Raw genomic sequence first — 86,284 nt, 5'->3', positions numbered from 1 at the left:
TGCGTCCACTCTTGGGACGCAGAGCGTCCCCGGCTGCATTCCCACGCGGAGCGTGGGAACGATCAGTGCTCAACCCATCAGGAGTTTCCATGACCACACAAATCCCCGAACCGGATCTCAACTACCTGCAAAAAGTCCTGCTGGAAATGCTCGCCATTCCCAGCCCCACCGGGTTCACCGACACCATCGTGCGCTATGTCGCCGAGCGTCTGGAAGAACTCGGCATCCCCTTCGAAATGACCCGGCGCGGCACCATCCGCGCCACGCTCAAAGGCAAGAAGAACAGCCCCGACCGCGCGGTTTCGGCGCACCTCGACACCATCGGCGCGGCGGTCCGTGCGATCAAAGACAACGGGCGCCTGACCCTCGCTCCGGTCGGCTGCTGGTCGAGCCGTTTTGCCGAGGGCAGCCGCGTCAGCCTGTTCACCGACAACGGCGTGATTCGCGGCAGTGTCTTGCCGCTGATGGCGTCCGGGCACGCGTTCAACACCGCCGTCGATGAAATGCCAATCAGTTGGGATCACGTCGAACTGCGTCTGGACGCCTACTGCGCGACCAAGGCTGATTGCGATTCGCTGGGCATCAGCGTCGGTGACGTGGTGGCGTTCGATCCGCTGCCGGAATTCACCGAAAGCGGCCACATCAGCGCCCGTCACCTGGATGACAAGGCCGGGGTTGCAGCGTTGCTGGCGTCACTCAAAGCCATCGTCGACAGTGGTCAGGAGTTGATGATCGACTGCCATCCGCTGTTCACCATCACCGAGGAAACCGGCAGCGGCGCGGCGGCGGCATTGCCGTGGGACGTCAGCGAATTCGTTGGCATCGACATCGCGCCGGTCGCTCCGGGGCAGCACTCCAGTGAACACGCGGTGAGTGTGGCGATGCAGGATTCCGGCGGGCCGTACGACTATCATTTGTCGCGGCATTTATTGCGCCTGGCCGGTGAAAACGAGTTGCCGGTAAGGCGTGACCTGTTTCGCTATTACTTCAGCGACGCGCATTCGGCGGTGACGGCGGGGCACGACATCCGCACTGCCCTGCTCGCCTTTGGCTGCGATGCGACGCATGGTTATGAGCGCACGCACATCGACAGTCTGGCGGCGCTCAGTCGCTTGCTCGGCGCTTATATTCTGAGCCCGCCGGTGTTCGCCAGCGATGCGGCGCCGGCGAATGCTTCGCTGGACCGGTTTAGTCATCAGATCGAACATGACACGCAGATGGAGAGTGATACGCGGGTGCCGTCGGTGGATAGCCTGGTGGGGCAGCGTTCCGACAGTTAAATCTTTGTTGGCAGAACCATCGCCTTCGCGAGCAGGCGAAGGCCTACCTTTGGAATGCGTTCCCTGTAGGAGTGAGCCTGCTCGCGATGGCGTCAGTACAGGCAACACAAAACTGGCAGCCAACCCGCAATCGCCGTAGCATCCCGACATTGATTTGACCGAGGTGCCCATGCTCATTCCCTACGACGCGCTTGAAGTCGACACCCTCACCCGCCTCATCGAAGATTTCGTCACCCGCGACGGCACCGACAACGGCGATGACACGCCGCTGGAAACCCGCGTGCTGCGCGTGCGTCAGGCCTTGACCAAAGGCCAGGCGCTGATCGTCTTCGACCCGGACAGCGAGCAGTGCCAGTTGATGCTCAAGCACGATGTGCCCAAGCATCTGTTCGATTGAACGCCTAGCGGAGCTTTTCGGTGGCCTGCTTGCGCTTGATCCGGTCGTAGACTTCCGCGCGGTGCACATTGACCTTCTGCGGGGCCTCGACGCCAAAGCGCACGCTGGAGCCGTTGACCGACAGCACGCGCAGGGAAATGTCGTCGCCGATTGAAATCAACTCACCAACGACACGGCTGAGTACAAGCATGAGATTCGTCCTTCAGGGTTAGCGAACCCTGAAGATGCGCGGCTTGCAGCGGCTCTACAATGCATGGCGGGCAAATCAGTTTTGCCTTACAGCCATGCTCGCATCAAGCCGTCAGACGTTTCCGACAAATGACCCTCACGCCGCAGAAAATCGTGGACCGAACAGAATCACGCTGGCGCCGATCACGCACAACGCCACGCCGATCCAGTCCGAACCCAACGGACGTACGCGCTCGACCACCATCAGCCAGCCAATCGACGCGACGATGTAGATCCCGCCATACGCGGCATAGGCACGCCCGGCATAGTTGGCTTCGACGCGAGTCAACAACAACGCGAACAAGGTCAGACTGAGCAGCGCAGGAATCACCCACAAGGCACTTTTGCCCTGACGCAGCCACATGAAGAAGGCGAAACAACCGGCGATTTCAAACAGCGCCGCGAGGAAGAACCACAAGTAATTGAGCATTGATGCGTCTCGACAGGGTGACCATTGCGGCCACCCTAACGACGCTGTCTGTTACGGGCAAGCTCAGCCGTTGTTCTGTTTCGCCTTGGCGCGCATTTTCTCGGCCATGGAAGTCATTTCGTTATAGAGCAGTTGCGGGTTTTTCTGCTTGATCGCCCACGCCATGCGCCCTTGTTCGTGGGGCAGGATCATGAACTCGCCGGCGGCCACTTGCTGATAGATGTAGTCGGCGATGTCCGCCGCTGTGATCGGTGAACTTTCCAGCAACTTGCCGACCTGCGCTTTCATCGCCGGCGTTGGGCCACGGAACGAGTCGAGCAAGTTGGTCTGGAAGAATGACGGGCAAACGACATGCACACCGACTTCCTGTTGCGCCAGTTCAATCAACAGGCTTTCCGAAAGTGCGACCACGCCAGCCTTGGCCACGTTGTAGTTGCTCATCGCCGGGCCCTGCATCAGCGCGGCCATGGAGGCGATGTTGATGATTTTGCCTTTGCTTTGTTCAAGCAACGGCAAGAACGCCTTGCAGCCCTTGACCACGCCCATCAGGTTGATCGCGATCTGCCAGTCCCAGTCTTCCAGCGACAGTTCGCTGAAGAAGCCGCCCGAGGCCACGCCGGCGTTGTTGACGATGATGTCGATGCCGCCGAGTTTCTCTTCGCACGCCTGAGCGAACGCGGTGAGCTGGCTGTAATCACGCACATCGCAGCGCTGAACAAAACCGTCACCGCCCGCCTCGCGGACCATTTTCAGGGTTTCCTGCAGACCGGGTTCGCTGACGTCGGACAAGGCCAGTTGCCAGCCTTCACGCGCCCAGCGCAGCGCGATTTCGCGACCCAGGCCCGAGCCCGCACCAGTAATCATCATGCGATTTTGCATAGCACACAGCCTTGTTGTTCCGGGGAAGATGCGCGGAGTGTAGCGAAGGATCGGCGCGCGCCCACGCTCCATCAAGTTGCTGAATGGAGGATCAAAAGATCGCAGCCTTCGGCAGCTCCTACATGGATTCGTGTAGGAGCTGTCGAGTGAAACGAGGCTGCGATCTTTTCGCTGCAAAGGAAATAATCGAGCAATCCAAATACATTAAAAAAACATTGAATTTTCTTTCATGCGCCGCAGTCGGAATTTGTAAGCCGTCTGGAATTACTTAGTCTCCAGTCGCCCTGGAACATCAAGACTTCTCGAACACTATCAACAAGGAAATCGACATGGGCACAATTCTAATCATTATCCTGATCCTGTTGCTGATCGGTGGTCTGCCGGTCTTCCCGCACTCCAGAAGTTGGGGTTATGGTCCTTCGGGCATTATCGGCGTGGTGTTGGTGGTGCTGTTGGTCCTGCTGTTACTCGGTCGGATATAACGATTCAAGCGCAAAAAAAGAGGCCCTGTTCAGGGTAATGCCGATCAGTTAAGCCTTCTCGCTTGACCTTTGGCCGCAAGAAATCAAAATCCGATGCCTGTACTGGCATCGGATTTTTTTATGCGTCTCGCTCGGGCACTGGAACTGACCCACAACATCGCCTCTACCCCCAACGCCATCGAGGGATTGGATGCTTTGCTCGATCCTTCTTTGGTCGAACAGGCGCTTGAACAAGCTGGTGTGGCGACGCTGCGCAAGCGTCGTTTGCCGCTGGAAATGATGCTCTGGTGCGTGATCTCCATGGCGTTCTTCCGGCGCATGTCGGCCTGGGATGTGGTCAGTCGCATGAATATCATGTTGCCGGGTCAGCGCCCGTTGGTAGCGCCCAGCGCCGTAGTCCAATCCCGTCAGAGATTGGGCAGCGAAGCTGTACGACAAGTCTTCGATTTGACCCAGAAAAGTTGGCATGAGGCAGCCGGTCACCCGACTTGGGCCGGTCTGCGTTTGTTGGGTGTCGATGGCGTTGTCTGGCGCACGCCCGATACGCCGGACAATCGGGCGCGCTATGACTCCGCCAGCAACCAGCATGGCGACACCGGTTTTCCTCAGGTGCGCATGGTCTGCCAAATGGAGTTGACCAGCCATTTGCTGATTGGAAGTGCGTTTGACGGCTACCGCAGCAACGAAATGAAACTGGCCGAGCAACTGATCGAAACCACCCCCGATCACTCGCTGACGCTGTTTGATCGTGGTTTTTACTCGTTAGGTTTACTGCATCAGTGGCAGCAGGCAGGTGTCGAACGCCACTGGCTGATGCCGCTGAAAAAAGGCTCGCAGTACGAGGTGATCCAGCGTTTGGGGCGCCAGGATGCGATTGTTTTGCTGAGCACTTCGCCGCAGGCCCGCAAGCAATGGCCTGGGTTGCCGGAGCGGCTGACCGCGCGACTGCTGAGCAAAACCGTCAAGGGCAAGGTGTGTCAGATTCTGACCTCGATGGCTGACCCTCTGCGTTTTCCTTCCGACGAGATCGTTGATCTGTACAGCCAGCGCTGGGAAATCGAATTAGGCTTTCGGGAAATGAAGCAGACGCTGCTCAACAGCAGCTATACGCTGCGCAGCAAGACACCCGAGATGATCGAGCAAGAGTTGTGGGGTGTGTTGTTGGGCTACAACTTGTTGCGCTATCAGATGGTGGAAATGAGTCGCCACTGTCCTGGCATTTACCCGTGCGAAATGAGCTTTACTACGTGTACCTGGGCGATTCTCGGGTTTATCAATAGCGTATCCGCCGACCGCTCCGGGAACATCCCCAAGTATCTGGCCGAACTGCATGCTTCAGCGCTGCACTACGTGCTGCCGCATCGACGCGAGGAGCGCGTTTATCCTCGGGCGATTCGGCTGAAATCACCCAAGTATCCGATCAAAAATAAAAATGCCAGTCAGCTTAACTGACTGGCATTACCCTGTTCAGGGCCTCTTTTTTATTGCACGGATTTTATGCTCGCTGAGCGATCAGTCCGGCTTGCCGTTGATTACACCGGCCGTGTTGTCCATCAGGCTTTTGGTCGCCGTTTGCAGGAACGCCTCGAGTTTGAGTTTCAACTCGGCGGTGCGCGGTGCATTCGGGACGATCTCGGCATGTGGATTGGCACCCAACTGGTATTGCCAGATTTTCGGGCCCATTTCCTTGTCTTTCGGCAGGACCAGAATCTGGTCAGCGGTGACGATGGCAGTGGTCTGCTCGCTGCCCGATGGCTTGATTACACCGAAACCGGTGTCGCCTTCCGGCAGGTTGAGCAGGTCACGGCCCCAGCACTGATGACGCACTTCGCCACCCAGACGACCCATGATGGTCGGCACGATGTCGATCTGCGTACCCACGGTGTGGTCACGGGTCCCGAACTTCTCCTGGATGCCCGGCGCGATCATCAGCATCGGCACGTTGAAGCGGCCCAGATCCATTTCGGTGATCTGGCGCTCGTTGCCGAAACCGTGGTCGCCGACGATGACGAACAGGGTTTCCTTGAAGTACGGCTCCTTGCGCGCCTTCTCGAAGAACTGACCCAGCGCCCAGTCGGCGTAACGCATGGCGGTCAAGTGTTCGTTGAGGCTGCCACGGTCAGTGACGCGCTCGACCGGCAATGGCGTCGGCAAGGCGTACGGCGTGTGGTTGGACAGGGTTTGCAGCAGCGCATAGAACGGCTTGCCGTTTTCGCGCGCCTTGAGCTCCTGCAGGCCACGGTCGAACATGTCCTGGTCGGACACGCCCCACGTCGGGTCGGAGAACACCGGGTTGACGAAGTCGTTACGGCCAACGAAGTTGGTCATGCCCTGGTTGCTGAAGAAGCCCGACTGGTTGTCCCAGGCGAAATCGCCGTTGTAGACATACACGTCGTCATAGTTGCGGGCACTGAGCAACTGCGGCAGACCGGAGAGCTTGTGGCTGCCTTCCGGGGTCTGCATCAGGTATTCGAAACCTGGCAGGTTGGGGAAGCAGGCCATGGTCGCGAACATGCCCTGGTGGGTGTGCGTACCGTTGGAGAAGAAGCGGTCGAACAACAGGCCTTCCTTCGACAGTTTGTCCAGGTAAGGCGTGATGTTGCCCGGCGCGCCCAACGCACCGACCGAGTGACCGGCCATGCTTTCCATCAGGATCACGACAACGTTCTTGATCGGCAGGGTCTTGTCGGCCGGCGGCGTATATTCACGGCGCACGGCGGCGATATCGGCATCGACCAGTTTGTCGTCCGGCATCAGCAACATATCGCGCACGACTTTCTGCGCTTGTTCTTGCGGCAGTGTGCCTTTCCAGATGTTGTCGCGGTCTTCGCCCATACGGTCCTTGGCGGCCGCGATCAGCGACAGCGTGCCGTTAAGGCCGAGCTGGTTGGCGAAGTTGGAATCAGTGGTGTACACGTCACCCCAACGCATCGGCGGGCCTTGGCGCAGAGTGCCACGAGCGGCAACCACGCAGATCAGCAGGCAGACCACGAACACCGCAAGACGGGTGTACCACGGCGCGACTTGACGGCTGCTGACGCTGCCGCCGCTGAAAGGTCCGCGTGGACGGGTGGCGCGATCGGCGCCTTTGAACGCGAGGGTCAGAATGACGGTGCCGATGACCCACGCCAGCAGATAACGCACCACCGGGAAACCGTACCAGAGCATGCTCATCACGGTTTTCGGATCTTCTTTCACATACTGGAAGACCAGACCGTTGAGGCGCTGGTGGAATTCGCGGTAGAAGTCCATTTCCATCAGGCCGAGGAACAGCGCGATGCTCGAGGCGATCGTCAGCCACAGACGGAAGAAACCGCGTGCGGCCATAGCGCGAGCACTGAACAGCGCGAGCACCAGCGGAATGCACACGTAAACCACCAGGCGCAGGTCGAAACGCAGGCCGTTGGCGAAGGCTTCGAGGAAAGTCGAAGCCGGGGTGTCGAGGATCATCTCGCGGTTGTAGACCAGCAGCGCGAGGCGCAGCACGGAAAACATCACCATCATGACCAGCGCGCAAAGCAGCGTGTAGGCCAGATGCGATTTGACGGTCGGTTGCAGCAGGCGAGCAGAAGATCGCTGCTGATTCAGGGCGTCCGGGTTTGCCATGTCGTTTTAGGACCCATTGGAAGTTGAAGTTGCAAAAATACAGCGGCGCCATGCCCTCTATTGGTCATTCCAGACCCCGGGGCGTGCGCGGTGCGCAAATGTTGCACGATCACCCGCACCATTGCCATTGATTACTGCCCCGGCGCCAGACACTTTCATTTAGAGCGGTGACAGCAGGCAAACAGCGCGGGCGAATTGTCTTGAACACTTTGTGAAAATTTCGTGCAACGCATATCCGGAAACACAATATAGCTACAAAACAAAACGCCCCGACTTGATCGGGGCGTTCTGTGAAGGCGCGAGATTACTTCTCGGCGCGTTCTTTCAGGGCTTTAAGCGTGTTGAACGGCGCGTCGACAACAAACTTGTTGGCAACCATCGCCGGCACGCTGCCACCTGGCTCGGTGTGCACCTGATAGGTCACTTCGACCTGATCACCTTTGGGCACGAACTTCCAGAAGCCTTTGACCTGCTGAACGCGGACAAAACCTTTTTCTTCCGGAAGGTACGTCGGCAATCCTTCCAGGTTGCGGGTCAGGCTGCCATCGGCGTCTTCGACAGTGGTAACTTTCAGCACCGAATCACGCGGAGTGACTGGCCAAGGGGTGTTGAACTGGGTGTAGGTCCAGCTCTGATCGCCCTCGTGTTTGAGCAGCTTCTGGGTCTTGCACTCGTGAATCCAGGCGCAGGCGCCGGAGACGTCCTCCTGCAATGCGCGCAGTTTGGCGACGGTGGTTTTCATCAGCGCGACGCCCTGGTAGGACTTGTAGTCCGAACCTGGCACTTCACTCAGGGAAACCTTGATGCCGTCTTCGTTCTTGGCGACTTTCCAGTCTTCAGCCTGAGCGACGGACGTGGCCAGCACAGCGGTCAAACCACACAACACAGCGATACGATGCAGCGAACCCATAGTCTTATTCCTTATTGTTGAAGTTCCGTTCGTTTGACACATCACGCCGCCGTCATTTGCTCCCACCAGCCGATCAGTTTGATCGCTTCTTCCGAGCTGCTGCCACAGACTTCGACATCCGCCGCGAAGCCGGAACAGACTGCCGGACGCTCCGGGCGGCCGAAAATGCTGCACAGGTTTTCGACCGAGAGTTGCACGCAACGTTCGCCGGCAGGTTTGCCATCAGGCATGCCGGGGATCGGCGAACTGATGGACGGGGCAATGCAGCAAGCGCCACAGCCTTCACGGCATTTCATGACGAACAATTCCTCGCGACGGGCGATGTGTAAAAGGGACGCGGAACAGAGTAACCGCTAAAACGGCTGTTTTAAATTCCCGGAACCGGGGTTTTTAGCGATAACTGAATGTGACTGACCAGTCTCCGACAAAGCGTCTGTTCTGCGGGTCACAGAGTGTCTGGATTTACTGCTTGAATTCGAAATCCAGCGCTGCGCCTTCGACTTCGCGACGCTCTTCGTTACGCAGTTGCAACTGCATTTCGTTACTGAGCAAACGGCCGTTGAGCTGGAACCCGGTGTTTTTCTCGCCAAACATCTGCGGCAGGATCGGCTCGCGCTTGGGCAACTCAACCGTGCCCTTGGGTTTCAGTTCCTGGACCATGTCCTTGGGCAGGCTCAAATCGAGTCTGGCCGGCGGCAGTTTGGTTTTCACCACTTCGCTGGCGGGTTTCGATTTGGAGGCGATTGGTTTGCGCTTCTTGATGACTTTTGGCTGGGTTTTCTTCGCGGCAGCGGCCTTTGGCGCAGGCGTGGTTTTTTTAGCGGGGCTCGTCGCGGCCGGTTTCTCCTGAACCGCAGCGGCCACGGCGCCAGGCGCGTGACCGATCATCAGCAAACCCAACAAAACCCAAGCGGCAGGAAAAATCGCTTTCATGGACCCAACGAGACTAACGGCAGAGGGCCATATGCTCGCTTGTTGGACGCCACAAGACAAGCATCAGCCACCGCTCGTTCAGAATCCGCCAGCGGTTTCCTGACACAGTTGAGTCGCCAGCATGCCCAGGGTCATCAGCGCCCGCTCCGCCTCGCGGTTCCACGGAATCCCGCAGTTGAGGCGGATACAGTGGTTGAACTGCTCGGTATTACTGAAGATCAGCCCCGGCGCAATGCTGATGCCCTGCTGCAACGCACGCACGTGCAATTCCTGGGTGTTCACCCTCCCCGGCAGGCTCACCCAGAGGATGAAACCGCCCGTGGGCCGGGTCATCTGCGTGCCTTCGGGGAAGTACTGCTGCACCGCCAACTGGAAGGCACTGAGGTTTTTTCGGTATTCCTGACGGATGTACCGTAAATGCCGGTCATAGCCGCCGTTTTCCAGATAAGCGGCAATCGCCATTTGCGTCACATTGCACGCCGAATGAGTGCTGAAGGTCTGCAGGCGCTGGATTTCCTGCTGATACTTGCCGGCGATCATCCAGCCGATGCGTACACCGGGTGACAAGGTTTTGGAGAAGCTCGAACAGTAGATCACCCGATCCAGCCGGTCATAAGCCTTGAGCGCTTTGGTTTTGCCTTGTTCGAACATCAGTTCGCCATAGATATCATCCTCGACGATCTGGATATCGAAGTCCGAAGCCAGACGCAACAGCTGCTTCTGCCGCTCTTCGGGCATGGTGCCGCCCAGCGGATTGCTCAGGCGTGTGGTCAGCACCAGCGCCTTGATCGACCATTGATTGGCGGCCAGTTGCAAAGCCTCGAGGCTCATGCCGGTGGCGGGATCGCTGGGGATCTCGATAACCTTCAGGCCAAGCAAGTCAGCCAGTTGCAGCAAACCGTAATAGGTCGGCGACTCGGCGGCGATCAGATCGCCCGGCCGGGTGAGAACGCGTAGCGACATCTGCAAGGCATCGACACAACCGTGAGTGATGACCACTTCCGACGGGTCGACCACCACGCCAGCATCGCGCATGCGAATCGCCACTTGCCGGCGCAGCGGTTCAAAACCGGGGCTGAACATGTAGCTGAAGGCACGCGGGCTATGGAAACGGGTGACCTTGGCCAGTTGCTGATGCAGTGCGCGCACCGGCAAGTAATCGACACTTGGCACGGCCGCGCCGAGCGGAAACACGCCTTCACGGCGTGATTCGACCAGCACCTGTTGAATGATGCTGCTGCGGGTGACCAGCCCCGGCCGTTCGACCCGGGCAATGTCCGGCGTCGGCGCAGTCAGCGCGGGGGTCTGGTGCACGTAATAACCGGACTGCGGTCGCGCCCGAATCAAGCCCTGATCTTCAAGATTGGCGTAAGCCTGCAACACCGTCGCATGGCTGACGTTGAGCTGCGAACTCATCTTGCGCACCGAAGGCACGCGCTCCCCCGGTTGATAGACGCCACGGCGGATGTCTTCGGCCAGTTGCTGAGCAATACGTTGGTAGAGCAAGAGATTGGTCATGACGCAGCACTCGATTTCACGGGCATTTTATTCTTGTGTGAAACAATACCGGAACAGTTTAGAAGTGTACTGGGACAGTTGCCACATTACTCGACCATACAGTGCGGTGTCTGCCCCTGACTGTACTGATTTGTGGGCCATTCGACAGACGTAAAAAAGCCCGGCACTGCATGACAGCCCGGGCTTTCCAGAGACGCAACCCTTAACGGGCGGCGCCGAGCTGGCCTTTTTCGTCGGAGAAGACAATCTCCACCCGACGGTTCTGTGCCCGCCCGCGCTCGGAAGCGTTGGCGTCCACCGGATACTCATCGCCGTAGCCTTCGACCTGAATGCGTTTGTCGTCGATGCCCAGGTCCATCAGCACGTCCGCCACCGATTGTGCGCGGTCACGGGACAGTTTGAGGTTTTCCTGTTTGCCGCCGGTGCTGTCGGTGTAGCCCTCGATGCGCACGACGCGTTTCGGGTTCAGTTGCAGGAACTGCACGATCTTCAGCACGACGCGGTTGGCCGAGTTTTTCAGTTCCGCTTCACCGGTGTCGAACAGTACATCACCGAGGGTCATCACCAGACCACGGTCAGTCTGCGTGGTAGCCAGTGCGACGATCTGTTCTTCGAGCCATTTGCCCTGCTGCTGCACGCTGAGCAACTTGGATTCACGCAGGGCCAGTTGCAAGCGCTGGCGGTCCAGTTCCAGTTTCGCCGCGCGCTCTTCGTTGAGCACCTGATTGGTGTGCTCGCGGGCGATTTCGCTGTAACGCTGGCTCAGGTAGGCGTAATGGACCACGTCCGAACCGCTGCCCCAATAGGTCGACAGGCGATCGGCACGGGCCAGCGACTCACCGGCGCGGATCACGTCTTTCGGCGCGATGCGCAGCACATTGGAGTCTTCCTTGACCTTCTGGAAATCGGCACTGGCTTCTTGCAGCGCGGATTCGCTGTGCTGACCGGCGCAGCCGAACAGGCTGGCACAACCGGCGAGCATCAGACCGCCGACAACTTTCGACTTGAGGCTCATTGGGCATCTCCCAGTTGCTTGCGCAGACGGACGATGCGGGTGTTCAGCACATTCAGCTGTTCTTCACTTTTTTGCGTCAGCACTTTGGCTTCGGCCAGACGTGCATCCAGCTCAGCCTGTTCCGAACGCATGCGCGCGTTGCGGTAGGACTCGTCCGCCATGTTGCCTTTGGCGCGGTTGTATTTGGTTTCGGCCAGTTTCATTTCCGGCACTTCGTCGGCGGTGGCGCCAACAGCCTTGGCCTGGGTGATGGCTTGTTCGGTCAGGCGCATTTGTTCGATGGGTGCCGGATCGGTCGCACAACCGGCCAAAGCCAGAACGGCCACAGCCGCGAAAAGAGGTCGAATACTCACTAAGAATCCCTACTGTTTTGGGGCACTGACAGGTTGTTGCGGCTGTTGCTGCTGCGCCTTCCAGCGTTCGATATTGCGTTGCAGCGCGGCTTCCGTCAGTCCGGACGCGGGCAATTCTGTCATCTTTTTGGCTAGCTGTCCGCGCAACCACGGATCGTTGCAGGCAGAGTTGTGGGAAACCGCGAGGAACAACCCTGGGCGGTCGACAGGTTGCTCGAACGCCAACAGGTCATTGGCCATGCCCAACGCCTGCGCGGCCGCCATGCCCGAGTAGCGGCCGGCGAGTACATATTCCACTTCACCGAGGAGCAATTTCTGTAGCGCCTGAGTGAGGTTGGCTGTCCGGGTCAGGGTCAAATTCTGCTCGGCGAAGGTGCCGAATGCCTGGGTCATCCGAGACTTTTCCGACAACGCACCGGTGTGGCCGTGCAGGTCTTTGGCTTCGCTGTAGAGCAGTGTCGAGCCTTTGCGCGTCCACACCAGATAATCGTTTTCCAGCAGCGGTGGATAGATGTAGTCGAGATTTTCCAGCTCATTGAAGGTCAGCGGCGCGTCGGCGAGCATGTCCATGCGCCCGCTGCGTACTTCATCGAGGGCTTGCGAGCGTTTGCCGGCGTAGAGCAACTCGACTTTGATTCCCAAGTCCTTGGCCACTTGCTGCAACAGGTCGGCACTGGCACCGATCAACTGCTTGGGATTCTGTGGGTCCTGCCACAGGTACGGCGGCGCGTCCGGGCTACCGGTGACGACGAGGCGCTCGCATTTGCCAGCGGCCATGGCCAAACCGGGCAACAGGGCCAAACCCAACAACCATCCGCAGCGCAGATCCATGGCAAAACGCTCCCCACTCAAATCCCAGACAAAAAAAAAGCCCGACCAACAGGCCGGGCTCTTTATAAGTGAAGCCGCTGGATTAGACCAGCTTCTCCAGCTCAGGTACGGCTTCGAACAGATCCGCCACGAGACCGTAATCGGCCACCTGGAAGATCGGCGCTTCTTCGTCCTTGTTGATCGCAACGATCACTTTGGAGTCTTTCATACCGGCCAAGTGCTGGATCGCACCGGAGATACCGACGGCGATGTACAGCTGTGGCGCAACGATCTTGCCGGTCTGACCGACCTGCATGTCGTTCGGTACGAAACCTGCGTCGACCGCAGCGCGCGAAGCACCGACGGCAGCGCCCAGCTTGTCGGCCAGAGCGTACAGGTGTTTGAAGTTGTCGCCGTTCTGCATGCCGCGGCCGCCGGAAACGACGATCTTGGCAGCGGTCAGCTCTGGACGATCGGACTTGGCCAGTTCTTCGCCAACGAAGCTCGAAGTGCCCGCGTCGTGTGCAGCGCCAACGGCTTCCACAGCAGCCGAACCACCTTCAGCAGCTACCGGGTCGAAACCGGTAGCACGCACGGTGATCACTTTGATTGCAGCGGTCGACTGTACGGTAGCGATGGCGTTGCCGGCGTAGATCGGACGCTTGAAGGTATCAGCGCTTTCGACCGAGATGATCTCGGAGATCTGGTCAACGTCCAGCTGCGCAGCAACGCGCGGCAGGATGTTTTTGCCGTTGGAGGTGGCGGCAGCCAGGATGTGGCTGTAGCCAGCGCCCAGCTCTGCAACCAGCGGAGCAACGTTTTCCGGCAGCTGATGCGCGTAAGCCGCGTTGTCAGCGTTGAGGACTTTGCTCACGCCTGCGATTTTCGCAGCGGCTTCAGCCACGGCGCCAGCGCCTTGGCCGGCAACCAGAACGTGGATGTCGCCGCCGATTTTGGCCGCAGCAGCCACGGTGTTCAGCGTGGCCGGGGCCAGCACTTTGTTGTCGTGTTCAGCAATAACCAAGATAGTCATTTAGATTACCTTCGCTTCGTTCTTGAGTTTTTCAACCAGTTCAGCCACCGACTTGACCTTGATGCCTGCGCTGCGTGCAGCCGGCGCTTCGACTTTCAGGGTCTTGTTGGTGGAGGCGGTGGAAACGCCCAAAGCGTCCGGAGTCAGCACTTCGAGAGGCTTCTTCTTGGCTTTCATGATGTTTGGCAGGGACGCATAACGCGGCTCGTTCAAACGCAGGTCGGTGGTGACGATTGCAGGCAGTTTCAGCGAAACAGTCTGCGCGCCGCCGTCGATTTCGCGAGTCACGGCAACGCTGTCGCCAGAGACTTCGACTTTCGAGGCGAACGTGCCCTGACCGTAGCCGCTCAGTGCAGCGAGCATCTGGCCGGTCTGGTTGTTGTCGCTGTCGATGGCCTGTTTGCCGAGGATCACCAGCTGCGGCTGTTCCTTGTCGACCACAGCCTTGAGCAGCTTGGCCACGGCGAGCGAGGTCAGATCTTCAGCGGATTCGACGAGGATGGCACGGTCGGCACCCAGAGCCAGTGCGGTACGCAGCTGCTCCTGAGCGGTGGTCGGGCCGATGGAGACGACGACGATTTCAGTCGCAACACCTTTCTCTTTCAGGCGTACGGCTTCTTCCACTGCGATTTCGCAGAAAGGGTTCATCGACATCTTGACGTTGGCGAGGTCGACGCCGGAATTGTCCGCCTTGACGCGAACCTTGACGTTGTAATCCACAACGCGTTTGACAGCTACAAGAACCTTCATGGATTCCTCGTTACTCTCCGGTGAAAAGAAAGTCGCCTAGGCGAACCTGGCGGTTGATGCTCATCAGGCTAAAAGGGCACCTCTAAAAACGCCGACTCGGGTGTCGGGTGACTGCACGGCGAGAAGACCTGCGACCGTTCGTCAGGGGTGACCGACGGGTCATTGCTCTTCACGCTGTGTAAACTGCGCGCCAGACTGCGCTGCGCATCACCTTCTACTGCCTGTGCCCTGTCTTTAGACGTACTCTTGAAACCGCCAGTCTGCCTACGACGAGCGCAAAACCGCCCGTATCTTGACCGGAACGCCTATTCCGGTCAATACAGCAAAATGACCATTCATAAGCCGCGCTTCTTTGATTTCTCTGGGCTGGAGCCGATTCAAACAAACGTTTGTATTGGACGCTCGGAGTGGTGTAGATATAATGCGCCGCCTAGAGAGAAAGGTCGGTCTCCAATATTCCCCTTGACGTTAACGTAAAGGAATAGCGGATGCGACATCAAACCTCCAAATTAGAAAAAAAACTGTTGAGCCTTGAGTAGGAGATAGCCTGTGGAACGCGAATACATGGAATTCGACGTGGTCATCGTCGGTGCCGGCCCCGCTGGCCTGTCCGCCGCCTGCCGTCTGAAGCAGAAGGCCGCCGAAGCCGGTAAGGAAATCAGCGTCTGCGTGGTCGAAAAAGGCTCCGAAGTCGGCGCACACATCCTCTCCGGTGCCGTGTTCGAACCACGCGCTCTGAACGAACTGTTCCCGGACTGGAAAGAACTCGGCGCACCGCTGAACACGCCGGTCACCCGCGACGATATTTTCGTGCTGAAAAACGCCGACAGCGCGCAGAAAATTCCAGACTTCTTTGTGCCCAAGACCATGCACAATGAAGGCAACTACATCATCTCCCTCGGTAACCTGTGCCGCTGGCTCGCTCAGCAGGCGGAGAACCTTGGCGTTGAAATCTACCCAGGCTTCGCCGCTCAAGAAGCGCTGATCGACGAACAAGGCGTGGTGCGCGGGATCATCACCGGTGATCTCGGCGTCGACCGCGAAGGCAATCCGAAAGAAGGCCTGTACACCCCGGGCATGGAACTGCGTGGCAAGTACACGCTGTTCGCCGAAGGCTGCCGTGGCCACATCGGCAAGCAACTGATCAAGCGCTACAACCTCGACAGCGATGCCGACGCCCAGCACTACGGCATCGGCCTGAAAGAAATCTGGGAAATCGACCCGGCCAAGCACCAGCCAGGTCTGGTCGTTCACACCGCCGGTTGGCCGCTGGACATCATGGGCACCGAGAACACCGGCGGCTCGTTCCTCTATCACCTGGAAAACAACCAGGTGGTGGTCGGTCTGATCGTTGACCTGTCCTACAGCAACACTTACCTGTCGCCGTTCGACGAGTTCCAGCGCCTCAAGCACCACCCGGTGCTGGCTCAATACCTGGAAGGCGGCAAGCGCATCAGCTATGGCGCCCGCGCGATCTGCAAAGGTGGCCTGAACTCGCTGCCGAAAATGGTTTTCAAGGGCGGCGCGCTGATCGGTTGCGACCTCGGCACCCTGAACTTCGCCAAGATCAAAGGCAGCCACACTGCGATGAAGTCCGGCATGCTCGCCGCTGAATCGGTGGCTGACGCACTGTTCGCAGAAAAGGACGGCACTGAAGAGCTGACCACTTACGTCGATGCGTTCAAGAAGAGCTGGCTCTACGACGAACTGTTCGCCAGCCGCAACTTCGGCCCGGCGATCCACAAGTTCGGCGCCATCGTTGGCGGCGGTTTCAACTGGCTGGACCAGAACATCTTCGGCGGCAAACTGCCGTTCACCCTGCACGACACCAAGCCGGATTACGCTTGCCTCAAGCTCGCGGCCGACTGCAAGAAGATCGACTATCCGAAGCCGGACGGCAAACTCAGCTTCGACAAACTCAGCTCGGTGTTCATCTCCGGTACCAACCACGAAGAAGAACAGCCGTGCCACCTGAAGCTGACCGACCCGAGCATCCCGATCAGCAAGAATCTGCCGCTGTACGACGAACCGGCGCAGCGCTATTGCCCGGCCGGCGTGTACGAAGTGATCACCAAGGAAGACGGCGAGAAGCGCTTCCAGATCAATGCGCAGAACTGCGTGCACTGCAAGACCTGTGACATCAAGGACCCTTCGCAGAACATCACCTGGGTCACGCCGGAAGGCGCTGGCGGCCCGACTTATCCGAACATGTAAGTCGAAGCGCTGAACATCAAGGCTTCCGAAATGGGGGCCTTTTTGTTGCCCACAATTCCTGCAACACCACCGAACCCTGTAGGAGTGAGCCTGCTCGCGATTGCGGTGTGTCAGTTGACTGATGATGCTGATTGACACACCCCTATCGCGAGCAGGCTCACTCCTACAGGGGATCTTCGTCAGCTCAGGCGGCGCGCTCGTCACCCGGGCTGCGTTCGAAGTAGCGCTTGTACTCGCGGCTGAACTGCGACGTACTCTGATACCCCACCCGATGCGCGACCTGCGCCACACCCAACCCCTCCGCCACCAGCAACGTCTGCGCCTTCAACAAGCGCAAACGCTTCAGATACTGCACCGGCGACAGCAACGTGCTGCGTTTGAAATGCTCATGAAACGTCGACACGCTCATGTTCGCGCAACCGGCCAGGGTCTCGACATTCAACGGCTCGGTGTAATGCGCATGCAGATGACTGATCGACGCCGCGACCCGCGCAAACTGCCCCTGCTGCTCCACCAACGCGCGCAACACATCCGCTTGTGGCCCGCGCAACGCGACGAATAACAACTCGCGCACCCGCGCCGGCCCGAGAATCTGGCATTCCAGCGGATCGTGCAGACAGCTCAGCAAGCGTTCGACACAACCACGCATGTCATCGTCGAGCACCACCGAGGTCATCGACTCCGGTGTCTGTGCCGGAATATGCCGCCCGGGCGCCAGTCCCATGGCCAACACCAGTTCACCGAGCAGCACCCGATCAATCGCCACCGACACCCCGAGCAATGGCGCATCCGGCAAGGCAAACGTCTCGCATTCGAACGGCACCGGCAGCGCCTGAATCAGATAATGCCCGGCGCCGTACTCCATGGTGCGCGGCCCGAGGAACGCCAGTTTGCTGCCCTGGGCGATGATCATCAGGCTCGGTTCATAAATGTGCGGGCCACGGGCAACGTCGCAACTGGCGCGCAGCACCTGCACACCGGGCAATCCGGTCTGCGAATAACCATCGCGCAGCGCCAGCGGTTCGATCAGCGAAACCAGCCGGGCATTGGCATCAAGATGACGGGTTAATTGCATCAAAGCTCTTCACTGAAAATGGAGCGAAAAAAGGGATGCAAGCATCATCGCAGATCCTTTTGCCAATGCGACCGAACAAACCCGCATGCCGGAGGATTAGGCATGAGACCCGGAGGAATCGTCATGGCCGACCAGTCAGTCGACGCCCAAAATGCGCCGCCTCACTTGTTCCTGCTTTTGCGAGGTTTCACATGTACACCGCCATCGGCTATGCCGCCCAATCGGCCACCACTCCCCTCGCCCCGATGAAATTCGAACGCCGCAGCCCGCGCGCCGACGACGTCGCCATCGAGACTCTGTATTGCGGCGTCTGCCACTCCGACATCCACCAGGCGCGCAACGAATGGGGCATTGCCGTTTATCCGTTGATGCCCGGCCACGAGATCGTCGGAAAAGTCACCGCGATCGGTGCGAAGGTCACCCAACACAAAGTCGGCGATCTGGTCGGCGTTGGCTGCATGGTCGACTCCTGCCGCACTTGCGAAGCCTGCCAGTCGAACCTTGAGCAATATTGCCTCGAAGGTCCGACCATGACCTACGCCACCCCGGATCGGGTCGATGGCAGCAACACCATGGGCGGTTATTCGGACAGCATCGTCGTCAGCGAACACTTCGTCGTGCGTATTCCGGAAAAACTCGCACTGGCCAGCGCCGCGCCGATCCTCTGCGCCGGCATCACCACCTACTCGCCGCTCAAGCACTACGGCGTCAAGGCTGGCGACAAGGTAGGGATTCTCGGCATGGGCGGCCTCGGCCACATGGGCATCAAATTCGCCAAGGCCATGGGCGCTGAAGTCACGCTGTTCACCCGCTCGGCGAGCAAGGCTGAAGAAGGTCGTCGTCAGGGTGCCGATCACGTAATCGTTTCCACCGACGCCGAGCAGATGAAAGCCGCGGCCGGTTACTTCGACTTCCTGCTCGACACCATTCCGGTGCAGCACGATCTCAACCCGTACCTCGACACTCTGCGTTTCGACGGTGTGCACATTCTGGTCGGTCTGATCGAGCCGATCGATCCACCGGTCCACGCTGGCAAACTGGTAATGAGCCGTCGCGTATTGGCCGGTTCGTTGATCGGTGGCGTTGCTGAAACCCAGGAAGTGCTGGATTTCTGCGCCGAGCACAACATCACCTGCGACATCGAAATGCTCGACATCCGCCAGATCAACGAGGCTTACGCCCGGATGATCGCCGGCGACGTGAAGTACCGTTTCGTGATCGACATGGCAACGCTCAAGGTTTAAACCTTTAGACCGAGTTCCGCCGAGAGCCGGGCTGTGACCCCTTTGATCAGGGGAATCAGCTCGGCCATTTTTTCCAGCGGCATGTACGGCACGGTGCTGGCGATACTGATCGCCGCCACAATGCCCTTGCTCGCATCGCGAATCGGCGCCGCCACACAGCGGATCGACGGTTCGTTGTCCTCCAGATCGAACGCGTAGCCACCGGCGACGTATTCGGTCATGCGCTGCTCCAGCTGTTCCCACGACTGTTGGGGATGCTGCGGCCAGAACTGACTCTTCCCACCGGCCGGCAGACTGATGTCGTACAGACGCTGCCAATCTTTCGGCGAGTCATCGAGCATCAACGCCTTACCGATACCGGTGCGTGCCAGCGGCATGCGATGGCCGACCCGCGAACGCATTTCCGGACCATTGCGCCCCGGATTCTTCAGCAGATACAGCACTTCATCGCCTTCACGAATGCCCAAGTGCACGGTGTCGCCGGTCAATGCCGACAACTCGTCCAGATAGGGCCCGGCCAAGGTCACCAGCGGCAACTCTTCGCGCGCCTGGAAACCCAGTTCGATCAGCTTCGGCCCGAGCAGATAACCGACTTGCGGCACCACGCGCAGATAGCGCTCATCCACCAGGCAACTGGCCAGACGATGGGTGGTGCTGCGCGTGGTGCCGATCAGCCGGGCAATTTCCTTGAGATCGCGGGCGCCACTGGCCACCGCTTGCACCACACCCAGGCCGCGCAACAGCGTCTGCGTGCCGGTGGGCGCGGCGTCCTTGGTTTTTTCCGGAGCGTCTTCCTGCATATCCAGCCTTTTACCGTTGAGCGAAGGAACGGGCGGCATTATGGTCGCCCGACGCAGACCACTACAACTCGATACGCTCGACCTTGCCGACCAGCAGCACGTAGGACAATGCACCGATCAAGGCGAGCACCGCGATATAGGTGATCGCCGGCGCGAACGAATCGCCGCTGGCGAGGAAACCGATGACGATCGGCGTGGCAATTGCCGACGGGTTGCCGATGAAATGGAACCCCCCGCCGGTCAGGCCGAGCAAGCGCGCCGGCGCCAGTGTCGACACCAGCGACCAAGTGATCGAGGCCAGACCGTTGCCGAAGAACGCCAACGCGAGGAAGGCAATCACCAGCGGTGTCGACTCAACGAAATTGGCACCGATGATCGAAGTGGAAATCAGCAGTCCGCCGATGATCGGCAACTTGCGCGCAAAGCCGACGGTGCAGCCGCGACGAATCAAAAAGTCGGAAAAGAATCCCGAACACAGCACACCAACGAACGCTGCGAGAAACGGCAGCGACGCCAACAGACCGGACTTGATGAAGTCCATGCCGCGATATTTCACCAGATAGGTCGGGAACCACGTCAGGAAAAACCACAGCGTCGAGTTCAGGCAGAACTGGCCGAGGTAGATGCCCCATAACTTGCGCTTGGTCAGCACGATGCCCAAGTCGGTCCAGCTGAATTTGGCTTTGACCGCGGCGGACTCTTGTTGAATATCGACCAGACCACCGCCCTCGCGGATCAGATCGATTTCCGCCTCGTTGGCACCTTTGAAATCCCGTGGCTCGCGATACACCGCGTACCAGATCGCCGCCCAAATGATGCCCACCGCACCGGTGGCGACGAACACCATGTGCCAGCCGAACTCGTGTTGCAGCCAGGCCAGCACCGGAGTCAGAAATGCCAGACCGACGAACTGCCCTGATGTGTAGAAACCGATGGCCGTGGCGCGTTCACGTTCGGGAAACCACGTCGTGACCACGCGGCTGTTGATCGGATACGCCGGCGCTTCCAGTGCACCGACCGCCATGCGCAGCACGAACAATGCGATGAAACTGGCCGCGAAACCAAGCATCACCGTGGCCAGCGACCACAGCAGCAACGCTACGCTGTAAAGAATCCGCGGCGGCACGCGATCGACCAACCAGCCGCCGGGAATCTGCATGGCGGCGTAGGTCCAGCCAAACGCGGAGAAAATCAGGCCGACGTGAATCGGATCGATGCCCAGCTCACTGGTCAGCGCCGGCGCGGCAATCGACAGGTTGCTGCGGTCGAGGTAGTTGATGACCACGGTGATAAACAGCAACACCATGATGAAAAACCGCTTGCGGCTGGGCGTGACTAAAGACGCCTGCCCGGTGAGGGTTTGCGGTTGCATGGGGAGAGCCTCTTTTTATGTTTATTGAGGTCGGCCTGAGGCCTGCACTGCACCCTGTCTGATCGTTCCCACGCTCCGCGTGGGAATGCAGCCCGGGACGCTCTGCGTCCCAAAAGCGAACGCAGAGCGTCCATTGAGGCATTCCCACGCAGAGCGTGGGAACGATCTCACAGGGGGTTGTGGTGTGTCAGAGACAAATCACCACTCGGCAAAACTGCCATCGGCATGACGCCAGATCGGGTTGCGCCAGCGGTGGCCGACGGCCGCACGTTCGATCACGTATTCCTCGTTGATCTCGATGCCCAACCCCGGCCCGTTCGGAATCTTCACAAAACCTTTGTCGTAATCGAACACCCGTGGATCCTTCACATAGTCGAGCAGGTCATTGCTCTCGTTGTAATGGATGCCCAGGCTTTGCTCCTGGATAAACGCGTTGTAACAAACAGCGTCCAGTTGTAAACACGCCGCCAGCGCAATCGGGCCCAACGGGCAATGCAGCGCCAGCGCCACATCGTAGGCTTCGGCCATGTTGGCGATCTTGCGGGTTTCGGTGATGCCGCCCGCGTGGGAAGCATCCGGCTGGATGATGTCGACGTAGCCTTCGCTCAACACGCGTTTAAAGTCCCAACGCGAGAACAGCCGCTCACCGAGAGCAATCGGTGTGCTGGTCAGCGGCGCCAGTTCTTTCAACGCTTCGTAGTTTTCGCTGAGCACCGGCTCTTCAATAAACATCAGTTTGTACGGGTCGAGTTCCTTCATCAGCACCTTGGCCATTGGCTTGTGCACCCGGCCATGGAAGTCGACGCCGATGCCGACGTTCGGCCCGACCGCATCACGCACAGCGGCAACGTTGGCCAGTGCCAGATCGACTTTTTCGAAGGTATCGAGGAACTGCAGCTCTTCGGTGCCGTTCATTTTCACCGCCGTGAAACCACGGCTCACCGCTTCTTTCGCCGCACGCGCGGTGTCGGCCGGACGGTCGCCGCCGATCCACGAATACACACGAATCTTGTCACGCACCTGACCGCCGAGCAGATCGCTGACCGACACACCGAGGGCCTTGCCTTTGATGTCCCACAGCGCCTGATCGATGCCGGCCAGTGCGCTCATATGGATCGCGCCGCCACGGTAGAAACCGCCGCGATAGAGCACGGTCCAGATGTCTTCGATGTTGCGTGGGTCTTTGCCGATCAGGTAGTCGGATAATTCCTCAACGGCAGCGGCCACGGTGTGCGCGCGACCTTCGACCACGGGTTCGCCCCAACCGGTCACACCCTCGTCGGTTTCGACCTTGAGGAAACACCAGCGCGGCGGGACGATGAAGGTGGTGAGTTTGGTGATTTTCATCTCTGCTCTCTTTTGTAAATGCAGCTCTTATTAGATGCAGCGCACGCAGCGCCAGAAAGTCTTAACGAAGCGCCTTCCACGCGGCCACGTAGGCCTTGGCATTCACCGCCACTTGCTCCGGGGTCATGCCCGGTTTGAACAGGCCGGAGCCGAGGCCGAAACCTTTCACGCCAGCGTCGATAAACGCCTGCATATTGTCCGGCGTGATACCGCCGACCGGCGCCAGCACCGTCCCGGATGGCAACACCGCGAGCCAGGCTTTGACGACGGCCGGGCCCATCTGCTCGGCCGGAAACAGCTTGAGAATGTCCGCGCCCTCCTCCAGCGCCGCGAAGGCTTCGGTGGGCGTGGCGACACCCGGCGATAAGTACAGCCCCGCCGCTTTTGCCGCGCGCAAGACCTTGGCATCGCTGTGCGGCATGACGATCACTTGGCCGCCGGCTTCTTTCACCAACTCGACCTGCTCCGGCGTCAGCACCGTGCCGGCACCGATCAGGCAATCGGCGGGCAGGGCCTTACGCAGGATACGGATACTTTCGTACGGCGAAGGGGAATTGAGCGGTACTTCGATGACGCGAAATCCGGCCGCATACAGGACTTCTCCGACAGCCGCGGCTTCCTGCGGGTGCAGGCCACGCAGGATCGCGATCAGACCGTTTTGTGCCAGTGCTTGCTTGAGCATGTCAGGCCTCCAGTCAGGGTTAACGGGATGAGGAATCGATCAGTCCGGCAGCCAGCGCCAGTTGCCACAAGCCACGCTCGGTGGCCTGCTCGGCCAGCGTCACGTTGGCGAAACCACAGGCATCGAGCGCGCGGCTGTAGCGCGCGCAGAGTTGCGCGTTACCGATGAGGATGATCGAAGGAAGATTCGGATTGTTACGGCGCCGGCGCTGAACGCTGGCGAGTGCCGCCAGTTCATGGCCGATCATCAGGCCGGACAGATAATCCGCCTGCGCGGTCGGGCTGAGTTCGCCGGTCAAGCCCAAGGTACGGGCGCTGAATAAGGTCGACAGCACGCCAAGTTCGCCGTCCGCCGACTGCGCAATCTGCACGCCCCGGTCAAACGCCGGAGCATCGAACGTCGCGCCTTGCTTCAGGGTCCGGCCGAGGATGCTGTGTTCACTGAGCACGGCGAACACCTCGCCGGTCATAAACGTGTCGAAGTGAATGATGCAGCCATCGACCACGTCCACCCATTTCGAGTGGCTGCCCGGCAGGCCGATCAACAGATCAGCGCCTGCCTCAATCGGCAGATTCTGCAGCACGCCGAGCACTTGGGTTTCTTCGCCGCGCATCACGTTCGGCAGACGCGAACGTTGGATCACGCCCGGCACGATATGCACCACGGTGCCGCGCAGACTGACAACTGTTTGTAGGGAGTTTCCGAGATTGGCGACGTTCGCCGGCGTCTCGCAGTAGGCCGCTTCACGCCAGCCCTGCGCACTGCCGACCATGCCGCAGGCAATCACCGGCAGATTCGGCTGCGCATCAAGCCAGTCGCCGCAGGCCTCATCGAAGGCCAATTCAAAACCGTCGGCACATTCGCGACCGTTGATGACTCGCGGAGTCTTCGGCAGTTGCATGATCCCGGACGACAGCGCGCGCTGCTCCAGCACCACACCGTCCGCCGCGAGTTTGTAAGCACGTAATGAGGTCGTCCCCCAATCGAGCGCGATCAATTGCGCCAGCATCGCTTCACCTGTTTTGTTTTTGGCAGTGAGTGCGACGGACTATAGACCTTTCAGACTGGAAATCTCAATATGTAATTTTACATCCCATATTCTGGGATAGCGTCAGTCCATTTTGTCCAGCGCTGAACGACATCCAGATTGTTGTTGATCAGGATCCTCACTGTTTCGTCCTCGCTGAATCCCACCTCATGTGTACGGCCCTTGTCGTCAGTTACTCCGGGCTCCCGGCGTCCGTCAGCGCGAATAATGGTGTACGCCGCGAAGGGCGCCGGGTTTTCCTTTGAACCTGAAACAACCTTCAGCTTCGTGTTGCTCGGCGCAAATGAGGCCAGCATGCCGGCATAGGGTACGTCGCTACAGAGTCCGAGGCTTTCAATCTGGTCATATCCCAGCGCCAGGTCATAGCGCCAGCGCACGATGCACACGGAGGCAAAAGGCAGCAACGACCTCGGTCGGTCGGACTGTTCAAGCGAAATACGCGCGGGCGCCACGCGAGGATTTTCTATTGCAGCAATGAACCGCGACGTGGGCATGTACATGACTTTCGAGTAATACGCCACGAACGGGAACGCGGTGATCACCACCTTGCACGGAATGTATTCCTGCGGCTTGAAGATCTGCACCAACTCAACCGGTCTAATATGATTACGGCCGTCATTGACGGCGTGATTCTCGACACTGATATTCGCGAACATTTCATAGCGACGATCGCCTTCGATCAAGCGCATCCCGCTGACGATTCCCGAGGCTTCCAGAACGATTTCATGTTCGATGGAAAAATCCGCATCGCCGTTCAACGAGCAATGGATCCACGTACCAATCTGACCTCGCCGACCATGATCTTCATAGAGGTCCACGAGGTTTCGGTCGGAGGTGAAACGCAGGTCGTAAGAGGAAGCTATCTCGTGATTGATCGAGACAAACTCAAGCCTTGCGGGGGGAACATCCAAATGCATGCAAGAGGAACACAACGCAAACAAAAAAACCAAAAGCAACCTTGCCATTACCACTCCAAAAATCAACTGCCGGGCACGTCATCGAAAACTGTCGTAGTCCGACAGGGCAGAAAAGACATCTGCAACGGGGATGTACAGTGATTTGGTGTAATACGCCTTATAACCCGTTGCCGTAACCACCACTTTGCACGGAATCATCTGCTTGTCTTTCAACAAGCCTTTTATGGCGTCACGACTCAAGTACTTCGAGGTCCTTTTTTTTTCACCAACGTCCTTGAAAGCAATGCTCGCGGTATATCCGAATCCGGCCTTGTTCAAATGCTCCTTGTTTTCTCTGACCAAACCCATTGCTGCTTTCGATATCGTATGTTCAATGGAAAAGTCCGTGTCATCACCCAAGGCACAAATAAACACCTGATCAAAGCTGTTCGCTTTCTTTTCCCGCCAGAAAATCTCCAGCAGTTCCACATCCGAATTGAAATTGACCTCAAAAAAAACGCTTTTCGAGCGCGGTGTAATCGATTCATAGCCCAATGTCGCGGGGGTGATGTCATGAGACTTTGCGCAGGCAACGCACAATAACGACACAGCGATCAGCAATACCCATCTCATGCACCTTCCCTCAAGTAACCAGCAATTGAACTCGCCGACAAATCCAATGCCGACTGCCCGCACTCCAGGCGGGACTCATACAATCTCAAGGCCGAGTAATGGTTGAATTTGACGATCCCCATAACATCGGGACCGGATTCGATATCCCACTTGCCCCCCACCCAAGCGACTACGTCGGTTCGATCCATCTCGTCAGGCTCTGCCCGAACGTTGATCCAGGTTTCAGCCTTGGGCGTTGGCTCCGACCAGTAAATATCCGAAATCAACGCCACCATCACACCTTCTCCCACAGGATCCAGAGTAACGAGCATTTTCACGATATAACCTTTATCGGTGAGAATCTGCGACAAATGCGCGCCGTTCCACCCGCCCAGACTATGACCCACAATGTAGACATGTGCGGACTTGTGAGGCAGCTTGGAGAATACAAACTCTTCGAGGTCGGCATCCCCTTTTACATCGTTGTATCCCATGTAATAGGGTTGGAATTTGCCGCCATAGCTCGAGCCCAAACGGATCTGCAAAGCTTCCATGGCCCGCAAGGTGTAGTTGCTAGGCCCGTCTCCGTAGTAACTTTCCGAATCGCCAGCACCGCCAATGAAAAAAGCCACAACCTCTCTGGCAAGCGTCACGGGTTTGACCGTCTGATCCTCTTTTGTCGTCAACTCATGACTGGCGACCAGTCTCCCGATGCATCCTTGAACGGCTCCGGATTGAGCTCCCATCGGTATTACTCCACGTACAGTTTGATGGTTTCTTTGAGGTGCGAACTGACCGTGTGGGTATGACCCTTGGCATCAGTGACGCCTCGTTCCAGCGTTCCATCCGCCCGTTCGATGACGTAGGCAATATAGGAAAGCGGTTCACCGCTGTTTTCATCAACAATCTGCATCCGATCATTGAAATGCACCGGCATCGGCAACAGCCCGCTAAACGCTGCCCCTCCGCCGCTCTGGCCAATGATCACCGTCCCCGAACCACCGACCACGACATTGCCATGGCCTCCGGTGCTGTCGAGCGTGGCGGCATTCAGGCCGTTGATGAACACGGTGCCGGAAACGGCGCCGGTGATCGGGCTGCCGCACGCCGATTTATCGGTCATGCGCGCGGCGGCGAGGCCGTCGAAGAAGACGTCGGGCGAGCCGGAAACAATCGGGTTGGTGCCATGCCCTGGCAGTGGGCAGGCGGTCGGGTCGGTGACGCGTGCAGCAGGTTTACCACTCAATTCAAAGCTCCTTGCTTCAGGGGTTCCGGGTGCGGCTGGTGGAGATCGACTTCGGTCGCGGCGAAGCGCCAGCGGTTGTCGACGGGGTCGAACAGGGCGTGGCAGTGTTCACGGCTGTCGGGGGATGTAGCGATCTGCAGATGTTGCCAGGCTTGATCGACATGCCATGCCAGCTCGGCAGGCGTCGCGTCATCCAGCTCGTTGAGCCAGGCGTTGTAGTTGCGCAGGTGATTGCGTTCGTAAGTCGATTGCAGCAAATCGGCCATTTGTGCGCCGAGGTCGAGATGATGCTGGGCCGTCCACTGGCCGATCTCGGAATAGACGTACCAGCCCATCGGCATCAACCCGCCGTCCTTGAGCAGCGAATGCCCGGCAGGGGCGACGAAACCGCAACAGACGTGCAGCGTCAGCCAACCTTGATGAGCGTCGATAAACGCCGTCGGATCGAAGGTGCGCAGCGCTATCACGCGGTAATCGTCAAGCCCGGCACTGCGCCTCATCAACTCGGCATCGAGCCGTGACACGAACGCACGAATGGCTGTGCCCCCCGTACGATTTGTCATGCAGAGAATGTCGACCGGTTGCCGCTTGGGGTTGTCGCTCGAGCCTGAGTTTTTCACCAGGCCATACAGACGCATTGACGCCCGTAGTCCGCTCATCGCTGGTCACTCGTTGACGTAGCGAAGGCTCCACGGGCGTGGAGAAATTGTGCCAGAGGCATTGCAGGTGTCGTCCGTGAGCGCGCAAAAATGGCGCGTAGGATGCCGGACTAGAGCGCTGGCGACAATCGAATTACTGCCGGATTGCCATCATTGTGCTCAGCCCTCGGCAAACTCACGCAGGACTTTGCCATCCATGCGGTAGCGCACCCACTCTTCCTGAGGTTGCGCGCCGAGGGACTTGTAGAAATCGATGGCCGGCGTGTTCCAGTCGAGCACGCTCCATTCGAAGCGGCCGCAGTCGTTGTCGCAGGCGATTTTTGCCAGGTGACGCAACAGGGTTTTGCCGGCACCGCCGCCGCGTTGTTCGGGGGTGATGTAGAGGTCTTCGAGGTACAGGCAGTTGCTGCCGAGCCAGGTCGAGTAGCTGAAGAAGAACACCGCGAAACCGATTGGCAAACCGTCGCGTAGGCAGATCAGGCCGTGGGCGGTGGCGCCTTCGCCGAACAGGCTGCGTTCGATGTCGGCAACGCTGGCGATGACTTCGTGGCGGGCCTTTTCGAAATCGGCGAGTTCAGTGATGAAGGCGAGGATTTGCGGAGCATCGCTGGGGGTCGCCGGGCGGATGTCGATCGTCATGGACGGGCCTTGTCGGAAAAGGAAAACGCCATACTAAGGCCGTGGGCGGCGCTCGTCACATGGCAAAACACACACTACCCTGCGCAATGTTGCAAACACTGCAGTTCCCTGTGGGAGCGAGCCTGCTCGCGAAAGCGTCCTTTCAGTCACCTGCATTGTTGATTGACAGACAGCATTCGCGAGCAGGCTCGCTCCCACACAGTGACTTCGACAGTCTAAAAGGATGTTTATGAACCTTGAGTTTTTTACACCGGTGGAGGCACTGGCAGCAGAGTTACTGCCGTACGCATTGGAGCCGTCCGACGACGGCGCTCACGACCTCGCGCACCTGCAACGGGTCTGGCACAACGTGCGTACGCTGCATGAAGAAGAAGGCGGCGATCAGGAGGTGTTGTTGGCCGCCGTGCTCTTGCACGATTGCGTCGCCGTCGAGAAGAATTCGCCACTGCGTTCGCAGGCTTCGCGGCTGGCGGCAGATAAAGCTTCGTCAGTGCTGGCCGATCTGAACTGGTCGGAAGAAAAAATCATGGCCGTCGCCCACGCCATCGAAGCCCACAGTTTCTCCGCCAACATCACCCCACGCACTCTCGAAGCGAAAATCGTCCAGGACGCTGACCGCCTCGACTCGTTGGGCATGCTCGGCGTCGCCCGTACGTTCTATATCGCCGGGCGCATGGGCTCGGCGTTGTACGACCCGCAGGATCCCGAAGCGAAACAGCGCGACTACGACGACAAACGTTTTTGCCTCGATCACTTTCAGACCAAACTGCTGCACCTCGCTGACGGTTTCCAGACCGCCACCGGCCAGCGTTTGGCGCAGATCCGCCATCAGCGTCTGAAGGGTTTCATGGAGCAATTCAAGGAAGAGATCGGCATCGCCTGAGCGTTACTCCGGCGCACAGCGATCCTGACTTCGCCAAGCTCACACCTAAGCCGCCTGCCTGACGTGTTAAACAGACGGCGCTGAATTTTTCCGCTTAAGGATTCGCGTCATGTCGCCAGCAATACCCAAGGTTTCAGGCAAGCTGTTCGGTCTGTTCTGTCTCGCCAGTTATCTGCTGTCGCTGTCCTATGGCTCGACGTTTTTACTGTCCTTGTTGATCGGTTCTCGCGGCGGTAATGAACACGACGCCGGCAGTGTGATTTCGGCGGCGATGCTCAGTACGTTTGTCGCGGTGCTGGTGTCCGGGCATTTGTCGGACTGGCTCGGTGCGGCGCGTTCGATTGCCCTGTTCGGTCTGTTGCTGGTGGCGGCGAGTCTGGGCTTTGCCATGACGCCGGGGTTTGGCAATCTGCTGCTGTTTTTCGGTTTGCTGCTGGGTTTGGGATGGGGCGTTTTCTACACCCTGGGGCCGATCATCGTCGCCAGCCTGGTCACACCGGCGCAGCGCGCCAAATACTTCGCGCTGCTGTCGGGCAGCATGATGACCGGGATTGGCAGCGGCCCTTTGCTCGGACGGGCAGCCAGTGCGCTGGGCTTGCCAGTGACCTCGGCGTTTTATCTGGCGGCGCTGGCAAGCCTGATCGGGGTGCTGCTGTTCTGGCAGCTGGGTGCTCGACTGAAAAGCACGCAAACCCCGACGACGGCAAAAATCAGCTGGCAAGCGACCACTCAAGTGCTCAGCTCGCGTGCGCTGTTTCCGATCATCATGGTTGGGCTCGGCGGCTGCGTATTCGGCGGTCTGTCGAGTTTCCAGACCAGTTATGCGGCGGCACGCTCGCTGGATTATTCGTTGTTCTTTCTCGGCTTCATGAGCGCGGCAATCAGCAGTCGGATGCTGATCGCCGGATATGTCGTCAAGCGTGATCCATTGCGCGCATCGTGCCTGTTGTCGGCGCTGATGCTCGGCTCGATCATGCTGTTCGCCTTCGGCGTGCACAGTGGATTCAGCTATCTGCTGGCGGCGTTGATGCTCGGCGTCGGCTATGGGCTGACGTATTCGGTGATCAACGGTTTGGCGGCCAACGAAGCACCGGCCGGCACGACTTCACAGGCCCTGTTGCTGTTCAGTCTTTCGTACTTTATCGGCGTGTTCGGCTTTCCGTTACTGGCCGGGAAAATCATCGTTGAACAGGGCATGGCGACGCTGCTGCTCACGATATTGGCCTTGGCGTTTGCGAACTGGCTGATCACCGTGGGTCGTCTGCTCTGGCGTCGACTCACCGTCAAAACCGCAGCGGCGATCCAGACCGTTCGTCGCTGATCAGGCACCAATCCGCTCAGAGGGCAGACCAACGACAGGTAAGGATTCCAATCACTGGAGAAGCCCTATGATCCCGTCAAGGTTGACCGCTTTCGTATTCAGCGCCCTGCTCTGCCCTGCGGTTTTCGCCGCATCCGCCACCGCTGCGGGCACCGGCCCTACCGACCCGACCCCGCCCCGCGCGCCCGCCATCAACAGTGCTCCCGGCATGAACACCGATGGCTCGGGCGTGCCCCTGATCAATCAGCCTCCCGCCACCGGTACCGATCCGCGCACTCAGGGCAGTGACCCGGGTCGTCAGGGCGGGATGAACACGCCCGACTCCCCTGCGGCTCCCGATAATGCGGGGCCCGGCGTCGGCTCGAAAACCACCACCGGTGGCTCCGGTTCCGAAGGCTCCGGTCAGTAGTTCGCCGACGCGAGCGTCCTATTCAATCCAATGAAGAGGTAACCATGAACGTCGATAAAAACCTGGAAAAAGAAGTCCTCACCCGCCTGCTGCACGCCCACCCGAGTGGTCTGGGCAAAGAAGTGCTGGACAATTACCGGGGCGAGAAGGTCGTGGCCAGCGCCCTCGCCGCTTTGCAGGATCGTGGACTGATTCACCACGGGCATGTGACCTGCAACGAGGCTGGCGAACATTCGTTGAACCTGCCGATCAAGCTCAGTGCCGCTGGCGTTGAAGCGGCGCGCAAGCTGGATAGCTGAGCGATATGATCGTGTGATCGTGTGATCGTGTGATCGTGTGATCGTGTGATCGTGTGATCGTGTGATCGTGTGATCGCTAATCATGCAGGAGCTGCAGTTGGCTGCGATCTTTGCTGTTATAAGATCAAAAGATCGCAGCCTTTGGCAGCTCCTACATTGGATCTGAGGCGAACATAAATCCCCTGTGGGAGCGAGCCTGCTCGCGAAAGCTATCTATCAGGCGCCACCGGACTCGCGGATAAACGCATCCACTTCAGCCGCCCCCGGCGCGGTCGCCGGCCCCCAGCGCGTCACCGCCAAAGCCGCTGCCGCATTCGCCCGCCGCGCCGCTTCATGGGCAGACAAGCCCTGCGCCAACCCGGCGACAAATACCCCGGCATGAGCATCACCGGCGCCGTTGCTGTCCAGCGCTTTCACGGCAAACCCCGGCACATGCCGACGCTCATCGCCCTGATGAATCCAGCAACCCTGCGGCCCGTCCCGCACCACCATCAGCACCTCTTTGGGCAGATATTCAGCGAGATGATCCAGCGCTGCGCCAATGTCCTCAGCGCCGGTAAAGCGCAACGCTTCGACACTGTTGCTGGTCCACACATCAATGCGCGGCAGCAACGCTTTCATCAGCAGCGAGTCCGGCGACTCCACCAACGGGCCCGGATCGAACACCACATTGATCGTCGCCGGCAACGCCAACGTCCAGTCGAGCAACGCTTGGGCCTTGCCTTCGTGGAGCAGGCTGTAGCCGCTGAGATAAACGTAATCACCCGCCTCGACCGGCACGCTGTTCAGATCCGCCTCATTCACCTCACCTTCAGCGCCGATGTAGGAAATGAAACTGCGCTCGGCCGACGCATCGGTCAGCGCCACACACAAACCGGTGTCTTTCTGTGCGGGTTCGGTGATGCCGATGTGAATCCCCTCGGCGTTCATCGCCTGGCGCGCGAGATCACCGAAACGCCCAGTGCCATGGCGACCAAGGTAAACCACCGGCAGGCCATTACGCACCGCCGCCGCCATCACGTTGAAACCGCCGCCGGCTTCGAAGCCGGCCGACTGCGCCAGCACGTCACCGCCAATCTGCGGCAGTTTATCCACGGCCATGACCAGGTCGATGATGACCTGGCCGGTGTGCAACATCTTAGGCATGAGCATTCTCGGTTGGCGCGGCGCGGCGATCTTTCGCCCCGCCGAGGACGAAGTAAATGCCACCGGCCACCACGAAGGTCACGATCCAGCCGAGGCCGTTGTGGCCCAGCCACGAGTCGGACAGGAAGCCTTTGAACCAGACGTTCTCGGCGGTGGTGCCGATGGTGGTGAAACTGAAGCCGAGGACGATGGCAATCGCCCACGCACCAAACGCACGCCATTCGATACCGCCGCGATACCAGTAAGCGCTGTTCGGGCTGACGTCGAGCAGGTCTTTCGGGCTGTAGTAATGACGGTGAATCAGGTCGACGACGAAGATTCCGACCCACGCCGTGATCGGCACCGCCAGCAGGGAAATGAAGGTGATGAACGGTCCGTAAAAGCTGTCGGCGATCAGCATGAAGTAGATCGAACCGGCGAAGATCGCGACGATATCGACCACCACGGCATAGACACGTTTGACCTTCAAGCCAAGGGTCAGCGTGGTCAAACCGGCGGAATACACCGACAGGTTGTTCGACAGCAGCAAGCCACCGAACGCGGTGATCAGGTACGGCACGGCCATCCAGGTTGGCAGCATGTCGCGGATCGCCACGATCGGGTCAGTCGCCGAGGCGAGGTCGTTGTTGCCCACCGACAGCAAGCCGCCGAGGGTGATCAGCAACACCAGCGGAATCCCCGCGCCGAACGCGGCAGAAGCAACAAGGCGCACAGCCTTGACGCTGCGATGTTGATAGCGCGACATGTCGGCGCCGGCGTTGGCCCAACCGATGCCGGTGCCGGCGGCCATGGTGCCGATGCCAATGATCATTGCGCTCATCGGCGCCGGCGTGGCGTTGAATACCGCGCTCCAGTCGATGGTCGCGCAGAGGAAACCACCGACCAGAATGTTCAGCGCGCCGAACACGTAGGTCGCCCACTTCTGGATCACCAGCAAGGTCGCGTGGCCGAGGCCGGACACCGACAGGGTCAGCAGTACGAAAATGGCGATGAAGATCAGCGTCAGTACCGGTGCGCTTTTCGCTTCAACCGGTGAGCCGAACAGGATCGAGCACAGCGACAGCAGCACGAATGCAGCAGTGGTGGTGTTGACGGTTTCCCAACCCAGACGCGACATCAGCGAGACCAGCGTCGGGCCGATATTGCCACGCACGCCGAAGATCGCTCGCGACAAGGTCAGGCTCGGCGCGCGGCCACGGCGACCGGCAATCGAGATGATCCCCACCACGGCAAATGAACCGGCAGCACCGATGATTGCGACGATGATTGCCTGCCAGATCGCCAGCCCGCGAAACGCCACCAGCGTGGCGCCCAGCGGCAGACCGAGGATGGAAATGTTGGCGGCGAACCAGACCCAGAACAATTGCAGCGGATGGCCGTTGCACTCGGCTTCCGGCACCGGTTCGATGCCGCGGGTTTCCAGCTGCCCGGCGCTTTGCCCGGCGTTTGATGAACTCATGAAGGTGCTCCTGTTTGCCTTTTTTGTGGTTGTGGCAATGATGCAAAACGACAAGACATCGCGGCCGTCCTCGGCCTGTCTGCGCGATCCATTGCGGGTTGAAAATTCGAAATTTGCGGTGCGGCCTTCGCGAGCAAGCTCGCTCCCACATTGGATTTATGGCGTTCACATAACCCCTGTGGGAGCGAGCTTGCTCGCGAACGCGTCAGCCCAATCAGCGCAAAGCCAACAGTCCCTGCACCAACGGCTCAAGCTCCAGATGATTAACGGCCTTAACCGTCTCGATCATCTCGGCAGGCCAGCTCTCAAGGCCCAGGCAGGCCCCGAGCATCGCGCCAAGAATCGCTGCGATGGTGTCAGTGTCACCGCCAAGACTGGCGGCCATGCACAGCGCATCAAAAGCGCTCATCTCGCCGACCGCCACTTGCTGTGCCAGTGCAAACGAAACCACCACCGACTCCTGCGACGCCACCGAAGTACCGATCACGTCGTAGAGCAGATCCGCCAGCAATGCCTTGTCGCTATCGACACTGATGGTGCGCGCCCAACTGATGCGCGAGGCAATCCGCCCGCCAGCGACCCAGTGACCGTGCGCTTCCGCTTGTTGAGCGATCTGCTGACCGAGGTTCAACGCCTCGCCCAGGTCCATGCCGTTGATGCCGGCAGACACCACAGCCGCCACCGCCGCCGCGCTGGAAATCCCCAGTGTGGTGTTGTGGGTGACCTGGCAAGCCTGTACCACCGCTGCGATAAAGCGCTCGGGGTCGGCAACATCCGCCGCAATCCCCACTGGGGTAATGCGCATCGCCGCGCCGTTTGTAGTGCCGTAGCGTCCGGCCTCTTCCGGCGAGTGACCGGCGAGGATCATTTCGATGGCGCGCTTGGTCGACGGCCCGAGCAAGTCCTGCGAGCCCTTGGCCTGCATCTCGGCTTCCCACTCGATCAAGCGTTGCGCGAGGATCGCCGGCTCGATGCGGCCCTTGCCTTCAACCAGCAACTCGCCAACCAGAATGGCCTGCTCGGTGTCATCGGTAATCGAGCCTTTGGGCATGTTCGCGGCGATCGGCTGCAGCGGCCCGGCATCCTGCAAATCGGTGATCGTGCCGAAGCGGGTCTTGATGGTTTCGCGGTTCAGCGATTGCGTCGGCATGCCCAGCGCATCACCGAGGGCCAAGCCATAGAAAGCGCCGAGGGCACGGTTGAGCGCGGTCATTTCGATTCTCCAAATTGCAGGTGCAGACGGAAATGCACCGGGTCGAGCAGGCTTTCGACCAGCTCCATGAAACGGTTCTGGCGGTCGTAGGTGGTGCGCAGGGCTTTGAGGAACACCGTGCCTTCAGGGCGGCCAAGCAGTGCGGCGTCTTCGGCATTTAACGGCTCGGCGCCGATCCATTGATCACCGCGCTCGCCGATGTAGCCGTAGGCGGCCAGGGTGATGGTCAGGGAATTGTCGATCAGACCGACGCGCGGCAGGCTTTCCAGGCCGCCGGTCGCCGGCATCAAGGAGCGTTCGAGGGACACCAGCGTGCCGTCGTTGGAGCGGCGGCGACGGTCGAGGGTGATGAATTGGTCGGTGCCGAACCGCGAGAGCAGATCGGGCCGGGTCACGGCTTCCAGGCGCAGCACCTCGGTGTTGATCAGTGCACCGCTGTCGGCCAGCGCTTGCGCCCAGCCGCTGCGCTGGTCGAGCGCCACACCGTCGAAGGTGACGATGGAGCCGACGCCGCTTTGCGTGGCGATGTAATTGCGCCGCTTCAGTTCGGCCAGCGCTTCGCGCAGCGTGCCGCGGCTGACGTTGAATTCTTGAGCCAACTGATGCTCACCGGGCAACAGAAAGCCGTCCTCCATGAGGCCGCTCTCGATGCGCCGGACGAGTTCGTCGACCACCCGTTGTTTCTTGTCAAATCGTACCTGTCTAATCATGTACAAATTGATACCCGAAACGGGCATTGGCGAGCAAGGAAAATTTAGGGGAAGAGACAGAAGGTTGAAAGTCAAAAGCACCCTCACCCTAGCCCTCTCCCGGAGGGAGAGGGGACTGACCGAGGTGTTTGGGAGAGCTACGCCGATCTGAAAGTCCTTTACCGAATCCATAATCGACGAGGTCTTTCAGTCGACGGATCACCTCGGTCGACCCTTCCCCTCACCCTAGCCCTCTCCCGGAGGGAGAGGGGACTGAATGGGGGATGCTCAGGAGGTTCGCCGACCTGAAAGTGCTTCGCCGAATCCACAATCGACACGAAAGTGCTTTTCCGATTCCATAATCGACTAGGTCTTTCAAGTCGATGCAGGACGCAAAACACCTCGGTCGGCCCCCTCTCCCTCCGGGAGAGGGCTGGGGTGAGGGGCTCTTGATTCTAGCGTTGCTTCAGTCGGTCAATGACCACAGCCAGCAGCAAGATCGACCCACGAATCACATACTGATAAAACGTGTCGATATTCTTCAGGTTCATCGCATTCTCGATGATCGCCAAAATCAACACCCCGGCAATCACATGCCGAATCATGCCGATCCCGCCGCTCAACGACACACCACCCAACACGCAAGCCGAGATCACCGTCAGCTCAAAACCCTGACCAATCATCGGCTGCCCCGAGGTCATCCGCGATGCAAGAATCACCCCGGCCAACGCACCAATCACCCCGTGCACGGCAAAGATAATGATCTTGGTGCGATCAACGTTCACACCCGCCAACAGTGCCGCTTCCTGGTTGCCACCGATGGCCATGGTGTTGCGCCCGTAAGTGGTGTAATTCAGCAGCCAGCCAAAAAATAGAAAGCAAACGATGGTGATCAGAATCGGCACCGGCACACCGAACAACTGGCCATTGCCAAAGACGAAGAACGATTCCTGCGATACGCCCACTGCTTTGCCATTGGCAAAAATGTACGCCAGACCACGAACGATCTGCATGGTCGCCAACGTCGTGATCAAGGCATTGACGCGCAACTTGGCAATCACGATGCCGTTGATCAGCCCGACAATCAGGCCCATCACCAACGCCGCACTGACACCGAGAAACACGCTGTTGGTGTCACGCATCACCACCGCCGCGACCACGCCGGCGCAGGCAATCACCGAGCCCACCGACAAGTCGAAGTGCCCCGATGCCAGGCAGTACAACATCGTGCACGCGGCGATCCCGGTGGTAGAAATTGCCAGGCCCAAACCGCGCATGTTCAGCGGCGAGAGGAAGTTATCGATCAGCAGCGTGCAGGCAATGAAGATGCCGATTGCCGCCAGCAGCATGACCCAGTCATCGAGGAAGCGGCGCATGTCCAGGGGCTTGCGCTCGGTCGGCAGGGTTTCTTTCTGGGTTGTCATCATAGTCACCTCTCAGTTCGCCACGCCGTCAGCGCGGTGGCGCGGCAAAGCCAGTTGCAGCAGGTTGGATTCATTGGCCTGGTCGCGGCTGATTTCGCCACGCAGGGCGCCTTCGCAGAGCACCAGAATGCGGTCGGAAATACCCATCACTTCCATCAGGTCGCTGGACACTACGATCACCGAAATGCCCTCGGCGGCGAGGTTGTGGATGATCTGATAGATCTCCGCTTTGGCACCGATGTCGATGCCGCGCGTTGGTTCGTCGAGCAGCAGGACCTTCATCGGCATCGACAGCCAGCGGCCGAGAATGGCCTTCTGCTGATTGCCACCGGAAAGGAATTTGATCTGTTGCCCGGCGTGTGGCGTTTTCACCTTCAGCGCCTTGATCTGTTTGTCGGCGTTGCCCTTTTCCCACAAGCCGCGAATCAGACAACCGAGGCCGGAATTGGCACCGCGCGCACTGATGTTAATGTTCTCGGCAACGCTGGCCAGCGGGATGATGCCTTCCTTCTTGCGGTCCTCCGGGCAGAGCAGAATGCCCGCCGCAATCGCGTCGCGCGGTGAACGCAGTTTCAATTCATGACCGCGCAATTCGAGGCGTCCGGCGGTGTTGCGTTCCAGCCCGCTGAGCAGGCGAAACAGCTCGGTGCGCCCTGCCCCGACCAGTCCGAACAGCCCCAGAATTTCGCCCTTGTGCGCTTCGAAACTGATCGGCTCACGCAGACCCGGACCGAGCAGGCCGGAGACCTTCAGGGCCACTGCGCCGCGTGGACGATGGCGATAATCGTAGATGTCCTGAATGTCGCGACCGACCATGCAGGTCACCAGCTGATCGTGGGTCAGCTGGCTCATGTCGTCGAAGGTGCGCACGTAGCGACCGTCCTTGAACACCGTCACCGCGTCGCAGATGCGAAACACCTCCTCCATGCGATGGGAGACGTAGAGCACGACTTTGCCCTCATCGCGCAGGCGACCGATGATCGCCATCAAGCGGTCGATCTCACGGGCCGAGAGGCTGCTGGTCGGCTCGTCGAAAGCGATGACATGAGCGCCGCGCGACAGCGCTTTGGCGATTTCCACCAGTTGCCGCTGACCGAGGGACAAGCGCCCGACCTTGGTTTGCGGATCGATTTCGTCGGCCAGGCCTTTGAGGCAATTCAACGCTTGCTGGCGCAGCGTGCCGCGATTGATCAAGCCAAAACTGGCCGGCAGATGGCCGAGAAACAGGTTTTCGGCGACGGTCATTTCCGGCACCAGATGCAGCTCCTGGTGAATCACCGCGACGCCGCTGCCAATACTGTCGGCGGTCGACTTGAACGCCATGGTCTGCTCGCCGATCTGCAACTCGCCGCTGCTCGGGATGTAAGCGCCGCCGAGGATTTTCAGCAGGGTCGATTTACCGGCGCCGTTCTCGCCCATCAAGGCATGAACCTGGCCCGGATGTGCGACGAAACTGATGGCGTCCAGCGCCTTCACACCGGGAAAGGTTTTACCGATCCCGCTGAAGCGCAGGCTGCCGCTGGCGCTGTGTTGTTGTGTTTGTACTTGCGCGTGCATAAAGCCACCTCTTCACACCGAAAAACGGCCCGGCTGCCCGGGCCGTCGCGGCATCAGTTCCACAGGCCGATTTTTTCCAGCTCTTGCTTGAAGTTCTCGCGGGTGATCAGGGTGACGTCGTCCATCGCGGTGTACTTCGGCGGTTCTTTGCCGGTGGTCACCCACTCGTACATCATCTCTGCAGTTTTGTAGCCTTCGATGTGCGGGCTTGGCAGCATCGAGCCGAAGAAGCCGCTGTTCGGCTTTTTCAATTCGCCGATGGCGTCAGTACCGTTGATGCCGATGCCGATCACGTTGGTCGCGGCAAAACCGGCGGCTTCGGTGGCGCGTACGCCGCCGAGCACGGTGTTGTCGTTCATGCCGCCGATGATCAGGTTTTTCGCCGCGCTCGGCAGTTTCACCAGCGCCGAGTTGGTGGCGTCCATGCTGCCCGGTACGTCGAGGGTTTTCAGCGCCGCGAACAGAATGTGGTCTTTCGGCAGGCCGGCGTCTTCGAGGGATTTCACCGAGCCGTCAGTGCGTTTCTTGCCAGTGTCGAGTTCGTTGTAGGTGTTGACCACCGCGTAGGTGTCTTTCCAGTCCCAGTTACGCTTCTTCGCCTCGGCGACCATGGCGTTGCCCTGCTTCTGGCCGACTTCGAACGCCGCCATTCCGAGGTACGGCACGTCTTCCATGAACTTGCCGTTGGCGTCGACGAAACGGTCATCGACGGCAATCACTTTCAGGTCATTGAGTTTGGCTTTGGCCATGATCGCCGGGCCGAGCGAGACATCCGGCGGGCAAATCACGAAACCCTTGGCACCGTTGGCCGCGAGGCTGTCGATGGCCGAGAGGGTTTTCTCACCGTCCGGCACAGCGATCTTGATCAGTTCGAAGCCCTTGTCCTTGGCCGCTTTCTCGGCGAAAGCCCACTCGGTCTGGAACCACGGCTCTTCCGCCTGCTTGACCAGAAAACCGATTTTCACGGTGTCGGCAGCGAGCAGCGCACTGCTCAGGCTGAACGCGGTAACCGCCAGGGCGGTACTGCACAGGGTACGAATCCCGAAACGACGTTTCATAAGCTGACTCCTTGTTATTTTTTTGAGCAAATTTTGAAAAGCGTTAAAGCGTGTTCCTGCAAAGCCTGTTGAAAAATAGTCATATCGTATGATGATTGGATTGCAAACGGATTTATCCGCGTGAAAGCCACTGCGCTCAGTCGTGGTACATCACCGAGCGCCCACCATCGATGGTGATACATGACGCATTGATGAACGGTGCTTCATCACTGGCCAGAAATACGGCGGTCATTGCCACTTCCAGCGGCTGGCCGATGCGTTTCGGCGGGTGCAGATCGAAGGCGCGCTGACGCTCGGCATGCGGGTCGGCGAAACCGTTCCAGTAATCGACGTTCAATTGGGTTTCGATGTAGCCCGGGGCGATGGCGTTGACGCGGATGCCTTTCGCCGCGTATTCGATGCCGAGCGCGCGGGTCAGGCCGAGCAAGCCGTGTTTGGCCACCGGGTACGGGAAGCAACCGGGAATGATGTGGCTGGAATGGGTCGAGGCAATGTTGATGATGCTGCCGACGCCCTGCTCGATCATCTGCGGCAGCACCGCTTTGCAGCCGAACCAGGCACCGTCGAGATCGATGGCGAAGCAGCGATGCCAGTCTTCTTCGGTCATCTCCAGCGGATCGCGGAACACGTTGACCCCGGCGCAGTTGACCAGCACGTCGATGCGCCCGTGCAGCTCAACGGCGCGTTTGGCCATGGCATGCAGATCAGACTGACGCGAGACATCCGCCTTCAGCGCCTGCACATCAAAGCCCTGCTCGCGCCAGTGCGCGGCAACCTGTTCGACCTTCTCGGCCTGGATATCGCTGATCACCAGTTTCGCTTGCTGCGAGGCGAAGGCAGCGACGATGGCTTCGCCGATGCCTTGCGCAGCACCGGTCAGCAACACGACCTTGTTTTTCAGACGCTCGCCCTTCGGCGGCGCGGGCACCGGCGGCAGGGAAAGGGGTTCAGCCATGGATCAGGACTCCTGTTTCGCAGGCACAAAAAAACCGGGCATCTGCCGATGTCCGGTCTGGAAGGCGATTGGAACGAAACAGGCAGGCGCGGCCGACGGCATCGAGCCGTTGCGAGACGCGGACTCCACGCGGGAGTGCGATAGACATTCGCTGCATCACTTCACCTGTTTTGTTCTTTTTAAGTGTGAGTGCGTGTTACTGCTGTTGCCGACTATAAACCCGACTGCCAAATAATCTCAATATATAATTTTGCATCCCATATTTTGGGATTTAATTTGCAAAGCGCGTACAGAGTTTTCCTGCGACATCCACGCGCATCGACAGTACCGCGCCATCCAATGGATGGTTGTGCGGACTCTTGGCGCTGGTGATGAACAGGGTTTTCAGGTCTTCACCGCCGAATACACAACTGGTCGGGCGGCTGATCGGCAGGTCGATTCTGCGGTCGACCTCACCTTCAGGCGTCAGCCGCAGCAGACAACTGCCATCCCAGCGGGCATTCCAGACGTAGCCTTCGGCGTCCATTGCCGAACCGTCCGGGCCACCCTGCTGATCGGGGCCGTACCAGGTTTCAGCGGCACCGAGATTGCCGTCAGTGTGAATAAAATAGCGATGCAGCGTGCCGTCGAGACTGTCGCCAAACAGCAGCGTGGTGCCGTCGTCGCTCCACAGCAAGGTGTTGGGTATTCCCAGATTACGCAGTAAGGGTGTGACGCGTTTATCGGGATCGACCCGAAACAGGCCACCTGAGCGACGGGTGATCGGCAGGTCTTCGCCGTTCTCGCCGATGTTGTTTTGCATGGTGCCGAGCCATAGACGACCCTGAGCATCGCAACGCGCTTCGTTGGGGCGATTGCCCGGCTGCGGGTCGGCGACGCAGAACAGCGTGAGGCGAGGTTCGAGGCCCGGGGAATCGAGATCGAGACGGTAGACGCCGCTACTGAGGGTCACCAGTGCATCGCCGCTGGCGCAGGGGATGAACGCGGAAACGTGCTCGGGCATTTGCCAGATCTGTACGTTCTGGCCGATCAGGCGCAGGGCCTGCTTACCAGCGATATCGACCCAGTACAGCGCCTGGGTCGGCGCGTCCCAGAACGGGCCTTCGCCGAGTTGAGCGCGGTGTTGGGTCAGGGCGGTCCACGGCATATCACGGTCTCCATTGTTCTTGTGATTTTCTGTAGGAGTGAGCCTGCTCGCGATGGCGTAGTGTCAGTTGACGTCAATGCGACTGATCTACCGCTATCGCGAGCAGGCTCACTCCTACAGGGGATTTCGGTGTATTCAACTGGCTTTTTTGTCGGCCATGACTTTCGGGTAAAAACGTTTGATCGCCAGATCGGCGTTATCGATCAGGGTCATGCACGCCCACACCCCGCGCGCAGAATCGCGGGCGGCGATGGCGTCGGCCATGTCTTTGTGGATGGGTAACGTGCGGCGCAGTTCATCCGGGTCGGCTGCAGAAACTTCGAACGACACTGCGAGCAACGCGCCGAGCGCCGGGACCATTTGTTCGATGAATTGGTTATGGCTGGCGGCGAGGATGCATTCGTGGAAGACCTGATCGGCGCGGTTGTAATCGATGCCGCTGTCGACGGCGCGCTCAAGGGCGTTATAGGCCAGTTGCACCGCGTCGATCTGTTCCAGGGTCGCCCGCTCGCATGCCCAGCGCACGGCCATCGGCTCTATGGTGCGGCGCAGGTCGAGCAGGTCATCGACGAAATTTTCCGGCAAGCCGTTGCGCGACAGCCAACCGACGACTTGCGGATCAAACAGATTCCAGCGCCGCACGGGGAGTACGCGGGTGCCGACTTTCGGTCCGACTTCGAGCATGCCTTTGGCGACGAGGGTTTTGATTGCCTCGCGGATGACCGTGCGGCTGACGCCGAGCTGTTCGCCGAGATCGGCCTCGACCTTGATGGTCTGCCCCGGCTTGACCTGGCCAGCGGCGATCCAGCTGCCCAGCCAGTCGACCGTGGATGCGTGAAAGCTGCTGGACATGAACACCTCAAAGCGGATCGCGATGGGTGATCAAGCTAATCATCATACGAATGGGTGTCAACACAATCCCCTGTAGGAGTGAGCCTGCTCGCGATTGCGGAGTGTCAGTCACCACAAGGATTGACTGATCCACCGCAATCGCGAGCAGGCTCACTCCTACAAGGGGTTGTGTTTCAGGGTTCCAGGCCGATGCGGAAGAACTCGCCGCCGCTCCACACGCCAAGCCAGCGCTGGCCATCGATTTCGCGACTCACCGCCAGTTCCACCAGTTGGTAGAACACATTGCGATGAATCAGCGCTTCAAGGTTGGTACGCACATGTACGTAAGGCGCGGGCTCTTGCGTCGTCGGATCAATCTCGACGCGGATCGGATGCTCGGGCCCAGCCTCGGCGATTTCTTCAACGTTGGTAGTGAAGCGCAACAGCTGCGCCTCCCCTTCGCCTTCAACCTCGACCGCAATCGCCACGAACGGCGCATCGTCAACCTTGATCCCGACCTTCTCGACCGGTGTGATCAGGAAATAGTCATCGCCATCGCGGCGCATGATCGTCGAGAACAACTTGACCATCGGCTTGCGCCCGATCGGCGTACCCAGGTAATACCAGGTGCCGTCGCGGGCGATGCGCATGTCGATGTCGCCGCAGAAGTCCGGATTCCACAAGTGCACCGGCGGCAAGCCTTTGGTTTTGGGGATCTGTCCCAACAGGTCATTGGCTTTTTGCGGGCCACTCATGGCGTTCTCCTTGAATTATTGGTCGCCGACTCCCAACAGGCTGCGCGCGTATTGTGCCAGCGGCGGGCCGATCAGGTCTTCGGGCTTGCTGTCGTGGAACGTCAGTAAACCGCCACGACTCTTGATCCGTGCAGTATCAATCAAATACTGGGTGCTGGTCTCGATCAACATGATCTGAATCACGCCGCCGTCGATGCCGAGGCGATCGACCGCTTCCTCATCGAGCCACTCATCGGAGTTACCGATACGGTCGTCAGCCTTGGCGAAGCGGGTGTACAGCAGATAGTGCGCGCCGGCGTCGCGGGCTTCGCCCATCGCCTGATCGAGGCCTTCCGGCGCACGCGCACGGCGGACCATCGGGAAGTATTCGACGAAGCCTTTGAAGGCTTCTTCGGCCACGACGTTGGGGCGCGGGTAAGAGCCACCCGGGGGTGCGAACGCGCCTTGAGCGATGTAGATGAACGAGTCCGGCTGAATGCGGAAATTGTTCACGCGACGGCTGTCGCTGTGATCCAGCAAGCCCGCGTCGCTCATCTGATAGCGAGTGCCTTCGGCCATATCGCTGACAGTCATACAGCCGCCAAGCGCCAAAACGGCCAGCAGCAAAACCAGGCTACGCATCCTATTCCTCCAGAGGCCGGTGACGGAAAACCGGCGAATGGCCGTTGGATGCAGCTTTTGCGCCAGCTCTGGTTCTTCATTGATTGTTAAATCGTATTCGCGAGCAGGCTCGCTCCCACAGGGGAATACATTCCAAGGTGGGAGCGAGCCTGCTCGCGAAAGCGGTTGATCATCCGCCGATAATCTTCATGACGGTAGCACCGCCAGAGAACGCCACTTCCTGCTTATCCCCCAACGCCTTGACCAGCAAGCGCTGGAGCGCCGGCAGCGCCTGATGACGCGGCTTGTCGAGCAGATCGCCGACATAGTGGCGGTTGCTCGACGACAGGCAGCCATGCAGCCAACCGGTCGACGACAGGCGCAAACGCGAGCACGTCCGGCAGAACGGCACGCTTTCGTTGGCGATCACACCGAAGTTGCCCAACCCCGGGATCGCATAGCGCACGGCCGTGGCATCCACTGGTGCATCGGTTTGTGCGTACTCATAACGTTCGCCAATCAGCTCCAGCAACTGCTGCAGGCTGACGAACTGTTGCAGGAACGCATTGTTGTCCTTGGCCAGATGCCCCATGCGCATCAGCTCGATGAAGCGCAGTTCGTATCCACGTTCCAGGCAGTAATCCAGCAGCGGCATCACTTGATCAAGGTTCTGCCCACGCAGCGGCACCATGTTGACCTTGATCTTCATCCCCGCGGCTTTCGCCTGATCCATCCCGTCGAGCACCGTGGCCAGATCGCCACCACGGGCGATGCTGCGGAACGCGCTGGCGTCGAGGGTATCGAGAGAAACGTTGATCCGGCGCAGACCGGCATCGACCAGCAACGGGAGTTTTTTCGCGAGGAGTTGACCGTTGGTGGTCAGGCTGATGTCTTCCAGACCCATCTTGCCGACAGCGGTCATGAACGATTCGAGCTTGGGGCTGACCAGCGGCTCGCCGCCAGTGATGCGTAGCCGTTCGATGCCGGCGGCTTCGATCAGATACGCCACGCCACGCGCCATGGCTTCAGCCGACAGCTCATCCTGCGCAGCCACCAGCCGCTTGCCGTTAGGCACGCAGTAGGTACACGCGTAATTGCAGGCTGAGGTCAGGCTGATGCGCAAATTGCGAAAACGCCTGCCTTGACGGTCAACGATCATGATCACTCCGGCGAAAGAATTTCGAGCCGCTAAAACTTGACTCACAAATCAAGTTTTAGCAAGCCCTATGCCTGAGTATATTCCTGCGGTACTGCGTCATGTAGCGAAATCATGGCGCAATAAGGCAGCTGAATGGCTCAGCTGCTTGGCGTTTCCGGATCACGCTTGCGCTTGTTGCCCATGCGCACCCCGATGTCCATCAGGAACTGGAAGAAACCTTCCTGATCTTCCAGCACGTTGCTCCAGAACGGCGAGTGATACAGCGCGACAGCGCCGTGCACCAGCGCCCAGGATGCGCAGTAGTGGAAATACGGCGGCACGTCTTCGAGCTTGCCTTCGCTGATGCGGCCCTTGATCAGCAGGGTCAGGCGTTCAAAGTTCGAGGCACGGATCTTGTGCAGCTCCTCGACCATTTCCGGCACCTGATTGCCCTTGACCACCTTCTCTTCGAGGCGGTCGAACAGGCGATAGCGCTGCGGGTCACGCATGCGGAATTCGAAGTAGGCGCGGGACAGCGCTTCCTTGTCCTTGTCGACATCGGCCGAATGCAGCAGCTCGTTCAAATCGCGCTCGTAATCGAGCATCAGGCGCAGATAGATCTCGGCCTTGGATTTGAAGTGCTTGTAGATCGTGCCTTTGCCGATACCCACGGCATCAGCAATCATCTCGACGGTGACACTGTCTTCACCTTGGTCGAGGAACAGCTTGAGCGCGGTATCGAGAATTTCTTGCTCGCGGCGACGAAACTCACGGACCTTACGAGGTTCTTTGTGCATAAGAAAAGGTCTGAAGGGTCAAAATTCGAAGCCGCGTATTATGCCTAACTTGCGCAAAAATGCACGGATCATCCGACCATATCTGTGTTTCTTGTTCATTTTGAGAACGTTTTGGGCGCAATGAGAACTCAACTGAAGCAAACGTATTCCAAATTTGTTTAAAAACCCCGACCGGCTCACTGGACTGCACGCCAGACTGATCAATACTTGAACTGTCGGGCGACATCTCCCCCAAGTGTCGCGCCGATAAAGGTACCAAGGGACCGCGTGCCTTTGTTTTACTCCTAATGGTCTTAACCCGGATTCACCCCCCAGAACCCGGGTTTTTTTTGCCTGCGATTTGGCTAAGGCCTACAGGGCAGATTTAACACTGGCCAGCGGGAACAGACGCTTGAAGTTCTCGGTGGTCTGCTCGGCAAAACGCTCGTAGTTTTCACCGCGCAACATCGCCAGGAATTCCGCCACTTCGCGTACATACTGCGGCAGGTTGGGCTTGCCGCGATAAGGGATCGGCGCCAGATACGGTGAATCGGTTTCCACCAGCAAGCGATCCGCCGGAACCTTGCTCGCGACATCGCGCAACGCATCGGCATTGCGGAACGTGACGATGCCCGAGAGGGAAATGTAATAGCCCATGTCCAAAGCGGCTTTGGCCATGTCCCAGTCTTCAGTGAAGCAATGCAGCACACCGGCCTGCGGCAAGGCTGCTTCACGCAGCAGCTCAAGAGTGTCGGCGCGGGCGCCACGGGTGTGGATGATCACCGGTTTGCCAGTCTGCTGCGCCGCTTGCAGGTGCAGACGAAACGACGCCTGCTGCAGCTCAGCGGCTTCCGGTTCGTAGTGATAGTCGAGGCCGGTCTCACCGATCGCCACCACTTTCGGGTGATTGAGTTCGTGCAGCAGCCAGTCCAGCGCAGGCGCCGCGCCCGGTTGCACATCCAGCGGATGCACGCCGACCGAACAATCAACGTCGTCATAACGCTCAGCCAGGGCTTTGACGTCGGCGGCGTTGTCGGCACTCACGCCGATGCACAGGAAGTGCCCTACTCCGCGCTGCCGGGCCGCATCGAGTGCAGCATCCAGCGAGCCGTCATGGGCGGCGAGGTCGAGGCGATCAAGGTGACAATGGGAATCTACGAGCATAAAAATACGGCTACTTACATCGTATGAGTGGGACGGTCGGATTTCAGGGCTCCGGCCAGATGGGTTTCGATGCGACTGCGCGCGGTGTTGTCGCCATCGTTGAACTGCACGCCGACACCGGCGGCACGATTGCCCTGCGCCCCTTTGGGCGTGATCCAGGCGACCTTGCCGGCCACCGGAATCTTCTCTGCCTCGTCCATCAGGTTGAGCAGCATGAACACCTCGTCGCCCAACTTGTAGCTCTTGTTGGTCGGGATGAACAGACCACCGTTCTTGATGAACGGCATGTAAGCCGCATAGAGCACCGACTTGTCCTTGATGGTCAGGGACAAAATGCCGTTGCGCGGCCCCGGGCTGACGGGTTCATTCATGTTGACCTCCACTGCTGATGTTCAGAGTCTAGGTACACATTCTTATCTTTGACCAGGCAATCCCGCCCATTGCACCAACAACGCTTCCAGCAGCAAGGCCGGGTTGAGGTTGGCCTTGCTCATGACTTTCTGGCGCTGGGCGAGAATCCAGTCCTGAATCTCCAGCACTTTGCCCTGCGCACTTTTCTGCGCCAAGTACTGCACGACTTTACGCATGTCGGTCAGACCGAGACCCGCTTCATCCTGGGTCAATTGATACCGCAGGATCAGGCTCGACCAATCGCAGAACCAGTCGAACAGACGCAGCATCGGAATGCTTTTCCATTCTTCCGCCAGTTGCGTCGGCGATTGCTGCTGCTTGAGCAACCTCTTCACGCCTTCGACCACTTGCGCGCGCTGTTCACGCACGCCTTGGGATTGCAGGCTGACCGCCATCAACGGCGAACCGGCGGCCAGTGTCAGCAATTCGACACGTTCGTCTTCGGTGCAATCCGGTAGCGCCTGGGCCAACCATTGCAGGCTCATTGCCTCGCCCGGCAACGGACAGGCCTGCTGCACGCAGCGGCTCTTGATCGTCGGCAGCAAACGACTGGTCTGATGGCTGACCAACAACAAAACCGTATCGCCAGACGGCTCTTCAAGACTTTTCAGCAAGGCGTTGGCGGCGTTGATGTTCATCGATTCAACCGGCTCGATCAGCACCACTTTGCGCCCGCCGAGTTGCGCGGTCTGCACCACGAAGCTGACCAGATCGCGCACCTGATCGACCTTGATCGCCTTGTCGGCTTCTTCCGGCTCGAGGACGTAATTATCCGGATGACTGCCAGCCTTGAGCAGCAGGCAGGATTTGCACTCGCCGCAGGCTTCTGGCGTCGGCCGCTGACACAAGAGGCTGGCCATCAAGCGCTCGGCCAACGCGCGCTTGCCAATACCGGCCGGCCCATGCAGCAGATAGGCGTGCGCGTGCTGCTTACGCCCGGCCAGTTGCTGCCAGAGGCTGTCTTGCCACGGGTAGGCCTCAGCCACGGGCCAGCTCCAGCAAGTTCGGAATCAGGGTATCCAGCGATTGTTGAACCTTGACCAATGGCTGGCCGGCATCGATCCGTACATAGCGCGCAGGATCGGCCTCAGCTCGCTTGAGGAATGCACTTCGCACGGCCTCGAAAAACGCCCGGCCTTCCAGTTCAAAACGATCCAGACGACCACGGGCACTGGCGCGGGCCAGACCGATCTCCACCGGCAGATCGAAAATCAGGGTCAAGTCCGGACGCAAATCGCCCTGTACAAAAGTTTCCAACGCGGCGATGCGCTCCAGCGACAAGCCGCGACCGCCGCCCTGATAGGCGTAAGTGGAGTCGGTGAAGCGATCGCACAGGACCACCGCGCCACGGGCCATGGCCGGGCGAATCACTTCGGCCAGATGCTGGGCACGTGCGGCGAATACCAGCAACAGTTCGGCATCCGGATTCATGACTTCGTCGGCCGGCGCCAGCAGCACTTCGCGGATCCGTTCGGCCAGCGGCGTGCCACCCGGCTCACGGGTCAGCACCACTTCGACACCGGCGGCGCGCAGGCGCTCGGCGAGGTATTCGCGGTTGGTGCTTTTGCCGGCGCCTTCCGGGCCTTCAAGGGTAATAAACAAGCCAGTCACAGGCAGTCCTTAATCAACGTCATTGCGTGTTTTGTGGGGCGGCGGCTTCTGGAGCCAGCGCAGGCTCCTGAGGCGTAACTTGCGGCAACGATTCCGGGGCTGTATCCGGAGATGCTGCGGGAATCGCCTCCTCAGCAGCGGGAGCCGCTTCAGGCGTTACCGCCGGCGCAGGGCTGGACCGGTAATCCGCGCGGCGCTTGAGCTGATACTCACGGACCGCATTGTTATGCGCATCGAGATCATCAGAAAACACATGGCTGCCGTCGCCACGCGCAACGAAGTACAGGCTGGTGCCGTCCACCGGATTCAGCGCTGCGTGAATCGCTTCACGCCCGACCATCGCGATCGGCGTCGGCGGCAAGCCGGGGATCACATAAGTGTTATACGCCGTCGGCTCTTTCAGATGCGCGCGGGTCAGTTTGCCGGTGTAGCGATCGCCCAGCCCATAGATGACGGTCGGATCGGTCTGCAACTGCATGCCCAAGGCCATGCGACGTACAAAGACGCCAGCAATCTGCCCGCGCTCCTGCGGCACGCCGGTTTCCTTTTCGACCAACGATGCCATGATCAGCGCTTGATACGGCTCGGTATATGGCACATCGGCAGAACGACTCTCCCACTCTTTCGCCAAAACTTCATCGAGACGATCGAAAGACTTCTTCAGCAGCTCGACATCGGACATACCGCGCACGAAACGGTAGGTATCAGGGAAGAAACGGCCTTCCGGAAACAGACCTTTATGGCCGATTTTGGCCATGACATCGCTGTCACTCAAACCGTTGAGGGTCTGCTCGACCTTGTCATCCTTGGCCAACGCGGCGCGCACTTGATGGAAATTCCAGCCCTCGACCAGCGTCAGGCTGTACTGCACCACTTCGCCACGCTTCCACAAGTCGATCAGACCATTGACGGTCATGCCCGGCTGCATGCGGTATTCGCCGCTGTGGATCGGTGTACCGGCGAGGTTGAAGCGCCAATAGACCCGTAGCCAGAACGCGTCCTTGATGACGCCATCGGTTTCGAGGGAAAGGAACGTACGGGTCGGAGTGGAGCCTTTCGGCACATCCAGCAGTTCTTCCTGCGTGATGTTCAGAGGCTGTTCCAGTGCGCTGTGAATCTTCCAGGCGCTGGCGCCCATCAACAGCCCTGCCAGAACCAGTCCGGTTTCCAGCAGCAGCAAAAGTTTACGTCTCACTAATCAGGCATCCAGTAGGGCGCGGGCAATGGTTTGCAGTTTACGGGTGAGCGGGCCAACCGGCCAGCTCAGTGCAGCACAGGCGCGTACCGGCCAGACGCCATACACGCTGTTGCAGACAAACACTTCATCAGCCCATTGCAGCTGATCGAGGCTGATGTCGGCGATTTGCGTGGGGATGGCCAACGACTCGGCCTGAAACAATATTTCGGCGCGCATCACACCGGCGACGCCGCAGCGTTTCAGGTCAGGTGTTATCAACACTCCGTCGCGCACGATGAACAGATTGCTGAACACCCCTTCAATGACACGACCGACCTGATCGAGCATCAAGCCTTCGGCGTGTTCGCTGTCCTGCCATTCGGCACGGGCGAGAACCTGTTCAAGGCGATTGAGGTGTTTGAGTCCGGCGAGTAGCGGCTGTTTGGCCAGTCGCGTGTTGCACGGAAACAGGCGAACGCCGTGCTCGGCATGAACCGAAGGATAGGCCGCAGGAGGATTGCCTTGCAGAATGCGGCGGCCCGGTGCCGCCGGATCGGGGGCATAACCGCGCAAACCGTCGCCACGGGTAAGGATGAGCTTGAGTACACCTTCGCCCATCGTGGCGGCGTAGCTCAGCAGCTCGTGGCGAATCAGCTCGATATCGGCGGCGATGGCCAGACGCGAACAGCCATCGGCCAGGCGCGTCAGGTGTCGATCCAGCAGGATCGGCTGGCCGCTACGCACGGCGATGGTCTCGAACAGACCATCGCCGTAAGCCAGGCCGCGATCTTTCAGCGACAGAGCGTCAGCCGGTTGACCGTCGACCCAGCAGTCCATCAGCCTGCAAACCGGCGGAACGCCAAGGTGCCGTTGGTGCCGCCAAAACCGAAGGAGTTGGACAGCACGACATCGATGTCCATGTTGCGCGCGGTGTGCGCCACGAAATCGAGGTCGCAGCCTTCGTCCGGCTCATCGAGGTTGATGGTCGGCGGCGCTACCTGGCTGTTTATCGCCAGCACGCTGAAGATCGCTTCAACCGCGCCCGCCGCACCCAACAGGTGACCGGTCATCGATTTGGTCGAGCTCACTGCCAGTTTGTAGGCGTGATCACCGAACACGGTCTTGATCGCATTGGCTTCGGCGAGGTCGCCGGCCGAAGTCGAAGTACCGTGAGCATTGATGTATTGCACTTGATCGGCGTTGATCTTCGCATCGCGCAGCGCGTTGGTGATGCAGCGTGCTGCACCGGCGCCGTCGGCAGGTGGCGAGGTCATGTGGAACGCGTCGCCACTGGTGCCAAAGCCGATGAGTTCAGCATAGATGGTCGCGCCGCGCGCCTTGGCGTGCTCCAGCTCTTCGAGAACCAGGGCGCCGGCACCGTCGGACAGGACGAAACCGTCACGACCCTTGTCCCATGGACGGCTGGCACGGGTCGGCTCGTCGTTACGGGTCGACAGCGCACGGGACGCGCCGAAGCCGCCCATGCCGAGGCCGCAGGCGGCCATTTCGGCACCGCCGGCAATCATCACGTCGGCTTCGTCGTACATGATGTTGCGTGCCGCCATGCCAATGCAGTGCGTACCGGTGGTACACGCGGTGGCGATGGCGTAGTTAGGCCCCTGTGCACCCAAGTGGATGGACAGGAAACCGGAAATCATATTGATGATCGAGCCAGGCACGAAGAATGGCGAGATTCGACGCGGGCCCGTCTCGTGCAGGGTGCGGCTGGTTTCTTCGATGTTGGTCAGACCGCCAATGCCCGAACCCATGGCCACGCCAATGCGCTCACGGTTGGCGTCGGTGACTTCAAGCCCGGCATTGCGTACGGCTTGAAAGCCCGCAGCGAGACCGTACTGAATGAACAAGTCGAGCTTGCGCGCTTCCTTGACCGACAGGTATTCCTCGACATTGAAGCCCTTTACCGAGCCGCCAAAGCGGGTGGAATAGGCAGAAAGGTCGGTGTGTTCGATCAGACCAATGCCACTGCGGCCAGCCAGAATGCCCTGCCAACTGCTCGGCACATCCGTGCCCAGTGGCGACAACATACCCATACCGGTGACTACGACGCGTCTACGCGACACAGCACTCTCCTTTTTCAAATGACGACGACTTTGCATCAGGCCTAAAGAAAAAACCGCACGCCATGATGGCAGTGCGGTTTTTCCATGACAGCAAACAACGATTACAAACTATTACGCCTGGTGGCTAGTAACGTAGTCGATTGCAGCTTGTACAGTAGTGATCTTCTCAGCTTCTTCGTCAGGGATTTCGGTCTCGAATTCCTCTTCCAGAGCCATCACCAGCTCAACGGTGTCAAGGGAGTCGGCACCCAGGTCTTCTACGAAGGAAGCGGTGTTGACCACTTCTTCTTCTTTAACACCCAGTTGCTCGGCAACGATTTTCTTGACGCGCTCTTCGATGGTGCTCATACCTTGTTTTCACTCCTAATGGACAAATTCAGGCAGCTGGCCAGTGGGTAAGTGTATAGAAAGACTTTTCAGTTTTTCAACTGAAAGCTTCACTCCTCAAACCCTGCAGCCCTCTGCCTATAAATAGATTGCAGCTTTATAACGGATTTTAGACAGCTCGTATGACATTTTTTTGAAGCAATCCGTCACATTTTACTTACATGTACATCCCACCGTTCACCGGGATTGTAGCCCCAGTGACGTATGCCGCACCGTCGGATGCAAGAAAAGCGACCACAGACGCGATCTCTTGAGCTTGTCCCAGACGACCCAGCGGAATCTGCGTCTGCAAGGCTTCACGCTGTGCTTCAGGCAGCTCGCGCGTCATATCGGTGTCGATAAACCCTGGGGTTACCGAGTTGACCGTAATCGAACGCGAACCGACTTCACGCGCCATTGCACGGCTGAAACCTTCCAGACCGGCCTTGGCGGCTGCATAGTTTACTTGGCCAGCGTTGCCCATGGCACCCACTACCGAGCCAATACTGATAATTCGACCCCAACGCGCCTTGGTCATGCCGCGCAAAACGCCCTTGGACAGGCGGAATAGACTGTTCAGATTGGTATCGATCACGTCGTACCACTCATCGTCTTTCATGCGCATCATCAGGTTATCGCGGGTGATACCGGCATTATTCACCAGGATCGCCACCGGCGCACCAAACTGCTCCTGAATGCTGGCCAACACTGCGCTGACCGATTCATCGCTGGTCACGTTCAGCTCAAGGCCAGTGCCCTGAATACCGTTTTCCTTCAGGGTCGCAGCAATGCGCTCAGCACCCGAAGCGGAGGTCGCGGTGCCAACAACAATGGCGCCCTGACGACCCAGCTCCAGCGCGATAGCCTGACCAATGCCGCGGCTTGCACCGGTGACCAGTGCAACTTTACCTTGCAGACTCATGCAAGTTTCTCCTGATTCAGGCTTGCGCTGCACGAGCGGCAGCGAAAGCGTCTGGGGTATTGAGGTTGGAAGTCGCCACGCCTTCGGCGCAACGCTTGTTCAGGCCGGCCAGGACTTTGCCTGGGCCGCATTCGACCAGATTGGTCGCGCCTTTAGCAGCGAGAGTCTGTATCGACTCGACCCAGCGCACTGGCTTGTAGAGTTGTTCGAGCAGATCACGCTTGAGGGTTTCCAGATCGGCCGGCACTTGCGCGCTGACGTTCTGTACCACCGGGATCTGCGGCGCCTGCCAGTCGATGGCGGCGATGGATTCGGCAAAGCGCTCGGCGGCCGGACGCATCAGCTCACAGTGTGACGGCACGCTCACCGGCAGCGGCATGGCACGCTTGGCGCCACGCGCCTTGCAGCCTTCGATGGCACGCTCGACAGCAGCCTTGGCACCAGCAATCACCACCTGGCCCGGGGAGTTGAAGTTAACGGCACTGACCACTTCACCCTGCGCAGCTTCGGCGCAAGCAGCCAGCACATCAGCGTCTTCCAGACCGAGAATGGCAGCCATGCCGCCCTGCCCGGCCGGAACCGCTTCCTGCATCAGTTGACCACGGCGCTCAACGAGCTTCACCGCGTCAGCCAATGTCAGGCTGCCAGCAGCGACCAGCGCGCTGTATTCACCCAGGCTGTGACCGGCAACAAAGGCCGGACGCGCACCGCCTTCCGCCAGCCACAGACGCCACAGGGCGATCGAAGCGGTCAGAATGGCCGGTTGGGTTTTATCGGTCTGGTTGAGCAGCTCTTCCGGCCCCTGCTGGGTCAGCGCCCACAGGTCATAGCCCAGAGCCTCAGAGGCTTCTTTGAAAGTTTCGAGGATCAGCGGATATTCCGCGCCCAGCTCGGCCAGCATGCCGAGGGACTGCGAACCCTGTCCTGGAAAGACGAATGCGAGGGAAGCAGACATGTAACAAGCCCCTAATGATCTTGTCGTCGAAAAATGACGCCCCACTGAGGGACGCAAGAAACTGACAGTTGGATGGCCCTTTGAACCGGGCGGTCACATTTAAGCATTGTCCGACGAAAACGCCTAAGACAACAGATCCTCCAGACGACCGTGGAGGCGTTCAGGAAGATTCTCCTGGATCTCGATCAGCGCACGCTGAATCGCACTCTGAAAGCCCTGAACCCCGGCAGAGCCGTGACTTTTCACGACGATACCTTGCAAGCCGAGAAAGCTTGCGCCGTTATGTCGCGCCGGCGCCAGATCCGCCTGCAAGCGCTTCATCAATGGCAGGGCCAATGCACCGACAGCACGCGAAGCGAAATTCTTTTTGAACAGTGCCTCGATACGCGCCGCGATCATCGTCGCCAGACCTTCGCTGGACTTGAGCAGGATATTGCCGACAAACCCGTCGCAAACGACCACATCTGCTTCACCGCGATACAACCCGTCGCCCTCAATGAAGCCGATATAGTTGATGCCGCGAGCAGCCTGCAACAGTGTCGCCGCGAGCTTGACCTGCTGATTGCCCTTGATGTCTTCGGTGCCGATATTCAGCAGCGCCACGCGCGGGCGATTGATCCCCAGCGTCTGCGCCGCCACCGAACCCATCACCGCAAACTGCAGCAAATGCTCGGCACTGCAATCGACATTGGCGCCCAGATCGAGCAACTGGCAGTAGCCCTTCTGCGTCGGGATCGCCGCCACCATCGCCGGACGATCAATACCCGGTAACGTCTTCAGCACAAATCGCGACAACGCCATCAACGCACCGGTATTGCCGGCACTGACACAGGCCTGAGCCTTGCCATCACGCACCAGTTCAAGGGCGACACGCATCGACGAGTCCGGCTTGCCACGCAAGGCCTGAGTCGGCTTTTCGTCCATGGTGATGACTTCGCTGGCCGCAACAATCGTCAGGCGCGCGCGATCGGCAGCCGATTGGCCGTTGATCAGTTCTTCAAGAAGGGAGGGTTGACCGACGAGGGTCAGGTGCAACGAGGGCGTAGCACACAGGCAAGCAAGGCTGGCCTGAACAATGCTGCGGGGACCGAAGTCCCCGCCCATTGCGTCAATCGCGATGACTTGAGCGGACAAGTGATTACTCGTCAGCGCCCTTGTCGATCACTTTACGGCCACGGTATACGCCTTCTGGCGATACGTGGTGACGCAGGTGAACTTCACCAGTGGTTTTTTCTACAGACAGGGTGCTAGCCTCGAGAGCGTCGTGCGAACGGCGCATGTCACGGGCAGAGCGGGATTTTTTGTTCTGCTGAACAGCCATAATTGATTAACTCCTAAACGTTTGGGTCACGCTTTAACTGCGCCAATACACTGAACGGGTTGGACCGCGTTGACTCGTCCTCGCTCGGTTCGGGCTCATCGAGACCCGCCGGCTGCTGGCATTCTTCCGGATGATGAGCAGGCACAATGGGCAAGGCGAGCAGAAGCTCCTCCTCGATCAGTGACTGCAGATCCAATGGATCTTCGCCCAGTTCCAGCACGTCATAACCTTTCGGCAACGACTGGGTATTCGCACCCTCTTTCACCACAGCATAACTGCATTCGCTGTGGATCGGCAGGGTGACCAGCTCAAGACAACGCTGGCAAACCATTTTGACTTCGGTGTCGATAAAGCTGTGGATTACCACAGATTTACGTTCATCTCGTTCAAAAACGAATTTCGCCTGCACCGTACCGACATTGTCGGAAAGCGGGTCGCAGAGTCTCTCCAAATCGGCCAGCAGCATTTCACCTTGAAGGGTGGTGCCACGGTCAGCCAATTTGCGCGGGTCAACGTGAGGTGGAATCGGGTCATTCAACATAGGCGCAGCATTATAGGGATGCACCCACCCATGTCAAAGGAAATTGTGCCCTGTCCGTCACTTGCGTGCCTCCGCTAGAATCCGCACCTGCCTCAGGAGACGTGAATGCTGCCTTTATTACTCGCTTCAAGCTCGATCTATCGTCGCGAATTGCTCGCCCGCCTGCACCTGCCGTTCGTCTGCAGCTCGCCGGACATCGATGAAAGCCATCGCCCGGGCGAGTCCGCCATCGAACTGGTCAAACGCCTCGCCGAACAGAAAGCCCGAGCATTGGCCGACAGCCACCCCGCTCATCTGATTATCGGTTCGGACCAGGTCGCCGTGCTCGGCGAGCAGATTATCGGCAAGCCGCACACCTTCGACAAGGCCCGCGAGCAACTGCTGGCAGCCAGTGGCGCCAGCGTGACCTTCCTGACCGGACTGGCCCTGCTCAATAGCCAGACAGGCGAGTGCCAGGTCGATTGCGTGCCGTTTACCGTGCATATGCGCCAACTCGACCAGGCGCGCGTTGAGCGCTATCTGCGCATTGAGCAGCCCTATGACTGCGCTGGCAGCTTCAAGGCTGAAGGACTGGGGGTGAGCCTGTTCCAGTCTACTGAAGGGCCGGACGCGACCAGCCTGATTGGCCTGCCGCTGATTCGGTTGATCGACATGTTATTGGCTGAGGGTGTGCAGATTCCTTAAAAGCAAAAGATCGCAGCCTGCGACAACTCCTACAGGATTCATGCCACCACAAAAATGTGATCGGACATGAAACGTGTAGGAGCTGCCGCAGTCTGCGATCTTTTGATCTTTACAACGAATTAACGCAACGAAGGCCCGTGGAAACCCATCCACATCGCCAACTGCTCGGCCACGCTGGCACCGAGCCTTTTCGAGAAGCGATCAAACGGCGATTCCTGAACGGTGAAGTCCACCATTTCTTTCTCGCCAATCACATCCCGCGCCACCGAACTGGCATTGCCCAGGCCATCGATCAGACCCAGCGGCAGCGCCTGCTCACCCGACCAGACCAGCCCGGAGAACAGCTCCGGATGATCCTTGTCTTTCAGGCGATCGCCACGACCCTGCTTGACGCTGTTGATGAACTGCTTGTGCGTAGTGTCCAGCACAGTTTGCCAGAACGCCGTTTCATCAGACTTCTGCGGCTGGAACGGATCGAGGAACGACTTGTGCTCGCCCGAGGTGTACGTACGACGCTCGACACCCAGCTTCTCCATGGTGCCGACAAAGCCATAACCAGCCGCCGTCACACCAATGGAGCCCACCAGACTCGCCTTGTCGGCGTAGATCTGATCCGCCGCACTGGCGATGTAATAAGCACCGGACGCGCCCAGATCGGAAATCACCGCATACACCTTGACCTCCGGATGCAGGCCGCGCAGACGCTTGATCTCGTCATACACATAACCCGACTGCACCGGACTGCCACCCGGGCTGTTGATCCGCAGAATCACACCCTTGACCTTCTTGTCCTCGAACGCCGCTCGCAGACTGCCGACAATGTTGTCGGCGCTGGCCGGCTCCTTATCGGCGATCACGCCGGTGACATCGATCAACGCGGTGTAGTTATCGCTACGGGTGGCGCTCTTTTCCATATCCATCAGCGGCGTGAACAGGATCAGCGCAATAAACAGATAAACAAACGTCAGCAGTTTGAAGAAGATCCCCCAACGCCGTGAACGCCGCTGCTCTTGCACACCGGCCAGCAGGGTTTTTTCCAACAGATTCCAGCTTTTCTGATCACCGTCGTCGGCACTTGCCTTGGCCGGTGCTTTCCATTCGTCGGTCATGCCATCCACCCCAGCAAAAACGTATTAAGCCTGCTTCTCCAGCCAGGCATGCAATTCGGAAAAACGATCGATCGACAGGCGCGGCTCGAACTGCTGCAGCGATTCGATCGATTGCGCGCCGTAACTGACCGCCACCGAGTCCATCCCCGCGTTACGCGCCATCAGCAGATCGAAGGACGAATCGCCGACCATCAGCGCCTGATCCGCACGCACACCACAATGAGCAAGGATCTGCTCCAGCATCAGAGGATGCGGTTTGCTGGCAGTTTCATCCGCAGCGCGGGTGATATCGAAATAGTCTTCCCAGCCAGTGGCTTTGAGCACTCGATCCAGCCCGCGACGATTCTTGCCGGTGGCGACAGCCAGGTGATAGCCCTGCTCACGAAACGACGCCATGGACTCGACTACGCCTTCGAACAACGGCGAAGGCACGGCTTCTGCGGCAATGTAGTGATCGGCGTAATACTCGCGAAACAAGGTCATTTCGGCATCGCTGATCTCGGGATACAACGTGCGAATCGCCTCGGGCAGGCCCAAGCCGATGATGCCTTTGACAGCGAAATCATCACGCAACTCGAAACCGGAACGCCCGGATGCAGAGTGCATGGCCTCGACGATCCGATGGATGGAATCGGCCAGCGTGCCGTCCCAATCGAAAATCAGCAGTTTGTAATCAGATGGGCGCACTCAATCGCTCCACGGTCTTGGCCCACATTTCATCGACCGGCGCCTGCAAGGTCAGCTTGCCGCCATCGGGCAGCGGCACGGTCAGCATGTAGGCGTGCAGGAACAGGCGCTTGCCGCCCAGATCGCGGATTTCCTTGGTGAAATCCTCATCGCCATACTTGCTGTCGCCAGCAATGCAATGGCCAGCATGCAAAGTGTGCACGCGAATCTGGTGGGTGCGACCGGTCACCGGTTTAGCCTCGACCATGGTGGCGAAATCACCGAAACGGCGCAGCACCTTGAACATCGTCAGGGCTTCTTTGCCTTCTTCGTTGACTTCAACCATGCGCTCGCCGGAACGCAGATTGCTCTTGAGCAATGGCGCGCTGACTTTCTTGATCGAGGTCGCCCAATTGCCGCGCACCAGCGCCATGTAGCGCTTGTCGACACCATCGCCGCGCAATTGCTCGTGCAAGTGGCGCAACATGCTGCGCTTTTTGGCGATCATCAGCAGGCCGGAGGTGTCACGGTCAAGACGGTGAACCAGTTCCAGCTCTTTGGCATCGGGACGCAACTGACGAAAGGCTTCGATCACACCGAAATTCAAGCCACTGCCGCCGTGAACCGCAATGCCGGCGGGCTTGTTGATCACGATCAGCGCTTTGTCTTCGAAGACAATCGAAGCTTCCAGGCGCTGCAAAAGGCCTTGGGCGAGTGGCACCGGCTCGTCACGTTCAGGCACGCGAACCGGCGGCACGCGCACGATATCGCCGGCCTGCAGCTTGTATTCGGGCTTGATCCGACCTTTGTTCACGCGCACTTCGCCTTTGCGCAAAATGCGATAAATCAAGGTCTTGGGCACGCCTTTGAGCCGGGCGAGGAGGAAATTGTCGATTCGTTGGCCGGCATACTCCGGCGAGACTTCAAGCAATTGAACGCCTGGAGTCGAAGGGGCAGTAGTTGTCATGCCGCGGATGATAACAATTTTTATGGAATTGAAGCACTTAATCATTGCTGCTATAGTCGCGAACGCCGCCAAAAGCGGCCTGGACAGCGGAACCACGGTCAAAAACCGGCCCTGACCAACGCAATTCACCAGGACGCGAGGCCGTCCTACGGGGCTTTCGCTACGTAACGGTGGAGTTTTCAGTTGTAACAAGCGCAGGTGACATGAGGCCTGAATTACACCGTCGAGCAGAGTTTTTACTCGCCTGACAGGCACACATTCAAGGCCAGTTCACAAGGTGCAGTCAGCTGCAGATGACCCCGAGCGAATGCTTCGGAAACAACGCCTGAATTAGCCATGATGCGTGACCTCCCCTTTCGGAGCTCACGGTAAATGCCAACCCGCTGCGGATTCTGCGCGCGGCAGCACCCGAATTATCAGGGATACGTGTAGGGTGGAGATGCACAACCGCTGGACTGTGTAGCAATAGGCTTTATCAAGACGCTTCATCTCGTCCACAGCCGCTGGTTGATTCCTCCTCCTGACTGAGTGCTTAAGTAGCCACAGCAAGCAGGACGCGTACGTCGCTATATCGGCCCAATTGGCCGCATATCGCTGGACACGGGAATGGCCAACCACTCCCGACGCACCTGACACCGACCGTGAGAAGTCGTGTGTGCCGAACGCCGTTTCCGGCAGCCCGGAAACCGACGGTACTACATGAAAAGAATGCTGATTAACGCAACTCAACCCGAAGAGTTGCGTGTTGCACTGGTAGATGGCCAACGCCTCTACGACCTGGACATCGAATCCGGTGCACGCGAGCAGAAGAAGGCCAACATCTATAAAGGCCGCATCACTCGCATCGAACCAAGCCTTGAGGCTGCCTTTGTCGATTTCGGCTCCGAGCGCCACGGCTTCCTGCCCCTCAAAGAAATCTCCCGCGAATACTTCAAGAAAGCCCCTGAAGGCCGCGTCAACATCAAGGACGTCCTGAGCGAAGGCCAGGAAGTCATCGTTCAGGTCGAAAAAGAAGAACGTGGCAACAAGGGCGCCGCCCTGACCACCTTCATCAGCCTGGCCGGTCGTTACCTCGTGCTGATGCCGAACAACCCGCGCGCCGGCGGTATCTCCCGTCGCATCGAAGGCGAAGAGCGCAACGAACTGCGTGAGGCGCTGAACGGTCTGGTTGCACCGGCCGACATGGGTCTGATCGTGCGCACTGCCGGCCTGGGCCGCAGCAGCGAAGAAATGCAGTGGGACCTCGATTACCTGCTGCAACTGTGGACCGCCATCAAAGAAGCCTCGCTGGATCGTTCCGCGCCATTCCTGATCTACCAGGAAAGCAACGTGATCATCCGCGCCATCCGCGATTACCTGCGCCAGGACATCGGCGAAGTGCTGATCGACAGCGTTGAAGCCCAGGACGAAGCCCTGACCTTCATCCGCCAGGTGATGCCGCAGTACGCCAGCAAGATCAAGCTGTACGAAGACAGCGTGCCGCTGTTCAACCGTTTCCAGATCGAAAGCCAGATCGAGACCGCTTTCCAGCGCGTCGTTGAACTGCCTTCCGGCGGCTCCATCGTCATCGATCCGACCGAAGCCCTGGTGTCCATCGACATCAACTCGGCGCGCGCCACCAAAGGCAGCGACATCGAAGAAACCGCCCTGCAGACCAACCTTGAAGCCGCCGAAGAAATCGCCCGTCAGTTGCGCCTGCGCGACATCGGCGGCCTGATCGTCATCGACTTCATCGACATGACCCCTGCCAAGAACCAGCGCGCCGTGGAAGAGAAAGTCCGCGAATGCCTGGAAGCCGACCGCGCTCGCGTGCAGATCGGCCGCATCTCGCGCTTCGGCCTGCTGGAAATGTCCCGTCAGCGCCTGCGTCCATCGCTGGGCGAAAGCAGCGGCATCGTCTGCCCGCGTTGCAACGGTACCGGCATTATCCGTGACGTTGAATCGCTGTCGCTGGCGATCCTGCGCCTGATCGAAGAAGAAGCCCTGAAAGACCGCACTGCCGAAGTGCGCGCTCAGGTGCCAATCCCGGTCGCCGCGTTCCTGCTCAACGAAAAACGCAACTCGATCACCAAGATCGAACTGCGCACCCGTGCTCGCATCATCATTCTGCCGAACGACCACCTCGAAACGCCGCACTTCGAAGTCCAGCGTCTGCGTGATGACAGCCCGGAAGCCGCGACCAACCAGTCCAGCTACGAAATCGCCGCTGCCGCTGCCGAAGTCGAAGAAGTCCAGCCAGCCGCTGCGACCCGCACCCTGGTTCGCCAGGAAGCTGCGGTCAAGACTGCCCCGGCCCGCGCCAACGCTCCGGTTCCGACCGAAGTGGCCGCACCTGCCGCACCGGCACCGGCTCCAGTTGCCGCGCCAGAGCCAAGCCTGTTCAAAGGCCTGGTGAAGTCGCTGGTCAGCCTGTTCGCCACCAAGGAAGAGCCAGCCGCTCCGGTAGTGGTTGAAAAACCAGCCAGCGAGCGTCCGGCCCGCAACGAAGAGCGTCGCAACGGTCGTCAACAGAGCCGCAACCGTAACGGTCGCCGCGATGAAGAGCGCAAGCCACGCGAAGAACGTGCACCGCGTGAAGAACGCGCCCCACGTGAGCCGCGCGAAGAGCGTCAGCCACGCGAAGCCCGTGAAGTCCGCGAGCCTCGTGAAGCCCGTACCGATGCTGCTCCGGCAGCCCGCGAAGAGCGTGCACCACGTGCTCCGCGTGAAGAACGTGCACCACGCGCACCGCGCGAAGACCGCAAGCCACGTGGCGAGCGTGAAGAGCGTGTGCGTGAACTGCGTGAGCCACTGGACGCCGTTCCGGCGGCTGCAGACACCGCTGTCGTCACCGCTGAAGAGCGTCCGGCCCGTCAGCCACGTGAAGAGCGCGCACCCCGTCCGCCGCGTGAAGAGCGTCAGCCACGTGCCGAGCAGGCCGCTGCTGCCGTTGCTGAAGAAGAAGTGAACCTTAACGAAGAGCAACTGCCGGAAGACGGTTCGGAGAACGCCGAAGGCGATCGTCCACGTCGTCGCTCGCGCGGTCAGCGTCGTCGCAGCAACCGTCGTGAGCGTCAGCGTGATGCCAACGGCAACGTGATCGAAGGTTCGGAAGAATCCGAAGCTGGCGAAAACGCTGAAGAGCCAAGCACTACCGATCTGGCCGCTGGCCTGGCGGTGACTGCTGCTGTTGCCAGCAGCGTGATCAGCGCTCCGGCGGAAGCACAAGCGCACGAGCAAGCTGAACGCGCTACCGCCGCAGTGCAGGAAACTGCTGCAGTGGAAGCGCCGGTTGTTGAAGCAACTACGCCAGTAGAAGTGGTTGCTGCTCCGGAAGTCGAAGTAGCACCGGTGCAGGAAACTCTGCCTCAAGTCGAGCCAGCGCCAGTTGTGGTTGCCGAGCCGGCTGTTGAAACCGTTGCTGAAACCGTGACCGAAACCGTGCGTGAAGTTCGCGAAGAGCAAACTGCCTTCAACTGGGTTGCCGAGCCGGCTGTCGCTGAAACGCCAGCGCCAGTGGTTGAAGCACCGGTTGTTGAAAAGCCAGTGTTCGAAGCACCTGCGGTTGAAGCTCCTGTGGTTGAAGACACCAAAGTTGCCGAGCCAGAGGTCGTTGCTGAACCAGCGCCAGCTGTCGAAGCGCCAGTGGTTGAAGCCCCGGCTCCAGTCAGCGCGCTGACGCCAAGCGGCCGCGCGCCAAACGACCCGCGTGAAGTGCGTCGTCGCAAGCGTGAAGAAGAGCGTCTGCAGAAGGAAGCCGAACTGGCTGCCGCTGCTGCTCCTGTTGCTGAAGTGGTCGAGGCAGCGCCTGCCCCGGTCGCTGAAGAAGCGGTTGTCGAAGCGGTGATCGCTGAAGCACCACGCTCCGTTCAGGACGCGGTCGAGCAACACCAAGAGGCCGAAGAAAAAGAACACGAGCCTAAACCTCTCGTGTAATTTCCAAAGCCAATAAAAAGCCCCGCCCGATTATTCAGGCGGGGCTTTTTTATGCCTCGATTTTTTGTGGTGGATTCTAGATCCACCCCCCTCACCCCAGCCCTCTCCCCACGGGGCGAGGGGGAAAGGGAGCCGATCTCCCTGTGCTTCAAGGCCGGAGTTCGACTCGAAGTTTCAGGTCGGTGTACCTTGAAAGAACACCTCGGTCAGTCCCCTCTCCCTCTGGGAGAGGGTTAGGGTGAGGGCTCTAAGGAATTCACACAAACCTCAAGACGCGGTAAAAACCAAAGCCTCAGGCACATCGATATCCCACAGAACACCTGAATCATCGACAACAATCTCTACCACCCTGCCCTGCTTGAACAACGGCCTGGCCCCACGATCGCCGCTCAACGCCTGCAACCCCAAACCAAACGACCGCCCAAACCCCACCGGATGACCAAACTCGCCATCCTGTACCGGCACGCCCACCGCATCATCGGCAATGGCCGCAACCACCCGCTCGATAGTGGAAGGCAAGATAAACGGCATATCACCCAGCACAATCAACCAGCCATCAGCCTCCGGGCATGCCGCGACGCCAGCGGCAATGCTGTCGCCCATCCCGGTCGATGCAATCGAGACAACGTCACAGCCATAAGCCTGCGCCATGCGCATTGCCTGCGGCCGCGCCTCAGTTGTCACCATGACGCGCTTATCAAGACCGGCAGGGAGGTTCACCAACACCTGCTCGATCACCGAACGCACCGCACCATCCCGCCCGGTGCAGTCCGCCAGCAACTTGTCCTTATCGGCGCCCGCCACCTGGCGAAAGCGACTGCCCTCGCCCGCTGCCAACACAATCACTGCAATGGATCGACTCATGCGTCCTCCAAAGTTTTCTTCTGCTTCAACTCGACGCCGTTCTTGATCGCGACGATTTCCGCCAGCAAGGACAAGGCAATTTCAGCCGGCGAATGGCTGCCGATGTGCAGACCGATCGGGCCGTGCAGGCGATCGATCGCCTGTACCGACAAGCCTAGCTGAGCCAGATTCTCCCGACGCTTCTGACTGTTGACCCGCGAGCCCAGAGCGCCGACATAGAAGGCCGGCGAATCCAGCGCCGTGAGCAACGCCATGTCATCCAGACGCGGGTCGTGAGTCAGCGCGACAATCGCCGTGCGCTCATCGGTCTTAATGCTCAGCACCGCGTCATCCGGCATGCCGGGGACGAAGCGACCGTGATGCTCTTCCCAGCCGTAAACGAATTCGCTGCGCGGGTCGCAGATCAGCACTTCAAAATCCAGTAGCCGCGCCATGTCCGCGACGTAGCGCGACAACTGCCCGGCGCCGATCAGCAGCAGGCGCCAGCGCGGACCGTAGATCGCGCGCAGGGTTTTGCCGTCGAACGCCAGCGAATCGGCTTTGCTCGCCGCCGTCAAAACCACTTCACCGGTTTCAATGTTCAGCTCACGGGCAACGATCTCGTGAGCTTCACAACGCGCGAGCAACTCGGCAACCCACGCGGGATCGCCGATCCGTTCTTCAGTCAGGCGCAACGTGCCGCCACAAGGCAAGCCAAAGCGCGCCGCCTCCTCTCGCGTGACGCCATAGGTGATCAATTGCACCGGCGGCCCATCGCTGGCGATACGCCCATCGTGCAAACGGGCAATCAAGTCATCCTCGACGCACCCGCCCGACACCGAACCGATCACCACGCCATCCTCACGCAAGGCGAGCATGGCACCGGGCGCCCGGGGCGCGGTGCCCCAGGTCTGCACCACGCTGAACAGCACCACCCGCTGTCCGGCGCAGCGCCATTCGAGCACACTGCGCAGGACGTTGAGGTCGACGCTGTCCATTACGCCTCTGCCTTCTGCCAGCCTTGCAACTGATAACGCACCGGCAGATTGCGAATGCGTTTGCCGGTGGCGGCAAAGATCGCGTTACACAATGCCGGGGCAATCGGCGGCACGCCGGGTTCGCCGACACCGCCCAACGGCACATCACCCGGCGGCGTGACCAAATGAACCGCAACTTCCTTCGGCGCCAGCGACATGCGCGCCACTTCATACATATGGAAGTTGTCCTGCTGGACCTTGCCGTCCTTGAAGCTGATTTCGCCGAGCACCGCATTACCGAGGCCCATCACGCAGGCGCCCTCGAACTGCGAGCGAATGCGCTCAGGGTTGATCTGCGGCCCGCAATCCACGGCAATATCAGCCTTGTGCACGATCAGCGTGCCGTCGTCCTTGACCTCGACTTCAATCACCGCCGCCACGTAGGTGACGAAACTGTAATGCACCGCCAGGCCGAGACCACGGCCCTTGGGCATTTGGCGTCCCCATCCGGCCGCCTTGGCCGCCGTCTCCAGCACGGTGCGCATACGGCCGGTATCAATCGGATAACGCTCGGGAGACTCGCCGTAGTTCCACTCTTCACTCAAGGTGCGCGGGTCGATCTGCCGGTCCGGGCCAAGCAGTTTGATCTGGTACTTGAGCGGATCCTCACCGGCCTTGTGCGCCAGCTCATCGACGAAGCTCTGGATGGCGAAACCATGGGGAATGTTCGACACCGAGCGATACCAACCCACCCGCGAGTGCACAGTCGCTTCGGGGTTTTCCAGGCGCACATTGGGAATCGCGTAAGCCATGTTGGTGAAGCCCATGCCCAGTTCGAACGCCGCTTCATGATTCATGCCCGGCGCGAACAGCGCGGTGATGCTCGGCGCTACGGTGCGATGCAACCAGCCCGATGGCATGCCGTCCTTGCCGACGCCAGCCTTCAGATATTCGGCGGACACGGTGTGGAAATACGAGTTGTGGATGTCGTCCTCGCGTGTCCACTGCACCCGCAGCGCTTTGCCGGGAAATTCTTTGGCGAGGATCGCCGCTTCGACGACGAAATCCGGCTTGGATTTGCGTCCGAAACCACCGCCGAGCAGCGTGACATTGAAGGTGACGTTGTCGAATGGCAGGCCAAGGCGCTCAGCAATTCGTTCGCGGGTGACTTGCGGCGCCTGACTCGGCGCCCAGGCTTCGCAAACGCCGTCCTTGTAACGGGCGATGGCGACCATTGGCTCCATCGGTGCCTGGGCCAGATGCGGTAAATAATAGGAAGCCTCGAGAGTGCTGGCAGCGCCGCTGAGAGCCTTGTCGATATCGCCGGTGTTGCGCACCACTTTGCCGGACTTGAGCGATGCGGCTTCCAGCTCCTTGCGATAGGCGATCGAGTCATAACTGGCGTTCGGGCCATCGTCCCACTCGATTTTCAGCGCTTCGCGGCCCTTGATTGCCGCCCAGGTGTTGCTGGCCACCACGGCCACGCCACCCAACGGCTGGAATTCCGAGGGCAGCGGACGGCTTTCGATCTGCATCACTTTAAGCACGCCAGGGACTTTCAGCGCGGCGCTGTCGTCCAGCGATTTGACCTTGCCGCCGTACACCGCCGGACGGGCGATGGTCGCGTACAGCATGCCGTCAAAATGCACGTCCGCGCCGTATACCGCGCGACCGTTGACGATGTCGTCACCGTCGATCGCTCGGGTGCCTTCCTTGCCGATATAGCGAAATTCCGCCGGCTGCTTGAGGCGCAGACTGTCGCGTGCCGGTACTGGCAACGCACTGGCCGCAGCGGCGAGTTCGCCATAGCCCAGCTCACGACCGGAAGGCTTGTGAATCACCTTGTGCAACTGCGCGTGGCATTCGCCCACTGGGACTTTCCACTGCGAGGCCGCTGCCTGCTCCAGCATCGTGCGGGCCGCCGCGCCACAACGACGCATCGGTTCATACCAGTGACGCATGCTGCGCGAACCGTCGGTGTCCTGGTTGCCGAAACGCACCTCATCACCCGGCGCCTGCTGCACTTTGACGTGGGCCCAATCGGCCTCCAGCTCATCGGCGACGACCATGGTCAGACTGGTGCGCACACCCTGGCCCATTTCCGAACGGTTGCACACAACGGTGACGGTGCCATCAGCGGCGATGCTGACGTAGACCTTCGGATCATCAATCCAGCCGTTGGGCATGCCATCGGCGCCGAACTGTTTCGGTTTGTCTTCAGCCAACGCATCCTGCCAACCCCAACTGGCGGCCAACACCAACGCACCGGTGGCGCCGACGCCTTTGAGGAAACCTCGACGGCTGAGATTGCTCAGGGCGAAATCGTTCGGTAAGCGGCTCATGCCTTGGCCTCCTTCAAGTGAGTGGAAGCCTGACGGATAGCGGTTTTGATTCGGTTGTAGGTGCCGCAGCGACAAATGTTGCCGACCATGGCCTCTTCGATCTGCTCGTCGCTCGGGTTTGGATTGGTTTTGAGCAACGCGGTGGCCGACATGATTTGCCCGCCCTGACAGAAACCGCACTGCGCGACCGCCGAATCGAGCCAGGCTTGCTGGACCACCTGCCCCACCGGGTCGGCGTGCAGGTTGTCGATGGTGGTGACATTCTGGCCGACCACCGAGCCAATCGGCGTGATGCAACTGCGCGCCGGCAAACCGTCGATGTGAATGGTGCAGGCGCCACACAGGCCCATGCCGCAGCCGAATTTGGTGCCGTTGTAACCGGCAACATCACGAATCGCCCACAACAGCGGCATGTCTTCAGTGACATCGAGGGGATGGTCTTGACCGTTGAGTTTCAGGGTAATCATGGGCACGCCCGCATATTTTTGGTGGTTATGGGGTCGAGCAATCTGCCGCCGTTGAATCGGCGGTGGTTCACGCAGATCGACTCAGGCTAATGAGGCTCTCTTGTGCCGACGCGAACGTCTGCACCGGGCCTTTGGTGGAGCAAATGACGGTTATCGTTAGCTCGCTAAGTTAACCCAACATTAACGAAAAAGCCCTGCTGAGACAGGGCTTTTCAGTTACGAGCTTTTAGCTACAAGCTGCAAGTAAAAGCAGTAGCTGGCTCACGCTCAAGATTGTAGCTTGCCGCTAGAAGCTTGAAGCTCGCCGCTGCTTCAATACCGATTGGGCTCCATCTCCAGGTCGACATTGAACCGTTCGGCAATATCTTTCTGGATGCGTTGCGCCAGATCGAGCAGCTGCAGACCGGTCGCCGCGCCGTAATTGACCAGCACCAGCGCCTGCAACTTATGCACGCCAGCATCGGCTTCGCGAAAACCCTTCCAGCCCGCGCGCTCGATCAGCCAGCCTGCAGCGAGCTTCATTTGTCCGTCCGGTTGCGCGTAGGCGACCACATCGGGATGCTGCGCTTTGATCTGCGCGACGATGGCCGCCGACACCAGCGGATTCTTGAAGAAGCTGCCGGCATTGCCAAGCACCGCCGGATCCGGCAGTTTTTCACTGCGAATGCTGCAAATCGCGCGGCTGACGTCGGTGGGGGTCGGCTGCTCGATGCCCTGCTCGGTCAGGCGCTGGCGCACCGGGCCGTATTCCAGATGTAGATGCGCGACGCGATCGAGTTTGAAGCGCACGCGCAGAATCAGCCAACGCCCCGGCTGCTGCTTGAACAGACTGTCGCGGTAGGCGAAGTTGCATTCTTCCAGAGTGAAGTCGCGCAGTACGCCGGTCTGGCGATCCAGCGCGGTGAGCCCGGCAAACACATCCTTGATTTCGACGCCGTAGGCACCGATGTTCTGCATCGGCGCTGCACCGACGGTGCCGGGAATGAGACTGAGGTTTTCCAACCCGGAAAAACCCTGCGCCAGTGTGTGCTGGACAAACGGATGCCATGGCTCGCCCGCTTCAGCTTCGATCACCACGCGGTTGCCATCATCACTGATCACACGGATTCCGCGTGTTGCCATGCGCAGGACCAGCGCCGCAATGTCGGCGGTCAGCAGCAAGTTGCTGCCGCCGCCGATGACCAGCAACGGCATATCGTGAGCCGTGGCATACGCCAGCGCTTCGCGGACATCGGCATCGCTATGGGCTTCGGCGAACAATTGCGCACGAACATCCACGCCAAAACTGTTGAACGGTTTCAGGGAAACCTGCGGTTGTACCTGCAAACTCATAACCGGCCCTTCACTTCGATCAACAGTTGGTCACACGCGGCTTCGATCAGATCCAGCACCTGCTCGAAACCCTGATCGCCGTCGTAATACGGATCCGGCACTTCATCGACCAACCCGGCATAACGGCGCAGGAACAGATCCAGCTCAGCCTTGCCGGTGGACGGCTGCAACGCCTTGAGATTGCGCAGGTTGCTGTTGTCCATCGCCAGAATCAGGTCGTAACTGGCGAAATCCGCACGGCTGACCTGTTGCGCACGTTGTGCCGACAAGTCATAGCCGCGCACTTTGGCCGCGGCCTGGCTGCGTTTGTCTGGCGGATTGCCGACGTGCCAGTCACCGGTCCCGGCGGAAGCCACTTCGACTTGATCCGCCAGCCCCGCTTCACGCAGTTTGTGGCGCAATACGCCTTCGGCCGTGGGCGAACGGCAAATATTGCCCAGGCACACAAACAAAACCCGCATCAGGCCCCCAGCAGGCGACGAACGCGCTCGAGGTCTTCAGCGGTGTCGACACCCGTCGGTGGCGCGATCAAGGCGTCAGCGACATGAATCCGCACGCCGTGCCACAGGGCACGCAATTGCTCGAGGGATTCAGTGTTTTCCAGCCAGCACGGCCCCCAACTCACGAAGTCGTGGAGGAAACCGGCGCGGTAGGCATAAATGCCGATGTGACGACGGTATGGCACGCCTTCGGGCAATTGCTCACGGCTTTTGCCGAATGCATCGCGTGCCCATGGCAAGGTCGCGCGGCTGAAGGTCAGCGCCAGACCGTTCATGTCGCTGACCACCTTGACCACGTTCGGATTGAACAGAGTGTCCACGTCTTCGATCGGCTCGGCCAGGGTGGCCATGCGCGCTTCGGTGTGCGCGGCCAGGTTGGCAGCGACCTGATCGATCACGCTCGGCGGAATCAGCGGCTCGTCACCCTGCACGTTGACCACGATCGCGTCGGGCTCGAGGCCCAGTTTTGCCGCGACTTCGGCCAGACGATCAGTGCCGGAATTGTGATCTTCACGGGTCAGCACCACTTCGGCACCAAAGGCCTGGCAGGCCTCGACGATGCGCGCATCGTCAGTCGCGACCACCACGCGGGTGGCGCTGCTTTTGCTCGCCTGTTCCCAGACGTGCTGGATCATCGGCTTGCCGGCGATGTCCAGCAGCGGCTTGCCCGGCAAGCGGGTCGAGGCGAAACGCGACGGGATGACAACGGTGAAGGCGGTGGTCATTTATCCAGACGCTCGTCGGTGGTCAGGGTACGGGCTTCGCTTTCGAGCATCACCGGGATGCCATCGCGGATCGGGTATGCCAGGCCGGCGCCCTTGCTGATCAGTTCGGTCTTGTCGGCGCTGAGCTTGAGCGGGCCTTTACAGATCGGGCACGCGAGGATGTCGAGCAATTTGGTGTCCATGAACATTCCCTGAATAAAGAGTTAAGGCAAAAGCCGATCGGGCAACAGGCGCATCAGCTGTGTGTCGAACCAGGCCACGAAGGCCGGCGACGGCACAGCATCGACCGCCAGATACCACCAATCGGCAGCAGCAAAAGCGCGGCACTTCACCGCGTCCTTTTCAGTCATCACCAACGGCAATGACGGTGTGAAATTCAAGGCCTGCACGCTGTATTCAGCGTGATCGGCAAACGCGTGCGGGACTGCTCGCCAGTCTAGCGCTTCGAGGGTATTGAAGAAACGTTGCGGATTGCCGATGCCGGCGACCGCGTGCACGGCCTGGCCAGCGGGAAAGTGATCAAGGGGTTTACGCTCGCCGCTGCGCAGATTGACCAGCGCGGTGGGTTGCAGACGGAAAGCGAAACCGTCGTCGCGGTCTTCGGTGGCACCATTGAACAGCACGCCGTCGACGCTTTGCAGGCGTTCGATCGGCTCACGCAACGGCCCGGCCGGCAGACAACGCTTGTTGCCGAGACCGCGAGCGGCGTCGATCAGCACCAGCTCCAGATCCCGCGCCAGCCGGTAATGCTGCATGCCGTCGTCGGAGAGGATCAGATCCAGCGGTTCGCTGGCGAGCAAGGCTTTGACGGCGGCGCTGCGATCGGGGTCGATCATCAGCGGCACACCGGTTCGCTGGACGATCAGCAGCGGCTCGTCACCGGCGATGTCGGCGGCTTGATCAGCCTCGACGCGCCACGGCAGCTGCGGCGGTTTGGCACCGTAACCACGGCTAACCACGCCGACGCGCAAACCACTGCGCCGACAATGTTCGATCAGCCAGAGAATCATCGGCGTCTTGCCGGTCCCCCCCACGGTGATATTGCCGACCACGATCAACGGCACCGGCGGCTGATAGATCTCGCCTTCACCGTCGAGAAAGCGCTGGCGTTTGTTGACCACCACGCGGCGATACACCAATTCAAGCGGCCGCAGCAGCGTCAGGGCCGGGTGCCCCTGATACCACGCGGCGAGCAAACGATCAGACAGGCTCATCAGGATTTGGGCGCCGCCTCGACCGTGGTCATGCGCAGATGGCTGAAACCGAGCTTGCCGGCCGCGTCCATGGCGGTGATCACGGATTGGTGCTGCGTCTTGCCGTCAGCACTGATCGACAACGGCATGTTGGTGTCACCGTTGGACTCTTTCTGCATGGCTTCCATCAGGGTCGCCAGATCGTTCTTCGGCAGAATCCTGTTGTTCACCGAAAACACGCCTTCAGCACTGATGGCCACGTCGATCTGCTTAAGCTGCTGATCTTCGGCAGGTGAGCCACTGACCGCTTCCGGCAAATCAACGCGTAGCTGGGTTTCACGGGTAAACGTGGTGGTGACGACGAAAAACAGCAACAGAATGAACACCACGTCGATCAGCGACGCGAGGTTGATGTCGATGGTTTCCCGAGGCTTGCGACGGAATTTCACGCGCGGCCCTCGGCCAGATCGACGTCACGGTCGCCCTGCACCACTTCAACCAGTTTGATCGCTTCCTGCTCCATGCCCACCACCAACTCATCGATGCGGCGTTGCAGGAACCGGTGGAAGAACACCGCCGGAATACCGACCATCAGGCCCGCAGCGGTGGTGATCAGCGCTTTGGAGATACCGCCGGCCAATACCGAGGCGTTGGTGGTCATGCCGGAACCGGTGAAGGCGCTGAAAATGTCGATCATGCCCAACACCGTGCCGAGCAGACCGAGCAACGGCGACATGGCGGCAATCGTGCCCAGCGCATTGACGTAGCGCTCGAGCTCGTGAATGACCCGGGCGGCGGCTTCTTCGATGCACTCTTTCATGATCTCGCGACCATGCTTGGAGTTGGCCAGACCGGCGGCGAGGATTTCCCCCAACGGCGAATTGGCGCGCAATTCCTTGAGTTTTTCTTTATTGAGCTGCTTGTCCTTGATCCAGACCCAGACCTGGCCCAGCAGATGCTCGGGAGTGACGCGACTGGCGCGCAGGGTCCACAGGCGCTCGGCGACGATCGCCATGGCCGCGATGGAACTCAGAATGATCGGCAACATCATCCAGCCGCCGGATTTGACCAATTCCCACACAGTGACAGTCCCCTCGAAAAAGTGCGCCACTTTACCATACCGATTCACGATTAAGACCCGCCGCCCCGACGACCGTGATGTGCCATCCATGCTGGCACCGATCAACGGGCGAGCGCAGGCGGATCGCGCCAGAAACGCCGCTGTTGACGCATCGTCCACGGCGGCTTGAAGCGGCCCAATTGCAGATGAATGGCGCCGTGTTCGGCGCTGTCGTAAAGGCGCAGGCCCAGTTTGCGATAACGCGCCAGTACGGTCGGATGTGGATGGCCAAAAGAGTTGCCCTGTCCGCGGGAAATCAACACGGCTTCAGGTTGCAGCACCTTGAGCAGCGCCATTGACGATGAACTGCGGCTGCCATGGTGAGGCGATTGCAGCCATTGCGTCGGGACCGCCAGTGGACTGTCGAGTAATACGCGTTCGGCGTGGGTGTCGATATCACCGGTCAGCAGCAGACGCTCGCCATTGGCCTCAATCTGCAACACGCAGGAATGCTGATTGCTGTCGTGAGCGTCCGTCCACTGCCAGAGTTGAAAACGCACACCGTCCCACTGCCATTGCCGACCACTTTCGCAGGCCTCGGCGCTCAACTGCACGGGCAGTCCCGCCGGGTCACCGCTGATCACTTGATCGACGGTCAAACCACGGGTGATCGCCAGAGCGCCACCCGCGTGATCGGCGTCTGCATGGCTAAGCAGCATCAGATCGAGTTTTTCCACGCTGAGTTTGCGCAACGCGGGCAACACCACCCGCTCGCCGAGATCGAAATCGCCAAAGCGTGGTCCCGCGTCATAGAGCAACGCGTGATGGCGGGTACGGATCAGGATGGCCAGGCCTTGGCCCACATCAAGTTGCCAGATGTCGGCCAGGCCTTCGGCCAATCGCTCGCGGGGTGGCATGGCCAGCAGCAACAACAGTGGCCAACCCAGTGGCCGCAGGGGCACTCCGCGCGGCAACAGCAACAAAACGGCGCCGAGGCTGGCAATCGCCCAGACCCAGGCGGACATCGAGGGCGCAATCCACGCAGGCCAATGCCCGGCAATCATTGCCAGCGCGCGAAACAATACATCGATCAAACCGCCGGCCAGCCACAGCAGGCCGGCGCCCACATACGGAACCGGCAACGACAGCGTCCCGAGCAACGCCGGCGGTAACACCACCAGACTGACCCAGGGCACAGCGAACAAATTGGCCAGCGGCCCGCTGAGACTGATGGGCAAGCTCAGCGCCACCAGCACCGGGCATAAACCGATCGCGATCAACCATTGCGCCCGCGTCCAGGTCTGCCACCAGCGCCACGCCCCCAAACGACCGCCAAAGGTAAAGATCAGCACCGCCACCGCTGCAAACGAGAGCCACAACCCCGGACGCAAACTGGCGAGCGGATCCAGCAACAGCACGCCATTGAACGCCAGCAGCAGCGGCCACCATGCGCCGAGATGACGAAAGCGCAGGCGCCATAACAGCGCCAGGCCGACCATCACGCAGGCCCGTTGCACCGGCACATCGAACCCGGCAAGCAGGCCGTAACCAAACGCTGCCGCGAACGCCAGCCCACAGGCCCACGGCAGCCACGGCCAACGCAATGGCCACAGGCCAAATCGCGCCATGCCTGCGACCAGGCAATACATCACCGCCGCCAGCAAACCAATGTGCTGACCGGAAATCACCAGCAAGTGCACGGTGCCGGTGTCCTGCAGGATCTGCCAGTCCTCGCGACTGAGCCCCGAACCATCGCCCAGCACCAGAGCGGCCAGTGCGCCATTTCGTCCTTGAGCATCCACACTCAGCAAGCGCTGGCGAATGCTGTCGCGCCAGGCCCAGCGTGCCTCGCTCAGCCGCTGGCCATCCTTGATCGTGCCTGTCGCTCCGATGCGTTGCGCCAGCAGCCACGCCTCATAGTCGAAGGCCTCGGGATTGCGCAATCCACCGGGACGCTTCAACTTCACCGCCAAACGCCAGTGCTCGCCACTGTTGACCGGCGGCCCGGCGTACCAGGCGAGTCGCATCAGCAACGGCAGTTTTTCGTGACGTGAGCGCGCATCCGCCAATTCGAAGCGCACCACGCCGTCACTGTTCTGCGGCAAGCCCACGACCCGCCCTTCTAGCCAGCGAGTTTCGCCATCCAGCTCAGCCGGCAAGCGATCATTCAGCGCCCATTGCGCACCGACACTGGTCCACGTGAAACCAAAGAGCAAAAACGCCAATGGATAGCTGCGAAACGGCAGCAACATCAAAGCCGCCACCGGCAGCAACAGCATCAACCAGACCGGCGGTAAGGCCGGCATAAAAACCGCGGCCAGCAGACCGACTGCCAGCGCCATCATCCCTGTGCGCATAAGCCCGTCCTTGAGAGTCCCGCACTTAGGCATAGCGGGTGTCGGGCACGTGCGTCGTCAACAATTGTCACAAAGTCTGAATGGGCGCTTCGTAGAATCCAGACATACTTGCCGCCTTAACCGACCGAGAAGCCTTATGCCCCGGCGCTTATTCAAACGTTACATGCCCGACCCGACGAGCATCAGGGAACACAAATCCTTACGCTTTCTCGGCAAGTTGCTGCATGACCCGAATCTCTGGCACCTCAACCGCCACTCGGTCGCCCGGGCGATGGCGGTCGGCTTGTTCGCCGCTTTTCTGCCGATTCCGGCACAGATGCTGGTGGCGGCCGCGCTGGCCATCACTGTGCGGGGCAACATGCCGATCGCCGTCAGCCTGGTCTGGCTGACCAATCCGATTACCATGCCGGCGGTGTTCTTCTGCACGTATCAGGCGGGTGCGTGGTTGATGGATGTGCCCGCACGGCATCTGCCCGATGAGCTGACCTGGGAATGGATCAGCGGCGAGTTGTCGACGTTGTGGCAGCCGTTCCTGCTGGGTTCGGTGGTGGTGGGCCTGGTGCTCGGCGCCCTCGCCTACTTCATTGTGATGATGTATTGGCGCTGGTGGGTGGCGCGGCAATGGGCGCGGCGCAAGAAAAACAGAATGCGCTGAATGCAAAACGGCCTCCGCAGTGGGAGGCCGTTTTGATTTGTGGCGTCTGCATTCGCGAGCAGGCTCGCTCCCACATTGGATCAGGTCCGCATCCCGCGCCCACTCACCAGCAATCGTGCACAACCGAGATACAGCACAACGGTCGCCACCAGCATAAAGGTGATCGCAATGCCGATCTTGATATCCGACACGCCCAGAATGCCGTAACGGAAGGCGTTGACCATGTGCAGCACCGGGTTGGCCAGCGACACGGTCTGCCAGAACGGCGGCAGCAGCGTGATCGAGTAGAACACCCCGCCCAGGTACGTCAGCGGCGTCAGCACAAAGGTCGGGATGATCGAAATATCATCGAAATTGCGCGCAAACACCGCGTTGATGAAGCCCAGCAGCGAGAAAATTGTCGCCGTCAGCACCACCACCAGAATGGTCACCCCGAGGTGATGCACCTGCAAATGGGTGAAGAACAGCGACAAAATCGTCACGATCACGCCGACCATCAGGCCACGCAACACACCGCCAATGGTGAAGCCGATCAGAATCGTGTGCGGCGACACCGGCGACACCATCAGCTCTTCGATGGAGCGCTGGAACTTGCTGCCGAAGAAACTCGAGACCACGTTGCCGTAGGAGTTGGTGATCACCGACATCATGATCAGCCCCGGCACGATGTACTCCATGTAAGTGAAGCCACCCATGTCGCCGATCTGCCGGCCGATCAGGTTACCGAAAATCACGAAGTACAGAACCATGGTGATCGCCGGTGGCAGCAGCGTCTGCGGCCAGATCCGCGTGAAGCGTTTGACCTCGCGGTAAACGATGGTCTGGAGGGCGACGAGGTTGGGACGGAATTCGGAACTCATACCGCCACCTTCGACAGATTTTTCTCCACCAGGGACACGAACAGCTCCTCGAGGCGATTGGTTTTGTTACGCAGGCTCAGCACTTCGATGTTCTGTTGCGCCAACTGGGTGAACAACGCCGTGATGCCCATGGATTTGTCGACCTGGACTTCCACGGTATGGCTGTCGATCAACCGGGCCGGATAGCCGAGCAATTGCGGCGCGGCGTTCAAGTCGTTTTTCAGGTCCAGCAGGAAGGTTTCGACGTGCAGCTGGCCGAGCAATTGTTTCATGCTGGTGTTTTCGACGATGGTGCCGTGGTCGATGATGCCGATGTTGCGGCACAGCTGCTCAGCCTCTTCCAGATAGTGCGTGGTGAGGATGATGGTGATGCCTTTCTGGTTCAGTTCGGTGAGGAACGTCCACATCGAACGGCGCAGCTCGATGTCGACGCCTGCGGTCGGCTCGTCGAGGATCAGCAGACGCGGTTCGTGCACCAGCGCCCGGGCGATCATCAACCGGCGCTTCATGCCCCCCGACAGCGAACGCGACGGCACATCGCGCTTGTCCCACAGACCCAATTGCGTCAGGTATTGCTCGGCGCGTTCCTTGGCGATCTTCGCCGGAATGCCGTAGTAACCGGCCTGGGTGACGACAATGTCGAAGGTCTTTTCAAACTGGTTGAAGTTGAATTCCTGCGGCACCACGCCGATCGAGCGCTTGAGCTGCGCAGGATTTTTGTCCAGGTCATGACCAAAGATATTCACCGTGCCGCTGGTCTTGTTGACCAGGGTCGAGAGTATGCCGATGGTCGTGGATTTGCCGGCACCGTTGGGGCCGAGCAAGGCGAAAAAGTCACCTTCGGCGACGTCCAGATCGATACCACTCAAGGCCTGGAACCCGTTGCCGTAGGTTTTGGTTAGCTGCCGGATGGACAGAGCGGAACTCATATCTGATTTACGCACCATGGAAGGGATAAAAGGAGACGGCGGCGAAAGATCGAACCGCAGCGCAAGTGCGCAATGGTGCTTGCCGCCGCCGCACAAGTACAGTCAAGTGTGTCGATAGTAGGTATTAAGTCAACGCGGTCATGACTGCTTTTTTGTAGGCTGGACGTTGCTTCAGGCGCTCGTACCAGGCTTGCAGATGCGCTTGCGGCGCGCGTTCGATGGGCATCTCGAACCAGGCATAAATGAAACTGCCGAGCGGGATGTCGCCCATGCCGATGTCTTTCCCGGAGAGATACGGTTGGCTGGCCAGCGCCTCGTCAGCCATGCTCAGCAACTCGCTGCATTCCTTGATCGCGGCGTTGATCGCTGGCCAGTCCTGCTTGTCCGCCGGGGTGCGCAACACGCCCCAGAAAACCGTGCGGAACGGGCCGGCAAAACTCGACGTGGTCCAGTCCATCCATTTGTCGGCGATGGCACGAGCTTGCGGATCGGCCGAATACCAGTTGCTGTCGGGCGCATGTTTGGCCAGCAGATAGCGAACGATGGCGTTGGACTCCCACAGCACAAAACCGTCGTCCTCGATCACCGGCACCCGGCCGTTCGGGTTCATCGCCCGATACTCGGGCGTGTCGACCACGCCAAATGCGCCGCCGGCATCAATCGCCTCGTAGGCCAGACCGAGTTCCTCGGCGGCCCACAATGGCTTCCTGACATTCGATGAGTTTTTCCGTCCCCAGATCTTCAGCATGACCGCCTCTTTGCAAATGCGTGGGCAGGCAGCATACGCCGGATCAGGTACGGCTCAAATCACTCTGCATATCGCCGAGCAATTGCGGCTGCTGGTCGGTGAACAGGTGCGGATAGCACTTTTGCAGATGTTCGAAGAAGAACGTTTCCGGCACATCGGCAAATTGCCCATGATCGACCAGATACTCCATCAACTGCGCGCCGTCACGGTTGAACGGATGAAAAACGCTGTCGTTGATACCGTCGAACTCCAGCGGTGCGACGTTGAACAACTCACAGAGTTTCTGATTGAACGCCGGTGTGGCCTTGACCCAGCGTTCATTGAGGAACAACTCGGTGTAACCGTGCATGGCGAACATGTCGCTTTTCAATAAATCGAGCAGGCGCGGGGTCGACAGGTGATTTTTCACGTCGGCCAGGCCGATCCGTGCCGGGATCCCGCAATGCCGCGCGCAACCGGCGAGCAGCGTGGCTTTCGGTACGCAATAACTCTCCCCCCTCGCCAGCGCATAACTGCCGCACAAGGTCTGTGGATCACGGCTGAAGGTGTACGGGTTGTAGCGCACCGCCTCGCGCACGGCGTAATAAAGACTGATCGCCTGCGCGAGCGGATCGCGGCTGGCACCCCGATGCTGTTCGGCGAACTCCACCACGGCCGGATGGTCACTATCGATGAAGCGACCGGGGCTCAGATACTCGTGCATGGCGACAATCTCCTGGGTGAGCCCCGAGTCTAGCGACAGCTTCAGCACAGAGATAACGACGTTTCGGCCAAACTTGGACGCAAAGGTGCGGATTGATCGAACGATTTCCCACACGTGTTGCCCACCGGACCTACGAAAACCATCCGGGGTTTCCCACGATTTCAATCACCTTGGTCTGACCACCCGGTTTTACAGATGCCGTCTAAGCTCTGGAGGGTCGATTTGCCTTGGTTCACGGAGGACTGAATATGCTGTTGTTGTGGATACTGGTTTTGATCGTTGGTGTGGCATATCTCGCCCACCGGCGTATTTCCCCTCTGCCTGCGCTGGGCATCGTGGCCGTCTACCTGCTGGCGATGGGTATTTTCAGTCATGCGCCGGGATGGCTGTTGCTGGTGTTCTGGGTCCTGCTGGCGGTGGTCGCTGCACCGTTGCTGCTGCCTGACCTGCGCCGCAAGCATTTCACCGCGCCGCTGTTCAACTGGTTCCAGAAAACCCTGCCGCCGATGTCGCAGACCGAACGCGACGCGATCGACGCCGGTACCGTCTGGTGGGATGGCGAGCTGTTCAGCGGCCGTCCGGACTGGGACAAACTGCTGGCCTATCCCAAGGCGCAATTGAGCGAAGAAGAACAGGCGTTCATCGACGGCCCGACCGAAGAGCTTTGCGCGATGGTTACTGACTGGCAGATCGGCCAGTCGATGGACCTGCCGGCTGAAGCCTGGGCGCACATCAAGGAACACGGTTTCTTCGCCCTGATCATTCCGAAAGAATTCGGTGGCAAAGGTTTCTCAGCTTACGCTCACTCGCAAGTGGCGATGAAACTGGCCACTCGTAGCGGTGACCTCGCCTCCACCGTGATGGTGCCCAACTCCCTCGGCCCGGCTGAACTGCTGTTGCATTACGGCACCGACGAACAACGCAATCACTACCTGCCACGGCTGGCACGTGGCGATGACATCCCGTGCTTCGCCCTCACCGGTCCGCTCGCCGGTTCCGATGCCGGAGCGATGCCCGACACCGGGATCATTTGCAAAGGTCAATGGGAAGGCCAGGAAGTCATCGGCCTGCGCCTGAACTGGGAAAAGCGTTACATCACCCTCGGCCCGGTCGCCACCCTGCTCGGTCTGGCTTTCAAGGCTTACGACCCGGAACATCTGCTGGGCGACAAGGAAGACCTCGGCATCAGCCTCGCGCTGATCCCAACCGATACCGCCGGCGTCGAAATCGGTCGCCGTCACCTGCCCCTGGGCGCAGCGTTCATGAACGGCCCCAACTCCGGCAAAGATGTGTTCATCCCGCTGGACTTCCTCATCGGCGGTCAGGAGATGCTCGGCAAAGGCTGGATGATGCTGATGAACTGCCTGTCGGTCGGCCGTTCAATCTCGTTGCCGGCCGTCGGTACCGGTGCAGCCAAGTTCACCAGCCTGGTGACCGGCCAATACGCGCAGATTCGTGAGCAGTTCAATGTGCCGCTGTCGGCGTTCGAAGGTATTCAGGAAGCCATGGCGCGCATCGGCGGCAACGCGTGGATGATGGACGCGGCGCGGATGCTCACGGCTAACGCGGTGGATCTGGGCGAGAAACCGTCGGTGCTGTCGGCAATCCTCAAGTATCACCTCACCGAGCGCGGTCGCGAGTGCATCAGCCACGCCATGGATGTGCATGGCGGCAAGGCGATCATCATGGGGCCGAACAACTACCTGGGGCGCAGCTGGAACGGTGCGCCGATCTTCATCACCGTGGAAGGCGCGAACATTCTTTCGCGCAACCTGATGATCTTCGGTCAGGGCGCGATTCGCTGCCATCCGTTCGTACTGAAGGAAATGGCCCTCGCCGGTCGTGAGGACAAGGATCAGGCCCTGAAAGAGTTCGATGGCCTGCTGCTCAAACACATCGGTTTCGCTGTGAGCAACGCTGCCAGCACGCTGGTACTGAACCTGGGTTTTGGCAACTTCGAACATGCGCCAGGCGACAAGATCAGCCAAGGCTACTTCCGTGCACTCAATCGCCAGGCAGCGGCATTTGCCATGCTCGCCGACTTCAGCATGATGCTGCTCGGCGGCGAACTGAAGCGTCGCGAACGTCTGTCAGCACGTTTGGGAGATGTGCTGAGCAACCTGTATCTGGCCTCTGCCGCGCTCAAGCGCTATCACGATCTGGATTCGCCGGCGTACATGGAGCCGCTGTTCCGTTGGGCAATGGAAGAAAGCCTCGGTCAGGCGGAACGGGCAATGGATGAGTTGCTGCGCAACTTCCCGAACAAGGTGTTCGGCTGTCTGCTGCGAGGCATCGTATTTCCGTTCGGTCGTCGTCACAAAGGCCCATCGGACAAACTCGGTGCCGAAGTGGCTGGCGTAATCGGTCGCGCCAAAGGCGATCCGGCACTGGAAGAACTGCTTGCCGGTTGCTATCGCCCGCAATCGGCAGACGATGCGGTCGGCGCGCTGCAACATGCCAGCGATTTGCTTAACGCCGCGCAGCCGTTGCACAAAAAACTGCACACTTCGCTGAAAAGCGGTCAGGTGAAACCGGTCGCGGGTGAACATGCCATCGATGCAGCACTGGAGGCCGGGGTATTGCAACCGGTGGAAGCGCAGAGCCTGCGCGATGCCGAAGCAGCGCGACGCAAGGTGATCGACGTCGATGATTTCGACAAAGAGGAACTGGCGCTCGCAGAGGGCAAAGTCCGCTGATCCTGACAACCATGTCCAAGAGGGCGCAGGGGCTTTATACTCCCGCGCCCGTTTTGCTCTTGAGGACTTATCTCGTGTCCAATGTCGTTGCCGATCATCTTGTGTTGCTCGACCACCTGCGCAGTATCCTGGTCGCCGTAGGTGAGGCCGAACAGGTTCCCGAAGAAAGCCATGCCCTGTTCCTGGAGCGCTTCGACGAACTGCTGGCATCGCTGCCGATCGATCCGATCGAAAGCCAATATCTGGGTCAGGACATCCTGACTCAAGTGATTACCCGTTACCCGCAAATCGCCCACCTGATCCCGCGCGATCTGCTGTGGTTCTTCGCCGGTGACTGCCTGCACTACCTGTCCGATGAAGAGATCGACCTGTATCAGGCGCTGGAAGAACGCCGTTACGAAGCTGAACAGAACGACGAACCGTTCGACTGGAATCAGGAAAAACAATTGCTGGCAATGTCCGCTCAGGACAGCAAGCACTGATTTTCGCGCCGTTATGAAAATGCCTGCATGGTTGTCCATGCGGGCATTTTTTTGCGTTGGCGTTAGAGCAACCCTTCGCTTTCCGGTAATTCATACGCCATGGCTGCGTTACTCGCACCACCTGACTTTCCCGGCTTGCTCAAGGTCGGCTCTTTCTGCAGACACTCCACCAGATAGTCGATAAACACCCGCAACTTGGGTGGCAGATAACGCGTCGGCGAATGCAGCAACCACAGTCCGCCGTGATAGGACGCAAGGAACGTCCAGTCTGGCAACACCTGCACAATCAACTTCTGCTCAAGTGCATAGCGGGCGGTGAAGTACGGCAGGCTGCCAATGCCGATGTGCTGCAACACCGCGCCCAATCGCACGCCCGTGTGATTGGCGGCATAGCGACCACGCACACCCACCGTCACTGCCTTGCTGCCTTTCTTGAATTTCCAGCGCGCATCACTGGGGGTTTCACCCAGATAAATACAGCTGTGATTGAGCAAATCATGCGGGTGGGTCGGTGTGCCGTGTTCAGCCAGGTATTGCGGCGTGGCACAGAGCAAATGATCGATGGTCAGCAATTGCCGACCGACCAACCCGGCCGGTGGTCGATCCGTGATGCGAATCGCCAGATCGACATGATCGTCAATCAAATCGACCTGACGATCCTCCAGTAGCAACTCGACATCGACCTTGGGATAACGCCGCAGAAATTCAGGCATATGCGGATGGATCACGAAGCGACCCACCGCTTTCGGCACGCTGACGCGCACCAGACCCTCCGCTTCGTGAGTGAACTGGCCACTGATTTCCATCACCGATTTGGCCGCGCTGACCATTTCCTGGCAACGCTTGAACACCTCCTCGCCGCCGTCACTCAAACGCAGCTTACGCGTGGTGCGCTGCAGCAGCCGCGTGGCCAAGGCTTTTTCCAGCCGCGAAATACTGCGGCTCACCGCTGACGGCGATGAGCCCAATTGCCGAGCGGCTTCAGAGAAGCTGCCGGTCTCCACGACCTTGACGAAAATCGCCATTTCACCGAGCAGCGGTAGCGGCAGATTGATGCTCACAGCGCACAAGTCCTTTGATGTTTGAACGGATTATCACGTTATTGCACGATTCATATAATAAAAACAGAAACTTTAATAAGGGCATGGAATATGACGCTTCGCCTCTTTTTCCATAGTGATGACCTCAAGGCCAATGTGGAAGTCCTCGACTGCACGCCCCAAGAGAACGAATTCGCCGTGGTCTTGCGCGCCACGCTGTTCCACCCGCAAGGTGGTGGCCAGCCGTGTGATACCGGCTGGATCGGCGAAAGCCAGGTACTGCGTGTGGTACAGGAACCGGACCGGATCATTCACTTTGTCGACCGGCCAGTGGCACTCGGTATGACCTGCATCCGCGTCGACGAACAGCGCCGCTGTTTCAATACGCGCATGCATTCGGCCGGCCACTTGATCGGGCATTTCGTTCAGGCCATGGGCTGGATGCCGATCAAGGCACACCACTGGCCGGATGAAGGTCGCGTGCAATTCAAACCCGGTGATGCCGCGCAGGAAGTCGACGCCGAGATCGTTCAGTGCGGCATCGACCAGTGGATCGAGCACGATCTGCCCCGCCTGACCTCGCTGCGCGAAGGTGCGCGGGAAATCGGTTTCGGTGAACTCCCGGCTTATGGCTGCGGCGGCACCCATGTACGTAGCCTGAAGGATCTGGGCACAGTCACGATCGCGTCACTTTCGCAGAAGAAAGGCACGTTGTCCGTCCACTACAGCGTGGATTGAGCATTTCGGACGTTGCCCCGCGCAGCGTCCGACGCCGGGGAACTGCACTCGCAGCTTCCGTAGACTATCGATAGATGGACCTAAAAAAAATGATGCTAGACGTCGAGCGTCTCGATGAGACGTGCATAAAAAAACTGGCCAACGAAGAAGTCCTCGCCATTCGCGTCAAAGGCTTTTTGCCGGAGCCGCTGGCCATTCAGATTGGCGACAAGATTCTCGCTCCAGGCTTTGAGGGTTACATCAACGCGCCCAGTATCGGCCGCATCGGCATGGCTTTTTACGAAGCGGAAAACCAGCCGCTGCTGATCGAGGATTACTTCGAACGCGCCACCAGCAACATCGCCGAACTGCGCAATCGCTGCGCACCCTACTCCTCACCGATCGACACCTTGCGCTGCATGCTCGACGAGTCCTGGCCGGCTGGCGCACACCTGGAAAACCTCTACGGCCGCAAAATGTATGTCGGCCTTTCGCGAGTGGTGAAACCCGGCGTGTGCTTCCTCGCCCATCACGACATTTTCGCCAAAGACGCCCCGGACAGTTTCCAGGCCCGCAGCCTGGAAGCGCAGTTCGCCTGCAACGTCTATCTGAACATGCCGACCGAGGGCGGTGCGCTGCAAATGTGGGACGACGACATCAGCCCGGATCAATTCGATGAAATGCGTGGCGACAGTTACGGCATTGAGCCGGCGCTGCTCGGCCCGCCGACCCTCGAAGTCAGACCGCAACCGGGCGATTTCATCATGTTCAATTCGCGACGCATGCACTCGGTGACCCCGGGTGTGGCCGATCCGCGTTTGAGTCTTTCCTTTTTTGTCGGCTATCGCGGCAATGCTTCACCCCTGACCTACTGGAGCTGAGATGTATTCGAATTATCTGGGCGAGTTTCTGGCGCTGGCAACCATTCACTTTCTGGCCGTGGTTGCTCCCGGTCCAGACTTCGCGGTGACTATTCGCCAAAGCGTGCGTTTCGGCCGACTGGTGGGGATCTGCACGGCGCTGGGGATCGGCGCGGGGATTTCCGTGCACGTGCTTTACACACTGCTGGGCGTCGGGGCACTGATGCACACCACGCCGTGGTTGCTGACCGTGGCCAAAGTGGTGGGCGGTGCTTACATCCTCTATCTGGGTGTCAGCCTGTTGCGCAGCAAACCCAAATCGGCCCTTGAAGGTGAGAACACCCGCGAGGAACCGGTGGTTGAACAAACCCTGTTCAAAGCGTTCAGCACGGGGTTTCTGACCAATGCGACCAACCCCAAGGCCACGCTGTTTTTCCTGGCCATCTTCACCACGATCATCAGCGCCAGCACGCCCCTGCAAATCCAGGCCTTTTACGGTCTGTGGATGTGCTTCGTGAATGCGCTGTGGTTTGTCGTGGTCGCGTTGTTTTTCTCGAGCAATCGGGTGCGCTTGCTGTTCATGCGCATGGGACATTGGTTTGAGCGCACCATGGGCGTGGTGCTGATCCTGTTTGCCGGCCGCTTGATGCTGTCCTGGTAAGCAGACGCCAAAATGCAAAAAGGCCCGCCGAATCGTTTCGGCGGGCCTTTTTCTTTATGTCTGAAGAAACGAGCACAAATCGCGCATACAAAAACGCCGCTCAATAGAGCGGCGTTTTTGTGAATATGG

The 86,284-nt window shown here is 59.5% G+C and carries 90 protein-coding genes; 18 read left to right on the top strand and 72 right to left on the bottom strand.

Going from position 1 to position 86,284, the window contains the following annotated elements; all coding sequences use genetic code 11:
* The first annotated feature begins 89 nt into the window (after positions 1–89).
* Positions 90–1,280, top strand: a complete 1,191-nt coding sequence (locus tag ACWR1S_RS17660) for an osmoprotectant NAGGN system M42 family peptidase (protein ID WP_122597192.1) — start codon at positions 90–92, stop codon at positions 1,278–1,280.
* A gap of 169 nt (positions 1,281–1,449) precedes the next feature.
* Positions 1,450–1,677, top strand: coding sequence for a YheU family protein (locus ACWR1S_RS17655; protein ID WP_003236706.1), 228 nt, complete (start codon positions 1,450–1,452; stop codon positions 1,675–1,677).
* A 4-nt stretch (positions 1,678–1,681) separates the two neighbouring features.
* On the opposite strand, the gene csrA is transcribed toward ACWR1S_RS17655, so the two are convergent.
* The 3 genes from csrA to ACWR1S_RS17640 form a co-directional block, all read right to left on the bottom strand.
* Positions 1,682–1,867 (bottom strand): carbon storage regulator CsrA, encoded by a 186-nt coding sequence (gene csrA / locus ACWR1S_RS17650; protein ID WP_007908359.1) that lies wholly within the window; start codon positions 1,865–1,867, stop codon positions 1,682–1,684.
* Between the two features lie 135 nt (positions 1,868–2,002).
* Positions 2,003–2,335 (bottom strand): YnfA family protein, encoded by a 333-nt coding sequence (locus ACWR1S_RS17645; protein ID WP_008088571.1) that lies wholly within the window; start codon positions 2,333–2,335, stop codon positions 2,003–2,005.
* A gap of 63 nt (positions 2,336–2,398) precedes the next feature.
* The gene (locus ACWR1S_RS17640) at positions 2,399–3,214 is read right to left on the bottom strand and encodes an SDR family oxidoreductase (protein ID WP_077574042.1); all 816 of its coding nucleotides are present in this window, start codon (positions 3,212–3,214) and stop codon (positions 2,399–2,401) included.
* Between the two features lie 323 nt (positions 3,215–3,537).
* Between ACWR1S_RS17640 and ACWR1S_RS17635 the strand changes: the two genes are divergently transcribed.
* Together ACWR1S_RS17635 and ACWR1S_RS17630 are read left to right on the top strand one after the other, a co-directional pair.
* Positions 3,538–3,696 carry a DUF3309 family protein gene (locus ACWR1S_RS17635; RefSeq protein ID WP_169432680.1) on the top strand — a complete coding sequence of 53 codons (159 nt, stop codon included), beginning with the start codon at positions 3,538–3,540 and terminating at the stop codon, positions 3,694–3,696.
* A 120-nt stretch (positions 3,697–3,816) separates the two neighbouring features.
* The gene (locus ACWR1S_RS17630; protein WP_454564389.1) at positions 3,817–5,148 is read left to right on the top strand and encodes an IS4 family transposase; all 1,332 of its coding nucleotides are present in this window, start codon (positions 3,817–3,819) and stop codon (positions 5,146–5,148) included.
* Between the two features lie 60 nt (positions 5,149–5,208).
* Here the strand turns inward: ACWR1S_RS17630 and ACWR1S_RS17625 are convergent, their stop codons facing one another.
* The 10 genes from ACWR1S_RS17625 to ACWR1S_RS17580 all read right to left on the bottom strand — a co-directional run bounded on the left by ACWR1S_RS17625 (position 5,209) and on the right by ACWR1S_RS17580 (position 14,624).
* Positions 5,209–7,302, bottom strand: coding sequence for an LTA synthase family protein (locus ACWR1S_RS17625; protein ID WP_034155318.1), 2,094 nt, complete (start codon positions 7,300–7,302; stop codon positions 5,209–5,211).
* Between the two features lie 304 nt (positions 7,303–7,606).
* Positions 7,607–8,212, bottom strand: coding sequence for an START domain-containing protein (locus tag ACWR1S_RS17620; RefSeq protein WP_454564388.1), 606 nt, complete (start codon positions 8,210–8,212; stop codon positions 7,607–7,609).
* A 41-nt stretch (positions 8,213–8,253) separates the two neighbouring features.
* On the bottom strand, positions 8,254–8,508 hold the full coding sequence (locus ACWR1S_RS17615; RefSeq protein ID WP_102899999.1) for a YkgJ family cysteine cluster protein: 255 nt from the start codon (positions 8,506–8,508) through the stop codon (positions 8,254–8,256).
* A 166-nt stretch (positions 8,509–8,674) separates the two neighbouring features.
* On the bottom strand, positions 8,675–9,145 hold the full coding sequence (locus ACWR1S_RS17610; RefSeq protein ID WP_454564387.1) for a translation initiation factor 2: 471 nt from the start codon (positions 9,143–9,145) through the stop codon (positions 8,675–8,677).
* Positions 9,146–9,223: 78 nt separating this feature from the next.
* On the bottom strand, positions 9,224–10,663 hold the full coding sequence (locus tag ACWR1S_RS17605; RefSeq protein ID WP_454564386.1) for an aminotransferase-like domain-containing protein: 1,440 nt from the start codon (positions 10,661–10,663) through the stop codon (positions 9,224–9,226).
* Between the two features lie 202 nt (positions 10,664–10,865).
* Complete coding sequence (locus tag ACWR1S_RS17600; protein ID WP_454564385.1) at positions 10,866–11,678, bottom strand: OmpA family protein; 813 nt, start codon at positions 11,676–11,678, stop codon at positions 10,866–10,868.
* On the bottom strand, positions 11,675–12,031 hold the full coding sequence (locus ACWR1S_RS17595) for a DUF4398 domain-containing protein (RefSeq protein ID WP_454564384.1): 357 nt from the start codon (positions 12,029–12,031) through the stop codon (positions 11,675–11,677). Before ACWR1S_RS17595 ends, ACWR1S_RS17600 begins: the two co-directional genes overlap by 4 nt.
* 9 nt (positions 12,032–12,040) lie before the next feature.
* A complete protein-coding gene (locus tag ACWR1S_RS17590) occupies positions 12,041–12,862 on the bottom strand; it encodes a substrate-binding periplasmic protein (RefSeq protein WP_454564383.1) in 822 nt (273 codons plus the stop codon).
* Between the two features lie 82 nt (positions 12,863–12,944).
* Positions 12,945–13,874, bottom strand: coding sequence for an electron transfer flavoprotein subunit alpha/FixB family protein (locus ACWR1S_RS17585; protein WP_007908340.1), 930 nt, complete (start codon positions 13,872–13,874; stop codon positions 12,945–12,947).
* Positions 13,875–14,624: an electron transfer flavoprotein subunit beta/FixA family protein gene (locus tag ACWR1S_RS17580; RefSeq protein ID WP_007908338.1), complete on the bottom strand. Its 750-nt coding sequence runs from the start codon at positions 14,622–14,624 to the stop codon at positions 13,875–13,877.
* Between the two features lie 549 nt (positions 14,625–15,173).
* Here ACWR1S_RS17580 and ACWR1S_RS17575 point away from each other — a divergent pair.
* The gene (locus tag ACWR1S_RS17575) at positions 15,174–16,838 is read left to right on the top strand and encodes an electron transfer flavoprotein-ubiquinone oxidoreductase (protein WP_064120345.1); all 1,665 of its coding nucleotides are present in this window, start codon (positions 15,174–15,176) and stop codon (positions 16,836–16,838) included.
* Positions 16,839–17,022: 184 nt separating this feature from the next.
* Here ACWR1S_RS17575 and ACWR1S_RS17570 read toward each other — a convergent pair whose 3' ends face one another.
* Positions 17,023–17,913 carry an AraC family transcriptional regulator gene (locus ACWR1S_RS17570; RefSeq protein WP_093435363.1) on the bottom strand — a complete coding sequence of 297 codons (891 nt, stop codon included), beginning with the start codon at positions 17,911–17,913 and terminating at the stop codon, positions 17,023–17,025.
* Between the two features lie 191 nt (positions 17,914–18,104).
* Between ACWR1S_RS17570 and ACWR1S_RS17565 the strand changes: the two genes are divergently transcribed.
* Positions 18,105–19,157: an NAD(P)-dependent alcohol dehydrogenase gene (locus tag ACWR1S_RS17565; protein ID WP_454564382.1), complete on the top strand. Its 1,053-nt coding sequence runs from the start codon at positions 18,105–18,107 to the stop codon at positions 19,155–19,157.
* Here the strand turns inward: ACWR1S_RS17565 and ACWR1S_RS17560 are convergent.
* The 11 genes from ACWR1S_RS17560 to ACWR1S_RS17510 form a co-directional block, all read right to left on the bottom strand.
* Positions 19,154–19,957, bottom strand: a complete 804-nt coding sequence (locus ACWR1S_RS17560; RefSeq protein WP_034155326.1) for an IclR family transcriptional regulator — start codon at positions 19,955–19,957, stop codon at positions 19,154–19,156. The genes ACWR1S_RS17565 and ACWR1S_RS17560 overlap by 4 nt on opposite strands.
* 61 nt (positions 19,958–20,018) lie before the next feature.
* Positions 20,019–21,329: an MFS transporter gene (locus ACWR1S_RS17555; RefSeq protein ID WP_454564381.1), complete on the bottom strand. Its 1,311-nt coding sequence runs from the start codon at positions 21,327–21,329 to the stop codon at positions 20,019–20,021.
* 198 nt (positions 21,330–21,527) lie between these two features.
* The gene (dgoD, locus tag ACWR1S_RS17550) at positions 21,528–22,676 is read right to left on the bottom strand and encodes a galactonate dehydratase (protein ID WP_008085519.1); all 1,149 of its coding nucleotides are present in this window, start codon (positions 22,674–22,676) and stop codon (positions 21,528–21,530) included.
* Positions 22,677–22,737: 61 nt separating this feature from the next.
* Positions 22,738–23,358 (bottom strand): 2-dehydro-3-deoxy-6-phosphogalactonate aldolase, encoded by a 621-nt coding sequence (locus tag ACWR1S_RS17545; RefSeq protein ID WP_454564380.1) that lies wholly within the window; start codon positions 23,356–23,358, stop codon positions 22,738–22,740.
* A gap of 19 nt (positions 23,359–23,377) precedes the next feature.
* Positions 23,378–24,367, bottom strand: a complete 990-nt coding sequence (locus ACWR1S_RS17540; protein WP_454564379.1) for a 2-dehydro-3-deoxygalactonokinase — start codon at positions 24,365–24,367, stop codon at positions 23,378–23,380.
* A gap of 77 nt (positions 24,368–24,444) precedes the next feature.
* Entirely contained in the window at positions 24,445–25,371 is a 927-nt protein-coding gene (locus ACWR1S_RS17535; RefSeq protein WP_454564378.1) for a hypothetical protein, read from the bottom strand.
* Between the two features lie 30 nt (positions 25,372–25,401).
* On the bottom strand, positions 25,402–25,935 hold the full coding sequence (locus tag ACWR1S_RS17530; RefSeq protein WP_454564377.1) for a hypothetical protein: 534 nt from the start codon (positions 25,933–25,935) through the stop codon (positions 25,402–25,404).
* Entirely contained in the window at positions 25,932–26,660 is a 729-nt protein-coding gene (locus tag ACWR1S_RS17525; RefSeq protein WP_110720357.1) for an alpha/beta hydrolase, read from the bottom strand. The genes ACWR1S_RS17530 and ACWR1S_RS17525 overlap by 4 nt, the downstream gene beginning before the upstream one ends.
* 5 nt (positions 26,661–26,665) lie before the next feature.
* Positions 26,666–27,160: a PAAR domain-containing protein gene (locus ACWR1S_RS17520; RefSeq protein WP_150775194.1), complete on the bottom strand. Its 495-nt coding sequence runs from the start codon at positions 27,158–27,160 to the stop codon at positions 26,666–26,668.
* A complete protein-coding gene (locus tag ACWR1S_RS17515) occupies positions 27,157–27,819 on the bottom strand; it encodes a hypothetical protein (protein WP_454564376.1) in 663 nt (220 codons plus the stop codon). Before ACWR1S_RS17515 ends, ACWR1S_RS17520 begins: the two co-directional genes overlap by 4 nt.
* A gap of 159 nt (positions 27,820–27,978) precedes the next feature.
* Positions 27,979–28,458: a GNAT family N-acetyltransferase gene (locus tag ACWR1S_RS17510; protein ID WP_116030464.1), complete on the bottom strand. Its 480-nt coding sequence runs from the start codon at positions 28,456–28,458 to the stop codon at positions 27,979–27,981.
* A 229-nt stretch (positions 28,459–28,687) separates the two neighbouring features.
* Between ACWR1S_RS17510 and ACWR1S_RS17505 the strand changes: the two genes are divergently transcribed.
* From ACWR1S_RS17505 to ACWR1S_RS17490, 4 genes are all read left to right on the top strand, one after another.
* Positions 28,688–29,341, top strand: a complete 654-nt coding sequence (locus ACWR1S_RS17505) for an HD domain-containing protein (protein WP_454564375.1) — start codon at positions 28,688–28,690, stop codon at positions 29,339–29,341.
* A gap of 109 nt (positions 29,342–29,450) precedes the next feature.
* Positions 29,451–30,662 carry an MFS transporter gene (locus ACWR1S_RS17500; RefSeq protein ID WP_454564374.1) on the top strand — a complete coding sequence of 404 codons (1,212 nt, stop codon included), beginning with the start codon at positions 29,451–29,453 and terminating at the stop codon, positions 30,660–30,662.
* 67 nt (positions 30,663–30,729) lie between these two features.
* Positions 30,730–31,071: a hypothetical protein gene (locus ACWR1S_RS17495; protein WP_454564373.1), complete on the top strand. Its 342-nt coding sequence runs from the start codon at positions 30,730–30,732 to the stop codon at positions 31,069–31,071.
* Between the two features lie 44 nt (positions 31,072–31,115).
* Complete coding sequence (locus ACWR1S_RS17490; RefSeq protein ID WP_092279308.1) at positions 31,116–31,370, top strand: hypothetical protein; 255 nt, start codon at positions 31,116–31,118, stop codon at positions 31,368–31,370.
* A gap of 216 nt (positions 31,371–31,586) precedes the next feature.
* On the opposite strand, the gene ACWR1S_RS17485 is transcribed toward ACWR1S_RS17490, so the two are convergent.
* The 27 genes from ACWR1S_RS17485 to ACWR1S_RS17355 form a co-directional block, all read right to left on the bottom strand.
* Complete coding sequence (locus ACWR1S_RS17485; protein ID WP_454564372.1) at positions 31,587–32,516, bottom strand: PfkB family carbohydrate kinase; 930 nt, start codon at positions 32,514–32,516, stop codon at positions 31,587–31,589.
* Positions 32,509–33,975 (bottom strand): purine-cytosine permease family protein, encoded by a 1,467-nt coding sequence (locus tag ACWR1S_RS17480; protein WP_454564371.1) that lies wholly within the window; start codon positions 33,973–33,975, stop codon positions 32,509–32,511. Before ACWR1S_RS17480 ends, ACWR1S_RS17485 begins: the two co-directional genes overlap by 8 nt.
* Positions 33,976–34,189: 214 nt before the next feature.
* The gene (locus ACWR1S_RS17475) at positions 34,190–35,188 is read right to left on the bottom strand and encodes an ADP-ribosylglycohydrolase family protein (RefSeq protein WP_454564370.1); all 999 of its coding nucleotides are present in this window, start codon (positions 35,186–35,188) and stop codon (positions 34,190–34,192) included.
* On the bottom strand, positions 35,185–35,898 hold the full coding sequence (locus ACWR1S_RS17470; protein WP_454564369.1) for a GntR family transcriptional regulator: 714 nt from the start codon (positions 35,896–35,898) through the stop codon (positions 35,185–35,187). Before ACWR1S_RS17470 ends, ACWR1S_RS17475 begins: the two co-directional genes overlap by 4 nt.
* 434 nt (positions 35,899–36,332) lie before the next feature.
* Entirely contained in the window at positions 36,333–37,301 is a 969-nt protein-coding gene (gene araH / locus ACWR1S_RS17465; RefSeq protein ID WP_064120407.1) for an L-arabinose ABC transporter permease AraH, read from the bottom strand.
* Positions 37,302–37,313: 12 nt separating this feature from the next.
* Entirely contained in the window at positions 37,314–38,858 is a 1,545-nt protein-coding gene (gene araG / locus ACWR1S_RS17460) for an L-arabinose ABC transporter ATP-binding protein AraG (protein WP_454564368.1), read from the bottom strand.
* Positions 38,859–38,911: 53 nt separating this feature from the next.
* Positions 38,912–39,916 (bottom strand): substrate-binding domain-containing protein, encoded by a 1,005-nt coding sequence (locus ACWR1S_RS17455; RefSeq protein ID WP_454564367.1) that lies wholly within the window; start codon positions 39,914–39,916, stop codon positions 38,912–38,914.
* 136 nt (positions 39,917–40,052) lie between these two features.
* The gene (locus ACWR1S_RS17450) at positions 40,053–40,871 is read right to left on the bottom strand and encodes an SDR family oxidoreductase (protein ID WP_454564366.1); all 819 of its coding nucleotides are present in this window, start codon (positions 40,869–40,871) and stop codon (positions 40,053–40,055) included.
* Positions 40,872–41,142: 271 nt separating this feature from the next.
* Positions 41,143–42,018: an SMP-30/gluconolactonase/LRE family protein gene (locus ACWR1S_RS17445; protein ID WP_454564365.1), complete on the bottom strand. Its 876-nt coding sequence runs from the start codon at positions 42,016–42,018 to the stop codon at positions 41,143–41,145.
* 135 nt (positions 42,019–42,153) lie between these two features.
* Positions 42,154–42,870, bottom strand: a complete 717-nt coding sequence (locus ACWR1S_RS17440; protein ID WP_137218842.1) for a FadR/GntR family transcriptional regulator — start codon at positions 42,868–42,870, stop codon at positions 42,154–42,156.
* A gap of 173 nt (positions 42,871–43,043) precedes the next feature.
* The gene (locus ACWR1S_RS17435) at positions 43,044–43,604 is read right to left on the bottom strand and encodes a DUF1285 domain-containing protein (RefSeq protein WP_454564364.1); all 561 of its coding nucleotides are present in this window, start codon (positions 43,602–43,604) and stop codon (positions 43,044–43,046) included.
* A 15-nt stretch (positions 43,605–43,619) separates the two neighbouring features.
* The gene (locus ACWR1S_RS17430) at positions 43,620–44,225 is read right to left on the bottom strand and encodes a DUF4823 domain-containing protein (RefSeq protein ID WP_007908280.1); all 606 of its coding nucleotides are present in this window, start codon (positions 44,223–44,225) and stop codon (positions 43,620–43,622) included.
* Positions 44,226–44,394: 169 nt separating this feature from the next.
* Positions 44,395–45,363 carry a GTP 3',8-cyclase MoaA gene (locus ACWR1S_RS17425; protein ID WP_454564363.1) on the bottom strand — a complete coding sequence of 323 codons (969 nt, stop codon included), beginning with the start codon at positions 45,361–45,363 and terminating at the stop codon, positions 44,395–44,397.
* 137 nt (positions 45,364–45,500) lie between these two features.
* Positions 45,501–46,139 carry a TetR/AcrR family transcriptional regulator gene (locus ACWR1S_RS17420; protein WP_007908276.1) on the bottom strand — a complete coding sequence of 213 codons (639 nt, stop codon included), beginning with the start codon at positions 46,137–46,139 and terminating at the stop codon, positions 45,501–45,503.
* Between the two features lie 351 nt (positions 46,140–46,490).
* Positions 46,491–47,282 (bottom strand): TatD family hydrolase, encoded by a 792-nt coding sequence (locus tag ACWR1S_RS17415; RefSeq protein ID WP_064120367.1) that lies wholly within the window; start codon positions 47,280–47,282, stop codon positions 46,491–46,493.
* A 14-nt stretch (positions 47,283–47,296) separates the two neighbouring features.
* Positions 47,297–47,653 carry a PilZ domain-containing protein gene (locus ACWR1S_RS17410; RefSeq protein ID WP_007950801.1) on the bottom strand — a complete coding sequence of 119 codons (357 nt, stop codon included), beginning with the start codon at positions 47,651–47,653 and terminating at the stop codon, positions 47,297–47,299.
* A 42-nt stretch (positions 47,654–47,695) separates the two neighbouring features.
* Complete coding sequence (locus ACWR1S_RS17405; protein WP_454564362.1) at positions 47,696–48,679, bottom strand: DNA polymerase III subunit delta'; 984 nt, start codon at positions 48,677–48,679, stop codon at positions 47,696–47,698.
* A complete protein-coding gene (gene tmk / locus ACWR1S_RS17400) occupies positions 48,672–49,304 on the bottom strand; it encodes a dTMP kinase (RefSeq protein ID WP_454564361.1) in 633 nt (210 codons plus the stop codon). Before tmk ends, ACWR1S_RS17405 begins: the two co-directional genes overlap by 8 nt.
* Before the next feature lie 19 nt (positions 49,305–49,323).
* Positions 49,324–50,499, bottom strand: a complete 1,176-nt coding sequence (gene mltG / locus ACWR1S_RS17395) for an endolytic transglycosylase MltG (RefSeq protein ID WP_454564360.1) — start codon at positions 50,497–50,499, stop codon at positions 49,324–49,326.
* Positions 50,500–50,502: 3 nt separating this feature from the next.
* On the bottom strand, positions 50,503–51,318 hold the full coding sequence (pabC, locus tag ACWR1S_RS17390; protein ID WP_454564359.1) for an aminodeoxychorismate lyase: 816 nt from the start codon (positions 51,316–51,318) through the stop codon (positions 50,503–50,505).
* The gene (fabF, locus tag ACWR1S_RS17385; RefSeq protein WP_034155353.1) at positions 51,318–52,562 is read right to left on the bottom strand and encodes a beta-ketoacyl-ACP synthase II; all 1,245 of its coding nucleotides are present in this window, start codon (positions 52,560–52,562) and stop codon (positions 51,318–51,320) included. The genes pabC and fabF overlap by 1 nt, the downstream gene beginning before the upstream one ends.
* A 111-nt stretch (positions 52,563–52,673) precedes the next feature.
* On the bottom strand, positions 52,674–52,910 hold the full coding sequence (acpP, locus tag ACWR1S_RS17380) for an acyl carrier protein (RefSeq protein WP_003175607.1): 237 nt from the start codon (positions 52,908–52,910) through the stop codon (positions 52,674–52,676).
* Between the two features lie 196 nt (positions 52,911–53,106).
* Positions 53,107–53,850, bottom strand: a complete 744-nt coding sequence (gene fabG, locus ACWR1S_RS17375) for a 3-oxoacyl-ACP reductase FabG (RefSeq protein WP_008086267.1) — start codon at positions 53,848–53,850, stop codon at positions 53,107–53,109.
* Positions 53,851–53,866: 16 nt separating this feature from the next.
* The gene (fabD, locus tag ACWR1S_RS17370; protein ID WP_454564358.1) at positions 53,867–54,805 is read right to left on the bottom strand and encodes an ACP S-malonyltransferase; all 939 of its coding nucleotides are present in this window, start codon (positions 54,803–54,805) and stop codon (positions 53,867–53,869) included.
* 123 nt (positions 54,806–54,928) lie between these two features.
* Positions 54,929–55,939, bottom strand: a complete 1,011-nt coding sequence (gene plsX, locus ACWR1S_RS17365; protein ID WP_454564357.1) for a phosphate acyltransferase PlsX — start codon at positions 55,937–55,939, stop codon at positions 54,929–54,931.
* A 4-nt stretch (positions 55,940–55,943) separates the two neighbouring features.
* Positions 55,944–56,126, bottom strand: a complete 183-nt coding sequence (rpmF, locus tag ACWR1S_RS17360) for a 50S ribosomal protein L32 (RefSeq protein WP_003179396.1) — start codon at positions 56,124–56,126, stop codon at positions 55,944–55,946.
* A gap of 13 nt (positions 56,127–56,139) precedes the next feature.
* On the bottom strand, positions 56,140–56,667 hold the full coding sequence (locus ACWR1S_RS17355) for a YceD family protein (RefSeq protein WP_007908248.1): 528 nt from the start codon (positions 56,665–56,667) through the stop codon (positions 56,140–56,142).
* 105 nt (positions 56,668–56,772) lie between these two features.
* Between ACWR1S_RS17355 and ACWR1S_RS17350 the strand changes: the two genes are divergently transcribed.
* Positions 56,773–57,351: a Maf family protein gene (locus ACWR1S_RS17350; RefSeq protein WP_454564356.1), complete on the top strand. Its 579-nt coding sequence runs from the start codon at positions 56,773–56,775 to the stop codon at positions 57,349–57,351.
* 119 nt (positions 57,352–57,470) lie between these two features.
* Here the strand turns inward: ACWR1S_RS17350 and sppA are convergent, their stop codons facing one another.
* From sppA to rluC, 3 genes are read right to left on the bottom strand one after another with little or no spacing between them, the layout of a single operon-like run.
* The gene (sppA, locus tag ACWR1S_RS17345) at positions 57,471–58,460 is read right to left on the bottom strand and encodes a signal peptide peptidase SppA (RefSeq protein ID WP_454564355.1); all 990 of its coding nucleotides are present in this window, start codon (positions 58,458–58,460) and stop codon (positions 57,471–57,473) included.
* A 24-nt stretch (positions 58,461–58,484) separates the two neighbouring features.
* A complete protein-coding gene (locus ACWR1S_RS17340; protein WP_454564354.1) occupies positions 58,485–59,147 on the bottom strand; it encodes an HAD-IA family hydrolase in 663 nt (220 codons plus the stop codon).
* Complete coding sequence (gene rluC, locus ACWR1S_RS17335) at positions 59,134–60,093, bottom strand: 23S rRNA pseudouridine(955/2504/2580) synthase RluC (protein WP_038364486.1); 960 nt, start codon at positions 60,091–60,093, stop codon at positions 59,134–59,136. The genes ACWR1S_RS17340 and rluC overlap by 14 nt, the downstream gene beginning before the upstream one ends.
* Before the next feature lie 699 nt (positions 60,094–60,792).
* Here rluC and rne point away from each other — a divergent pair.
* A complete protein-coding gene (rne, locus tag ACWR1S_RS17330; RefSeq protein WP_454564353.1) occupies positions 60,793–64,008 on the top strand; it encodes a ribonuclease E in 3,216 nt (1,071 codons plus the stop codon).
* Positions 64,009–64,275: 267 nt separating this feature from the next.
* On the opposite strand, the gene ACWR1S_RS17325 is transcribed toward rne, so the two are convergent.
* The 12 genes from ACWR1S_RS17325 to ACWR1S_RS17270 form a co-directional block, all read right to left on the bottom strand.
* The gene (locus ACWR1S_RS17325) at positions 64,276–64,872 is read right to left on the bottom strand and encodes a nucleotidyltransferase family protein (protein ID WP_454564352.1); all 597 of its coding nucleotides are present in this window, start codon (positions 64,870–64,872) and stop codon (positions 64,276–64,278) included.
* Positions 64,869–65,849, bottom strand: a complete 981-nt coding sequence (locus ACWR1S_RS17320; RefSeq protein WP_454564351.1) for an XdhC family protein — start codon at positions 65,847–65,849, stop codon at positions 64,869–64,871. Before ACWR1S_RS17320 ends, ACWR1S_RS17325 begins: the two co-directional genes overlap by 4 nt.
* Positions 65,849–68,170 (bottom strand): molybdopterin cofactor-binding domain-containing protein, encoded by a 2,322-nt coding sequence (locus ACWR1S_RS17315; RefSeq protein WP_454564350.1) that lies wholly within the window; start codon positions 68,168–68,170, stop codon positions 65,849–65,851. Before ACWR1S_RS17315 ends, ACWR1S_RS17320 begins: the two co-directional genes overlap by 1 nt.
* The gene (locus tag ACWR1S_RS17310) at positions 68,167–68,637 is read right to left on the bottom strand and encodes a (2Fe-2S)-binding protein (RefSeq protein ID WP_123466814.1); all 471 of its coding nucleotides are present in this window, start codon (positions 68,635–68,637) and stop codon (positions 68,167–68,169) included. Before ACWR1S_RS17310 ends, ACWR1S_RS17315 begins: the two co-directional genes overlap by 4 nt.
* A gap of 312 nt (positions 68,638–68,949) precedes the next feature.
* Positions 68,950–69,969: a UDP-N-acetylmuramate dehydrogenase gene (gene murB / locus ACWR1S_RS17305; RefSeq protein WP_454564349.1), complete on the bottom strand. Its 1,020-nt coding sequence runs from the start codon at positions 69,967–69,969 to the stop codon at positions 68,950–68,952.
* On the bottom strand, positions 69,966–70,430 hold the full coding sequence (locus ACWR1S_RS17300) for a low molecular weight protein-tyrosine-phosphatase (RefSeq protein ID WP_102900035.1): 465 nt from the start codon (positions 70,428–70,430) through the stop codon (positions 69,966–69,968). Before ACWR1S_RS17300 ends, murB begins: the two co-directional genes overlap by 4 nt.
* A complete protein-coding gene (gene kdsB / locus ACWR1S_RS17295; RefSeq protein WP_454564348.1) occupies positions 70,430–71,194 on the bottom strand; it encodes a 3-deoxy-manno-octulosonate cytidylyltransferase in 765 nt (254 codons plus the stop codon). Before kdsB ends, ACWR1S_RS17300 begins: the two co-directional genes overlap by 1 nt.
* Positions 71,191–71,376 (bottom strand): Trm112 family protein, encoded by a 186-nt coding sequence (locus tag ACWR1S_RS17290; protein ID WP_003174668.1) that lies wholly within the window; start codon positions 71,374–71,376, stop codon positions 71,191–71,193. The genes kdsB and ACWR1S_RS17290 overlap by 4 nt, the downstream gene beginning before the upstream one ends.
* Positions 71,377–71,397: 21 nt before the next feature.
* The gene (gene lpxK / locus ACWR1S_RS17285) at positions 71,398–72,408 is read right to left on the bottom strand and encodes a tetraacyldisaccharide 4'-kinase (protein WP_454564347.1); all 1,011 of its coding nucleotides are present in this window, start codon (positions 72,406–72,408) and stop codon (positions 71,398–71,400) included.
* On the bottom strand, positions 72,408–72,836 hold the full coding sequence (locus tag ACWR1S_RS17280) for an ExbD/TolR family protein (RefSeq protein ID WP_127929345.1): 429 nt from the start codon (positions 72,834–72,836) through the stop codon (positions 72,408–72,410). The genes lpxK and ACWR1S_RS17280 overlap by 1 nt, the downstream gene beginning before the upstream one ends.
* Positions 72,833–73,468 carry a MotA/TolQ/ExbB proton channel family protein gene (locus ACWR1S_RS17275; RefSeq protein WP_007908216.1) on the bottom strand — a complete coding sequence of 212 codons (636 nt, stop codon included), beginning with the start codon at positions 73,466–73,468 and terminating at the stop codon, positions 72,833–72,835. Before ACWR1S_RS17275 ends, ACWR1S_RS17280 begins: the two co-directional genes overlap by 4 nt.
* Positions 73,469–73,569: 101 nt before the next feature.
* Positions 73,570–75,804 carry a DNA internalization-related competence protein ComEC/Rec2 gene (locus ACWR1S_RS17270; protein ID WP_454564346.1) on the bottom strand — a complete coding sequence of 745 codons (2,235 nt, stop codon included), beginning with the start codon at positions 75,802–75,804 and terminating at the stop codon, positions 73,570–73,572.
* A gap of 136 nt (positions 75,805–75,940) precedes the next feature.
* Between ACWR1S_RS17270 and ACWR1S_RS17265 the strand changes: the two genes are divergently transcribed.
* Entirely contained in the window at positions 75,941–76,459 is a 519-nt protein-coding gene (locus tag ACWR1S_RS17265; protein WP_322844424.1) for a DUF2062 domain-containing protein, read from the top strand.
* 80 nt (positions 76,460–76,539) lie between these two features.
* On the opposite strand, the gene ACWR1S_RS17260 is transcribed toward ACWR1S_RS17265, so the two are convergent.
* From ACWR1S_RS17260 to ACWR1S_RS17245, 4 genes are all read right to left on the bottom strand, one after another.
* Positions 76,540–77,319 (bottom strand): ABC transporter permease, encoded by a 780-nt coding sequence (locus tag ACWR1S_RS17260; protein ID WP_008087860.1) that lies wholly within the window; start codon positions 77,317–77,319, stop codon positions 76,540–76,542.
* Positions 77,316–78,248: an ABC transporter ATP-binding protein gene (locus tag ACWR1S_RS17255; RefSeq protein WP_454564345.1), complete on the bottom strand. Its 933-nt coding sequence runs from the start codon at positions 78,246–78,248 to the stop codon at positions 77,316–77,318. The genes ACWR1S_RS17260 and ACWR1S_RS17255 overlap by 4 nt, the downstream gene beginning before the upstream one ends.
* A 124-nt stretch (positions 78,249–78,372) precedes the next feature.
* Positions 78,373–78,996 carry a glutathione S-transferase family protein gene (locus ACWR1S_RS17250; protein ID WP_454564344.1) on the bottom strand — a complete coding sequence of 208 codons (624 nt, stop codon included), beginning with the start codon at positions 78,994–78,996 and terminating at the stop codon, positions 78,373–78,375.
* A 43-nt stretch (positions 78,997–79,039) separates the two neighbouring features.
* A complete protein-coding gene (locus ACWR1S_RS17245; protein ID WP_454564343.1) occupies positions 79,040–79,699 on the bottom strand; it encodes a transglutaminase-like domain-containing protein in 660 nt (219 codons plus the stop codon).
* A gap of 248 nt (positions 79,700–79,947) precedes the next feature.
* Between ACWR1S_RS17245 and ACWR1S_RS17240 the strand changes: the two genes are divergently transcribed.
* Complete coding sequence (locus tag ACWR1S_RS17240; RefSeq protein ID WP_454564342.1) at positions 79,948–82,395, top strand: acyl-CoA dehydrogenase; 2,448 nt, start codon at positions 79,948–79,950, stop codon at positions 82,393–82,395.
* Positions 82,396–82,469: 74 nt separating this feature from the next.
* Positions 82,470–82,877: a PA2817 family protein gene (locus ACWR1S_RS17235; protein WP_007967565.1), complete on the top strand. Its 408-nt coding sequence runs from the start codon at positions 82,470–82,472 to the stop codon at positions 82,875–82,877.
* Positions 82,878–82,939: 62 nt separating this feature from the next.
* On the opposite strand, the gene ACWR1S_RS17230 is transcribed toward ACWR1S_RS17235, so the two are convergent.
* Entirely contained in the window at positions 82,940–83,938 is a 999-nt protein-coding gene (locus ACWR1S_RS17230; protein ID WP_077574093.1) for a LysR family transcriptional regulator, read from the bottom strand.
* A 90-nt stretch (positions 83,939–84,028) separates the two neighbouring features.
* Here ACWR1S_RS17230 and ACWR1S_RS17225 point away from each other — a divergent pair, with 90 nt between their 5' ends.
* The 3 genes from ACWR1S_RS17225 (at position 84,029) to ACWR1S_RS17215 (ending at position 86,155) form a co-directional block, all read left to right on the top strand.
* Positions 84,029–84,655, top strand: coding sequence for an alanyl-tRNA editing protein (locus ACWR1S_RS17225; protein ID WP_454564341.1), 627 nt, complete (start codon positions 84,029–84,031; stop codon positions 84,653–84,655).
* An 89-nt stretch (positions 84,656–84,744) separates the two neighbouring features.
* Complete coding sequence (locus ACWR1S_RS17220; protein ID WP_077574095.1) at positions 84,745–85,515, top strand: 2OG-Fe(II) oxygenase; 771 nt, start codon at positions 84,745–84,747, stop codon at positions 85,513–85,515.
* A gap of 1 nt (position 85,516) precedes the next feature.
* Positions 85,517–86,155: a LysE family translocator gene (locus ACWR1S_RS17215; RefSeq protein WP_454564340.1), complete on the top strand. Its 639-nt coding sequence runs from the start codon at positions 85,517–85,519 to the stop codon at positions 86,153–86,155.
* The last annotated feature ends 129 nt before the right edge of the window (positions 86,156–86,284 follow it).

The sequence above is a fragment of the Pseudomonas sp. AIG genome (assembly GCF_977020205.1).
This window is presented reverse-complemented; position numbering and strand designations above follow the sequence as displayed.

Coding starts and splice junctions, on each gene's coding strand:
- ACWR1S_RS17660 (WP_122597192.1), top strand. CDS start 90: ATGACCACACAAATCCCCGAACCGGATCTCAACTACCTGCAAAAAGTC.
- ACWR1S_RS17655 (WP_003236706.1), top strand. CDS start 1,450: ATGCTCATTCCCTACGACGCGCTTGAAGTCGACACCCTCACCCGCCTC.
- csrA (WP_007908359.1), bottom strand. CDS start 1,867: ATGCTTGTACTCAGCCGTGTCGTTGGTGAGTTGATTTCAATCGGCGAC.
- ACWR1S_RS17645 (WP_008088571.1), bottom strand. CDS start 2,335: ATGCTCAATTACTTGTGGTTCTTCCTCGCGGCGCTGTTTGAAATCGCC.
- ACWR1S_RS17640 (WP_077574042.1), bottom strand. CDS start 3,214: ATGCAAAATCGCATGATGATTACTGGTGCGGGCTCGGGCCTGGGTCGC.
- ACWR1S_RS17630 (WP_454564389.1), top strand. CDS start 3,817: ATGCGTCTCGCTCGGGCACTGGAACTGACCCACAACATCGCCTCTACC.
- ACWR1S_RS17625 (WP_034155318.1), bottom strand. CDS start 7,302: ATGGCAAACCCGGACGCCCTGAATCAGCAGCGATCTTCTGCTCGCCTG.
- ACWR1S_RS17620 (WP_454564388.1), bottom strand. CDS start 8,212: ATGGGTTCGCTGCATCGTATCGCTGTGTTGTGTGGTTTGACCGCTGTG.
- ACWR1S_RS17615 (WP_102899999.1), bottom strand. CDS start 8,508: ATGAAATGCCGTGAAGGCTGTGGCGCTTGCTGCATTGCCCCGTCCATC.
- ACWR1S_RS17610 (WP_454564387.1), bottom strand. CDS start 9,145: ATGAAAGCGATTTTTCCTGCCGCTTGGGTTTTGTTGGGTTTGCTGATG.
- ACWR1S_RS17605 (WP_454564386.1), bottom strand. CDS start 10,663: ATGACCAATCTCTTGCTCTACCAACGTATTGCTCAGCAACTGGCCGAA.
- ACWR1S_RS17600 (WP_454564385.1), bottom strand. CDS start 11,678: ATGAGCCTCAAGTCGAAAGTTGTCGGCGGTCTGATGCTCGCCGGTTGT.
- ACWR1S_RS17590 (WP_454564383.1), bottom strand. CDS start 12,862: ATGGATCTGCGCTGCGGATGGTTGTTGGGTTTGGCCCTGTTGCCCGGT.
- ACWR1S_RS17585 (WP_007908340.1), bottom strand. CDS start 13,874: ATGACTATCTTGGTTATTGCTGAACACGACAACAAAGTGCTGGCCCCG.
- ACWR1S_RS17580 (WP_007908338.1), bottom strand. CDS start 14,624: ATGAAGGTTCTTGTAGCTGTCAAACGCGTTGTGGATTACAACGTCAAG.
- ACWR1S_RS17570 (WP_093435363.1), bottom strand. CDS start 17,913: ATGCAATTAACCCGTCATCTTGATGCCAATGCCCGGCTGGTTTCGCTG.
- ACWR1S_RS17565 (WP_454564382.1), top strand. CDS start 18,105: ATGTACACCGCCATCGGCTATGCCGCCCAATCGGCCACCACTCCCCTC.
- ACWR1S_RS17560 (WP_034155326.1), bottom strand. CDS start 19,957: ATGCAGGAAGACGCTCCGGAAAAAACCAAGGACGCCGCGCCCACCGGC.
- ACWR1S_RS17555 (WP_454564381.1), bottom strand. CDS start 21,329: ATGCAACCGCAAACCCTCACCGGGCAGGCGTCTTTAGTCACGCCCAGC.
- dgoD (WP_008085519.1), bottom strand. CDS start 22,676: ATGAAAATCACCAAACTCACCACCTTCATCGTCCCGCCGCGCTGGTGT.
- ACWR1S_RS17545 (WP_454564380.1), bottom strand. CDS start 23,358: ATGCTCAAGCAAGCACTGGCACAAAACGGTCTGATCGCGATCCTGCGT.
- ACWR1S_RS17540 (WP_454564379.1), bottom strand. CDS start 24,367: ATGCTGGCGCAATTGATCGCGCTCGATTGGGGGACGACCTCATTACGT.
- ACWR1S_RS17535 (WP_454564378.1), bottom strand. CDS start 25,371: ATGGCAAGGTTGCTTTTGGTTTTTTTGTTTGCGTTGTGTTCCTCTTGC.
- ACWR1S_RS17530 (WP_454564377.1), bottom strand. CDS start 25,935: ATGAGATGGGTATTGCTGATCGCTGTGTCGTTATTGTGCGTTGCCTGC.
- ACWR1S_RS17525 (WP_110720357.1), bottom strand. CDS start 26,660: ATGGGAGCTCAATCCGGAGCCGTTCAAGGATGCATCGGGAGACTGGTC.
- ACWR1S_RS17515 (WP_454564376.1), bottom strand. CDS start 27,819: ATGAGCGGACTACGGGCGTCAATGCGTCTGTATGGCCTGGTGAAAAAC.
- ACWR1S_RS17510 (WP_116030464.1), bottom strand. CDS start 28,458: ATGACGATCGACATCCGCCCGGCGACCCCCAGCGATGCTCCGCAAATC.
- ACWR1S_RS17505 (WP_454564375.1), top strand. CDS start 28,688: ATGAACCTTGAGTTTTTTACACCGGTGGAGGCACTGGCAGCAGAGTTA.
- ACWR1S_RS17500 (WP_454564374.1), top strand. CDS start 29,451: ATGTCGCCAGCAATACCCAAGGTTTCAGGCAAGCTGTTCGGTCTGTTC.
- ACWR1S_RS17495 (WP_454564373.1), top strand. CDS start 30,730: ATGATCCCGTCAAGGTTGACCGCTTTCGTATTCAGCGCCCTGCTCTGC.
- ACWR1S_RS17490 (WP_092279308.1), top strand. CDS start 31,116: ATGAACGTCGATAAAAACCTGGAAAAAGAAGTCCTCACCCGCCTGCTG.
- ACWR1S_RS17485 (WP_454564372.1), bottom strand. CDS start 32,516: ATGCCTAAGATGTTGCACACCGGCCAGGTCATCATCGACCTGGTCATG.
- ACWR1S_RS17480 (WP_454564371.1), bottom strand. CDS start 33,975: ATGAGTTCATCAAACGCCGGGCAAAGCGCCGGGCAGCTGGAAACCCGC.
- ACWR1S_RS17475 (WP_454564370.1), bottom strand. CDS start 35,188: ATGACCGCGCTCAACCGTGCCCTCGGCGCTTTCTATGGCTTGGCCCTC.
- ACWR1S_RS17470 (WP_454564369.1), bottom strand. CDS start 35,898: ATGATTAGACAGGTACGATTTGACAAGAAACAACGGGTGGTCGACGAA.
- araH (WP_064120407.1), bottom strand. CDS start 37,301: ATGACAACCCAGAAAGAAACCCTGCCGACCGAGCGCAAGCCCCTGGAC.
- araG (WP_454564368.1), bottom strand. CDS start 38,858: ATGCACGCGCAAGTACAAACACAACAACACAGCGCCAGCGGCAGCCTG.
- ACWR1S_RS17455 (WP_454564367.1), bottom strand. CDS start 39,916: ATGAAACGTCGTTTCGGGATTCGTACCCTGTGCAGTACCGCCCTGGCG.
- ACWR1S_RS17450 (WP_454564366.1), bottom strand. CDS start 40,871: ATGGCTGAACCCCTTTCCCTGCCGCCGGTGCCCGCGCCGCCGAAGGGC.
- ACWR1S_RS17445 (WP_454564365.1), bottom strand. CDS start 42,018: ATGCCGTGGACCGCCCTGACCCAACACCGCGCTCAACTCGGCGAAGGC.
- ACWR1S_RS17440 (WP_137218842.1), bottom strand. CDS start 42,870: ATGTCCAGCAGCTTTCACGCATCCACGGTCGACTGGCTGGGCAGCTGG.
- ACWR1S_RS17435 (WP_454564364.1), bottom strand. CDS start 43,604: ATGAGTGGCCCGCAAAAAGCCAATGACCTGTTGGGACAGATCCCCAAA.
- ACWR1S_RS17430 (WP_007908280.1), bottom strand. CDS start 44,225: ATGCGTAGCCTGGTTTTGCTGCTGGCCGTTTTGGCGCTTGGCGGCTGT.
- ACWR1S_RS17425 (WP_454564363.1), bottom strand. CDS start 45,363: ATGATCGTTGACCGTCAAGGCAGGCGTTTTCGCAATTTGCGCATCAGC.
- ACWR1S_RS17420 (WP_007908276.1), bottom strand. CDS start 46,139: ATGCACAAAGAACCTCGTAAGGTCCGTGAGTTTCGTCGCCGCGAGCAA.
- ACWR1S_RS17415 (WP_064120367.1), bottom strand. CDS start 47,282: ATGCTCGTAGATTCCCATTGTCACCTTGATCGCCTCGACCTCGCCGCC.
- ACWR1S_RS17410 (WP_007950801.1), bottom strand. CDS start 47,653: ATGAATGAACCCGTCAGCCCGGGGCCGCGCAACGGCATTTTGTCCCTG.
- pabC (WP_454564359.1), bottom strand. CDS start 51,318: ATGGACTGCTGGGTCGACGGTCAACCGGCTGACGCTCTGTCGCTGAAA.
- acpP (WP_003175607.1), bottom strand. CDS start 52,910: ATGAGCACCATCGAAGAGCGCGTCAAGAAAATCGTTGCCGAGCAACTG.
- fabG (WP_008086267.1), bottom strand. CDS start 53,850: ATGAGTCTGCAAGGTAAAGTTGCACTGGTCACCGGTGCAAGCCGCGGC.
- fabD (WP_454564358.1), bottom strand. CDS start 54,805: ATGTCTGCTTCCCTCGCATTCGTCTTTCCAGGACAGGGTTCGCAGTCC.
- rpmF (WP_003179396.1), bottom strand. CDS start 56,126: ATGGCTGTTCAGCAGAACAAAAAATCCCGCTCTGCCCGTGACATGCGC.
- ACWR1S_RS17355 (WP_007908248.1), bottom strand. CDS start 56,667: ATGTTGAATGACCCGATTCCACCTCACGTTGACCCGCGCAAATTGGCT.
- ACWR1S_RS17350 (WP_454564356.1), top strand. CDS start 56,773: ATGCTGCCTTTATTACTCGCTTCAAGCTCGATCTATCGTCGCGAATTG.
- sppA (WP_454564355.1), bottom strand. CDS start 58,460: ATGACCGACGAATGGAAAGCACCGGCCAAGGCAAGTGCCGACGACGGT.
- rluC (WP_038364486.1), bottom strand. CDS start 60,093: ATGACAACTACTGCCCCTTCGACTCCAGGCGTTCAATTGCTTGAAGTC.
- rne (WP_454564353.1), top strand. CDS start 60,793: ATGAAAAGAATGCTGATTAACGCAACTCAACCCGAAGAGTTGCGTGTT.
- ACWR1S_RS17325 (WP_454564352.1), bottom strand. CDS start 64,872: ATGAGTCGATCCATTGCAGTGATTGTGTTGGCAGCGGGCGAGGGCAGT.
- ACWR1S_RS17320 (WP_454564351.1), bottom strand. CDS start 65,849: ATGGACAGCGTCGACCTCAACGTCCTGCGCAGTGTGCTCGAATGGCGC.
- ACWR1S_RS17315 (WP_454564350.1), bottom strand. CDS start 68,170: ATGAGCCGCTTACCGAACGATTTCGCCCTGAGCAATCTCAGCCGTCGA.
- ACWR1S_RS17310 (WP_123466814.1), bottom strand. CDS start 68,637: ATGATTACCCTGAAACTCAACGGTCAAGACCATCCCCTCGATGTCACT.
- murB (WP_454564349.1), bottom strand. CDS start 69,969: ATGAGTTTGCAGGTACAACCGCAGGTTTCCCTGAAACCGTTCAACAGT.
- ACWR1S_RS17300 (WP_102900035.1), bottom strand. CDS start 70,430: ATGCGGGTTTTGTTTGTGTGCCTGGGCAATATTTGCCGTTCGCCCACG.
- kdsB (WP_454564348.1), bottom strand. CDS start 71,194: ATGACCACCGCCTTCACCGTTGTCATCCCGTCGCGTTTCGCCTCGACC.
- ACWR1S_RS17290 (WP_003174668.1), bottom strand. CDS start 71,376: ATGGACACCAAATTGCTCGACATCCTCGCGTGCCCGATCTGTAAAGGC.
- lpxK (WP_454564347.1), bottom strand. CDS start 72,408: ATGAGCCTGTCTGATCGTTTGCTCGCCGCGTGGTATCAGGGGCACCCG.
- ACWR1S_RS17270 (WP_454564346.1), bottom strand. CDS start 75,804: ATGCGCACAGGGATGATGGCGCTGGCAGTCGGTCTGCTGGCCGCGGTT.
- ACWR1S_RS17265 (WP_322844424.1), top strand. CDS start 75,941: ATGCCCCGGCGCTTATTCAAACGTTACATGCCCGACCCGACGAGCATC.
- ACWR1S_RS17260 (WP_008087860.1), bottom strand. CDS start 77,319: ATGAGTTCCGAATTCCGTCCCAACCTCGTCGCCCTCCAGACCATCGTT.
- ACWR1S_RS17255 (WP_454564345.1), bottom strand. CDS start 78,248: ATGAGTTCCGCTCTGTCCATCCGGCAGCTAACCAAAACCTACGGCAAC.
- ACWR1S_RS17250 (WP_454564344.1), bottom strand. CDS start 78,996: ATGCTGAAGATCTGGGGACGGAAAAACTCATCGAATGTCAGGAAGCCA.
- ACWR1S_RS17245 (WP_454564343.1), bottom strand. CDS start 79,699: ATGCACGAGTATCTGAGCCCCGGTCGCTTCATCGATAGTGACCATCCG.
- ACWR1S_RS17240 (WP_454564342.1), top strand. CDS start 79,948: ATGCTGTTGTTGTGGATACTGGTTTTGATCGTTGGTGTGGCATATCTC.
- ACWR1S_RS17225 (WP_454564341.1), top strand. CDS start 84,029: ATGACGCTTCGCCTCTTTTTCCATAGTGATGACCTCAAGGCCAATGTG.
- ACWR1S_RS17220 (WP_077574095.1), top strand. CDS start 84,745: ATGATGCTAGACGTCGAGCGTCTCGATGAGACGTGCATAAAAAAACTG.
- ACWR1S_RS17215 (WP_454564340.1), top strand. CDS start 85,517: ATGTATTCGAATTATCTGGGCGAGTTTCTGGCGCTGGCAACCATTCAC.